The 112754-nt window shown below is 44.4% G+C and carries 122 protein-coding genes, 10 tRNA genes, 3 rRNA genes, 2 pseudogenes and 2 other annotated features (2 of these 139 cut by a window edge); of the genes and pseudogenes, 14 read left to right on the top strand and 123 right to left on the bottom strand.

What is annotated here, in order from left to right; translation table 11 throughout:
- The 5 genes from WCV65_RS01290 to WCV65_RS01270 form a co-directional block, all read right to left on the bottom strand.
- Positions 1-195, bottom strand: the start of a protein-coding gene (locus WCV65_RS01290; RefSeq protein ID WP_338779425.1) for a GvpL/GvpF family gas vesicle protein. 543 nt of this gene lie to the left of the window's left edge; 195 of the gene's 738 nt are visible here — the first part of the coding sequence; the start codon lies at positions 193-195; the stop codon falls past the left edge of the window.
- The gene (gene gvpO, locus WCV65_RS01285; protein WP_338779423.1) at positions 186-443 is read right to left on the bottom strand and encodes a gas vesicle protein GvpO; all 258 of its coding nucleotides are present in this window, start codon (positions 441-443) and stop codon (positions 186-188) included. The genes WCV65_RS01290 and gvpO overlap by 10 nt, the downstream gene beginning before the upstream one ends.
- A 162-nt stretch (positions 444-605) precedes the next feature.
- Positions 606-761, bottom strand: a complete 156-nt coding sequence (locus WCV65_RS01280) for a DUF1540 domain-containing protein (protein WP_338779421.1) — start codon at positions 759-761, stop codon at positions 606-608.
- 115 nt (positions 762-876) lie between these two features.
- Positions 877-1521 (bottom strand): SDR family oxidoreductase, encoded by a 645-nt coding sequence (locus WCV65_RS01275; RefSeq protein ID WP_338779419.1) that lies wholly within the window; start codon positions 1519-1521, stop codon positions 877-879.
- A 180-nt stretch (positions 1522-1701) separates the two neighbouring features.
- Entirely contained in the window at positions 1702-1899 is a 198-nt protein-coding gene (locus WCV65_RS01270; protein ID WP_338779418.1) for a hypothetical protein, read from the bottom strand.
- A 107-nt stretch (positions 1900-2006) separates the two neighbouring features.
- On the opposite strand from WCV65_RS01270, the gene WCV65_RS01265 reads away from it, so the two are divergent.
- Complete coding sequence (locus WCV65_RS01265; RefSeq protein ID WP_338779416.1) at positions 2007-3239, top strand: MFS transporter; 1233 nt, start codon at positions 2007-2009, stop codon at positions 3237-3239.
- Here the strand turns inward: WCV65_RS01265 and WCV65_RS01260 are convergent.
- Both WCV65_RS01260 and WCV65_RS01255 read right to left on the bottom strand, forming a co-directional pair.
- Entirely contained in the window at positions 3208-3930 is a 723-nt protein-coding gene (locus WCV65_RS01260) for an SDR family NAD(P)-dependent oxidoreductase (RefSeq protein ID WP_338779414.1), read from the bottom strand. The genes WCV65_RS01265 and WCV65_RS01260 overlap by 32 nt on opposite strands.
- 98 nt (positions 3931-4028) lie before the next feature.
- The gene (locus WCV65_RS01255) at positions 4029-6095 is read right to left on the bottom strand and encodes a class I SAM-dependent methyltransferase (protein WP_338779413.1); all 2067 of its coding nucleotides are present in this window, start codon (positions 6093-6095) and stop codon (positions 4029-4031) included.
- A 125-nt stretch (positions 6096-6220) separates the two neighbouring features.
- Between WCV65_RS01255 and WCV65_RS01250 the strand changes: the two genes are divergently transcribed.
- Both WCV65_RS01250 and WCV65_RS01245 read left to right on the top strand, forming a co-directional pair.
- The gene (locus tag WCV65_RS01250; protein WP_338779412.1) at positions 6221-6583 is read left to right on the top strand and encodes a DUF948 domain-containing protein; all 363 of its coding nucleotides are present in this window, start codon (positions 6221-6223) and stop codon (positions 6581-6583) included.
- A gap of 192 nt (positions 6584-6775) precedes the next feature.
- The gene (locus tag WCV65_RS01245; protein WP_035410062.1) at positions 6776-8107 is read left to right on the top strand and encodes an FAD-dependent oxidoreductase; all 1332 of its coding nucleotides are present in this window, start codon (positions 6776-6778) and stop codon (positions 8105-8107) included.
- 57 nt (positions 8108-8164) lie between these two features.
- Here the strand turns inward: WCV65_RS01245 and WCV65_RS01240 are convergent, their stop codons facing one another.
- From WCV65_RS01240 to WCV65_RS01230, 3 genes are read right to left on the bottom strand one after another with little or no spacing between them, the layout of a single operon-like run.
- Positions 8165-9355, bottom strand: coding sequence for a methyl-accepting chemotaxis protein (locus WCV65_RS01240; protein ID WP_338779411.1), 1191 nt, complete (start codon positions 9353-9355; stop codon positions 8165-8167).
- The gene (locus WCV65_RS01235; RefSeq protein WP_082883882.1) at positions 9352-9987 is read right to left on the bottom strand and encodes an ECF transporter S component; all 636 of its coding nucleotides are present in this window, start codon (positions 9985-9987) and stop codon (positions 9352-9354) included. Before WCV65_RS01235 ends, WCV65_RS01240 begins: the two co-directional genes overlap by 4 nt.
- Positions 9988-10006: 19 nt before the next feature.
- Complete coding sequence (locus WCV65_RS01230; RefSeq protein ID WP_035410168.1) at positions 10007-10555, bottom strand: DICT sensory domain-containing protein; 549 nt, start codon at positions 10553-10555, stop codon at positions 10007-10009.
- A gap of 244 nt (positions 10556-10799) precedes the next feature.
- On the opposite strand from WCV65_RS01230, the gene WCV65_RS01225 reads away from it, so the two are divergent.
- The gene (locus WCV65_RS01225; protein ID WP_338779409.1) at positions 10800-12035 is read left to right on the top strand and encodes a glycosyl hydrolase family 28-related protein; all 1236 of its coding nucleotides are present in this window, start codon (positions 10800-10802) and stop codon (positions 12033-12035) included.
- A 119-nt stretch (positions 12036-12154) separates the two neighbouring features.
- Here the strand turns inward: WCV65_RS01225 and WCV65_RS01220 are convergent, their stop codons facing one another.
- From WCV65_RS01220 to WCV65_RS01205, 4 genes are all read right to left on the bottom strand, one after another.
- A complete protein-coding gene (locus WCV65_RS01220) occupies positions 12155-13129 on the bottom strand; it encodes an alpha/beta hydrolase (RefSeq protein WP_338779407.1) in 975 nt (324 codons plus the stop codon).
- Positions 13130-13187: 58 nt separating this feature from the next.
- The gene (locus WCV65_RS01215; protein ID WP_338779405.1) at positions 13188-13949 is read right to left on the bottom strand and encodes an ABC transporter ATP-binding protein; all 762 of its coding nucleotides are present in this window, start codon (positions 13947-13949) and stop codon (positions 13188-13190) included.
- A 13-nt stretch (positions 13950-13962) separates the two neighbouring features.
- On the bottom strand, positions 13963-15843 hold the full coding sequence (locus WCV65_RS01210; protein ID WP_338779404.1) for an ABC transporter permease: 1881 nt from the start codon (positions 15841-15843) through the stop codon (positions 13963-13965).
- Between the two features lie 100 nt (positions 15844-15943).
- Complete coding sequence (locus WCV65_RS01205) at positions 15944-16243, bottom strand: hypothetical protein (RefSeq protein WP_338779403.1); 300 nt, start codon at positions 16241-16243, stop codon at positions 15944-15946.
- 130 nt (positions 16244-16373) lie between these two features.
- Between WCV65_RS01205 and hmpA the strand changes: the two genes are divergently transcribed.
- A complete protein-coding gene (gene hmpA / locus WCV65_RS01200) occupies positions 16374-17552 on the top strand; it encodes an NO-inducible flavohemoprotein (RefSeq protein WP_338779402.1) in 1179 nt (392 codons plus the stop codon).
- Between the two features lie 65 nt (positions 17553-17617).
- Here hmpA and WCV65_RS01195 read toward each other — a convergent pair whose 3' ends face one another.
- The 6 genes from WCV65_RS01195 to WCV65_RS01170 all read right to left on the bottom strand — a co-directional run bounded on the left by WCV65_RS01195 (position 17618) and on the right by WCV65_RS01170 (position 21069).
- Positions 17618-18064, bottom strand: a complete 447-nt coding sequence (locus WCV65_RS01195; protein WP_338779401.1) for a DMT family transporter — start codon at positions 18062-18064, stop codon at positions 17618-17620.
- 15 nt (positions 18065-18079) lie between these two features.
- Positions 18080-18778: a Crp/Fnr family transcriptional regulator gene (locus tag WCV65_RS01190; RefSeq protein ID WP_035410088.1), complete on the bottom strand. Its 699-nt coding sequence runs from the start codon at positions 18776-18778 to the stop codon at positions 18080-18082.
- Between the two features lie 15 nt (positions 18779-18793).
- A complete protein-coding gene (locus WCV65_RS01185) occupies positions 18794-19219 on the bottom strand; it encodes a DMT family transporter (RefSeq protein WP_035410091.1) in 426 nt (141 codons plus the stop codon).
- Between the two features lie 132 nt (positions 19220-19351).
- Complete coding sequence (locus tag WCV65_RS01180; protein ID WP_338779400.1) at positions 19352-20017, bottom strand: type 1 glutamine amidotransferase domain-containing protein; 666 nt, start codon at positions 20015-20017, stop codon at positions 19352-19354.
- 147 nt (positions 20018-20164) lie between these two features.
- Positions 20165-20680 carry an ATP-binding protein gene (locus WCV65_RS01175; protein WP_338779399.1) on the bottom strand — a complete coding sequence of 172 codons (516 nt, stop codon included), beginning with the start codon at positions 20678-20680 and terminating at the stop codon, positions 20165-20167.
- Positions 20677-21069 (bottom strand): VOC family protein, encoded by a 393-nt coding sequence (locus tag WCV65_RS01170; protein ID WP_338779398.1) that lies wholly within the window; start codon positions 21067-21069, stop codon positions 20677-20679. The genes WCV65_RS01175 and WCV65_RS01170 overlap by 4 nt, the downstream gene beginning before the upstream one ends.
- Before the next feature lie 341 nt (positions 21070-21410).
- Between WCV65_RS01170 and WCV65_RS01165 the strand changes: the two genes are divergently transcribed.
- Positions 21411-21716, top strand: coding sequence for a transposase (locus tag WCV65_RS01165; RefSeq protein WP_338778704.1), 306 nt, complete (start codon positions 21411-21413; stop codon positions 21714-21716).
- Positions 21689-22585, top strand: a complete 897-nt coding sequence (locus WCV65_RS01160) for an IS3 family transposase (RefSeq protein ID WP_338782110.1) — start codon at positions 21689-21691, stop codon at positions 22583-22585. Before WCV65_RS01165 ends, WCV65_RS01160 begins: the two co-directional genes overlap by 28 nt.
- 182 nt (positions 22586-22767) lie before the next feature.
- On the opposite strand, the gene WCV65_RS01155 is transcribed toward WCV65_RS01160, so the two are convergent.
- The 5 genes from WCV65_RS01155 to WCV65_RS01135 all read right to left on the bottom strand — a co-directional run bounded on the left by WCV65_RS01155 (position 22768) and on the right by WCV65_RS01135 (position 30013).
- Positions 22768-24180 (bottom strand): Na+/H+ antiporter NhaC family protein, encoded by a 1413-nt coding sequence (locus tag WCV65_RS01155; protein WP_338779396.1) that lies wholly within the window; start codon positions 24178-24180, stop codon positions 22768-22770.
- A 114-nt stretch (positions 24181-24294) separates the two neighbouring features.
- Positions 24295-24654: an MmcQ/YjbR family DNA-binding protein gene (locus WCV65_RS01150; RefSeq protein ID WP_338779395.1), complete on the bottom strand. Its 360-nt coding sequence runs from the start codon at positions 24652-24654 to the stop codon at positions 24295-24297.
- Between the two features lie 130 nt (positions 24655-24784).
- On the bottom strand, positions 24785-25927 hold the full coding sequence (locus tag WCV65_RS01145) for a mannitol-1-phosphate 5-dehydrogenase (protein WP_338779394.1): 1143 nt from the start codon (positions 25925-25927) through the stop codon (positions 24785-24787).
- Between the two features lie 5 nt (positions 25928-25932).
- Positions 25933-28023: a BglG family transcription antiterminator gene (locus WCV65_RS01140; RefSeq protein WP_338779393.1), complete on the bottom strand. Its 2091-nt coding sequence runs from the start codon at positions 28021-28023 to the stop codon at positions 25933-25935.
- Positions 28024-28102: 79 nt separating this feature from the next.
- Positions 28103-30013: a PTS mannitol transporter subunit IICBA gene (locus WCV65_RS01135; RefSeq protein WP_338779392.1), complete on the bottom strand. Its 1911-nt coding sequence runs from the start codon at positions 30011-30013 to the stop codon at positions 28103-28105.
- Between the two features lie 179 nt (positions 30014-30192).
- Here WCV65_RS01135 and WCV65_RS01130 point away from each other — a divergent pair, with 179 nt between their 5' ends.
- The 3 genes from WCV65_RS01130 to gvpT all read left to right on the top strand — a co-directional run bounded on the left by WCV65_RS01130 (position 30193) and on the right by gvpT (position 32313).
- The gene (locus tag WCV65_RS01130; protein ID WP_338779389.1) at positions 30193-30774 is read left to right on the top strand and encodes a cupin domain-containing protein; all 582 of its coding nucleotides are present in this window, start codon (positions 30193-30195) and stop codon (positions 30772-30774) included.
- 486 nt (positions 30775-31260) lie between these two features.
- Positions 31261-31602: a general stress protein gene (locus WCV65_RS01125; protein WP_035410116.1), complete on the top strand. Its 342-nt coding sequence runs from the start codon at positions 31261-31263 to the stop codon at positions 31600-31602.
- 69 nt (positions 31603-31671) lie between these two features.
- On the top strand, positions 31672-32313 hold the full coding sequence (gene gvpT, locus WCV65_RS01120) for a GvpT/GvpP family gas vesicle accessory protein (protein ID WP_338779387.1): 642 nt from the start codon (positions 31672-31674) through the stop codon (positions 32311-32313).
- An 82-nt stretch (positions 32314-32395) separates the two neighbouring features.
- On the opposite strand, the pseudogene WCV65_RS01115 reads toward gvpT, so the two are convergent.
- The 15 genes and pseudogenes from WCV65_RS01115 to sigW all read right to left on the bottom strand — a co-directional run.
- A pseudogene (locus WCV65_RS01115) lies at positions 32396-32743 on the bottom strand (GGDEF domain-containing protein); the annotation flags it as partial.
- A gap of 93 nt (positions 32744-32836) precedes the next feature.
- Positions 32837-33637, bottom strand: coding sequence for a class D beta-lactamase (gene blaOXA / locus WCV65_RS01110; protein WP_338779385.1), 801 nt, complete (start codon positions 33635-33637; stop codon positions 32837-32839).
- A gap of 111 nt (positions 33638-33748) precedes the next feature.
- On the bottom strand, positions 33749-34417 hold the full coding sequence (locus WCV65_RS01105; RefSeq protein ID WP_338779383.1) for an FHA domain-containing protein: 669 nt from the start codon (positions 34415-34417) through the stop codon (positions 33749-33751).
- 146 nt (positions 34418-34563) lie between these two features.
- On the bottom strand, positions 34564-34716 hold the full coding sequence (locus WCV65_RS01100) for a YpzG family protein (RefSeq protein ID WP_082883884.1): 153 nt from the start codon (positions 34714-34716) through the stop codon (positions 34564-34566).
- 333 nt (positions 34717-35049) lie between these two features.
- Positions 35050-35469 carry a YbaN family protein gene (locus WCV65_RS01095; RefSeq protein ID WP_338779382.1) on the bottom strand — a complete coding sequence of 140 codons (420 nt, stop codon included), beginning with the start codon at positions 35467-35469 and terminating at the stop codon, positions 35050-35052.
- A gap of 182 nt (positions 35470-35651) precedes the next feature.
- Positions 35652-35816: pseudogene (locus WCV65_RS01090) on the bottom strand (DUF6440 family protein); the annotation flags it as partial.
- Between the two features lie 83 nt (positions 35817-35899).
- Complete coding sequence (locus WCV65_RS01085; protein ID WP_338779381.1) at positions 35900-36646, bottom strand: ABC transporter permease; 747 nt, start codon at positions 36644-36646, stop codon at positions 35900-35902.
- Entirely contained in the window at positions 36643-37497 is an 855-nt protein-coding gene (locus WCV65_RS01080) for an ABC transporter ATP-binding protein (RefSeq protein WP_338779380.1), read from the bottom strand. The genes WCV65_RS01085 and WCV65_RS01080 overlap by 4 nt, the downstream gene beginning before the upstream one ends.
- A gap of 170 nt (positions 37498-37667) precedes the next feature.
- Positions 37668-38669, bottom strand: a complete 1002-nt coding sequence (locus WCV65_RS01075) for a LytTR family transcriptional regulator DNA-binding domain-containing protein (protein WP_338779379.1) — start codon at positions 38667-38669, stop codon at positions 37668-37670.
- 377 nt (positions 38670-39046) lie between these two features.
- On the bottom strand, positions 39047-40849 hold the full coding sequence (glmS, locus tag WCV65_RS01070; protein ID WP_035410135.1) for a glutamine--fructose-6-phosphate transaminase (isomerizing): 1803 nt from the start codon (positions 40847-40849) through the stop codon (positions 39047-39049).
- 637 nt (positions 40850-41486) lie between these two features.
- Positions 41487-42833 (bottom strand): phosphoglucosamine mutase, encoded by a 1347-nt coding sequence (gene glmM / locus WCV65_RS01065; RefSeq protein WP_338779378.1) that lies wholly within the window; start codon positions 42831-42833, stop codon positions 41487-41489.
- Between the two features lie 27 nt (positions 42834-42860).
- A complete protein-coding gene (locus WCV65_RS01060) occupies positions 42861-44159 on the bottom strand; it encodes a CdaR family protein (RefSeq protein WP_338779377.1) in 1299 nt (432 codons plus the stop codon).
- Positions 44152-44979: a diadenylate cyclase CdaA gene (gene cdaA / locus WCV65_RS01055; protein ID WP_035410140.1), complete on the bottom strand. Its 828-nt coding sequence runs from the start codon at positions 44977-44979 to the stop codon at positions 44152-44154. Before cdaA ends, WCV65_RS01060 begins: the two co-directional genes overlap by 8 nt.
- Positions 44980-45233: 254 nt before the next feature.
- Positions 45234-45845: an anti-sigma factor gene (locus WCV65_RS01050; protein ID WP_035410142.1), complete on the bottom strand. Its 612-nt coding sequence runs from the start codon at positions 45843-45845 to the stop codon at positions 45234-45236.
- A gap of 17 nt (positions 45846-45862) precedes the next feature.
- On the bottom strand, positions 45863-46426 hold the full coding sequence (gene sigW, locus WCV65_RS01045; RefSeq protein ID WP_035410144.1) for an RNA polymerase sigma factor SigW: 564 nt from the start codon (positions 46424-46426) through the stop codon (positions 45863-45865).
- 190 nt (positions 46427-46616) lie between these two features.
- Here sigW and WCV65_RS01040 point away from each other — a divergent pair, with 190 nt between their 5' ends.
- Positions 46617-47168, top strand: a complete 552-nt coding sequence (locus WCV65_RS01040; RefSeq protein ID WP_338779376.1) for a histidine phosphatase family protein — start codon at positions 46617-46619, stop codon at positions 47166-47168.
- A gap of 230 nt (positions 47169-47398) precedes the next feature.
- Here WCV65_RS01040 and rocF read toward each other — a convergent pair whose 3' ends face one another.
- The 14 genes from rocF to WCV65_RS00970 all read right to left on the bottom strand — a co-directional run bounded on the left by rocF (position 47399) and on the right by WCV65_RS00970 (position 54717).
- Positions 47399-48304 carry an arginase gene (gene rocF, locus WCV65_RS01035; protein ID WP_035410149.1) on the bottom strand — a complete coding sequence of 302 codons (906 nt, stop codon included), beginning with the start codon at positions 48302-48304 and terminating at the stop codon, positions 47399-47401.
- Between the two features lie 169 nt (positions 48305-48473).
- Positions 48474-48549: transfer RNA gene (locus WCV65_RS01030), tRNA-Ala, on the bottom strand.
- Between the two features lie 27 nt (positions 48550-48576).
- Positions 48577-48658: transfer RNA gene (locus WCV65_RS01025), tRNA-Leu, on the bottom strand.
- A gap of 15 nt (positions 48659-48673) precedes the next feature.
- Positions 48674-48749, bottom strand: a tRNA-Lys gene (locus tag WCV65_RS01020).
- A 3-nt stretch (positions 48750-48752) separates the two neighbouring features.
- Positions 48753-48827: transfer RNA gene (locus WCV65_RS01015), tRNA-Gln, on the bottom strand.
- 68 nt (positions 48828-48895) lie between these two features.
- Positions 48896-48979: transfer RNA gene (locus WCV65_RS01010), tRNA-Tyr, on the bottom strand.
- A 17-nt stretch (positions 48980-48996) separates the two neighbouring features.
- Positions 48997-49069, bottom strand: a tRNA-Thr gene (locus WCV65_RS01005).
- A gap of 213 nt (positions 49070-49282) precedes the next feature.
- A tRNA-Val gene (locus tag WCV65_RS01000) sits at positions 49283-49358 on the bottom strand.
- A 210-nt stretch (positions 49359-49568) separates the two neighbouring features.
- A tRNA-Glu gene (locus WCV65_RS00995) sits at positions 49569-49643 on the bottom strand.
- A 17-nt stretch (positions 49644-49660) separates the two neighbouring features.
- Positions 49661-49733 (bottom strand) — tRNA-Thr (locus WCV65_RS00990).
- Between the two features lies 1 nt (position 49734).
- A tRNA-Asn gene (locus WCV65_RS00985) sits at positions 49735-49809 on the bottom strand.
- 8 nt (positions 49810-49817) lie between these two features.
- Positions 49818-49933: ribosomal RNA gene (rrf, locus tag WCV65_RS00980) — 5S ribosomal RNA — on the bottom strand.
- 73 nt (positions 49934-50006) lie between these two features.
- Positions 50007-52933 (bottom strand): 23S ribosomal RNA (locus tag WCV65_RS00975).
- Between the two features lie 245 nt (positions 52934-53178).
- Positions 53179-54717, bottom strand: a 16S ribosomal RNA gene (locus WCV65_RS00970).
- Together the 16S, 23S and 5S rRNA genes with 10 tRNA genes alongside form the textbook arrangement of a ribosomal RNA operon.
- 348 nt (positions 54718-55065) lie before the next feature.
- On the opposite strand from WCV65_RS00970, the gene pdaB reads away from it, so the two are divergent.
- Both pdaB and WCV65_RS00960 read left to right on the top strand, forming a co-directional pair.
- A complete protein-coding gene (gene pdaB, locus WCV65_RS00965) occupies positions 55066-55830 on the top strand; it encodes a polysaccharide deacetylase family sporulation protein PdaB (protein WP_338779375.1) in 765 nt (254 codons plus the stop codon).
- A gap of 134 nt (positions 55831-55964) precedes the next feature.
- Entirely contained in the window at positions 55965-57167 is a 1203-nt protein-coding gene (locus WCV65_RS00960; protein ID WP_338779373.1) for an FAD-dependent oxidoreductase, read from the top strand.
- Between the two features lie 35 nt (positions 57168-57202).
- Here WCV65_RS00960 and WCV65_RS00955 read toward each other — a convergent pair whose 3' ends face one another.
- Complete coding sequence (locus tag WCV65_RS00955; RefSeq protein ID WP_338779371.1) at positions 57203-57829, bottom strand: KinB-signaling pathway activation protein; 627 nt, start codon at positions 57827-57829, stop codon at positions 57203-57205.
- A gap of 140 nt (positions 57830-57969) precedes the next feature.
- Here WCV65_RS00955 and gerD point away from each other — a divergent pair, with 140 nt between their 5' ends.
- Positions 57970-58608: a spore germination lipoprotein GerD gene (gene gerD / locus WCV65_RS00950; RefSeq protein ID WP_035406921.1), complete on the top strand. Its 639-nt coding sequence runs from the start codon at positions 57970-57972 to the stop codon at positions 58606-58608.
- A 40-nt stretch (positions 58609-58648) separates the two neighbouring features.
- Here gerD and WCV65_RS00945 read toward each other — a convergent pair whose 3' ends face one another.
- From WCV65_RS00945 to clpC, 68 genes are all read right to left on the bottom strand, one after another.
- Positions 58649-59710 carry an Mrp/NBP35 family ATP-binding protein gene (locus tag WCV65_RS00945; RefSeq protein ID WP_338779368.1) on the bottom strand — a complete coding sequence of 354 codons (1062 nt, stop codon included), beginning with the start codon at positions 59708-59710 and terminating at the stop codon, positions 58649-58651.
- A 102-nt stretch (positions 59711-59812) separates the two neighbouring features.
- Complete coding sequence (gene cwlD, locus WCV65_RS00940; RefSeq protein ID WP_051860646.1) at positions 59813-60475, bottom strand: N-acetylmuramoyl-L-alanine amidase CwlD; 663 nt, start codon at positions 60473-60475, stop codon at positions 59813-59815.
- 108 nt (positions 60476-60583) lie between these two features.
- Positions 60584-61027 (bottom strand): DUF2521 family protein, encoded by a 444-nt coding sequence (locus WCV65_RS00935; RefSeq protein ID WP_035406911.1) that lies wholly within the window; start codon positions 61025-61027, stop codon positions 60584-60586.
- 83 nt (positions 61028-61110) lie between these two features.
- On the bottom strand, positions 61111-61887 hold the full coding sequence (locus WCV65_RS00930; RefSeq protein ID WP_338779366.1) for a putative hydro-lyase: 777 nt from the start codon (positions 61885-61887) through the stop codon (positions 61111-61113).
- 199 nt (positions 61888-62086) lie between these two features.
- Positions 62087-62479 carry a 30S ribosomal protein S9 gene (gene rpsI / locus WCV65_RS00925; protein WP_035406879.1) on the bottom strand — a complete coding sequence of 131 codons (393 nt, stop codon included), beginning with the start codon at positions 62477-62479 and terminating at the stop codon, positions 62087-62089.
- 20 nt (positions 62480-62499) lie between these two features.
- The gene (gene rplM / locus WCV65_RS00920) at positions 62500-62937 is read right to left on the bottom strand and encodes a 50S ribosomal protein L13 (protein WP_035406876.1); all 438 of its coding nucleotides are present in this window, start codon (positions 62935-62937) and stop codon (positions 62500-62502) included.
- Positions 62938-63092: 155 nt separating this feature from the next.
- Positions 63093-63833 carry a tRNA pseudouridine(38-40) synthase TruA gene (gene truA / locus WCV65_RS00915; RefSeq protein ID WP_338779364.1) on the bottom strand — a complete coding sequence of 247 codons (741 nt, stop codon included), beginning with the start codon at positions 63831-63833 and terminating at the stop codon, positions 63093-63095.
- Positions 63834-63842: 9 nt separating this feature from the next.
- Positions 63843-64628, bottom strand: coding sequence for an energy-coupling factor transporter transmembrane protein EcfT (locus tag WCV65_RS00910; protein ID WP_035406936.1), 786 nt, complete (start codon positions 64626-64628; stop codon positions 63843-63845).
- A 5-nt stretch (positions 64629-64633) separates the two neighbouring features.
- Positions 64634-65503 (bottom strand): energy-coupling factor ABC transporter ATP-binding protein, encoded by an 870-nt coding sequence (locus WCV65_RS00905; RefSeq protein ID WP_338779362.1) that lies wholly within the window; start codon positions 65501-65503, stop codon positions 64634-64636.
- On the bottom strand, positions 65479-66318 hold the full coding sequence (locus tag WCV65_RS00900) for an energy-coupling factor ABC transporter ATP-binding protein (protein ID WP_035406867.1): 840 nt from the start codon (positions 66316-66318) through the stop codon (positions 65479-65481). Before WCV65_RS00900 ends, WCV65_RS00905 begins: the two co-directional genes overlap by 25 nt.
- A 225-nt stretch (positions 66319-66543) precedes the next feature.
- Complete coding sequence (gene rplQ / locus WCV65_RS00895; RefSeq protein ID WP_035406864.1) at positions 66544-66942, bottom strand: 50S ribosomal protein L17; 399 nt, start codon at positions 66940-66942, stop codon at positions 66544-66546.
- Positions 66943-67005: 63 nt separating this feature from the next.
- Entirely contained in the window at positions 67006-67950 is a 945-nt protein-coding gene (locus tag WCV65_RS00890) for a DNA-directed RNA polymerase subunit alpha (RefSeq protein WP_035406861.1), read from the bottom strand.
- A 183-nt stretch (positions 67951-68133) separates the two neighbouring features.
- Positions 68134-68526, bottom strand: a complete 393-nt coding sequence (rpsK, locus tag WCV65_RS00885; RefSeq protein WP_035406857.1) for a 30S ribosomal protein S11 — start codon at positions 68524-68526, stop codon at positions 68134-68136.
- Positions 68527-68547: 21 nt separating this feature from the next.
- A complete protein-coding gene (rpsM, locus tag WCV65_RS00880) occupies positions 68548-68913 on the bottom strand; it encodes a 30S ribosomal protein S13 (RefSeq protein ID WP_035406854.1) in 366 nt (121 codons plus the stop codon).
- A 23-nt stretch (positions 68914-68936) separates the two neighbouring features.
- Positions 68937-69050: a 50S ribosomal protein L36 gene (gene rpmJ / locus WCV65_RS00875; RefSeq protein ID WP_003156543.1), complete on the bottom strand. Its 114-nt coding sequence runs from the start codon at positions 69048-69050 to the stop codon at positions 68937-68939.
- A 35-nt stretch (positions 69051-69085) separates the two neighbouring features.
- Positions 69086-69304 carry a translation initiation factor IF-1 gene (gene infA, locus WCV65_RS00870; protein ID WP_028390440.1) on the bottom strand — a complete coding sequence of 73 codons (219 nt, stop codon included), beginning with the start codon at positions 69302-69304 and terminating at the stop codon, positions 69086-69088.
- Between the two features lie 249 nt (positions 69305-69553).
- Positions 69554-70300, bottom strand: a complete 747-nt coding sequence (gene map / locus WCV65_RS00865) for a type I methionyl aminopeptidase (RefSeq protein WP_035406851.1) — start codon at positions 70298-70300, stop codon at positions 69554-69556.
- On the bottom strand, positions 70297-70950 hold the full coding sequence (locus tag WCV65_RS00860; RefSeq protein WP_035406848.1) for an adenylate kinase: 654 nt from the start codon (positions 70948-70950) through the stop codon (positions 70297-70299). Before WCV65_RS00860 ends, map begins: the two co-directional genes overlap by 4 nt.
- 57 nt (positions 70951-71007) lie before the next feature.
- Positions 71008-72309, bottom strand: a complete 1302-nt coding sequence (gene secY, locus WCV65_RS00855) for a preprotein translocase subunit SecY (protein ID WP_035406845.1) — start codon at positions 72307-72309, stop codon at positions 71008-71010.
- On the bottom strand, positions 72309-72749 hold the full coding sequence (gene rplO / locus WCV65_RS00850; protein ID WP_035406842.1) for a 50S ribosomal protein L15: 441 nt from the start codon (positions 72747-72749) through the stop codon (positions 72309-72311). Before rplO ends, secY begins: the two co-directional genes overlap by 1 nt.
- 33 nt (positions 72750-72782) lie before the next feature.
- Complete coding sequence (gene rpmD, locus WCV65_RS00845; protein ID WP_035406839.1) at positions 72783-72965, bottom strand: 50S ribosomal protein L30; 183 nt, start codon at positions 72963-72965, stop codon at positions 72783-72785.
- Between the two features lie 13 nt (positions 72966-72978).
- Positions 72979-73479: a 30S ribosomal protein S5 gene (gene rpsE / locus WCV65_RS00840; protein ID WP_035406835.1), complete on the bottom strand. Its 501-nt coding sequence runs from the start codon at positions 73477-73479 to the stop codon at positions 72979-72981.
- Positions 73480-73502: 23 nt separating this feature from the next.
- Positions 73503-73865 carry a 50S ribosomal protein L18 gene (gene rplR / locus WCV65_RS00835; protein WP_035406832.1) on the bottom strand — a complete coding sequence of 121 codons (363 nt, stop codon included), beginning with the start codon at positions 73863-73865 and terminating at the stop codon, positions 73503-73505.
- Between the two features lie 33 nt (positions 73866-73898).
- Positions 73899-74435, bottom strand: a complete 537-nt coding sequence (gene rplF / locus WCV65_RS00830; protein ID WP_035406830.1) for a 50S ribosomal protein L6 — start codon at positions 74433-74435, stop codon at positions 73899-73901.
- A gap of 28 nt (positions 74436-74463) precedes the next feature.
- Positions 74464-74862, bottom strand: a complete 399-nt coding sequence (gene rpsH, locus WCV65_RS00825) for a 30S ribosomal protein S8 (protein WP_035406827.1) — start codon at positions 74860-74862, stop codon at positions 74464-74466.
- Between the two features lie 31 nt (positions 74863-74893).
- Entirely contained in the window at positions 74894-75079 is a 186-nt protein-coding gene (locus WCV65_RS00820; RefSeq protein ID WP_082883739.1) for a type Z 30S ribosomal protein S14, read from the bottom strand.
- A 20-nt stretch (positions 75080-75099) separates the two neighbouring features.
- Positions 75100-75639 (bottom strand): 50S ribosomal protein L5, encoded by a 540-nt coding sequence (gene rplE, locus WCV65_RS00815; RefSeq protein WP_035406824.1) that lies wholly within the window; start codon positions 75637-75639, stop codon positions 75100-75102.
- A gap of 25 nt (positions 75640-75664) precedes the next feature.
- On the bottom strand, positions 75665-75976 hold the full coding sequence (gene rplX, locus WCV65_RS00810) for a 50S ribosomal protein L24 (RefSeq protein ID WP_035406821.1): 312 nt from the start codon (positions 75974-75976) through the stop codon (positions 75665-75667).
- Between the two features lie 37 nt (positions 75977-76013).
- Entirely contained in the window at positions 76014-76382 is a 369-nt protein-coding gene (gene rplN, locus WCV65_RS00805) for a 50S ribosomal protein L14 (protein ID WP_035406818.1), read from the bottom strand.
- Positions 76383-76422: 40 nt separating this feature from the next.
- A complete protein-coding gene (rpsQ, locus tag WCV65_RS00800; protein ID WP_035406815.1) occupies positions 76423-76686 on the bottom strand; it encodes a 30S ribosomal protein S17 in 264 nt (87 codons plus the stop codon).
- Positions 76687-76707: 21 nt separating this feature from the next.
- A complete protein-coding gene (rpmC, locus tag WCV65_RS00795) occupies positions 76708-76911 on the bottom strand; it encodes a 50S ribosomal protein L29 (protein WP_035406812.1) in 204 nt (67 codons plus the stop codon).
- A complete protein-coding gene (gene rplP / locus WCV65_RS00790) occupies positions 76901-77335 on the bottom strand; it encodes a 50S ribosomal protein L16 (RefSeq protein ID WP_035406810.1) in 435 nt (144 codons plus the stop codon). The genes rpmC and rplP overlap by 11 nt, the downstream gene beginning before the upstream one ends.
- A gap of 1 nt (position 77336) precedes the next feature.
- Positions 77337-77993, bottom strand: coding sequence for a 30S ribosomal protein S3 (gene rpsC / locus WCV65_RS00785; protein ID WP_035406807.1), 657 nt, complete (start codon positions 77991-77993; stop codon positions 77337-77339).
- 3 nt (positions 77994-77996) lie between these two features.
- Positions 77997-78338, bottom strand: coding sequence for a 50S ribosomal protein L22 (gene rplV, locus WCV65_RS00780; RefSeq protein WP_035406804.1), 342 nt, complete (start codon positions 78336-78338; stop codon positions 77997-77999).
- A 17-nt stretch (positions 78339-78355) separates the two neighbouring features.
- Complete coding sequence (gene rpsS / locus WCV65_RS00775) at positions 78356-78634, bottom strand: 30S ribosomal protein S19 (RefSeq protein ID WP_035406800.1); 279 nt, start codon at positions 78632-78634, stop codon at positions 78356-78358.
- Between the two features lie 57 nt (positions 78635-78691).
- On the bottom strand, positions 78692-79522 hold the full coding sequence (gene rplB / locus WCV65_RS00770) for a 50S ribosomal protein L2 (protein ID WP_035406798.1): 831 nt from the start codon (positions 79520-79522) through the stop codon (positions 78692-78694).
- 26 nt (positions 79523-79548) lie between these two features.
- Positions 79549-79836 (bottom strand): 50S ribosomal protein L23, encoded by a 288-nt coding sequence (rplW, locus tag WCV65_RS00765; protein ID WP_035406795.1) that lies wholly within the window; start codon positions 79834-79836, stop codon positions 79549-79551.
- Positions 79836-80459, bottom strand: a complete 624-nt coding sequence (rplD, locus tag WCV65_RS00760) for a 50S ribosomal protein L4 (protein WP_035406792.1) — start codon at positions 80457-80459, stop codon at positions 79836-79838. The genes rplW and rplD overlap by 1 nt, the downstream gene beginning before the upstream one ends.
- A 27-nt stretch (positions 80460-80486) precedes the next feature.
- The gene (gene rplC, locus WCV65_RS00755) at positions 80487-81116 is read right to left on the bottom strand and encodes a 50S ribosomal protein L3 (protein WP_035406789.1); all 630 of its coding nucleotides are present in this window, start codon (positions 81114-81116) and stop codon (positions 80487-80489) included.
- 42 nt (positions 81117-81158) lie between these two features.
- Positions 81159-81467, bottom strand: coding sequence for a 30S ribosomal protein S10 (gene rpsJ / locus WCV65_RS00750; RefSeq protein ID WP_029282834.1), 309 nt, complete (start codon positions 81465-81467; stop codon positions 81159-81161).
- A 365-nt stretch (positions 81468-81832) separates the two neighbouring features.
- Positions 81833-83023 (bottom strand): elongation factor Tu, encoded by a 1191-nt coding sequence (tuf, locus tag WCV65_RS00745; protein ID WP_035406786.1) that lies wholly within the window; start codon positions 83021-83023, stop codon positions 81833-81835.
- A gap of 113 nt (positions 83024-83136) precedes the next feature.
- Positions 83137-85215, bottom strand: coding sequence for an elongation factor G (fusA, locus tag WCV65_RS00740; RefSeq protein ID WP_035406783.1), 2079 nt, complete (start codon positions 85213-85215; stop codon positions 83137-83139).
- 53 nt (positions 85216-85268) lie between these two features.
- A complete protein-coding gene (rpsG, locus tag WCV65_RS00735) occupies positions 85269-85739 on the bottom strand; it encodes a 30S ribosomal protein S7 (RefSeq protein ID WP_035406779.1) in 471 nt (156 codons plus the stop codon).
- 41 nt (positions 85740-85780) lie between these two features.
- Complete coding sequence (rpsL, locus tag WCV65_RS00730) at positions 85781-86203, bottom strand: 30S ribosomal protein S12 (protein WP_035406776.1); 423 nt, start codon at positions 86201-86203, stop codon at positions 85781-85783.
- 107 nt (positions 86204-86310) lie between these two features.
- Positions 86311-86556: a 50S ribosomal protein L7ae-like protein gene (locus WCV65_RS00725; protein ID WP_035406773.1), complete on the bottom strand. Its 246-nt coding sequence runs from the start codon at positions 86554-86556 to the stop codon at positions 86311-86313.
- 117 nt (positions 86557-86673) lie between these two features.
- Positions 86674-90273, bottom strand: a complete 3600-nt coding sequence (gene rpoC / locus WCV65_RS00720) for a DNA-directed RNA polymerase subunit beta' (RefSeq protein WP_035406770.1) — start codon at positions 90271-90273, stop codon at positions 86674-86676.
- A gap of 209 nt (positions 90274-90482) precedes the next feature.
- Positions 90483-94064 (bottom strand): DNA-directed RNA polymerase subunit beta, encoded by a 3582-nt coding sequence (gene rpoB / locus WCV65_RS00715; RefSeq protein ID WP_035406767.1) that lies wholly within the window; start codon positions 94062-94064, stop codon positions 90483-90485.
- A gap of 254 nt (positions 94065-94318) precedes the next feature.
- Positions 94319-94921, bottom strand: coding sequence for a class I SAM-dependent methyltransferase (locus WCV65_RS00710; RefSeq protein WP_338779337.1), 603 nt, complete (start codon positions 94919-94921; stop codon positions 94319-94321).
- 152 nt (positions 94922-95073) lie between these two features.
- Entirely contained in the window at positions 95074-95439 is a 366-nt protein-coding gene (gene rplL, locus WCV65_RS00705; protein ID WP_035406761.1) for a 50S ribosomal protein L7/L12, read from the bottom strand.
- A gap of 50 nt (positions 95440-95489) precedes the next feature.
- Positions 95490-95990, bottom strand: a complete 501-nt coding sequence (gene rplJ / locus WCV65_RS00700) for a 50S ribosomal protein L10 (RefSeq protein ID WP_035406758.1) — start codon at positions 95988-95990, stop codon at positions 95490-95492.
- A 40-nt stretch (positions 95991-96030) separates the two neighbouring features.
- Positions 96031-96174 (bottom strand) — a sequence feature (ribosomal protein L10 leader region).
- A 55-nt stretch (positions 96175-96229) separates the two neighbouring features.
- Positions 96230-96928: a 50S ribosomal protein L1 gene (gene rplA / locus WCV65_RS00695; RefSeq protein WP_035406754.1), complete on the bottom strand. Its 699-nt coding sequence runs from the start codon at positions 96926-96928 to the stop codon at positions 96230-96232.
- Between the two features lie 193 nt (positions 96929-97121).
- Positions 97122-97547 (bottom strand): 50S ribosomal protein L11, encoded by a 426-nt coding sequence (gene rplK, locus WCV65_RS00690; RefSeq protein ID WP_035406751.1) that lies wholly within the window; start codon positions 97545-97547, stop codon positions 97122-97124.
- Positions 97548-97724: 177 nt separating this feature from the next.
- Entirely contained in the window at positions 97725-98258 is a 534-nt protein-coding gene (nusG, locus tag WCV65_RS00685; RefSeq protein ID WP_035406748.1) for a transcription termination/antitermination protein NusG, read from the bottom strand.
- Between the two features lie 192 nt (positions 98259-98450).
- Entirely contained in the window at positions 98451-98633 is a 183-nt protein-coding gene (gene secE / locus WCV65_RS00680) for a preprotein translocase subunit SecE (RefSeq protein WP_035406745.1), read from the bottom strand.
- A gap of 151 nt (positions 98634-98784) precedes the next feature.
- The gene (rpmG, locus tag WCV65_RS00675) at positions 98785-98934 is read right to left on the bottom strand and encodes a 50S ribosomal protein L33 (protein ID WP_035406742.1); all 150 of its coding nucleotides are present in this window, start codon (positions 98932-98934) and stop codon (positions 98785-98787) included.
- 82 nt (positions 98935-99016) lie between these two features.
- Complete coding sequence (gene sigH, locus WCV65_RS00670) at positions 99017-99673, bottom strand: RNA polymerase sporulation sigma factor SigH (protein ID WP_035406739.1); 657 nt, start codon at positions 99671-99673, stop codon at positions 99017-99019.
- A 66-nt stretch (positions 99674-99739) separates the two neighbouring features.
- Positions 99740-100249: an NYN domain-containing protein gene (locus WCV65_RS00665; RefSeq protein WP_035406736.1), complete on the bottom strand. Its 510-nt coding sequence runs from the start codon at positions 100247-100249 to the stop codon at positions 99740-99742.
- A gap of 5 nt (positions 100250-100254) precedes the next feature.
- Positions 100255-101001, bottom strand: a complete 747-nt coding sequence (rlmB, locus tag WCV65_RS00660; protein WP_338779328.1) for a 23S rRNA (guanosine(2251)-2'-O)-methyltransferase RlmB — start codon at positions 100999-101001, stop codon at positions 100255-100257.
- Positions 100998-101417, bottom strand: coding sequence for a Mini-ribonuclease 3 (locus WCV65_RS00655; RefSeq protein ID WP_035406730.1), 420 nt, complete (start codon positions 101415-101417; stop codon positions 100998-101000). Before WCV65_RS00655 ends, rlmB begins: the two co-directional genes overlap by 4 nt.
- A 4-nt stretch (positions 101418-101421) precedes the next feature.
- On the bottom strand, positions 101422-102819 hold the full coding sequence (cysS, locus tag WCV65_RS00650) for a cysteine--tRNA ligase (protein WP_338779325.1): 1398 nt from the start codon (positions 102817-102819) through the stop codon (positions 101422-101424).
- Positions 102770-103465: a serine O-acetyltransferase gene (gene cysE / locus WCV65_RS00645; RefSeq protein WP_035406724.1), complete on the bottom strand. Its 696-nt coding sequence runs from the start codon at positions 103463-103465 to the stop codon at positions 102770-102772. The genes cysS and cysE overlap by 50 nt, the downstream gene beginning before the upstream one ends.
- Positions 103466-103573: 108 nt before the next feature.
- Positions 103574-103802, bottom strand: a binding site (T-box leader).
- A gap of 36 nt (positions 103803-103838) precedes the next feature.
- Complete coding sequence (gene gltX / locus WCV65_RS00640; protein ID WP_338779323.1) at positions 103839-105296, bottom strand: glutamate--tRNA ligase; 1458 nt, start codon at positions 105294-105296, stop codon at positions 103839-103841.
- Positions 105297-105399: 103 nt separating this feature from the next.
- On the bottom strand, positions 105400-105876 hold the full coding sequence (gene ispF, locus WCV65_RS00635) for a 2-C-methyl-D-erythritol 2,4-cyclodiphosphate synthase (protein ID WP_035406718.1): 477 nt from the start codon (positions 105874-105876) through the stop codon (positions 105400-105402).
- Positions 105851-106564, bottom strand: a complete 714-nt coding sequence (gene ispD / locus WCV65_RS00630; RefSeq protein ID WP_338779319.1) for a 2-C-methyl-D-erythritol 4-phosphate cytidylyltransferase — start codon at positions 106562-106564, stop codon at positions 105851-105853. The genes ispF and ispD overlap by 26 nt, the downstream gene beginning before the upstream one ends.
- A gap of 15 nt (positions 106565-106579) precedes the next feature.
- Positions 106580-107677, bottom strand: coding sequence for a PIN/TRAM domain-containing protein (locus tag WCV65_RS00625; protein WP_035406715.1), 1098 nt, complete (start codon positions 107675-107677; stop codon positions 106580-106582).
- A 152-nt stretch (positions 107678-107829) separates the two neighbouring features.
- Positions 107830-108897: a DNA integrity scanning diadenylate cyclase DisA gene (gene disA / locus WCV65_RS00620; protein ID WP_035406713.1), complete on the bottom strand. Its 1068-nt coding sequence runs from the start codon at positions 108895-108897 to the stop codon at positions 107830-107832.
- 5 nt (positions 108898-108902) lie between these two features.
- Positions 108903-110285: a DNA repair protein RadA gene (gene radA / locus WCV65_RS00615; RefSeq protein ID WP_035406710.1), complete on the bottom strand. Its 1383-nt coding sequence runs from the start codon at positions 110283-110285 to the stop codon at positions 108903-108905.
- A 69-nt stretch (positions 110286-110354) separates the two neighbouring features.
- A protein-coding gene (clpC, locus tag WCV65_RS00610; RefSeq protein WP_338779315.1) for an ATP-dependent protease ATP-binding subunit ClpC crosses the window boundary here: on the bottom strand, positions 110355-112754 show its 3' portion. The gene runs 39 nt beyond the window's last position; 2400 of the gene's 2439 nt are visible here — the last part of the coding sequence; the start codon falls outside the window, past its right edge; it ends in the stop codon at positions 110355-110357.

The raw sequence follows: 112754 nt of genomic DNA, 5'->3' as shown, positions 1-112754 counted from the left end.
TTGATGCAGAAGCAGATTTTCTTTTGATGGCCTTAACAGCAGCGGCACCTCAGCGGCTGCCAGGAACAGATCCTTATACGGAATAATCAGCAATTCACGGTCCATTCCGTTAAAATAAACGCTCCTCTCCGCTTCACAGCCCGGCCCTGCAGCTATGCAAAAAACGTAAAGTCCTGCATCAGAATTCAATCCCATTGGCCCGTCTCTCCACGGTGCTTTAAATATTTTCGCGAATACGAGATGACCTCGTTTTGACTGTTTAATTTCACATCGTACACGCCCACCATCTCATCCCGTGCATATTTTCTCATATACTCTTTTTCTTCAATAATCTCGACCAATGCGCGGAACCCCTCATCGTCAGGTTCAACAGAAGGAATCTTATGAGGGGACGTAAGGTGTTCACTAAAAAACTGTTCAATGGCGTCAAGCGTGTTTTTCAAGTGGATCCAACCCTTTCATTTCTTCCTGTTTTTGTTAGATTTACCTGAACGCTGATTTTTATGAATTCAGTGAAGACGAAAAAAAAAAAGCTTCCGCTGGACAGGAAACCTTTTACACACAAAAAAACAGCCTTCATCATCAGGCTGTCCCTATACTTGTCGTTATTCTGCAGGCTTAAATGTCTGGCAATCTGTTTCACGACTGGTTTCGGCTTTCGTTCCCTTATGACTGACTACGTAGATTTGTGCCGCGCCGCACTTTCTGCCTTTTTCATTGTAGACACAGTTGCCCACATCACATAACACGTCCTGAGCCACAGTTCACACCTCCCGAGCCATTTTTAAAGAGTCTCATTTGCTTAGTACAACGATACCCGCTTCCGTCGATTGCAAACAAAAAATACCAGGAAGCGGCTGCTCCCTGGCTCTCCTTTTAAATCGAACGAATGGCTTCTTCTATGGGTGTGTCCCCGCTGATCAGATCAAAAGACTTCTTAAACGTGTGATTCTCTGCAAGCGATGCCGCAATCACCTTCGCCACATCCTCTCTCGGAATCGAACCGCGCTCGAGATTTTCTGCTGCTGAAACCTTTCCCGTCCCCGGCTCATTCAGCAATCCGCCCGGACGGACAATTGTATAATCCAAACCGCTCCGTTCAAGCTCCTTATCCGCATAGTGCTTCGCTGCATAATACGGAAGCAGCTGCTCATTCCAATTTTCCCGGTTATGAGCCTGAAGCGCACTCACCATCACAAACCGCTTAACCCCAGTCTGTTTTGCGGCTTCAATCAGCTTTCCTGCACCATCCAAATCAATGAGGAGCGTTTTATCTGAACCCGTACTTCCACCGGAACCGGCGGTGAATACAATCGCATCACTGCCCTTCACCGCATTTTCAAGATCGGAAACCGTTCCCTCCAAATCGGCCAGCACCGTTTCAATCCCCTTCTCAGCAAAAGCATCCGCCTGCTCCTGCTTTCTCACCATTGCAATCGGAGTATGCTCCCCGCTGCTTTGAAGAAGCTCCACCACCTGCTTTCCAATCTGGCCGTTGGCACCTGCTATGATTACTTTCATCTTGCATCTCTCCTTTCAGCTGTTCTTATCTTGTCCATATTGTTTCAAAAACGAGAATCCATTTCAAACATGCTGTTTGGGAGGTGTGTTAATTAAACGTTTGTTTGAGGGGTGGGAGGGGTGGTTTGTCTGACGAACTCACTGCGGCTCCCGTTTGTCTGACGATTTTGTCTGACGAACTCACTCTGCCCCCGTTTGTCTGACGTTTTTGTCTGACAAACTCACTGCTGCTCCCGTTTGTCTGACGATTTTGTCTGACAAACTCACTCTGCCCCCGTTTGTCTGACGTTTTTGTCTGACAAACTCACTGCTTCTCCCGTTTGTCTGACGATTTTGTCTGACGAACTCACTCTTCTCCCGTTTGTCTGACAAACTCACTCTACTCAAATCACCTGACGATTTTTGAGCTCTCCATCCAACGATGGATGACGGAAGGAATGACCTGGGATAAAATAGGATCAGAGAATAGAAAGGAAGTTTTTTACATGGACACATTACGTATGGTTCACCCTATTGCCTGGAATATCATTATCGGAACGTTGTTCAGCCGGATGGCGACTTCGATGAGTATTCCTTTTCTGGCCATATATTTAACTAGTGAAATGGGGGTTTCAGCCTCTGTAACAGGAGCAATTATTGCAGCGAGTTCACTTGTGGGGATTGCCGCGAGCTTTTATGGGGGGTATTTGTCTGACCGGTTCGGACAAAAGCCGGTTCTGCTTATATCCATTTTCGCTTGGAGTCTCGTTTTTATCGGTTTTGCCCAGTCCTCCGCTGTTTGGATGTTTTTTGTGATGAATATGCTGAACGGTCTTTGCCGGGCCGTTTTTGAGCCTACATCCAGAGCGATTCTTTCGGACGTAACGGAGGAGAAAAACCGGCTGGTTCTTTTCAATCTCCGCTATACAGCGATCAATGTCGGTGTCGTGTTTGGGCCGATTATCGGCCTTCAGCTTGGTTCTTCTACCTCCCTTGCTCCGTTCTATTATGCAGCGGGAGCCAGTCTCCTGTATGGATTGTCGCTTGTATACATGCTTTCCGTACATAAAATCGGAACACCTTCCACTACGAAACCTATTGTAACGGTGAGGGAGGCATTCGGCGTGCTGAGGAAGGATACCGTTTTTCTGCTGGGGCTGGTCGGTATTGTATTGTCTGTTGCGGGGTATTCCCAATTTAGTTCGACGCTGCCTCAGTACTTTGCGATGTCTCCGAAAATCGAGAATGGGGCCCAATTTTTCTCCTTGATGCTAACGTTAAACGCAATTGTTGTGATTGTGTTTCAGTATCCGCTCATTCAGTTTGGAAAAAAGTACAGTCCTATTCTTTCGATTTTGGCTGGGAATCTGCTTGTTTCAATCAGCCTGCTGACTTTTAGTCTGACGGACAGTTTATTCGGGATTCTGGGAATCGTGGTCTTGTTCACGGTTGGGGAAGTATTGATGTTCTGCATGACGGATATGTTTGTGGATCAGCTTGCCAAACCGGGATTGAAGGGCTCGTATTTCGGCGCCATGGGCTTCACGGGGATTGGGAGTGTTATTGGACCATTTGCAGGGGGCATTCTGCTTGACTCCTTTGGAACGACAGAGCCCATTTTTCTTTTCGGGTCTCTCGCTCTGATGACAGCGCTTGGCATTCCTTTGCTGATAAAAGTACATATATTGAGCAGACGAAATGAAGCTGTCACTCCAGTCCATGAATCAAAAGGTTTTTAAAAAAAGCCGCCCGGCAATCGCTGAGGCGGCTTCTCTGATTATTCCCCTTCAAAAACAGCCTCAAGTTCCTTTTTTCGGCATGCATCTGAAAGTATCTTTCTGCGATGTTTTTAGAGGAAAAGTTTGTTCCCTCTTGTACAAACCCTTTTATGGTCAGCGTTCCAACATATATTCCTTTTGGTTCCAGTTCCTGGCTCAGGCTATAGGCTAAATTCCGGATACCCGCTTTCCCTATTGCCAGTGAGGAATAATCCGCATATGGATGGAGAGCAAGTCCTCCTCCTGTTAATAGGATCGATCCCCCGCCTGTTTTCTCCATGGCAGGAAGTACAGCTTTTACACTGGTTAATGCACCGCCAACGCTTACGCTGAAGTCGCGCGTCAAATCGTCGGCTGTTAAGCTTGTCGGCTTTCCAGGTGTTCCTGCGGCTGCATTATAGAGGAGCACATGGACGCTGCCAAACATTTCGATAGCAGCGGAAATTGCTTCTGATAAACTGTTCTCATCAGAAGCATCCCCCTGGAACCCTTTTGCTTCTACTCCATCTTCAGCAAGTTCGGATACGTATTGGTCAAGTGCCTCTTTACGCCGGGCAATAAGGGCTACAGAGTATCCCTCTTTTCCAAATTTTTTTGCGGCTGCCATGCTGATTCCTTCACCAGCTCCAACAATGATCATCGTTTTATTCACTGATTCCGCCCTCCTTATTTGTATATACAACCATAACGTTTGTATGTACAAATTAACACGAGGAAAAAAGGATGTCAACTGCCCACCCTTTTCCAGCTTTAGTTTTTTTCAATAACGATAAAGCAAGTGCTGTCCGGAAGCCTGACAGGATTACCTGTTTCATCCGTTAGCTCTATTTTCTTCAGCAAATGCTCTTCATAGCCTTCTTGCAAATAATGTTCGAAAAGCAGAATTTCGGCTTCGCTTCCGAGAGCAGTCTTTATAAACTCTTTAAAAACCGTGGGGGTAAAGTAGCCAAACTGCTCCTGAACTTCATGCGGATAGGCTTCTTCTCCCCATGTATACGTGTAGAGGAATTCCATTGCATCGTTTACATTCAGAAGAACGGCATCCTCTCCCGCTAATGTGCAGTGGATTGCTCTCCCCTCAAAATCCTGTACATACCTTTTGAAAAAAGAAAGGCCCTTTGGATCTTTAAACCGAATGATTCTTTTTTGCTCCGCAGGTTCTGTCATAATGCCGTCCCGAATAATGATTCTCCCTTTTGGACGAAGGGCTTTCAGGGAGCTTTTTAATGCTTGAGCGATGACGAGATGATTAAACTTTTTGCCTTCGTAAGGAATATAGGAAAACATTTCATGAAGGATGGAAGAAAATACAATCGTATCTGCGCTTTCTTTTCCCACATACTGCTCGAGCTGCAAGGCATCCCCTTGCATGACTTCCCATGCGGCCTGCTCTCTTTGCTTTTTCCTTTTCAGCTCTTCTACTACATTTACAGCAATATCAATTCCAATTATTTTAGCCTCTGGATGGTACTGGGTTAACAGATCGAGCATCACCCCGCCTCCCGGACCAATATCAATCATGGTTTCTCCTATTGCGTAATCGGCAATTTTTTTCTTGAAATCCTGGGAGCTGTTCATGTCGCTTAAATACGTTTGTTCATTATTCAGCCGGTCATATCCATCTTTCCTGAAATTGAATAAATCATATAAAAGTACGATTGCCCGGTCATAGAGAGGAGATTTTTCTGCCTCCTGGCAAAACTCAATCAGCTTTTCGGCAGCGGCTGAAAAAGAGAAATAAATGCCTGCCATCTCCTCATGCTCGTTCAAAGCTGCGGAAATTAACTGGACATGTTCATTCTCCGGCTGCTTTCCGTTCAGAAGCTCTTCAATCGAATATTCATCAAGATAGGATTCTATAATTCTTTTTTTGTATACATTAACTGTCTTTTTTCCTTTATAGTCGTAATACAGTTCCTTCATCATCGGTTCAAAGGAAATCTGACTAAGAGCAGAATCCTGCGCCTGTTTCTCTGTAAGCAAGAATATCTTGATAAACTCCTCAAAACTAAAATCATACAGCGCGGCTTCCACATACCACATGTCAATCCTTTGAAAAAAAGCATGAAGCCGGGGTTCACCTAGAGGAATTTCCTTCACAAATTCTTTATAGACGGCTGCAAAGTCCTCTCCGAAAACGGATGCATTGGTTCTAAGCCTTCTCATCCTCTCATAAAGGGTTTGCTCCCTGCTCGTTTCACCCGCGCAGATCCAAGTGATCACTTCTCTCATTTCCTCTTCAACAGATCTCCAGATACCAGGAGACACGCCTTCGATGATGCACTGGTTTAAAGCATACAAAACCGAGAACAAGTCCTCCCTGCTTACATGTGTCAGAGGGATGAGAGAGGCATACCGGACTTCTCCTCTTATGTATTGTCCCGCTAATCCGTGAGTCAGGATGAGAAGGTATATGAACTCTTCCCGTTCGCGATCCCGTTTTGATTCCGGCAGCTTTTCCTTCTCAGAAGCATAAATTTGCGCAGATCCAATATTGTGTATGGCAAGCTGATAGCCCTTTTTCAGCCATTCACGCCTTTGGTGGGGAAGGCCGCATTTGGCTGTTTCACTCCAGATAAGGACTTCTTCCACTGTTTGTTTTTGGTATTCCGGAAGGTGTAACCCATCAAGTGTAATGAGCGTTCTTTCCACATACTCCAGTACAGGGTTTTCTGTCATTTGCTCCAGCGATTCAATTTGCTCAAGATTTACATTTTTCTCTTTCGTCAGGGTTAGGAATTTCAGCCACTTGTGCTCCCGAAGCAGCAGAGTGTTTCCTGATTTAAGCTGGCTGATCGCGTTTAAGGATGAAAGCACGGAATCCGCTCCTCTTTTCTATTTTTTCACCACTCTATCATACTCTATATATTCCAATACCCGGAAAAGGAATGTCCTTACGCCTATGCTCATAGAATGAGAGTATACGAAGGGAGCTGGTCCGGATGCTTGAATGGAGTGCGGCTGTTGCTGCAGTGGCCTTTACGATTCTTGTTGTCTTTTTGATTATGACGCTGCGCAAGGTTATGGTTACTCTCGCTGAGACCAAGAAAACGTTAACGGATGCCAGGAGTGCTGTGAATGGCCTTACGGAGGAAGCGGAGGAACTGATTCACACCGCTAATCAAATTTCAGTTGATGTTAAAGGGAAGGTCAAAGCGGTCGATCCTCTGATTGAGTCGGTGCATGATGTTGGCGAGGTTATTCAGAACGTTACGAGTTCCGTAAAAAGAGCGACCGCTCAAAATGCGAAGCCAAAAACGATTCATATGCAGGAAAGCAAGCCTGTTCAAATTAAATTAAAGTAAGCAAAAGAGGCCGGGATTAGACGGCCTCTTTCTTGTTATCATCCGTTCTCTTTAGAAATATGTCTTTTATGTGAAAATATTCACATAGTGTTGCATTTTCAATCGAACGGAGTATACTGAAGGTAAGATATGTGAAACACTTCACATATACTTGTGAATTACTTCACAAAACATATTAGGAGGTCTTTTCTAATGAAAGTTATTGTTATTGGATGTACACATGCTGGTACTGCAGCCGTTTCAAATATGAAAAAACAATACCCTGAAGCAGAGATTACCGTCTACGAGAAAAATGATAATGTGTCCTTCCTTTCATGCGGAATCGCGCTGTATGTAGGCGGAGTGGTAGAAAAAGCGGAGAGTTTATTCTACTCATCACCAGAACAGCTAGCCGATCAGGGAATTCATATGAAATTAAAACACGAAGTAACCAATATCGATCGTCATGGAAAAGAAATCACAGTAACCGATATGAAAACGGGTGAATCCTTTAAGGATTCCTACGATAAACTTGTTGTCACAACCGGTTCATGGCCGGTCGTTCCTCCGCTGGAAGGCATTCAGCTAAATAACATTCAGCTTTGCAAAAATTACTCCCATGCTAAAACAATCATTGAGAAATCAAGGGATGCCAAGAACATCACCGTTGTCGGTGCAGGCTACATTGGAATCGAGCTTGTGGAGGCATTTGAGCATTATGGAAAAAATGTGACGCTGATTGACGGGGAAGAACGGATTTTAAACAAGTACCTGGATCCCGAATATACGGATCAGATTGAGAGTACGCTTGCTGCGAAAGATATAACTCTTGCCCTTGGACAAACCGTAACGCGGTTCGAAGGTACTGACGGCAGCGTTTCGAAAGTCATTACTTCCAAAGGCGAGTACGAGGCAGATCTTGTCATCCTCTGCATCGGCTTCAAACCAAATACCGGTTTATTAAAAGGCGAAGTTAACATGCTTCCTAACGGGGCGATTATTGTGGATGAGTATATGAGAACGAGTGATGAAAGCATCTTTGCTGCAGGTGACAGCTGTGCCATCCGCTACAACCCGACAAAGCAGCCTGCTTACATTCCGCTTGCGACCAACGCAGTCCGAATGGGCACTCTAGTTGCGAAAAATATTATGAAGCCGACGGTCCGCTATATGGGAACACAAGGTACATCAGGGATTAAAATTTATGACCTGAACATCGCATCCACGGGTGTAACCGAAACAGCGGCCTCTCATTTGAATATGAATGTGAAATCCATCACAATTAAAGAGAATGATAAGCCTGAATTCATGCCTGAGTATGATGAAATTATGCTGAAAGTAGTATATGAGGAAGATACGAACCGCATTGTCGGCGCTCAAGTTATGTCAAAGACCGATGTAACCCAAGCCGTCAACACCCTCTCTGTCTGCATCCAAAATGAGATGACGATTGATGAACTCGGCTTCGTCGACTTCTTCTTTCAGCCTCACTATAACAAGCCCTGGAACTTTTTAAACCAGGCAGGACTTCAAGCGATTGGCTAAGCCAGGGGAATCCCTGGCTTTTTTTATTCCCTGCATAAGCTTACTATGGAGGCATTTTTATTTTGCTTCCTTTAACTCTTCCCTATCTCTTATAACGGCAGGACGGATCCAGGCCACATTTTCATGGACACCGGTTTGATCTTTTAACTTCTGCTGGATTGCCTGTATGTGCTCCTTAATGGTGGAGGCCGTCATCTCGAGTTCCATTAAATGCGATTGCTGCTCCATCGTAATCTCAGCAGATCCCTCAGTCCTCATGCTTAACTTTTCCGTTAGTTCCAGAATCTCATTCATCCGGTCGATTAGAAGCTGATTCTCCGTTTCCACTTCGGCTGAGTCTCTTTTCACTTCGTTTGACTGATCGGCCAAATGATTAACAGCGGTCATGACTTCTTTAAATATCCCATTCATTTCCTGGCCTTTTTGTTTTCCATCCTGAAGAATCTCCTGATTCAAATCAAAGGCCGTCTCCTGTGACAGGATGCTTTTGTGCACATCTTCTACGATCAATTCGATGGCAATCGCACTTTCCTTGACCTGAGCCGAAAGTTTGCGGATTTCATCTGCTACAATCCCGAAACCCGCTCCATGTTTCCCTGCTCTTGCCGCTTCAATCGCTGCATTCAGTGCAAGCAGGTTCGTTTGATTGGCTATATAATCAATTGAACTTAATGCTTTTGTTACTTCTCTCATTTTTACAACAAGCGACTGATTATAGGCTGCGAATTCATCCGAAATTGCCACAATCCTTGAGAAGACCTCGCTGAAATCTGCAGCTTTTTGCATCCCGCTGTTTGATAAAACGGTGACGTCCGCAGCTGTATGGGAGGTTATTTCAATAATGGAATCCAAATTTTGAATCATCCCGTTAATTTTCCCTAAGCGGTCCCCGAATACTTGGATAATCTCCTTCTGAGAATCAATATCCTGCACCATTTCCATAAGCTGTGTACCCACCTGTTCTGAAGACGCACTCACCTGAGCGTTCATCAATTGAAGATGTCCGCCATGAGCTTCCAGGTGCCTTAATTCCTCCAGTGAATCCACAAAAGCAGCTTCCGCCACCGGTTCTTCCGCTTCTTTTGCAGGTTCAGACTTTTTTCTAAAAAGGAAGACCAACAGCAAACTGGTCATGACCGCCGTACCCACCAAGGATGCAGCGAAAGACATCACAAAATAATGATAAAACGTAAGAACTATAGCAAAGAGGGATCCTCCTGCGATCAACGGTATCCTTGATTGAATCATATTGCAACGCTCCTTTTTTGCAGAATCCGAACAAGCTTGAAGGTAAACGGAATGCCAATCAGGTAGACCATTGAGATTTTTATGAGGTTAAAGGGCAGAATGACGAACAGCACCGCCGTCCTCATATCTTTTACCATTGGATTGAACTGGGCAAAAGAAGCTGTATACTCTTCCATACTTAAACCAAGAAGACTCATGATGGACGGCAGAATAAAATAGTAGTTAAGTGCGTACATCGCCGCTAAAAAAATAAGTGTGGAGATGCCATAGCTCGTCCAATCCAGTTTTTTACGGTAGAAATAAAACCATCCGATCAATCCCGCAATTAGAGATCCGGATATGAAATTGGCAAATTGACCCACAGGAAAACCTACATAGCTGCCATGCAGCACATACTCCACAATGTTCTTTACAAACTGAACCAAAATCCCTGCCAATGGCCCCATTGTAATTGCGCCAATCAGCGCCGGAATATCACTCAAGTCGAGAGTAAGAAAGGGCGGGAAAAATGGAAGTGGAATCTTAAAATAATACAATAGCATACTGCATGAAGCCAGAATGGCAATGGAGGTCATTCTTTGTGTTTTGGACATGGATTTATGCTCCTTTAATTTAGGAAAAGACAGCTTCATAAGCTGTCTTCTCTATCATTTATACGGTCGTCGTTTTTTTAACATGAGGTGCAAGGAGACTGACTGCCTGTTTGACAACAGCAGGGCTTGAGCTTTTAATTCCTTTGAATTTTCGGCCCTCCTCTACTTCATGAACCCCGAAGCCTTCCATATCAAATGCTACCATCATCGACTTAAACATCGGTGAATCAATGACAAGGAACCATTCTCTCATTAATTCGCTTTTAGGAGGCAGTGCAATATAATCAATTCCATCTGCCGGGTCCATGTCTGCATCGTTTTCCCCGAATATATGAACCTGAGAAAATTCCGTCATCGCTTGAAAACGATCGAGTACATTTTTTGCACGGGAAAACTTTTGAAAGCCCGCGTATACATTTCCTTTAAGCTTTTTGGTCAAAACCATATTTTCCATCATTAAGCACATGTACTCAAGTTGCGGTACACTCGTTTCGTATTTTAAGGATTGAGCATTGAGCCTTGACAGAGGGGCATTTTCCAGCCGTTCTGTTTCGCCCTCTACCGCTCCGAAACATTCTTGGAAAAGAGACAATTTTTGCAATGCCATCATTATATTCCTCCTCAAATTTACCCTTTTAGGTCTATGTATCTAATTAAATAGTATTATAAACTATAAAAATTATTATATCCACTTCTAACGTTCTGGTCTTTTAGTTCTATTTTTAGCAGCTTGCAAAAAGCATTCAAAACTATTAAGGAAAATAGCCCCCACTTCCTAAGACCAAGTTTGGTTTCGCCTTGCAGGGGAATGAGTTAAAGTGGAAGAGGAAGTATGGTAAGGAGGGCATTGGGTGAAAAAGAAAGCAGGGCTTGTGATTTTAGGCGTTTCCATTCTTTTTTTGCTTATTACGATCATGCAAAAGGATGATGAAAAAAACACGGATTTCATCAATGTAAAAGAGTATGGAGCCGCAGGTGACGGAATCAAGGATGATACAAAAGCCATTCAGAAGGCATTGAAGGCCGGACCTCATAAAAAAGTGTTATTTCCAAAAGGAAAGTATAAGGTGAGCGATGACTTGACCGTAAAAGGATATACAGAGGTTTACGGAGATCACGCTGGAATCTTTGCTGACTCCGGGTTAGCATCCGTTATCCGCATAAAAGGAGATCACGTCCATATTCACGATCTGACAGTGGATGGCAAGGCGAAGGCCCTTAGAGGCATTACTGTTGAGGCAGGTTCTTCTTATGCTCATATTTCGAAAAGCGTACTCCAAAACTTCAACCAGCCGGAGGAACCTAAGAAGCTTTCCCGGCAAACGGTAAGTGCTGTCAGGATTGAGGGCGGGACAAATCATACGACAGTAGATAAAAGCAGGATTTTCAATGTGATGGCCCGCAACCCGATTGAGGGCTGGAATCACCAAGTATCCCGGGGTATTCTGATCAGCCCGTCTTCAAAGGAGCAGACAGCAGCGAAAAATGTGACGATTTCCAACTCCTCATTCTCAAGCATTGGACCAAAGGATGACGGAGATGGCATTGTCGTTCAGGGATTTAAAGAAAAAGTGAACGTGAACATCCTTGCCAACACCTTTACCAATATCCATAAAAGAGCCATTAAAATACAGTCTCCCGGAGCTATCATCAAAAAGAATATCATTTACAACAGCTTCCGGAAAAACAACTATTATACGACCTACTACGATCCGAAAAAATATGATATGTGGGCGGCCATTTCGGTTTACGCCGACCACACCGTAATTCAGCAGAACTCCATCAGCGGTGCCGGTGACTATGGAAGAATCATCGATGTCGCCAATGCAAGCCATGTTAAAATCGACTCAAATTACATTCAAAATGGCAGCAGGGCCAACTACGGCGACTCCTCTGTGGTATCGATTACATCCGAGAAAAAACGGGATGCAGCATACATCACTGTTTCCAATAATACTCTTGCAAATGGACGCTACGGAATCTTTGCCGGCAAAAACATAAAAGGGATTAAGGTCTTAAACAACCGGCCAATCAATGTAGCAGACTATCAGAATAAAGCATTGAAGGAAACATTGAAGGAAAGCTAACAAGACAGCCTGAGGGCTGTCTTGTTTTGTTGCAATTATAACAATTATCAGCTGGTCTACTAAGTCTTACACACTTTAATTTTGAAAAGATCAAGACAGAAGCAGCAACCCAATCCACGTCACAGACTAGAATTAATAAACTCATTTACATATTTGCTCATTTCTCTATACTGAGTCCAATGAAGATAATGATATCCTTGTAATGAAACTACTTTACTTGAAGAACTCTTACTTAATTGAGTTTGATAAAATGCTACCTTAGATTTACCTTCTTCCCTTCTTTTATCTTCTTCCCTGGCAAAAAATAAAACTGGCATCTTCGTTGGGAATTTCAGCTCTTTCGTTTTATTTATGTTACTTCTAATTTCATTTGTTTCATCTACTACATTTCTGTTGTAGCCTTTCCAAGCAAAAATCGCTTTTGTTATTTTTAAATTCTCTTCAGAATATGTACCCTTCTCTGCTAATGGAAGGAAGTCAATCGGAATCACATTTACAGCTAACCTTGCAACTCCCGCTTGAGCAGCATATTTCAAATATTCGGGCATGGCTGGAGCGGATTCGCCAAAATAATCTAAAGCCTTAGGTAACGTAGCATCAATACCAATAACAGCTTTAACTTCAGCTGGATATTTATCAGCATAATACATACTGTAAATTCCGGAGATAGAGTGAGGCATTAATATATAGGGACCTTCTACATTTGCTTTTTTTAGAGCTGTTCTAATTTCTTCCACTATATTTTCCACTGTACGGGCTTTATTTGTAAAATCACTCCATCCATATCCAAATGTTTCTACTACTGCCACCCTGTTATTTTTAGCTAACTCGTTTATTAACGGTTCAAAGTCTAAAGCAGGAGCAGCAGTTCCCAATCCGCTTAGTAAAACGATTGTGTCCCGCCCTGCCCCTTTCGAATAGACGTGCATATTCTCACCATTTACTTTTACTAATTTGCCAGCCTCAGGAAACTTTTTTTGTTCATATAAGTTCATTCCTTGATGGCAAAATACCCAAATAAACATGGCTGCTGTCAAAAACAACAGGGTGTTCCTGAACATAATCCAAAACCTGAATTTTTTTTTAATACTCATTCTTACCTCCCATCCCCATCAATACGAGCAAAGTTTAAGACCACCGTGAAGGGCAGTATTAAAAGCTTACTGCCGGCTCTCTGGCCTCCTCTTCCATCTGAGAAAGAACCTTAATAATCTTCTTATAAAACTGCTCCTTGCTTTCCCCCCTCTTCAATTCGTTATGAAGCTTTCCGTCCTTGATGAAAACGATGCGGTCGCAGTAGCTTGCGGCGGAAGCATCGTGTGTAACCATCATCATGGTAGCTCCTGCTTCTTTATTGATTGATTCCATGATTTCAAGGACATCTCTTGCTGATTTCGAATCCAAATTCCCTGTTGGTTCATCTGCCAAAATCAGTTTTGGCTGATAGATAATCGCCCGTGCCATTGCCGTTCTTTGTGCCTGTCCGCCGGAAATTTCATAAGTTCGTTTATCTAATATAGGAGCAATACCGAGTTTTTCTGCAATCCTCTCAGCTTTTTCATTCATTTCGTTCACTTTCATGCCATCGAGTGTGAGACTCAGGACGATGTTTTCCTTCACAGTGAGAGTTGGCAGCAGATTAAAATGCTGAAAGATAAATCCGAGCTCCCGTCTCCGGAACAGCGCCAGCTCTTTAGACGATAAACGGTTTGGATTCTTCCCATCAATTAAAATCTCGCCGTCTGTCGGGGAATCGATGGTTGATACCATATTCAAAAGCGTTGTTTTCCCGCTTCCTGATGGACCCATCACCCCAACGAACTCTCCCTGCTGAACGGTCAAATCAATTTTGGAAAGCGCCCGGTAGGAAACCTTCCCTTCGTACACCTTTGAAACATTTTTCACTTCAAGCATATTAGCTCCTCCTTTAGATGGCTTGCTTCACTTTATTTACATAACCAATGCGAATGATGAGGAAATAAACGAGCTGGATCAGCATGAAGCTTCCAAGCACCATCGCAATTTCTGTCCAAATTCTTGTGCCAAACATATTGCCAAGCGCAATCAGCGCGATAAATCCGTGTGCAGCTGCTACCCCTACAGGAACAAAAAATAAGAGAGACATTTGAACGGTTACAATTTTCTTCATCTCTTTATCTGTCAAACCGATTTTTGAAATCGCCTGATACTTTTTCACATCCCCTTCGAAATCGGCATAAAGACGGAAATAAAGGAAGCTTCCGGCAGCTGCGAAGAAAACAAATCCGATAAACAGCCCGACGAATAAGAAAATATTAATCGACTGTTTCACTTGATCGATCTTTACCGCTGATGATGTAAAAAGGAAGGCTGGATCCGCTTTCTGACTGGAGGAATATTCAAGCTTTTTCCCTGCAGCAAGTGTAGAAGAGGCGTTTTCTGTCCGATACGCCGTGTAGGATTTCTCCTCTGCTTTGATTGCAGCAAACTGCGGATCCGGCAGGATGACCAAGTCCCCGGTAAACAAACTCATGGAGAAAAGCAGTTTATCCAATACTTTCGGTTTCTTTGTTTTCTCAGGAAGCCCGTTTATATGAATTGGCTCCGGCTCATTCCCTTGTGTTAAACCGCGGGGATATAAAAGGTCCTCCTGCATCATAGCGGCCTCTCCTTTTTTAAGGGCCAGCTTCGGTTCATTCCAGAGTGCAGCCGCACGATTGTAATCTGTCTCGCTCATGAACGTATAAGCCTGGTTCTCATCGTTCAGCTTCTTATAGGAAACACTCAGTTTTTCATAATCCGTCCCACTCAACGCATCCTCAATCTGGCTGATTCGCTCATCTTTTTTCTGATCGTTCGGTGCAGCCTGATACACAAACGTATAAGGCTCCTGCAGTTCCACACTGTTTGTCATCATTGCACGGAAACCAACAAGTGTACCAATCGCGGCAAAGGCAACAGTTGAAACAATCGAGACAATAAAAAACATCCGCGCGTTGTCCTTCATTCGAAAGGAAAGGTCTGAAAAAGTGACGATATTGGTCCGGTTTAAATAGATGCGCTCATTCGTTTTCAGTTTTGAAATGATCCAGACGCTTGCTTGCGTAAAGAGAAAATATGTACCGATGACGACAACGATTGTAACGGGAATCATCGCGGACACAACCATCACTCCCTTCACAGCAATAGCGGCTGCGTATCCCCCAAAAAGCAGAACCGCGGCAAGCACTGTCCGGATCCTGGATGCCTTCGGTTCAGGTCTCGGCTTCTCAGTGCCTGTCAGCAAATCAATCAGCTTATTTCCTTTCAGGACGGCAGCAGTGAATGATGAGATGACAAAAAATAATACCGTAAAGGCCGTAAAGGTCAGAATCATAGCACTTTGAGGGAAATAAAACGGCAGTGCCGGGTTCATTCCGATCACCTTTGATCCAAGAATGAGCAAACCCTGGGACGCTAGCAGCCCGGCTCCTATTCCAAACAAAATGGATAGCAGGCCAATGACCATGTTTTCCAGGAAAACAAGCTTTCTCAGCTGCAGGCTTGTCATCCCATGCAGGATGAACAAACCGAATTCTTTTTTTCTTGTTTTAAGGAACGTGCTCATTGAATAGAGGATAAAAAAGAATGTAAATACATAGATGATGGACTCTGCAAAGTGCATGCCTGTTGAAGCATCCTTCAAAGTACCCGCTGTGAGTGCAGGGTGAAAGGCAAAGACGGCATAAACGAAGAAAACAAAAACAGAAAATGCACTGCTTAAGAAATAGGCTGCATACGTCCTCCAATTCCGAAGAACGTTATTGAGAGCCAGCTTGCGAAAGGTCAAAATGAACACTCCTTTTAATCTTATATGAATTAGGTGTATTACTACAATTAGTACACTTAATACATTATGATATTTTCCTTTTGTTGTCAATATAGAAAATTTAAAACCGGATGATATGGCCCTTCACTTCGATTTGTGAGTTTACCGGTGTCGCTCGCATCGGTTTTCCGGCTGAACTCTCTGCTTTTCCGGCCGTTCCCGCTTGCTTTCCTGCCAAACTTCTTTTTCCAGCCGATTCTTTGCCTTTCCGGCCGCTCGCCACGGTTTTCCAGCCGGACTTCCTGCTTTTCCGGCCGTTCACGATTGCATTCCAGCCAAACTTTTTCAGCCCCCTAAATAGTGCTAAGCCTGTGTCTATTACCGAATATCCATAAATGAGAAAATGACTATCCTCTTCCATATTTCACCTAATTGTCATAGATTTGTGTCTGTTGTTTTAAAGATGTATTTACAATATTGTTTTAATCCGTTTACAAGAGTACTTTTAAGATGTATTAAAAATACTTGTTTATGAAGGAGAGCAGAATCTTATGCTAAGCGAAAAAACCAAGAGTATTGTTCAATCTACCGTACCTGTTTTAATCCAGCATGGAACAGCCATTACATCCTGCTTTTATAAAAACCTGTTCACCGATCATCCTGAGCTTTTAAACTTATTCAATCAATCGAATCAAAAGCAGGGAAGACAGCAGGAAGCACTTGCTCAAGCTGTACTTGCAGCGGCAGCGAACATCGACAATCTTGAGGTGATTTTTCCCATCGTTAAGCAGGTTGGACATAAGCACAGGAGTCTCGGTGTAAAGAAAGAACATTACCCGATTGTAGGAAAATACTTATTAGAAGCAATGAAAGAGGTTTTGGGCAATCAAGCGACAGACGAAGTCATTACTGCATGGGGAGAGGCTTATGGAGTTATTGCTGGGGTTTTCATTGGAGAGGAAAATAAAATGTATCACCAAGCTGAAAATCAATGTGGTGGCTGGAGCGGCTTTAAGAGTTTTAAGCTTGCAGATAAGGTGGTAGAAAGCGACGTTATTACTTCCTTCTACTTAACCCCAGCTGACCACCAATCGCTGCCGGATTTTCTGCCGGGACAGTATATCTCAGTCAGAGTCAAACCGGATGGAGATGCTTTCTGGCATAACCGGCAGTATAGTTTATCCAATGCACCCGGTACCGGAATCTTTAGAATATCAGTTAAAAAAGAACAGCCAGGAACGGTATCCGGCTTCCTCCATAATCAATTGAGCATTGGGGATTTCATTGAGGTCAGTGCACCTGCTGGAGATTTTACCCTCATTGATAACGGTCCGGAGCCCATTACCTTTTTAAGCGGCGGAATAGGAGTGACTCCATTCATCAGCATGCTGAACGATCTTGCAAAGAGAAACCCTGAATGGAATGTGCAGTTTATCCATTCAGCCCAAAACGAGCAGGTTCATGCTTTTAAAAAGGAAGTCAATCACCTCATCCAAAGCATGCCAAATGCGGAAGCTGTTTTTTTCTACGAGAATACGGATGGAAGACTTTCATTTGAAGAGCTCCAGCGAATCCTTCTTACCAAGAAAGGAAATTTCTATGTGTGCGGGCCTGTTCCTTTTTTAAAGGCGATGCTTAAAGCATTATCTCTCCTCGATATTGAAAAGAACCGAATTCATTATGAGTTTTTTGGGCCGGCTGTACATTTGAACGAGCCGCAGACAGTATGAAAATAAAACCGGAGATCCATTTCTCCGGTTCTTCATTATTGTACTGATTGAATTTTTTCCCTGTCTTAGCTGACTCTTCCGCGCACCTGCCACTTATAAACCACAATCCCCGCCATCATGATTAAAATTCCAGCAAGCTTATTCAATGAAAAAGGAATCACTGTTGCTTCAAATAATCCGAATGAGTCAATGATTAGAGCAAGGGTAAGCTGCACAACAATGACAATCGATACGGAAAAAGCAGGTCCAAGCTCCTGAATTCCTTTCATCACACTAAATACAATCCCCACTCCAAAAAGACCGCTTAGCAGATAGAATGGGTTCAAGTCTCCGATATCGAACAGATTCCCTCCATCAATAAGAAAAAATGGAACAAGAGATGAGACGAGCCCCAGTCCGAGAACGCCCATTGTCGTCAGCCATGCTCCGGCTTTGCTGCTCACCCTGGCGTTAAATACGGTTTGCAGGCTGATGAGCAGTCCTGCCATCGCCGCAAGAATCATTCCTATCATATGATCCCTTCCTTTCTATTCATATATATTGCCGCTGGCGAGCTCTCTAAGTTTCGCAGCGTCTTTTATACGTAAGTTTCCGTTTCTTCGCTCAATCATCTCTTCCGCTGCCAGCTTCTGAATGACACGGTTTAAATGGCGGTAGCTCGTGCCAATCAAGTCAGCAATCTCCTGCAGGCTCGAGGTTTTCATCTCCTTGTAAAACATAGAGCCTTCTCCATCAGAAGAAATGGAAAGAAGATAGCTCGCAAGCCGGACTTCCACCGGATACAGCATATTTAAACTGGAGGAATGGGATTCTGTATAGAATTTATGGGTAACTTCCTCCAGCAGGAAACGGAGAAATGCCGGATCGGAATCGGCAAACTCAGAGATCTCCTGAAAACTTACACCTGCCATGATACCTTCCGTCACTGCTTCTACCGTATTAAACACGTCCCTTTTTTTGATGTATTCAATGTCCCCAATCACAGCCATTGGGGTTTTAAAGCGGACAATCAGTGTTTTGCCTTCCGGCGAGATCGTATAAATTTTTACCTTTCCGCTTAACAGGAAGTACATATGCTCAAGCTTATCGCCTTTTGAACAAAGATTTTCACCTTGTTCAAAGCAGTAAAGGCTCATGTTTTCTGCGAGCTTCTCAGGGAAAACACCTTGAAGTCCAGCTTCAGCGAGCATACGTGTAAGCTGTTCCGGATGATCATATTTTTTCAACTTGCCTTCCCCCTTTTACATTTTAAAAATAAAGACTCCAAGGATCATTATCCCGATTCCTATCCAATGCCGCTTCTTGACTCTTTCTTTAACCGCACCAAATAATCCTTTAGAGTCAATGATAAATGCACAAAGCAGCTGGGCAATTAAAAGAACTGAAACGGCAAACGCGACTCCAAGCTCATTGATGGCAGACATTTCCCCAAATACAATCAAGCCTCCGAACAGCCCGCCGATTAAATAAAAAGGAGGGACTTCCTTCAGTCCGCTCACCCGTCCGTCCCGGATGAAACTGTAAACGACGATTGATAACGTAAATCCTATAAGATGAATAAGGGCATTCGTCCGCCACACTCCGAGATCCTCGCTCATCCTTGAGTTAAATACCCCTTGAAGCGTGATGAAGATTCCTCCCATTATTGAAAAAATGATTCCTTTCATACCATTGCCTCCCTGCTCTTTTTTCACTCCTCTTATTAAATGACAGGAAGGAGCGGTTTTAAAAGGACATATGTCCTTCCCTTTTGGAGCATAAAAAAGACCCCTTGCTGTGCAAGAGGTCTTGAATTCTTCTTAGCTCAATTGTTTAATAACTTCTTTTGCCACGCTAATTGTGGACTGCGGATTTTGGCCTGTAATCAGGTTTCCGTCCGCTTGAAGATGATCCGTCCAATTCTCTTTTGTGACAACGTTCGCACCAAGCTCGCGAAGGCGTGTTTCAAGCAGGAACGGCATGTATTGATCAAGCGTTGTTGCTCTTTCTTCTTCATCTGTGAATGCTGTTACCGTTTTGCCGGCTACAAGTGGAGTGCCGTCAGAAAGCTTCACTCCTACAAGACCCGCTGGTCCGTGGCAAACAGCAGCGACAATTTTATCCGCTTCGTACATATCGCGGACGATTTCATGAAGCTTGATGTTATCCGGAAGGTCGAACATGGTGCCATGTCCGCCAGGCATGAAGACTGCATCATAGATGGAAAGATCCTCAATATCTTCAAGCTTTAATGTATTTTCCAGATATTTCGCTGTATCCAGAATTTCCTGCGGAGTTTCTCCGCCTTCCAGACTGCGGTCGTCAACCGGAGCTTTTCCTCCAAGCGGACTTGCTACTGTTACGTCATATCCAAGTTTTTTGAACTCAACGTAAGCCTCTCCGAACTCAGAAAGCCACAATCCTGTTTCGTGACCATTGTTCATTTTATCAGCCGTCGTTACGACCATTAATATATGTTTCGCCATGATTTGGTTCCTCCTCATGTGAATGATTGAATTTTTTTTACAGACCCTATTCTAGTCCCATCTGATCCATAATACAAATTAGAAAATTGCAGAGTATGTATAAGGATATTTATTAATATGTCCATTTAAAAAAGCTCCATTCAGGGCCTACGTTTCAATCACAATTTCCCCTTCATCTGAAGGGACTTCAAAACCATTTAAAAAAGCAGATAAAATCTCTTCCGTAATCGGAAAGGCTGCGTTGGCATCAAAGCGCTTGCTTCGTATCTTCAGCCTCTTTCGCAGTTCTTCCGGGTGCACCTTTAAATAAATGAGCTTCCAATCACCACCTGCTTCTTCAATCAGTTGTTTATACGTACTTCTTCTCGTACGCTGCCAAAAACTGAAGTCTATGACAACGGATTTCCGGTTTCGTATTAGTTCTTCCAATTGTTTCCGAAGCTTTATTTCTGCTTCCTCTTTGAACTTCTCGTACTCTTCTTCACGGTAGTCAATTCCAAACCGACCATGAACGGTCCATATTTCTTCATCTATGGAGAGCCTAGTAAAACCTTCCTTTTCGAGCTGCTGGGCAAAGGTTGTCTTTCCTGAGCCCGCGACCCCGCACATCATAACTGCTAATGGTCCGCTATGCTTTAAGAGGTCTTCTATTACTGTGCTCATTGTTTTTTCTCCAGATTCAGCTGCCATGAGACACCATATTTGTCCTCCACCCAGCCGAACTTTTCGCTCACGGGTGATGAGGCAAGCGGCATCAGCACCTGTCCATGATCGGATAGCCTTTGAAAAATGGTCTCGATTTCCTCATCAGATTCGAAGGCCACAAACAATGACAGAGCCGGGGTAAAGGCATGATGGTCGCCATTCGTGTTGTCGATGCACCTGAACGTTTGACCCTTAAGTGTGAAAATAGCATACATCACTTTGCCATCTTCATGATGAAAAATCTGCTGAATATTCGAATCATCAAAGATGGAGAGGTAGTGGTTCATCGCCTCCTCTGCCTGGCCGGAAAACATGAGGAATGGTGTAATTGGATTGGACATGCACATACACTCCTTTCATGTTTAATCATTTCAAGATTGGCTTCCAAAAGTCCTTTTAAAAAGGTAATTCTCTTCTCCAGCCAATACTAAAGGCCTCGCTCAGCCAGTACATCAGCGAGGCCTCGAGTTTTTAGATATGTGTGCCTGACCCGCAGTCTGCTAATGAACGAAAGCTCCAGCACCGACTCTTGAAGCCATTGGCACACAAGGCTTCCATGACTTAGGCCTCTGTCCCCTTCTGCGGTGAAGGAGTTGGGGACTGGCACCGTGCCTGTGCTATGCTCCCCATATAGTTTACAGGGTCTCCTTAGACATGTTAGTGTCTTCAATCAAAGGAGGAGATCCAGATGAGAAAATACTCAGCGGAATATAAAAAGAAAGTGGTTAAGTTTTATCATGACCATGCAGATATGGGCTATTTAAGTGTGGCTAGGGAGTTTGGCATCCCTTCTGACGAAACGGTGAGACGGTGGATTAAAAAGGATCAGGTAAAAGAGAAGCCAAAACCAGAAAAGCAAGAGGGGCAAACGACGAGAAGATGTCTTCCATCTGGATGGCCTAAACCAAGGACGCTAATGGAAGAGAAAGCTTTTTCAGATGCGGAGAATGCTTACTTAAAAAAGTTATTAGCCTTGAGAAAGGAGGGCAGATAACCAAATCAGAGCGATTTGAAATCATTCATCATTTGGTGGAGAACTATAGTATCTACAAACTTTGTCTCATAGCTGGTGTTTCCCGATATGGCTATTATAAGTGGAAAAAGAGGCTCTCACGGCCTCTAACTAAGGAGGAGAAGAGAAACCAGGAAATGGCCCTTCTTCTCAGGGAGAAGTATTTTGAGGAAAAGGGACGACAAGGATACCGCCAATTGACCACCTATTTGAGGGATCACCATGATCTGTTCGTCAATTACAAACGTGTAAGAAGGTTATTGAATAAGATGGGGCTGCATGCACGTCAGAGACGTAAGAAAATCAGACATTACGATCAAGAAAGCTACTTTGCACCTAACCTTTTAAAACGTAATTTTAAGACCGATTATCCGAATGATAAGTTATGTATTGATATCACTTACGTCTATGCAGGGAGTAAGCGATACTATCTATGTGCCATCATTGATTTATTCAACAAAGAAATCATTGCTTATCATTTGAGTGACAAGAATGATACGGAGCTAGTCTTGGATACGCTCAAAAAAGCAGATAAAAAAAGAGACCTGAAATGTGCCACCCTGCATAGCGACCAGGGACACCAATTCACGTCTCATAAATACAAAAACACACTTATAGGGTATCAAATCGTCCGTAGTATGTCTAGAAGGGGGAACTGTTGGGACAACGCACCGATTGAATCATTCTTCAGTCATTATAAGACAGAAGGTCTTTGGTTAGATCGTCCCCGCACGTTACAACAATTAGTGGAATCGACAGATGAATACATGGAGTTCTATAATCAGCGAAGATACCAAAAGAAATTAGGCTATCAATCACCGAAAGAGTTTTCTAAAAGCGTATCAAATTAAAAGAATCGACCCTGTAAACTTGACAGGGCGCAGTGCACTGACCCGCTGTGTGCTAGCGAACGAACGCTCCGGCACCTGCTCTTCAAACCGTTGGCAGACAAGGCTTCAGTGACCTAGGCCTCTCTCCCCTTCTGCGGTGAAGGAGTTGGAGACTGACCCCAATCCTAATCCCACCCGCTACTTTACAAAAAAAATGAAACCGCTCCGTACAAAACAACCGTTATTCCGGCAGCAATGAGGGCCGGCTTCAGCTTATATCTGGCATACTTCAACACGGATAAGTTAAGAATTCGGGCGATGGTATTGGTATCGTCGCTCAAAGGCGAGGCAAACGCTCCAAACGTTCCGCTCGCAAACACGGTTCCAATGACCAGTGGAAGCGATAGATCGGAGGCAATCGCAATGGAAACGCCGAGCGGCATAAGAATTCCCCACGTTCCCCAGGCGGAGCCAATGAAATAGGAGACCGCTGCTCCAAACATAAAGAGAATCGGAACAAGCAGGGATGGCGGAATCCATTGCGAGTGGCTAGTAACAAAACGGGAAAACCCAAGCTCCTCACTCGCAGACGAAAGTCCCCAAACGAAGGAAAGCAGCACAATTACTGACATTAAATCATTTCCGCCAAGGATAAAGTTATTCAGCAGTTCCCCCGTTTTGATTTTCTGAAATCTGAAAAACAGGAACGTTAAAATCAATGCGACAAGGAGCGCCGTCAGCATAGCAGTCAGGACGTCTGCTTTAATAAAGGCGGTAAAGAACCCCCCTCCTTTTTGGTGTCCATCCCACCATGTGAACAGAAAGGTCAGGCCAATGACGAGGATAAGCGGTACAAATAAATTCCACGGCCGCTCCGGGAGATCCTTTCCTACCGATGGATCACAATTGTGCCAGTCGTCTTCACCGGATTCGTCGCCGATCTCTTTCGGATCGCTCTCCTCTGTCGATTTTGAATGATGGAAAAAACTCAAATAAATTCCGACTAAAATCAGGACATAGGAAAAGAAATTAAATGGGATGCTTTGGAGGAACAATTGATAGGAGTCCTCCTTGATTTTTTCGTTTTCAAGGGCCAAGTCGATGAGTGAGGTCATGTAACCGACAAATGCAGTCGCAATCGGAATGAGGACAATAATCGGGGTAGCCGTCGTTTCAATTACAAACCCCAATTCCTGAGTTGACATCTTCACTTTTTTCAAAAGCGCCCGCATAATCGGAGCAATGGTGACAAACCGGAAGCTCGGTGCCGCGAACGTTCCAATCGTTGATATGTATGTGAGAAAAAGAGCCTGTTTCTTAGTTTGAACCTTTGCAGATGCCGCTTCTACGAATCCGCGAATCCCGCCGGCTATTTTAATCATTCCAATTAAGCCCGTAAAGGCGTACAAAAACATAAAAATTTTGATGTTCCCCGGATCAATGATTCCCTTTACGAGAATTTCAATCATTTTTGTGAGCCCTCCCACTAAAGAAGGCTGCAATAAATAAGACCCTGCGAGCAAGCCGGCAAACAGGCCAGGCAGCACCTGCTTCGTTTTGATGGCAATGGGAATAGCAATTAAAAATGGGATAACCGAAAACCAATCGTTTTGCATGACGTCTCACCCTATCCGTTTTTCATCCATCTTTAGATTGCGGAAGAGCGAGGGGTTTTATCCTGTTTTTGTTTTTGTCAGAGAATCAATAGAACCGATAAGAGAATGTTGCGCTCACTCAGAAACAATTTCTCTTTGGACTTTCTTCGGCAGCTTGTCAAAAACCAATTGATAGGAATGTTCGATTAAGCTTTCAGCAAAATCATTCGGCAAAGAGGCATCAAGGTAGATGGAATTCCAGTGGGTTTTGTTCATGTAATAGCCCGGTATAATGCCCTCATATTCTTCCCTTAATTCCTCAGCCCGAACTGGATCGCACTTTAATGTGATAATCGGCTTTCCCTTTGCATCGCTTCCAAGCATAGCAAACATTTTTCCTCCAACATGATAGCGGTCTGCCTGCCAATCCGGCTGGTAATCATGGAAAGCGCCTTTCTGAGATTTGCACAATGCATCAAGGTGGTCCTTATTCATTGTATTGCCTCCTTTGCTTCTGCTGATTTTTAGGTAACTCTGCTTCTATTATAGAAAAAGGAGAGAACATCGTCTTTATAAAAAAACCGCTTCCCCCGTATACTCCGGTAGAAGCGGCAAAGCCTGCTGTTTATTTTTTCAGCTGTTCGTACTGAGCAGCGATCTCTTTCACTAATGAGCTGTTCGGATCAAGCTTGCTTACCTCAGTCAGAACGTGCTCGACACCATGCTCGCTGATCATCTTCTGCAGTTCAACAGATTCGGAATCATCCTTCACATCAAAAAAAAGAGCCGCAGCAATGGCTTTCGCCAGGTTTTCAGTTGGCAATCCGAGACGGGCAGACTCTCTTGCCGGTTTGACAAGGCGGTCTTCTGATCCAAGCTTGCGGAGCGGGGACCGCCCAACCCTTGATACGCCATCATGAAGGTAGGGATTTTGAAAGCGGCCGATGATTTTTTCGATATACTTGCCGTGCTCGCCCTGGTCCAGTCCGTATGTTTTTACTAAGTATGCACCCGTCTCTTTCAGTGTGTTTTTGACCTGAACGGAAATGGTTTCGTCATTGAGAGCTTCATCAATGGTTTTTTTCCCTGCAAGCCACCCAAAATAGGCGGTAACAGCATGTCCGGTGTTTACAGTGAAGAGCTTTCTTTCGATGAATGGAGCAAGGTCCGGAACGGTAATCATCCCATCTACATTCGGAATTTCCTGATCCGTCTCAACGACCCACTCATAATACGTTTCTACGAGGACATCTAGTGAGCCCTGGTTGTTTTGAATCGGAACAATTCTGTCCACAGCGGAATTGAAGAAAAATACCCGGCCTTCAAGCATTCCCTTCGTCTCTTCATCCAGCTGCTCAAGGATATGTCCTTTTAAAATATCCGTTGCACCAATTTGGTTCTCACAGGCAATGATATAAAAAGGCGCTTCATTTTCTTTTAAGCGCTTCACGATTCCCTTTGCAATCAGCGGGGCGATTCTCGGAAGAATATTCGGGCCGATCGCCGTTGTAACATATTCAGCCTGTCCAATCGCTTCAATTACTTCATCTTCCTGCTTCATATTGTTCAAACCGGAAACATTTGTGATTTCCAGCACTTCCTGTGGATCTGCCGCTGTTTTTACCTTATAGCTATTTTCCTCATTCAGCTTGTTAATGATGTCATCTGCAATATCCACAAATGTTACGTGGTAGCCTGATTGAGAAAATAGGGCCCCGATAAAGCCTCTGCCTATGTTTCCTGCGCCAAAATGAATCGTGTTTTTCATCTTCATCATTCCTTTATCCGTTTATTTTGTACGTAAGCGTAAAACGTTTCTTCTAATTTCCGGCGGATCATCTGTCCATTCGAGGAAGAAAAGATGAGCATATTTTCTTTGCTTTCTACAATGGCGGTACTAATTAAGCTGACAATTTCAAACTGCCTGGGCCGTAAATTCATCGGAGCTATGAGGAGCAGGATGTTTCTCGCCTGCATATCATTCCGGTCCATCCCTTTGATTTGATAAGGCTCATCGAGATGGACAACCCGGAAGATGAGCTCCTTGACCCCATCATGCCTGGCATGAAAAAGCGCCATGTTTGTATCCGGAATCCCAAGACCCGCTTGCCGCTCCCGTGCCAGCAGCTGTTCCGCTACTGCCTTCGCTCCTGTCAGCAGGCCCTCTGCTTCGCATTCGAGTGCCATTTCTTCCAAAAGATGATGATGACTATCGGCCTTTTTCCGGTCAGTAACCGCTAAATTCTTTAAAATCATCCGAATCGAAGTGTGGATATCCTCCATCTCCTGCAAAAGGACCTCAAGGGAAGAAGATGATTCCATCGTTTCCTGAAAAGCCTTCGGCAAATTTTGGTCCGCATAATGCTGCTTGCTTGTGAACGTTTGAATATGTTCCCCTAAGAAGTGCCGAATCGATTCAATATCCTCATCTGTCAGCAATGGGTTGACCAGCACGTAGCTCTGCTGAAAAAACGGCAGCCGGACGGTCGATATGACCAAGTCAAATTTCTGCAAATCGATTTCCTGAATTTCTTTTAGGGAGGCAACCTCAATGGATGAAATCTCTGCCATTTCCTTCTTGATCCGGCTGGCGAGCATCTTGGATGTTCCAATGCCGGTCGGGCATACAACGAGGGCCCGAATGGACAACTCCTCTTTTCTTAGCTCAAGCGCCGATCCAAAGTGCAGAACAATATACGCTATTTCATCGGGTGGAAACTTGATGTCGCCAAATTCTAATTCAAGACTTTTCTCCACTGCCATATAAAGAACCGGATACTTCTTTTTAATATCGTCTGTCAAAGGATTAAAGGATGCCAGTCCCTGCTGAATCCGGAATAGCGACGGTTCCATATGGGCGAATAATCCTTGAAACAAAGAGAAATCCGAGGTTAAATCGATGTTCAATTTTTGAGAAACATGCTGAATGGTTCTCTTAATGGAACGGCCAATCACGACGCTGTCATAGTAAACCTCTTCGGCTTCCTGGACTCGGGATCCTCTCCAGATGACAGATAGAAAATGAATTTCCGGCTCATCCAAAACAATTGAAAAAGCATTCTCTATTCCGCGGCTGACCTCTTTCATCCTCTTATACTCTTCATATTCATGGATGTAAGAGTCTTCTTCTCCCTCAGGCAGCCGGAACCCGCCTTCATGCCTTTGGACCGTGATGCAAATATGGACAATGAGGGCGATATACGCACTATCCGCGAGCTTTAAATAGCCATTGTTCTGAACGCTTAATTGTTCATCTACTGCTCTTAAGTACGCCGCGTTAAAGTAATGAAGCACCTTTTGATCCTTATTTTCCGTCTGACTCAGGCGAAAAACATTTTCAATCAATTCTTCATTAAAATACATAAGGAAAAAGCTGGCCAGCGCTTTTCTTTTGGAATCCTCACGCGCAATAAGCTCCACCCCTACTCCTTTTTTTCTGGATAGCTCGATTCCGAAGCTGCTGAGCCAGCCTGAAAGTTCGTCCATATAGGTGACAAGGGTCGTGACGCTGATTCCAAGATCATTCGCGAGCGGAGCAAGCTTAATGGCCTCTTTCTCTTCCATTAATTCAATCAAAATGAGTAATTTTCTTTCTTCAGCTGTCAGATCGACAAGCTTGATATTCACCATCATCTGAACAAGCTTGAAGATATTCTCATTCTTTCCGGTAATGGAAAGGCCCTTGTCCTGTGACTTCGAAAGGGAAAGATCAAACCGGTTTAGAATCGGTTCAATGTTTTTCAGATCCCGCTGCACGGTTCTGACACTGACATGAAGAAAAGCAGCAATGGAATGAGCGGTATGTTTGCCTGACGTCTTAATAATGAGCTCTATTATTGCTTTTTCCCTGGAGGTAACAAACATAACATCCCTCATTTCAAGCGGACAATTTTTATGTAAAACAGGAATAGAAAGGTGGATTCCACCTTTCTATTCCCTTCTATTATTTATTTAGTCCTCCGATTACATCCATCAATTCTTCCTTCGTGGATGCGGATGCCATTTTTTCAATGTTCTCCATATCCGAGCAGGTTACAGCAATACCTGAGAGAATTTCAAGATGTGTTCCATCTTTTCCGGCAATTCCGAATAGAAGACGTACCTTTTGTCCTCCGAAATCAACGCCATCCGGAATTTGAAGAATGGTCACACCGGATTTGATCACATCTTTCTTGGCGTCCTCTGTACCATGAGGAATCGCCACATCATTCCCCATATAGGTAGATGTCATTTCATCTCTTGCAATCATAGCCTCAATATAGGATTCCTTCACGTAGCCACCATCCACTAAAACACGGCCGGCAAAACGAATCGCTTCGTCCTTGTCCATAAAACGCTGATTTAGGAAGATGTTTTCTTTTAGAAGGACATCTGAATTGGAAGCTGGCTCTTCAACCGGAGCTGAAGCAGGAGCTTCTTCAACCGGAGCCTCTTCATTGGATCCATTTTTCAAACGGTCTACCAATTTATCGTATTCAGGACTCGCAAGGAAGCTGTCGACTGAAATGTGATACGCATTGGGAACCTTATTTTTCGCTCTCGGAGTCAATTCTTCCTGTGTAATCACAATTTCAGCATCACTAGGAAGATTGGAAATCGCCGAGTTTACAGAGGTAATGCTTAATCCCGCTTCTTTAAATTTCTTTCTCAAAATCGATGCACCCATCGCACTTGAGCCCATTCCGGCATCACATGCGAAGATAACTTTGTTTACATTCTGCGGGAATTCGCCGGCTGGAGCAGAAGAAGCAAACGTGCTTGCAACACTGCTTTTCTTGCCTTTCATTTCCTGCATTTTGTTTGCTGCATCTTCAATGCTTGTCTCTTTGTCTTTGCTTGTTTTCAAGACAAGAGCAGAAACGATGAAAGAAACGGCTGCAGCGACGAGGACTCCTAAAATATTAGCAATGTATGTTCCGCCGTCCTTTGGTGTTGCAAGCAAAATCGCGATAATGCTTCCCGGTGATGCTGGAGCAGAAAGACCTCCGCCAAATAGGACAAGGGTGAACACACCACTCATACCGCCAAGAATTGCGGCTACAAAAAGCATTGGTTTCATTAAAATATAAGGGAAATAAATTTCATGTATTCCGCCCAGGAATTGAATGATGGCAGCTCCCGGTGCAGATTGTTTAGCCGAGCCTTTGCCAAAGAACGTATAGGCAAGAAGAATTCCAAGTCCCGGACCAGGATTCGCTTCAAGCAGGAACAGAACGGATTGTCCATGCTGCTTTGCCTGCTCCAATGCAATCGGAGACAATACCCCGTGGTTAATTGCGTTATTTAAGAAAAGAACTTTTGCCGGTTCAATCAGAATGCTGGTCAGAGGAAGAATTCCCAGTCCTACCATCCAGTCTACTCCTGCTACCAGAATTCCTGTGAACGCTGATACCGCAGGTCCTACACCTACTAAAGAGAGCAGTGCTAGAATACCGCCGATAATTCCGACAGAGAAGTTATTCACCAGCATTTCAAAGCCGGCTTTTACCTTTCCTTCAACCCACTGATCAAATTTCTTAATCGCGTAACCGCCAAGAGGTCCCATAATCATGGCACCGAGGAACATCGGAATGCCTGATCCTACAATGACACCCATTGTGGCGATCGCACCGACTACGCCTCCGCGCTGATCATGAATCAGCTTACCTCCGGTGTAACCGATAAGCAATGGAAGCAAATACGTAACCATTGGATCTACAAGCTTGGCGAACCCTTCATTCGGCAGCCAGCCGGTAGGAATAAATAATGCCGTAATCAAACCCCAGGCGATAAATGCACCGATATTCGGCATTACCATTGAGCTTAGGAAGTTGCCGAACTTCTGAACGCCAACTTTTATATTATTTTGAGCCATATGCGCTCTTCCTTTCTATTATATATCTTGATTTAAGTGTACTTTATAAAACGCTTTCATTCAAACGATTAGGAAATATGACTTTGTCGCAGCATAGCGTGTCAAAACTTTTGTTCAGGAACCAATCTGGGCGAATGTACATATTCTGTCTTCAGAGAGGTTTTGTCAGGAGGGGACAAATGATGTACGAGAGCCAGGCTTCAATGCAGTTTGCGTTTGACATGCACAATAGCTTCCTTTTTAAAAAGAACGATGAAAACTACATTACCATTATGGGATCTAAACAGCTGAACACCATTAAGACATCCCTGCTTGATATCTTCTTGAGCAAAGGGAACCTCGTAGAACCGCACTACCACCAAAATGCAGCGGAACTCGTCTACTGCATATCAGGCTCTGCTGACGTTTCCATTTTAAATCCCTTTACAAAGCAGCTCCTTACCTATCGAATCTCCCCTCAGCAAGTCGCTAATGTCCCCCAAGGATGGTGGCACTATGAACAAGCTATAGAGGATCACACACATCTTCTTGCCATCTTTAACGCATCGAACCCCGAAGTGGTCCTCGGCTCCGACATCCTGAAATTCACTCCGGCAAGCATCATGTCACAAACGTATTGTATCAGCGAAAACGAATGGAAGCAGGTAACAGAGCCCGTCAGGCCCAGTACGTATATCGGACCTTATGAAGACTGTACAGGAGAGGAAAGAACCGCTTCGATTGACTATTTTCAGCCGCCTCATTATTGGGGAGCCAGATAGAACTTGTTCAAGAAAAGGGGCTGTCTAATAAGCCCTGCAGAGAGGAAATGATTGAAACTAAAACCCCCTGAACGCTTTTGTGTGAGAATTAATAGGGTTTTGGTTTTTACATATGTACTTTTGAACACTTATTGTTCAGGCTGTGATTGGAGCGGAAGGTGCGCGACTCCGTGCTGAGAGCAGCGGGACAGATGAGACCCCACAGGCGCTTGCGCCGCGGAGGCTCACCGCCCGCCCAAGGATAAGCAAGCATCCTGCAGCGGAAATCCGCCAAAACCAATCCAATTTAAAATGCGATAGACGTTTTGAAAACTTACTTTATGGACGGCCCCTTTTTCTGCTTCCGCTAAATCTTCCTAAATTGACAGGACCTTCCTGCCAAAACAAAGGACTTTTCACTCATATTTTATTAAAGTATTGGGAATACCTCTTTTATTGGTTTATGTTCCTGGCATTGGGGAAACTCTTTTTCAGGAGGCGATATATATGAGTCCGAAATTCAAGTTATTCCATAATGACGAACATTTAAAAGAATCCATTGATAAAATTCGCAAAGACGGGGTGCGCGATGAGGATATTTATATCCTTTCCCATGACAATGACCATGTAAGACGTTCAAGAAAGGAAACAGACGCCAATAAGGTAGGCGTAAAGGTGACCGGTCTAGGAACGGCTACAAAAAATATATTCAGAAGCAAAGACGACAAACTCGTCGTTAAGATGCAAAAAATCGGCTTTGACACAAAAAAAGCCGAGGAACTGGAAGAAGAATTGGATAAAGGAAAAGTACTATTAATCGTAACTAATCAGGATGAAGTTTCGTTCTAAGAGGTCTTGGAAAAAGACCTTCTCTTTTGAATAAATGATATACCTAATAGCTCACGGAGGCGAAAAACAATGAATAAATCAAAACTTGCAAAAGATATGTTCAAAGGCGGTACGGTGAAACGCACAGTGGCCGGGGGAATCTTAGGAGCAACAGTCGGCTATTTTGCCACACCTGAACGCAGCAAAAAACTTCTGTCTCTTATGGGAAATGAAGCTCTTAAAAACGCCGGCATAAACGCAGACATGGAAGATGTGACAAGCAAGCTTGACCGCTTCAAAGGCGTTGGAGAAAAATCCAAAAAGGCCATCGGCAAACTGAATTTCATGAAAAAACGCAAAAAAGAGGACAACGAATTCCCTGAAAATGAAGATGAACAGGAAATGAGCTCTGAGGATGAAGAGTACGACGAAAGTGACTATGAAGAGAACACAAATGATCAGGATGATAACAGCTACGATTCTGATGACGAAAACGAAGATGAGGAAAACGAAGATTACAATTCATTAAAAGAAGAAAAGAAGAGACTGCAGGAGCAAATGAAAGAGCTTGAAGCAAAAATGAGCAAGTACGAAGACGAAGACGAAAATGAAGACAAGGAAGAAGAAGAATACACGGGCCGTGAAAAAAACAGCAGCGCTTCTGATGAGGAAGAAGAAGAAAAAGATACGGTTCTATCGAGTAATGATGATACATCTGCAGTGAAAAATTAAGACACCTGATACGGCCTGATCCATCCTGATCAGGTTTTTTATTTGGATAAACAGGCATGAAGCCATGAGCTCGATTGTCCGCTCAAATCGCCTGCTCGAATATTTTCACGCAATTTCTCCCCTTTCTTTTGGCTGCATACAGAGCGCCATCTGCTTCCCGCACCAGCTTTTTAATGGATTCCCCCGGCATTGCTTGAAGCGAAGAAATCCCGAAGCTAGATGTTACACGAATTTCCTTATCACCAGCCTTTATACCGCACTCCGATACTTTTCCCCGAATGGTATTGGCAAGATGATAGGCATCCTCAAGAGAGGCATCCGGTATACAAATAATAAATTCTTCTCCCCCATAACGGCCCGCTATTTCCTTGTCTCCCAAGATTTCTTTTACCACACCAGCCACACTCGTTAATACATCATCCCCTGCTTCGTGCCCATATGTATGACTCTACATCAAAAAAGGCCCGGAAAACCGGACCCATTTTCAGGATTCCATCAATTACAAATGCTTTTACTAATAGATTTAATTCGTAATCAGCTTATATTTCTGCAAAATGCTTCTCGTTATCTTTTTTGCTTCCGCTGAGGTTCCATCAATATGGGCAGCAAACGTATAGGTACTCTTTCCAGATTCGATGATTCCCACATACCAGCCCTTTCCTGCCCCTTGTCCGGTTTTTGCATAAATCGTGTAATGCTTACCTTCTTCCTGAACCATCATCCGTTTTACTGTATTCATCACGGCAGCATCGAAAGGCAGTTCTTCCTTGTACAGCGATTCCATAAATTCAGTCTGCTCCAGCGGTGATATTTTAAGAGTGCTGTTCAGCCAGAACTGGTCAATTCCACCGCTGATATCCTTATTACCATAAGAGATTTTGTCTACCCACTCTTTCATCCTTTGCTCTCCGATATCCCGGGCCATCGCCTGATAGTACCACACCACCGAATATCTCATTCCTGAACCTAATGTATGATCCTGATTCCATACAGGAATCTCCCGTTCCACTCCATCCCAGTATTTGATGTCGTACTCATCCTCAACGGCTTTCGTTTGAAGGCCAATCAGAGCGTTCGGAACCTTAAAAGTAGATTCTGGAGCCGTTCTTTCCTTTGCACGACTTTCGTTGAAAACAAAGGTCCGGTCTTTTTTTACTTCGTGAAGAACAAATGTCCCCGGATGAGAGGCAAAAAACTCTTCTGCCTCAAGCTTTCTGATCTCCTCCTTAACAGCAAGTGCTTCAGCGTCAGGTTTCACCCATATTGCCAGAATCACTGCTGCTGCCAAAGCAGCAAAAATCATTTGCTTTTTGAACTTTTTCATTCTCCTCTTCCTCCTCTTTTGTTTTTACAGCCTCATTCTATCAGCCGGAAATCTGTAAAAACATAGAAAGAAAATAGAATTCATCTAATAAAATTCTTAATTTTCAGTTAATTATTTTTCAAGCATATACCCTGCTCCTGGTGCCGTAACAATCTTTTTGCCGAATTTGCCGAGCTTTTTACGGAGCCGGTAAACGAGCGCACTCAGCTCTTCCTGCCCAACCTCATGAACCATCCCGCTGTTATCTGAAAATCTTTCAGGCCAAATTCGTTTTTTTATTTCATCATAACTGACCACTTTATCACAATGTTCCTCCAGGAAAAGCAACAGCTCCATATACTTTCCGTTAAGCCGCAACGGTTGCCCCTGGATCAGGACTAAGCGCTTTTCTCTGCAGATCTTAAGCACATGCCGTTCAGGGCAGATCAGGTCCTTTGTTGTTTCAAGCCCGTCTTCACACTGATTAATAAAGGTCAGCTTTACTGCCCCTTTCGCAAGGGAGATAAAGTCCTGATCCCCCAACGGAATCTGCTGAAGCGGCTCTAGGGAAAGACCGTTCACTTCTACACCGTGCTTGCTTTTTAGGTTGGTAATGGTATAGGTTCCATTTTCGCATTGAATGACCGCATGTTTTCTGGATATGTACGGATTGGAGAAATGCACGTCCAGATGATTTCCTTCAGACAACCGTCCAATCAGCATTCTGTTTCGCTTAAACGGGATGAAGGCGCCCTGAGCAAAACCGTGCCCTTCCTCCACTCTAAGACATGCATGAAGCAAAAAAACAACCTCCCCACTTTGCTTTTGTTCTTTTCATTATAACAGCAGTTATAAAAAGAAGGGCGAACAAAAAGAAGACCTGGATTGAACTCCAGGCCTTCCTCTGTCTTGCCGATTTCCAATCCTTCTATCATAACGCTATTTCCTTACCAGCGATGGGCTTTGGCATTGCTTCGCAAAATGATGTTGGTCTGCGACATCTCGGTATGACCGCACACCTGCGATTTCGAACGCTTTGGCCTTGTCCAATTATGATGAAACTGGGCTGAATGCTGGTCTAACTGGTCTCGGTAACTCATTCGCTAATCACCTCGTAGTTAGGATCTAGTGCCTTGATATTCGGAGGAATATCTTGTATAGGTTATGTCTTTTGCGGAAAATTATTAGCGGCGGAAATATTTTAGCCTGAATTACTTTAAAGCGTAGGCAGCAAAACGAATTTAAACAAACGCTTGTTTAAAAAAACAGGACTGAGGAAAAGTTTATGATAAAGTTTTGTACATCATGCTGATAAATAATTATGATCTGCATAAGAAAGTATTTCCTCATCATGGGTAAACAAAAAAAAGAGAGCTCTGACCGCTCCCCCTTCGCTTTGTATTCAACTTTATTACTCCGCCGCCACCGCTGCTTCACATGGATTCAGACTTCTTTGAAGCCTCGCGATCCCCCGGGTGGAGCGTCTTAATTTTATAAATAAAATAATAATGTTTATATAAAGCAAGAACAATCAGCAAAATTCTCACTAAAAGAATGTCCACATATAACACAGAAACCAATATAAAAAAATCCGCTATCACATTGATCCTGATTTTCTCCGCCAGGCTCATCCCTTTTTTCTGCAGGAATGCCAGAACGTATTTTTTATAAACCCAGGTATCCTTAAACCAGCGGTCAATTCTCTTTGAACTTTTCGCAAAGCAAAAGGCAGCGATTAAGTAAAAAGGACCTCCTGGCAGAACAGGAAGGAACGTTCCTGCAGTCCCAATCACCAAGGCTATTGATCCAATTGAAACCAACAGGATCATTTTAATCATTTTAATCGTGTTCATGGAATCTCCCCTGCAGCTTGATCGTAATCTTTCTCTTCACTTTATCAAAGAAATACGAAACCTCCAAAGCTTATACCTGATTAAAAATATGGAAATTCAATTTTGTATATGTTTATGCCAGTCCTTTTATTTCAGGAACTAAAAAAGAACGAATCATAAAGACCCGTTCCATTGATCTGGGATTACTTATCAGCATCCTCTATCATTTCCACTATTGGTTCACCTTTCTCATCAAGCAGGGGGGTGAGTCCGCTGCCCTGTGGGTTCCATGTATGCAAATAGTTTACTCCTGTTTGACGGTCAACGAGAATATAAATCAGGCCGTGCTGATAATTTTGGACCATCTTTTCATCGAAACGCTTTTCCGTTTTTTACCAAACATGAATAATCACCTCCTTTAATGATCATTTCCGCAAGAACAACCAGTACCTTAACGATCCAACCCGTTTTTCTTATAGGCGTAAACAAAAATCCCTAATGCAGCAGCCAGCCAGCCGATGAGGACACTAATGTCGGTGGCATTCCATATATAGCCGCTCTCAGAAACGATACCGTTCACATAGTTTGTCAGCACCCCTGTGTAGGTATAGTCCAATATGGCGGACAAATCCTCCTGGAAAAGCTTCACTGCAGGTACGGAAGTCAAAAGCAAGGTGATCGGCATGCTCAATAAGGAAGCCTGCGCCTGGTTTTTTGAGAAAATTCCAATAATATACCCTATGATCAGGCTGATCAGGCTCGCTGCAGTTGTCATGATGAAGAAGGTTCCAAATGGGATGTTCCCAAATGAAGACCCGCTCACAGGAATCATCAGCAGATTGACCAGGATTAACAGCAGAAAAGGAGGCAACAGTGTCCCTATCAAGTACTCCAGGCCATTTACAGAGGACGTCATGAGTACTCTCAATGTGTTCTTTTCCTTTTCTTCTGCTAATGGAGCACTGCTCATAGAGATTCCAGCTATGGCGATGTTGAAAATAATCCCGAAGCTCAGGGCGAATGCATTCGTTGAAAAGGATACTCCTTCATTGTTTACATCTACATCCGGCATAATATTTTTAATGACAAATACAAATCCCAAAGCGAGAATCGGCCCTAACATGACTCCCGTATTATTCAGCAGCGTCTGAAATTTCATAGCCGTGATGGCTCTGACTTTTTTTACTGAAATCCTCAAAGCAATTCCCTCCCCGTCAGTTCCAGGAACACTTTTTCTAATGTCGGTTCATTGGAATGAATCGTAACAAGCTCGCCAGCGGCTATCCACTGCTGGATCTTTTCCCCTGTTTCCTCAGAGTGAGGCAGCATAAATTCCCGCTCGTCCTCTAATCGAATCTGATACTGTTTATTCCGATTGTACTTGAGGCACAGCGCTTTAGGGGCTCCATGCTCTACTATTACCCCATTATGAAGAAGAGCAATTTGATCACATAGTTTAGCCGCCTCGTCCATGTTGTGGGTCGTAAGAAAAATGGCCGTCCCCGATTCTTTCAGCTCCAGCAGCAATTCGTGTACAGATGTAGCTGTACTCGGGTCTAAACCGCTCGTCGGTTCATCCAAGAAGAGCACCTTTGGCTCATGCAAGATGGCTCTGGCCAGAACCAGCCGCTGAGTCATTCCCTTCGAAAGCTTACCGGCAATTTTATTTTTATGCCCGAACAGCCCCACTCTTTTCAGAAGAACATCAATCCGTTCCATCTCTACTCCTAAAATCCTGGCGAACAGCTTCAAGTTGCTGTAAACGGTCATTCTTTCATATAATCCACTGTTATCTGTAACAATGCCGACTTGTTCGTAAATGCTTTCGTTTATTTGTTCGATGGGTTTTCCTAATACCGTTGCTTTTCCTGAAGTTTGCGCCAATTGTCCGGTTAGTATTTTAATCGTGGTTGTTTTCCCTGATCCAGAGGGGCCCAGAAATCCAAATATTTCACCAGATTGGACTGAGAAACTAAGTTTTTTTAATGCCGGTTCGTTTTTGAACTGCTTGGATAACTGTTCAGCATCAATCACTGTATGTCTTTCCATTTACTCCACTCCCTTAAAAAAAAGTTGGGCGTTTGATGAAGCTTCCCATCTGTTTTACAGTTTAGTACTGATCAAGGGGAAAGTCGTAAAAGTCCGCTGAACAGTACTGTAAGAAGCTCAAATGCAGCAAAAAAAGGCTGAAATGTACTCATTTCTGCCTCACCTGTACGCTAAAAATCAAGTAATTGCTTCATTTCTTCTAAACGGGTTCTGGAAAGAGGAACCTTTACATTTGGATGACCTTTTAAAATCAGCGTGTAGCTGTTCTTTGAATAGCTAATCAATTCTGAAACCCGCTGCAGGTTCACTAAATATGACCGGTGGCATCTGAAAAAGCCGAATGTATGTAGTTTCTCTTCGAGGTCATTCATAGTCAAGTCTGTAGGGAAGTATTCCTCATTAATGCGCAAATGGCTGACACTGTTGACGCTTTCAATATAATCGATCTCATCCGGACTGAAAAAAATGGTCTTATCCGCTAATTTACATGTTACTTTGAAAACACGGTTCGGCTTAAATGCTTCACTCTCTTTCTTTTGCATGAGTATGTCATCCGTCTCTTCGGCGAAAAGATCGGTTTTTTCCAGACCCGCTGCTTGATTATAGCGGTAGATCTCGCTGGTTAACAGCAATAAATCTTCGATTGAATTAGAGGTGATGACCGTTGCCGTGATACCGGAGCGGACATGTTCAACCGCTTTTAAATAAAGCTCAATTCCTTCACCCGATAAGTTATCTAACGGATTTTCAATTAGCAGCACATCAGGAGAAAACAAAGACATTCGAAATAAGCTGACCCTTCTTTTCTGGTCATCTGTCAATTTTTTGATTTTCGTACCCCACACATCCAGCAGAGAAAAGGCAGCAATGGATTCCTCCAAAGGGTCCGGATAATCTGCAAGCTCCTTAAAAAATTTCAGGTAGCTTTGAACGGTTAGCGAATCATATAAGCCCTCATCTTTCATTTGCGAAAAAATCGATTCTGTCTCTCTATAGATATGGCCGCTGGAAGGAGGAATTCTCCCTGTTATCAAATCAAACAGCATGACACTTTCTTCATTGGACATCTTTATCCCGATATGCGAGGACTCACCAATAACTAAATCTACATTCTTTAAGATAATCCGGTGAGCTTCTTCTTTCATTACTTGATCTAAAGAAACAAAAGTCATGGTATACTCACTTTCTTTGTTTATTTATGTACTGGTTATCCTATCAGCTCTGCGATGACTGGCGATCACTCACTCTTTTCATCCATATTCCCGTTTTTGCACTCGTTTTAAGCGTGGCCATAAAAAAGTATTTACTGTTTAGTGCCGGCCAAATATCTCATTTCCTGGCTCTTCGTATTGTCCATACATCTGACTCTTTTAAGGGACGCAGATAAAAACACCCCTTTAGATAACTATAATCTAAAAGGGTGAGCCTTTGCTTTGATTCTGATCATTTAAAATAAAGTTTGATTATAAATAGAAAACCCCCATACATTTTGATAAGAACTAATCAAAATGTATGGGGGTTGTTTTTCATGGATTATCTTTGCCAGCTATTATTCAACCGTCACACTCTTCGCCAAATTACGCGGCTTATCCACGTCACAGCCTCTATGCAGAGCAGCATAGTAAGCGATCAGCTGAAGAGGAATAACGGAAGCAAGCGGTGAAAGGGCTTCATGTACTTCTGGAAGGACGAAACGGTCGTCTTCCTGCTCAAGTCCTTTTCCGGAAATGATGCAAGGGTTTGCTCCACGGGCAGCAACTTCCTTCACGTTTCCGCGAATGCTCAAGTTCACGTGTTCTTGTGTAGCTAGAGCGATAACCGGTGTGCCTTGTTCGATCAATGCGATTGTTCCGTGTTTAAGCTCTCCTCCGGCAAAACCTTCTGCCTGGATGTAGGAGATTTCTTTCAGTTTCAATGCGCCTTCAAGACCTACATAATAGTCAACTGCACGGCCGATGAAGAAGGCGTTGCGTGTTGTAGACAGGTACTCGCGTGCGATGTACTCCATCTCTTCTTTTTGGTCGCAAAGGGCTTCCATTGCGTTAGCAGCGATACCAAGCTCTTTCACAAGATCCAGCTCAAGTTCGTGGCCTTTCATTTCTGCTGTAACAGCAGCTGTAATGGCTAGAACCGCCAGCTGGGCTGTGTATGCTTTTGTAGAAGCTACTGCAATTTCAGGGCCTGCATGAAGAAGAAGGGTGAAATCAGCTTCACGGGAAAGCGTAGAGCCTTGTACGTTTGTCAGCGTCAATGCTTTGTAGCCAAGTTCTTTAATTTGCACAAGAACGGCACGGCTGTCCGCTGTTTCTCCGCTTTGGGAGATGAAAAGGAATAGCGGCTTTTCGGAAAGCAAAGGCATGTTGTAAGAGAATTCGCTTGCCACATGCACTTCTACTGGTGTTTTTGCCCATCTTTCAATGAACTGTTTTCCAACAAGACCTGCATGGTAGCTTGTTCCGCATGCCACAATATAAATACGGTCAGCTTCGTCGATTGCATCAACGATGTTTTGATCAATTGTCAGCTTGCCGTCTTCATTTTGATATTTTTGAACGATTTTCCGCAATACAAGCGGCTGCTCGTCGGTTTCTTTCAACATGTAGTGAGGGTATGTTCCTTTTTCTATATCGCTTGCGTCGATTTCTGCTGTGTAAGGAGCACGTTCAACGACTTCGCCAGTTAGCGTTTTAATGACTGCCTGCTCACGAGTCACGATAACCATTTCTTTATCCATAAGCTCAACATACTGGTTTGTCACTTGAAGCATCGCCATTGCATCAGAAGCAATAACATTGAAGTCTTCTCCAAGTCCAACTAGAAGCGGGCTTTTGTTTTTTGCTACATAAATTGTATTTGGATCTTGGTTATCAAGCAATCCGATAGCGTAAGATCCTTTTAGAACGGAAAGAGTCTGGCGGAAAGCTTCTTCCACGCTTGCGCCTTTTTCCATCATTTTTTCGATCACCTGTACGACTACCTCAGTGTCTGTTTCACTTTGAAGCTCCACATCCTGAAGGTAATCTTTTTTAAGCTGAACGTAGTTTTCAATTACTCCGTTATGAACCAAAGTCAGACGTGAAGATGCACTTTGGTGCGGATGCGCGTTTACACGGCTCGGTTCACCATGTGTAGCCCAGCGTGTGTGACCGATTCCAACCGGTGCAATCACACTTGAATCCACGATGGAACGAAGATCTGCGATACGTCCTTTTTCCTTAAATACCGTTACGCCTTCTTCGTTGGAAAGAGCGATTCCTGCAGAATCGTATCCGCGGTACTCAAGCTTTTCCAAACCTTTAAGCAAAATTTCTTTCGAGTCATTCAGTCCAATGTAACCTACAATACCACACATAATCGTTTTCCTCCCGCTTCTGCGAAGGGGACAGGAACGCCGCAACTTTGGGGACCTTCACTGTCCCCTCACACATGTTAGATGTTTTATTCTATAGGATTCGATTAGTGTCCCTCTCTTTGTCCAACGGGTTGCCCCGCTGTTTTAAAGAAAGACTTGCGGCTGCTATCGTACAGCCGGGAGGTATCCGCCGATTCATCGATAAACCTCCTCCTCGTCAACTAAGCGATGGGTCGTCCGTGCTTAGTTCAGGCGCTTTGTGCTGCTCCGTATTTCACTTTACTCATTGCCCGGGTTCATAAAGCGAAACACAAGGTTTATATTACAATACATCGGAGAAAACCGTCAATCCTAATATTTCCCCACGGCTTGCTCTTTACCCTCCGACCCCTTTAGTATATGTTGCTAAAGGATGTCTTGTTAAGGATAGATGCAAGATGACATTTACCCTGTTTGAAAGATTTTCTAACCAATATCTCTAAAAAAGATGGATTTCACATACTTCTTTTTTCCTTTTCAAGGGAAAATCATCACAGCCGGAAGAAAAAATTAAATGCTCAAATCATCACATAAAGGTCATTATAAATATAAAAAAAAGAGGCCCCTAAGGCCCCGTTTTCCTCGAATTCTATGTAAGTTATTCGATACCCATTTCATCTTTAACAACGGCTACGATGCGTTCTACGTATTGACGGCAAAGCTCTTCAGTCGGTGCTTCTGCCATTACGCGGACAAGAGGCTCTGTTCCGGAAGGACGAACAAGTATTCTTCCGTTTCCATCCATTTCCTTCTCTACCTCTTCAATAACAGCTTTCACTTTTGCATTATCTGTTACGTGATGCTTATCTGATACTCTGACATTGATCAGAAGCTGAGGGAATTTCGTCATTTCATCAGCAAGCTCAGAAAGGGTTTTGCCGGTTGATTTCAAAATATTCACTAGCTGAATAGCTGTGAGAAGACCATCACCTGTTGTGTTGTAGTCAAGGAAGATAATATGGCCTGATTGCTCTCCGCCCAAATTAAACTGATTCTTCTTCATTTCTTCTACTACATAACGATCGCCAACAGCCGTTTGGATACTTTGAATTCCTGCTGCTTCCAGGCCTTTATAGAAACCAAGGTTACTCATAACGGTCGATACAACGGTATCCTGATTCAGCTGACCTTGATCTTTCAAGTATTTGGCACAGATAAACATGATCTGATCGCCATCCACGATATTTCCTTTTTCATCTACTGCAATTAAACGGTCTCCGTCTCCATCGAATGCAAGTCCGATATCAGCACCTTTTTCCAGAACAAAAGCAGCCATGGCTTCAGGGTGTGTAGAGCCTACACCATCGTTTATGTTCAATCCATTTGGAGAAGTTCCCATCGTTGAAACATCCGCTTCAAGATCAGCAAACAAATGAGTTGCAAGGGATGAGGTTGCACCATGTGCGCAATCCAGAGCTACATGGATGCCGGCAAATTCTTCATCAACCGTCTGTTTAAGGAATTGAAGGTACTTCTGACCGCCTTCGAAATAGTCGTTAACCTGTCCAAGTTCCGCTCCCACAGGTCTTGGAAGGTGATCCTCCGCCTGATCCATGAGCCCTTCAATTTCAAGCTCCTGTTCATCCACAAGCTTAAAGCCGTCTGGTCCAAAAAACTTGATTCCGTTATCCTGAACCGGATTGTGAGAGGCAGAAATCATAACACCCGCCTGAGCTCCTAAAGCTTTGGTTAAATAAGAAACACCTGGAGTAGAAATAACGCCCAAACGCATAACCTCTGCTCCAATGGAAAGAAGTCCGGCAACAAGTGCTCCTTCCAGCATATGTCCGGATACACGTGTATCACGGCCAATTAATACCTTTGGACGATCTTTATCCTTAGTAAGGACATATCCGCCAAAACGGCCGATTTTAAAAGCCAGTTCCGGCGTCAGCTCGCTGTTCGCTACTCCTCTTACTCCATCTGTTCCAAAATACTTACCCATGTTAGAATCGCTCCTTTTTTCTGTTCCTCAAGATTGAGTTCCCGAAATTCGAATTGTTGCTTCCTCTTGGGGTAATGACCATTTCACATCATTCGGTCCCTTTACCTCAACCTTAATTGTTTGCTCCCCATCCTCCAGGCCGGATGCATTGACCACCAGCTGAAAATCCTTGGAGGATACCTTTTTCAGCTGTTCTTCCAGTCCTGTTACCGTAATATCAAATGCTTGTGCCGATGGGTCAAGGTATTCAATTGACTTTCCTTCATCCAGTCCCGCTGTTTCAATAGGGATGCCTTTCAGCACTTTCTCCCCTTCTTTATCTACATCTATTTTTACTTGTACCTTCTGCTGTGAAAGTTCTTTTACTCCTTCGGGCAGCGGAAGACCCAATTCAACCACACTGTCTTCTTTGATCTTGGTTAAATCTAAATCAGGACCCTTAATTTCCTTTAAACCCTCTAAAATATTTTCAGGTCCGTATGCCGTTACCTCACTGGGAGAAATGCTGATCGAGCGAATGGTCACGCCCTCCGGCGGTTCCCCAGTCTGATTCAGCTCCACGGGCAGTGTTTTGCTTGGGCTCTGAATTGGAACGGAAACTTCGATGGTCCTTGGCAGAGCTTCAACCGGCAGAATATTGCCTGCCTTGTCATACACGATGACTTGGGCCTGCTGCTTTAGATCCTGATCTGCATCCTGCAGGTTCACCCTGGCTCGTACATACGAAATTTGCTTGATAACAGCTTTTGAGGCTGTTACTTTAACCGTTTTCGGATTTAAAACAGGCTCACCCGGCTTATAGCCTTCTGCGATCTGTTCCTCATTTATAAAAGAAGCTTCTACTGGAAACTCTTTTGTTGTTTTTTCATCAATCTTTACTTTCACAGATCCTGGATTAATTCCAACTTTTAACGAACTGTCCAGGTTTCTGTATTTTAAATCCACTTCATGCTCCCCTGGTTCAAAGCCGCTTAAATCTGCATAAACCTCAACATTTCTGCGCTGTTTCGCAATTGTGACCTGGCTCGTTGGACCTGTAATGTCAACGGAAACAGTATCAGGTAGACCGGACACTACATAATTGTCATTGCCTGTTTCTGCTTTCAGCTCAACATTCTCAAGGGTAGCGGAAGATTCATTAGGCGCTGGCTGATTATTATTACTCGTACCAGGCGGCTTCGGGAAAATTTGACTGCTTTGCGGTTCATCATTGCTGACCCGATTCGTGTTTCTCGAAGTATCCGGATTAACAGAAAGATAAATCATCAGTGCAATTAATAGAGCGATGATTCTCATAAACCATGTGTTATTCATCAGTTTATCCATTCTTCTTCCCCCTCCATTGCCAGCGGCTTGAGGAAGCAGACCGGGTCCGCGCTTGCTTGTTTGAGTTAGAAGATAAAATGTTTTTCAGCGCATCCTCATCCAGGTTCCGATGAAGCTCGCCATTTCGTGCTGCCGAAATACTGCCGGTTTCTTCAGAAACAATGATCGTGATACTGTCTGTAACCTCACTGATGCCAACAGCTGCCCGGTGCCTTGTTCCAAGTTCCTTTGAAATGAGCGGGCTTTCTGATAGCGGAAGATAGCAGGCAGCTGCTGCTATCTGGCTGCCTCTAATAATCACGGCACCATCATGAAGCGGGGTATTCGGAATAAACACGTTGATTAGCAGTTCAGATGAAACATTGGCATTCATAGGAATTCCCGTTTCAATATAATCACCCATTCCTGTTTCCCGTTCGATGGTCATGAGTGCTCCAATACGGCGCTTCGCCATATAAGAAGTAGCCTTGGTTATGTCGTCTGTAAGTTTAACTCCTTCATCCTCTTCAGGAAAAGCACTCTTTGAGAACAGCCTTCCTCGTCCGAGCTGTTCCAGCGCTCTCCTAAGCTCAGGCTGAAAAATGACAATGATCGCGATAAATCCCCATGATATAGCTTGATCCATTAACCAGAAGATTGTATTGAGTCCCAAAAATCCGCTTATTGTTTTAACTAGCAGAATCACAATAATCCCTTTAAGAAGCTGGACGGCTTTTGTTCCTCTAATTACCATAATCAGTTTATATATGACGAACCAAACCAGGAGAATATCAATGGCAGTGCCTAAGTACCTAAGTACAGATATGTCTTCAAATGCCATACTCGTTTCCTCCATCAAGTTCAATTAAATTGTAATATCCTAAAGACTAGGACAGATTGTATTTATGTATGCCCAAAGCCTCTGTCAGCAGCTATAGGAGGACATATGGTGCTGTCACCAACTACCCCATTATAGCACAAAATTTTTTCAGTAAATAAAGAAACCAAAAGGCCACCCTAAAAGATGACCTTTGCCTTATTATATCTGATTTTATCCGCTTCTATTGGAGGATTTGAAAAAAACCTGACGGCTCCCTATTGGAATACATCGACCACTTCGCTGCCGAAGGATTTCATTTTATACCAGAGCCAGCCAAAGAGTTCGTTGACTTCACTAATATCCCCTGTCACTTCACCGGCCGCCGCGGTATATTCTTCACCGTTAATAACCGTTACATTCCCTTTTACCTTCCCGTCTACTTGAAGAGTTCCGTTTCGGACGGTTATATCGCCTTCTACTACTTCTCCCTCAGGTACAGTGACCGTGTTATTCTGTACAATAAGCTTAGGATTTTTCGTTACACTGAATTGATGGTCGCTCGACCAAGCTGATACAAGACTTCCGCTCATCAAGACTACAAATAAAGAGGCTGCGATTAGCAGCGGATGTGCCTTAAACCATCTGCCGGCGCCGATTCTTCTTTTTTCCTTCGGCAGATTGGCCATTACCCGTGATGTAAAATCATCGGGAACAGCGACATGGGAAGTGCTTTGTACGAGCGCAATCGTTTTTTTGAGCTCCTGAAAGTGTGTATGACACACTTTACATGCCTTTAAATGTTCTCTTAATTCCGCTTCTTCCTGTTGATTCGTCTCGTGATCGAGATATTTATGCATCAATGACACCGTTTGTTCAGTACATGCCATTATTATTACACCTCACTTTATAAATGCCTCAGCTGTTTTCTGAGTGCTTCCCTTCCCCTGTGTATCCTTGTTTTAACCGTGCCGGCCGGGATCTCCAATATTTCACTGATTTCGATAATGGATAGCTCGTCTATATATTTCAGCACGATCACACTACGATACTTATCCGGAAGCTTTAAAATTTCCTTTTGAATCGTTTCCTGCAGCTCAAGGGTCTCCACTTCCTCTTCAGGAAGGGCAATGTCTGCAGCAACCTGAGAATACATTGTAAGGCCCTCTGTTCCTGCTATTTCTGCATCTAAATAATAATCAGGCTTCTTCTTGCGTATTCGGTCTATGGAAAGATTCGTAGCAATTCGGTAAAGCCATGTGGAAAACTTTTTGTCCAAGTCGTATCTGTGAATGTTTACATATGCCCTTATAAACGCTTCCTGAGCGATATCTTCGGCTTCATGAGCATTTCCAAGCATTCTGTAACACAATTGATAGATCTTATCTTTATAGAGATCAACAATTTCCGCAAAAGCATTTTGATCTCCCTTAATAACCTCTTTTATCCTCTTCTTTATGATAGTCTCCATCTATATTACCCTCTTCTCTTTCACGGGTCTGTAGGAATACGTTCTAAAAACCAAAAGGTTTCATTTTTTCACATAAAAACAGTTTAACAAATTATTGCCAATATGTAGATGGTAAGTTACACAACTTTCGCGAAAAGGAATTGAAAAATAAGGAAGTTCTCGATAATAATTATATATAGGGGGGAATAGAGTGAAGAAAATAATATATTTGATCCGCCATTGTAAAGCAATTGGACAAGAAGCAGAAGCTCATTTAACACATGAGGGAAAAGCACAGGCAGCTTCCATAGCATCTTTTTTAGCGAGTAAAAGCATTGATGTTCTCTACTCAAGTCCGTTTAAGAGGGCTATTGATTCTGTCCTCCCGTTTTCACAGGAAAGCGATTTGGAGATTATACTGGACCAAAGACTTGCTGAGAGAATTCTCTCCAAACATAACATTCAAGATTGGATGGACAAACTGTCTCAGACATTCCAGGACAAAACGCTCGTCTTTGAAGGCGGTGAATCAAGTATGGCTGCATCTTCAAGAGGATTAGAGGCAATTTGGGTTTTTCTGGATGGCCCTTTTCACACAGCTGCCATGGTTTCTCATGGAAATATGATTTCATTGATCCTGAATCACTTTGATGATGCATTTGGCTATGAACAGTGGAAAACCCTTTCTAACCCTGATGTATATTTATTAGAATTTGAAGGCTCCGTTCCTAAAGTAAGAAGAGTATGGGGGTCTCCGGTTTAAAGTCTTATTCACTTAAAAACAGGGAGACGCATTCTAAAGCGTTTCCCCGTTTTAGTATAAAGTTTGAGTTATGCTGATTGAAGCGGAAGGATGATACACCACAGCGGGACAGATGACGCGGCACCCTTTAAAAACAGAGTAAGCCTCATCTCCCGCACCGCTGCGGAGATAAATCTAAGTAAATTAGCAAGTGGGCTATCTTAGAATAGACTCTGGACAGCCCGTAACCGTTATAAAAGTTTTTCTCCAAAAAGTGAGCCCATTAAGGCTACGGCAACCGATGCGGTCTTGTTTCTCTCATCCAAAATCGGGTTAACTTCTACAAATTCAGCCGACGTTATCATTTCAGATTCAGCCAGCATCTCCATAGCTAAATGACTTTCACGATAGCTGATCCCGCCAATAACGGGTGTTCCTACACCCGGTGCGTCATGCGGATCCAATCCGTCAAGGTCAAGCGACAAATGAACACCGTCCGTACGATCTTTCAAGTATTCAATTGTTTCTTCCATAATACGGGCCATTCCAAGACGGTCAACCTCATGCATGGTGTAAACGCGGATTCCCTTTTCTTTAATCAGTTCCCTTTCACCCTCATCAAGGGAACGGGCACCGATGATGACAACATGCTCAGGCTTAATTTTTGGAGAGAACCCTGCAATCCCAGTTAAGGATTCATCGCCTATTCCTAAACTTGCCGCGAGCGGCATGCCGTGAATGTTCCCTGACGGGGAAGTATCAGCTGTGTTTAAGTCGCCGTGAGCGTCATACCAAATAACCCCAAGATTTTTATAGTTTTTCGCCAGTCCAGCAAGAGTCCCAATCGCGATACTGTGGTCTCCGCCAAGCACTAAAGGAAAAGCACCTGTTTTAATCACTTCATCAACCTTTGAAGCCAGCAGTTCGCTCGCTTCTGATACCGCTTTCAAATTTTTTAAATTATATAAAGGTTCTTCCAGCTCTTTTTCCCGTTTGCCTATTTTTATGTCTCCGCTATCTTCAATAGTAAAATGGAGATTTTCCAGCCGTTCTACAACGCCTGCGTATCGGATGGCACTAGGCCCCATATCGACACCCCGTCTGGTTTGTCCTAAATCCATCGGTACACCAATGATATTAATTTTTTCAGCAGCCATCTGTCTTCCTCCTCTATTCTCTATCCTCTTATTTTACATAGAAAAAGACCTATGACTCAACTCGACATAAATATGTATAAAAATACAGAAGATTCACACAGAATAAAGAAAATGAACGCACAAAAAAAGCCTTACACTTTGTGAAAGACAACAGTAGCTGATATGAAATTGGTGGAGCCTAGCGGGATCGAACCGCTGACCTCCTGCGTGCAAGGCAGGCGCTCTCCCAGCTGAGCTAAGGCCCCTGAATCTGGATTTAAAAGTAATGAAGATGCGGGTGAAGGGAGTCGAACCCCCACGCCATAAGGCGCTAGATCCTAAGTCTAGTGCGTCTGCCAATTCCGCCACACCCGCATATAAAAATGTAAATGGTGAGCCATGAAGGACTCGAACCTTCGACCCTCTGATTAAAAGTCAGATGCTCTACCGACTGAGCTAATGGCTCGGATGGCTGGGCTAGCTGGATTCGAACCAACGCATGACGGAGTCAAAGTCCGTTGCCTTACCGCTTGGCTATAGCCCAATAATGTAAATTCGTACTATATTAACATGTCCAAACCATTCGGTTTTAAACATTATAATTAAGATAAATGGTGGAGGGGGGCAGATTCGAACTGCCGAACCCTAAGGAGCGGATTTACAGTCCGCCGCGTTTAGCCACTTCGCTACCCCTCCACAAAAAGAAAAGACAGTGCCGGCAAGAGGACTTGAACCCCCAACCTACTGATTACAAGTCAGTTGCTCTACCAATTGAGCTACACCGGCATATAATATTTGTGGTATAAAGCCGTTCCTGCTTGATAAGGTCGCCCAGATCTCAGAATGTTTAGTCAAGAAGCTGCTCGATCTGTGCGCTGAAGTAATTCCAGGAAGCAATTTCGATCGTGCTCTACCAATTGAGCTACACCGGCATATATGTTTGTAGTCTTTTTCATACATCTATATGATTCGGTTTCCCTAATCTTTTAAGATATGTAATGGTGGAGGATGACGGGATCGAACCGCCGACCCTCTGCTTGTAAGGCAGATGCTCTCCCAGCTGAGCTAATCCTCCATATAGTTTCGGCTTGTGATGAGCGGCGCATTGCGTTGTCACCCTTCAGTCGTTCACATCCTCATGCACTCATGTGCGCTCCGGTGTTCTCTCCTTCGGTTCCTAGCACTGCTTGCTCTTCCCAACCCTTTACATTGGACGGTAATGATTGCTGCTTTGGCTTCCGGTGAGCTTCGCTCTTTTAAGCCTAGTAGCTTGTCCTTGTGTAAATGGTGACCCGTACGGGATTCGAACCCGTGTTACCGCCGTGAAAGGGCGGTGTCTTAACCGCTTGACCAACGGGCCATATAATACTTTTTGTAAGCTTCCAACCGGGCTCGAACCGGTGACCTCTTCCTTACCATGGAAGCACTCTACCTACTGAGCTATGGAAGCATGGCTCCGCAGGCAGGACTCGAACCTGCGACCGATCGGTTAACAGCCGATAGCTCTACCACTGAGCTACTGCGGAACAATATAACCTGGCAACGTCCTACTCTCACAGGGGGAAACCCCCAACTACCATCGGCGCTAAAGAGCTTAACTTCCGTGTTCGGTATGGGAACGGGTGTGACCTCTCTGCCATAATTACCAGATATGTGGTTGAAAGATTGCTCTTTCAAAACTAGATAACGATTGCTGCACGAGTAAAGCAGCCTTACTTGAATAAAGGTTAAGTCCTCGACCGATTAGTATTCGTCAGCTGCACGTGTCACCACGCTTCCACCTCGAACCTATCAACCTGATCATCTTTCAGGGGTCTTACTCTTGCGATGGGAAATCTCATCTTGAGGGGGGCTTCATGCTTAGATGCTTTCAGCACTTATCCCGTCCGCACATAGCTACCCAGCGATGCCTTTGGCAAGACAACTGGTACACCAGCGGTGCGTCCATCCCGGTCCTCTCGTACTAAGGACAGCTCCTCTCAAATTTCCTGCGCCCGCGACGGATAGGGACCGAACTGTCTCACGACGTTCTGAACCCAGCTCGCGTACCGCTTTAATGGGCGAACAGCCCAACCCTTGGGACCGACTACAGCCCCAGGATGCGATGAGCCGACATCGAGGTGCCAAACCTCCCCGTCGATGTGGACTCTTGGGGGAGATAAGCCTGTTATCCCCGGGGTAGCTTTTATCCGTTGAGCGATGGCCCTTCCATGCGGAACCACCGGATCACTAAGCCCGACTTTCGTCCCTGCTCGACTTGTAGGTCTCGCAGTCAAGCTCCCTTGTGCCTTTACACTCTGCGAATGATTTCCAACCATTCTGAGGGAACCTTTGGGCGCCTCCGTTACATTTTAGGAGGCGACCGCCCCAGTCAAACTGCCCGCCTGACACTGTCTCCCGGCCCGATCAGGGCCGCGGGTTAGAAGTTCAACACAGCCAGGGTAGTATCCCACCAATGCCTCCACCGAAGCTGGCGCTCCGGTTTCCAAGGCTCCTACCTATCCTGTACAAGCTGTGCCAAAATTCAATATCAGGCTGCAGTAAAGCTCCACGGGGTCTTTCCGTCCTGTCGCGGGTAACCTGCATCTTCACAGGTACTATAATTTCACCGAGTCTCTCGTTGAGACAGTGCCCAGATCGTTACGCCTTTCGTGCGGGTCGGAACTTACCCGACAAGGAATTTCGCTACCTTAGGACCGTTATAGTTACGGCCGCCGTTTACTGGGGCTTCAATTCAAAGCTTCGCTTGCGCTAACCTCTCCTCTTAACCTTCCAGCACCGGGCAGGCGTCAGCCCCTATACTTCGCCTTGCGGCTTCGCAGAGACCTGTGTTTTTGCTAAACAGTCGCCTGGGCCTATTCACTGCGGCTCTTCAAGGCTATTCACCCTAAAGAGCACCCCTTCTCCCGAAGTTACGGGGTCATTTTGCCGAGTTCCTTAACGAGAGTTCTCTCGATCACCTTAGGATTCTCTCCTCGCCTACCTGTGTCGGTTTGCGGTACGGGCACCATTTTCCTCGCTAGAAGCTTTTCTAGGCAGTGTGGAATCAGGAACTTCGGTACTTCATTTCCCTCGCCATCACAGCTCAGCCTTAACCAAGGGACGGATTTGCCTATCCCTTGAGCCTACCTGCTTGGACGCGCATATCCAACAGCGCGCTTACCCTATCCTCCTGCGTCCCTCCATTGCTCAAACGGAAAAGAGGTGGTACAGGAATCTCAACCTGTTGTCCATCGCCTACGCCTTTCGGCCTCGGCTTAGGTCCCGACTAACCCTGAGCGGACGAGCCTTCCTCAGGAAACCTTAGGCATTCGGTGGAGGGGATTCTCACCCCTCTTTCGCTACTCATACCGGCATTCTCACTTCTAAGCGCTCCACCAGTCCTTCCGGTCTGGCTTCTCAGCCCTTAGAACGCTCTCCTACCACTGTTCGTAAGAACAGTCCACAGCTTCGGTGATCCGTTTAGCCCCGGTACATTTTCGGCGCAGGGTCACTCGACCAGTGAGCTATTACGCACTCTTTAAATGGTGGCTGCTTCTAAGCCAACATCCTGGTTGTCTAAGCAACCCCACATCCTTTTCCACTTAACGGATACTTGGGGACCTTAGCTGGTGGTCTGGGCTGTTTCCCTTTCGACTACGGATCTTATCACTCGCAGTCTGACTCCCATAGATAAGTCTTTGGCATTCGGAGTTTGACTGAATTCGGTAACCCGATGAGGGCCCCTAGTCCAATCAGTGCTCTACCTCCAAGACTCTCACTATGAGGCTAGCCCTAAAGCTATTTCGGAGAGAACCAGCTATCTCCAGGTTCGATTGGAATTTCTCCGCTACCCACACCTCATCCCCGCACTTTTCAACGTGCGTGGGTTCGGGCCTCCATTCAGTGTTACCTGAACTTCACCCTGGACATGGGTAGATCACCTGGTTTCGGGTCTACGACCACGTACTCAATCGCCCTATTCAGACTCGCTTTCGCTGCGGCTCCGTCTTTTCAACTTAACCTTGCACGTAATCGTAACTCGCCGGTTCATTCTACAAAAGGCACGCCATCACCCGTTAACGGGCTCTGACTACTTGTAGGCACACGGTTTCAGGATCTGTTTCACTCCCCTTCCGGGGTGCTTTTCACCTTTCCCTCACGGTACTGGTTCACTATCGGTCACTAGGGAGTATTTAGCCTTGGGAGATGGTCCTCCCTGCTTCCGACGGGATTTCTCGTGTCCCGCCGTACTCAGGATCCACTCAGGAGGGAACGAAGTTTCGACTACAGGGCTGTTACCTTCTTTGGCGGGCCTTTCCAGACCGCTTCTTCTACCCCGTTCCTTTGTAACTCCGTGTTGAGTGTCCTACAACCCCAGAAGGCAAGCCTTCTGGTTTGGGCTAATCCCGTTTCGCTCGCCGCTACTCAGGGAATCGCTATTGCTTTCTCTTCCTCCGGGTACTTAGATGTTTCAGTTCCCCGGGTCTGCCTTCCAGATCCTATGTATTCAGATCAGGATGCTGCTCCATTACGAGCAGCGGGTTTCCCCATTCGGAAATCTCCGGATCAACGCTTACTTACAGCTCCCCGAAGCATATCGGTGTTCGTACCGTCCTTCATCGGCTCCTAGTGCCAAGGCATCCACCGTGCGCCCTTTCTAACTTAACCTGATAACAGACGTTATCTTCGTTAGAGCTGAAAACAGATGTTTTCAGACTTGATGTTCTCTATCTACGCAAGCGCAGAAGAAAATCGTAAGGTTATTTGCTTACTCGTGTGAATGTTTGACATTCATATCGTTATCTAGTTTTCAAAGAACAAGTGTATAGAGAGAATGATCTCTCAAAACTAAACAAAGTCGAAGTGCGTCCGTTAATTGCTGCACCGCATGGGTGCTGATAATTCTTCCTTAGAAAGGAGGTGATCCAGCCGCACCTTCCGATACGGCTACCTTGTTACGACTTCACCCCAATCATCTGCCCCACCTTAGGCGGCTGGCTCCCTTACGGGTTACCCCACCGACTTCGGGTGTTGCAAACTCTCGTGGTGTGACGGGCGGTGTGTACAAGGCCCGGGAACGTATTCACCGCGGCATGCTGATCCGCGATTACTAGCGATTCCGGCTTCATGCAGGCGAGTTGCAGCCTGCAATCCGAACTGAGAATGGTTTTATGGGATTCGCTTAACCTCGCGGTTTTGCAGCCCTTTGTACCATCCATTGTAGCACGTGTGTAGCCCAGGTCATAAGGGGCATGATGATTTGACGTCATCCCCACCTTCCTCCGGTTTGTCACCGGCAGTCACCTTAGAGTGCCCAACTGAATGCTGGCAACTAAGATCAAGGGTTGCGCTCGTTGCGGGACTTAACCCAACATCTCACGACACGAGCTGACGACAACCATGCACCACCTGTCACTCTGTCCCCCGAAGGGGAACCTTCTATCTCTAGAAGTGGCAGAGGATGTCAAGACCTGGTAAGGTTCTTCGCGTTGCTTCGAATTAAACCACATGCTCCACCGCTTGTGCGGGCCCCCGTCAATTCCTTTGAGTTTCAGTCTTGCGACCGTACTCCCCAGGCGGAGTGCTTAATGCGTTAGCTGCAGCACTAAAGGGCGGAAACCCTCTAACACTTAGCACTCATCGTTTACGGCGTGGACTACCAGGGTATCTAATCCTGTTCGCTCCCCACGCTTTCGCGCCTCAGCGTCAGTTACAGACCAGAGAGTCGCCTTCGCCACTGGTGTTCCTCCACATCTCTACGCATTTCACCGCTACACGTGGAATTCCACTCTCCTCTTCTGTACTCAAGTCCTCCAGTTTCCAATGACCCTCCCCGGTTGAGCCGGGGGCTTTCACATCAGACTTAAAAGACCGCCTGCGCGCGCTTTACGCCCAATAATTCCGGACAACGCTTGCCACCTACGTATTACCGCGGCTGCTGGCACGTAGTTAGCCGTGGCTTTCTGGTTAGGTACCGTCAAGGTGCGGGCAGTGACTCCCGCACTTGTTCTTCCCTAACAACAGAGCTTTACGATCCGAAAACCTTCATCACTCACGCGGCGTTGCTCCGTCAGACTTTCGTCCATTGCGGAAGATTCCCTACTGCTGCCTCCCGTAGGAGTCTGGGCCGTGTCTCAGTCCCAGTGTGGCCGATCACCCTCTCAGGTCGGCTACGCATCGTCGCCTTGGTGAGCCATTACCTCACCAACTAGCTAATGCGCCGCGGGCCCATCTGTAAGTGACAGCATAACCGTCTTTTATCTCCGAACCATGCGGTTCGAAAAGTTATCCGGTATTAGCTCCGGTTTCCCGGAGTTATCCCAGTCTTACAGGCAGGTTGCCCACGTGTTACTCACCCGTCCGCCGCTGACCTCCGAAGAGGTCCGCTCGACTTGCATGTATTAGGCACGCCGCCAGCGTTCGTCCTGAGCCAGGATCAAACTCTCCAAAAAGTAGTTTGACTAGCTCTTGTTTGTTGCTCTAGAATTAACGTTGGCACTTCGATTTGTTTAGTTTTCAAAGATCATTTTGTTGCCCGCTTCGTTTAGCGGCTTTAATAATATAACATGATGTTCCATCTCAGTCAACAACTTCTTTAAATGTTTTTTAAAAACATATTTAGTCGTTGTTAACAGCGACGCAGATAAATATACCACGTATGCAGAAACCCGGTCAATACTCTTTTTAATTTTTATTGCAATTGAATGATCTTTCCCTAAATATCTGTTTCAATTCATGGATGTCCTCTCCTATGCATACCTATAAGACAAGAACCATCCAGGACAAGGAGGCTTCCATATATGAATCGAATCTATGTCATACAGGGCAAGAAAATAAAGCAAACATTTATCGTAGCAATAGCTGCCCTATTTACGGCGGGTATTTTGTATGTAGAGAATGTTGTTCAATACCCCGTATTTTCAGCTATATCCGGTCCAAAGGCGATTTACAAAGGAGAATCCAAAGGGAACAAAGTAGCTCTTACGTTTGACGTCAGCTGGGGAGACGAAAAGGCTTTGCCAATTCTCGATTCATTAAAAAAGAATCGGGTATCAAACGCCACTTTCTTTGTATCTGCGTCCTGGGCTGAACGGCATCCGGCCATCGTTAAAAGAATGGTCAAAGACGGACACCAGATCGGAAGCATGGGATATGCTTATAAAAATTACACTTCCTTAAAACCGGAAGAAATTAAAAGAGACCTGATGCTCGCTCAAAAAACATTCGACCAGCTCAATATCAAAAAGATCCAGTACTTGCGGCCTCCAACAGGCAATTTCAACAAGCAAGTAATCGATATTGCAGATAGGTACGGACTTTCTGTTGTACATTACAGTGTCGATACGAACGACTGGACGAACCCGGGCGTTCAGAAAATTGCCCGGAATGCTACATCTCAAACCGGCGGAGGAGACATCATTCTGCTGCATGCTTCAGACTCAGCGAAACAAACGAAGGACGCAATTCCAATGATCATCAGAGACTTAAAAAGCAAAGGACTGGAAAATGTGACTGTAAATGAACTGGTCAGCAATACGGAATCTAAATCAAAAGAAGTAAAATAATCCCCACAACCCGCAGAGGGACTCTCCCGCTGCGGGTTTTTATTTTTATCCTGCAGGATACTTCTTGTTTAATATTCTCAATACACAGGGTAAAACTAGTACAAACGTAATAAGATTACAGGAGGATAACGTTTATGGACTTGCATAATGGAAATCTTTTTTGGCCGACAACATTAAATCCCGACAAAAGCATAAAAGGAAAAACTGATTTTGATCAGCATTATGATGTTGTAATTGTGGGAGGAGGAATGTCCGGTGCATTAGCGGCCTATACCCTGGTGCAGGAAGGACTGCATGTTGCCATATTGGATAAGAGAGAGATGGCTGCAGGGAGCTCTTCGGCCAACACCGGCCTGCTTCAATTTTCAAACGATATTATGCTTCATGAATTAATTGATCAAATCGGAGAGCAAAAAGCCGTTCATTTTTATAAACTTTGCCAAAATGCGGTGGAGCAGCTGGATAAAGTCTCTAAAACCCTTCCAAGGGATCCAGATTTGATTCGCCGGAAAAGCATTTGCTATGCAAGCTCCAAAGAGGATGTACCGAAACTTCGCAAAGAGTATGAAGCATTAGCAAAGCACGGATTTCCGGTTGAATATTGGTCGGAGGAGGAAGTGGCAGAACATATGCCTTTCAAAAAACACGCCGCTCTTATTACATATGGAGATGCTGAAGTGAATCCGTATCGTTTCATCCACGGAATATTAGAGTACGTGCAGCAAAAAAATGTTCATTTGTTTGAACATACCGAATCAATTGAGATTGAAGAACATGAGGATCACGTAACCCTTCATACCTCTAAAGGAAATTTTTCCGCTTCCCATGTTATTTTTGCAACGGGATATGACTCCCCTCCTATCGATGAAAAAATAGGAGCGGATATTAATCGTTCCTATGCCATTGCAACCGAGCCGATTGAAGATTTATCTTTCTGGGAGGATAAAGCGATGATTTGGGAGACGAAACGCCCTTACCTTTATCTTCGCACAACCGCTGATAACCGAATTATTGCAGGAGGCTTAGATGAGGACAAACCGGAAGCCCCTCAAAGCGAGGAATGGATTGCCAACCGCGCAAACCGCCTTCTGCATGAATTAAGAAAGCTCTTTCCTGGTATCACTCTGAACATTGCCTATGCTTGGGGAGCAAGCTTTGGGGAATCGCTTGATAACCTTCCTTTCATAGGAAGACATCCCCATCAAAGCCGTCAGTATTACTTGCTTGGATATGGTGGAAACGGAACGGTTTACAGTATGCTCGGTTCCCATATTTTAAAGGATTTAATTCTGAACAAGCCTAATGAAGATGCAGAGATTGTGAAATTAGACCGATAAAAAAAGGTTTGACCCTATTGGGGTCAGACCTTTTTTTATCCTTCAACTGCTTTGCGCTGCCCCATTTTTTTCTCAGCGGATCCACTGAACCGCGGAAGCATCATAAGCTGATAGGCATTGCAGCATAATAAAGATATGAGCATGAAATACAGCCAGTTTTGATCATTCTCTCTTAAGGCTGGAAACCACTCGACCGCGGTTCCTACAAACATAAAGAACAAAGCTGGAACAAAAGCGCCTTTATTTGTATCCTTTTGCTTAAAGTAAGCAATAACCAGGCATACAGCGAAAAAACCGGCAGCCGGCCATATATAGGGAAGGAGAGAACCTGAGTCTCCGAAGAATTGATACCGGAAATAAACCAAATCAAATAGGACAAATGCAATTAATACGAGCTGAACCGCATTCCATACGGAACCGAAAATCCCCATGCCAAACCGGTGCAGCGTCAAGTATGCAAAGAATCCCATTTGACTGATAATGCTGAACAACAGTCCTACCCCTATGAACCATATAAACGACGCGAGAATTTCATCGATCTGGAATTTCTGAAACGATCCTGCCTGCTGATCCCAGTTCAATATAAAGCCTGAAGCAGTCGCTGCAATCGCACCGACGAGCAAGCTGGAAAAGAAAAACCTAACCCAATCCCTGCTTTTCATCTATCTTCCCCCATCCCCTTATCTGCTTTGATTTTACCAAGCCTCCTTAAAAATTGCTATACAGGGAATATTTTTCAGTTATAAAAACCGCCGCTTATTTCATATTAAGAATAGGAACTTGTGAAAGGAGCCCTTAGACCATGAAACAACTTATATTGCTCCTCATGATTAGTGCGCTTGCTATTGGAATGAATGGCTGTGCTCCTAAAGCGGAGGGCGCAAGTGAAATGGATTACGAAAAAACGAAAAAAATGGTTGTCGATATACTGAAAACGGACGAAGGGAAAACCGCTTTGCAGGAAGTATTAAAGGACGATCAGATGAAGCAGAACCTGGTAATGGATCAAAAGATGGTTTCTGAAACCATCACAAAAACCCTTACCTCTAAACAAGGGATGGAATTCTGGACTAAAATTTTTGAGGATCCTAAATTCTCCGAGGCATTTGCCCAAAGTCTTCAAAAGGAGCACGAAAAAGTCATTAAACAATTAATGACAGACCCGGACTATCAAAAAATGATGATTGAGATTCTGCAGAATCCAGAGATGGAAAAACAGATCGGTACCGTCATTAAAAGCCAGGAGTCCCGAAAATATATCCAGGAAGTCATTACCGAAACGTTAACCAGTCCATTATATAAATCCAAAATGCAGGAGGCTTTATTAAAAGCCGCACAGCAAATGGGGCAGCAGTCAGGCGGTTCCGGCGGACAGGAACAGGGCGGTGCTTCCGGGGGAAGTTCCGGTGAAAGCGGCGGCGGTTCAGGTGGACAGCAGTAATATGAAAAGCGCCCGGGTTCATAAACCCGGGCGCTTTTCATCAGTTAACGCCTGAAGGGACAAGGCTTGAAACTTTTTCAGCCATCTCCCTGTATATTTTACCTGTCGGATGGTCCTCTCCATAAACAGAAGGTGCAAAATCATTTTCATTCCAGTCAGGCTGGCGAAGCGGTATACGGCCAAGGATCGGAACGTTTAATTCCTCTGCAAGCTTATCTCCGCCGCCTTTACCAAATACATATTCTTTTTCACCCGTAGCCTTGCTTTCAAAGTAAGCCATATTCTCCACTACCCCGATTACTTCATGATCGGTTCTGAGTGCCATTGCTCCCGCTCTCGCAGCAACGAAGGCAGCTGTTGGATGCGGAGTGGAAACGATGATTTCCTTGCAGGAAGGAAGCATGGAATGAACGTCCAGCGCAACATCTCCGGTACCCGGCGGCAAGTCAAGCAGCAAGTAATCCAAATCGCCCCACTCTACTTCCTGGAAGAAGTTGTTCAGCATCTTGCCAAGCATCGGCCCCCTCCAGATAACCGGCGCATTGTCCTCCACAAAAAAGCCCATGGATATCACCTTAACTCCGAACCGCTCAACCGGAATGATGGAATCGCCCCGAAGCACGGGGCGGGTTGTGATCCCCATCATGTCCGGTACGCTGAATCCATATATATCAGCATCAATCAGTCCTACTTTTTTACCCAGACGCGCGAGTGCAACGGCCAAGTTGACGGAAACGGTTGATTTCCCAACGCCGCCTTTCCCGCTCGCGATTGCAATAAACGTCGGCTCTGCGCTTCCGGATAATAAACCTGGTGCAGATTCCTGCTTCGGCTGCAGGGAAGCAACCACTTCAGCCGGCAGCTCTTCAAACCTCAGACCTACCGTTTCTGCACCGGCTGCCTTTAATTTAGCTACCAGCTCCTGCTGCAGCTTCATCTGCTCAGGCGTGTTGATCTTGGCTATAGCAACTTTTAAACTGACATGATTTTTTTCAGGCTTCATTTTCAGTTCCTTAATTCCATCTACATCTTTCAGCGGTATATGTAAAAAAGGTTCTTCAATTTCTTCAGCGGCTTTTCTTATTTTATCTTCCTGCAGCATTCTCTTCACCCTTTTGAATTCGTTTACATTAGTATAACATATCCAATTAGATTGATCTGATTAAATGCCTGAGAAAAACATGTCCGAAGCAGAAGAGCCCCCTTATTCAGGAGGCTCATTCTTGTCGGTATAATATCGTAAAATTCCTTTATAGACAGAACCGGCTACTTTATCTAAGTATTTCGGATCGGAGAAAAGCTTTTCTTCCTCCCCGTTTGATAAAAATCCAATTTCGACAAGCGCTCCTGGCTTATTTGTATATTTGACCAGATAAACCCCTTGAATCGGTTTTGCTTTCCGATTGGTATTTTCGAGATTTTTCCTCAGTTCATCCTGAATGAACTTGGCCATTTTTCCATTCTCATCGAACTTCCCATCATAGAAAGTCTGCGCACCCCTCCATTGACGGTCAGGCAGCGCGTTCAGGTGCAAACTCAAATACATGTCTGCCGAGGAGGAGTTGATCATCTCCACCCTGTTGCGCAGATCCTCCGCTTTCTTGCGGCTGTATCCCTTTGTGCCCATCGATGATAAATCTATATCGGTTTCTCTCGTTAAGAGAACAAGCGCGCCCTGCTCCTGCAAGTAATCCCTTACTCTTTTAGCCATTTCAAGGGTAACATCTTTTTCAAGCATACTCGTTCCGACTGCTCCCCCATCCGGGCCCCCGTGACCAGGGTCCAAATAAATGACCTTCCCTGCCAAAGGCAAATTCCATGATTCCCACGAATCATCATTCGTAAATTGAAATTGAAACAGCAGCATTAAAAGTATAAAACCCGCTGCAAAGGCCGCCCATTTAAGCTTTTTCACACCTGTTCCCCCCTGCCGCCATATCTAGTTCAATATATGGGACAGGTTGAGGGATTATGATTAATTGAGACGCAATTTATATCGCTTCTGCCCTCTAATAAAGCCTTCCTTCCACCAGTGCTGCATAAAACACTCAGAAGCCAAATACAGAGACTCGTGGCACACCATGCTTTCGTTTGGACATCCCCAGCTGATCAGATAATCATAAAAATCGGCAGTCAGCCGCTTGTCCTCTTTTCCAGAGCGCCCTTGCACATGGGTCATCGATTCTCCCCTATATCCAAACCTGCTGTATTTTGCACCCTGCAGAAACGCCTCAATGGCAAAATCCGCACAGCCTTCTTCAATACTCCACTTTGATAAAAGTCCGTAATGAAAGAACGTTGCAAAATGAATATGAATCCCTTTTTTAATCTCTTTAATCGACACTTCCCTTAGCATGCTTCGCTCGTATTTCATCTGTTTCTCTCGCCGTTTATCTTTAAGAAAAACCATTGTGCCCATATCACGGACCCCCCTTTGCAGATAGTATCTGCAATCCACAGAGGAAAAAATCAAAAAAAGAGGCTTCCTTGAGCCCCCTTTCCTTAAATCGTAACATCCGTATCTTTAAGATTTGTAATAAACATATGACCCGGTGCATGAGTTATCATCAGATCAGGCTTTGAGGCAATCGCCGCTGCCTGAGGTGTCACTCCGCATGCCCAGAAAACAGGAATCTCTCCTTCTCTCACCGTCACAGCATCTCCAAAGTCCGGTGCAGAAATATCCGAAATACCGATTTCCTCCGGATTCCCTATGTGAACAGGGGCACCGTGGGACTTCGGCGATCTCGCTGTAATTTGCACTGCTTTTGCAATATCCTTCGCAGGAATCGGGCGCATGCTGACCACCATCGACCCTTTGAAAATCCCGCTCTCATGCAGAGGGAGATTTGTGTTGTACATCGGTACATTCACATTCTCCTCAATATGCCTGACCGGAACCCCATAATCAAGGAGTGCTTTTTCAAACGTGAAGCTGCAGCCGAGAAGGAAAGCAACAAAGTCATCCTCCCAAAAATCTGTTATATGATCACGTTCTGACACAAGCTCCCCATTCCGGTAAACTCTATATTTCGGCAGATCAGTCCGAAGATCCGCATCCGGCGCACTCTTGGCCGGGACATAGGAACCTGCGTCCGTGACGTCCAGTACAGGACAGGCCTTCTCGTTTCTCTGACAAAATAAAAGGAAATCGTAAGCTAGATCCTTTTTTAAAATGACCAAGTTGGTTTGAACGTATCCATCTGCATGCCCTGCAGTTGGGCCTGTCCATTTATTCTCCCTTATTGACTTGCGGATCGCTTCCAGCGTTTCTCCCATATTCCCTCACCTCATTTTACACTGTAACGAAACCTGCGGGCTTCCTCAATCATCCGATAGAAGCAAATTATGTACCGGGACTCAGGGTTAAACGCAAGCACCTTTATTGGACTAGGATTACTCCTAACAGATTATTTCCGTTTTCTCCAATAAAAAAGACCCCCAGCCAAATGGCATAGGAGTCTTTGAAAACGCAAAATTAACGTTTTGAGAACTGAGGTGCACGGCGTGCGCCTTTAAGTCCGTATTTTTTACGCTCTTTCATACGAGCGTCACGAGTCAATAGACCAGCGCGTTTTAGAGTTGTACGGAACTCAGGGTCTGCTTGAAGCAAAGCACGAGAGATACCGTGGCGGATTGCGCCAGCTTGGCCAGCAAATCCTCCGCCGTTAACGCTAACTAGTACGTCGTAAGAAGAACCAGTTTCAGTTAAGTTAAGCGGCTGTTTTACGTCCTCGATTAGAGCTGCGAATGGGATGTAGTCTTTAATGTCGCGTTTATTAACAACGATCTTGCCTTCGCCTGGAATTAGGCGTACACGAGCAACGGAGCTCTTGCGGCGGCCAGTACCGTAATATTGAACCTGTGCCAAATTGATAACCTCCTTATTAATTAACCGCGAAGTTCGTAAACTTCAGGCTGTTGTGCTTGGTGTGGATGCTCAGCACCCGTGTAAACGTGCAATTTCTTGAAGATTTGACGGCCAAGAGAATTCTTTGGAAGCATTCCTTTGATCGCTAGCTCAAGCATTTTTTCAGCGTAGTTTGTACGCATTTCAAGAGCTGTTCTAGATTTAAGTCCGCCAGGGAATTGGCTGTGACGGTAGTAAATTTTATCAGTCAATTTCTTACCTGTCAGTTCAATTTTCTCAGCGTTGATGATGATCACGTGATCTCCAGTGTCTACATGTGGTGTAAAAGTCGGCTTGTGTTTGCCGCGAAGAATAGATGCTACTTCAGTAGAAAGACGACCTAGTGTCTTGCCAGCTGCATCTACAACGTACCACTTACGGTCAACTTCGCTAGCTTTCGCCATATACGTTGTACGCATTAAATTTCCCTCCTAATATCTTTCCATAAACGTTAGTTCCATTTTTATTTCAAAACACGATGAGCTTTCCGGGGCTTTATCGTGGGGATGAAATACATACCATGTGATAGTTTATCTCAGTAATGGCGCAATGTCAAGACAATGTTACACCTGGTTTAGTTGTCATAGAAAACTTTATATAAATATAAACCATGGCCCGGCGCTGTTTTTCCAGTTTTCGTACGGTCTCTGGAAAATATCATGTCAGAAATCTCTCCCGGCTGAGTCATTCCGGTGCCCGCGTTCAGAAGCGTTCCCATAATAATACGGACCATGTTGTACAAAAAGCCGCTGCCCCTGATCGACATCGTCAGTTTATCGCCTTCTTCAGTGAACTCGATTGATTCAATGGTCCGTACACGGTCCTCAACCTCCGTTTTCGTTGAACAAAAGGCAGTAAAATCATGTGTCCCTAATAAATGCCGGGAAGCCATTTTCATCGCCTCCATGTTTAATGGGTACGGATAATGATATGCATAGTTTCTCAGAAATACATCCTGAACACGAGAGCGGTCAATTACATACCTGTATTCTTTTCCGCATGCATCAAAGCGTGCATGGAAGCTCTCGGGTGCCTCAGAAGCTTCAAGCACCCTTACATCCTTCGCAAGCACTGCATTAAGAGCTTTAGGCCACTTTGCCATCGGAATGCTGAGAGGCGTATCAAAATGGATGACCTGCCCCTTTGCATGGACCCGGGCATCGGTTCTGCCGGAAGCGGATACTTTTATATTCGCTCCTTTATGGAGCTTCGATAAAGCCACCTCAAGCTCCTGCTGAACGGTTCTTGCATCAGGCTGAATCTGATAGCCGTTAAAATCGGTTCCATCATATGCAATGATCATTTTAATTCTCATCCTGGACACCTACGAACGGAACAGCAGAAGAAGAACGGACAAAATCAGAAGCAGAACCATGATCATCGAGTCCTGAGTGTCCCATTTCAGCTGCCTGTATTTCGTTCTTCCTTCCCCGCCCTGATAGCCTCTCGCTTCCATCGCCGTAGCAAGCTCCTCAGCTCTTTTAAAGGCGCTGATAAACAATGGAACCAGTAAAGGGACTATGGACTGGATGCGCTTTGTCAGCGGTCCTGAGGAAAAGTCCACCCCTCTTGCCATTTGCGCCTTCATAATTTTGTCGGTTTCATCTGTCAGCGTTGGAATAAACCGGAGAGCGATTGACATCATTAATGCAAGCTCATGGATAGGAAGCCCAAGCTTTTTGAATGGATGGAGAAGATTCTCCATCCCATCTGTTACTTCAATCGGAGTAGTCGTAAGTGTGAGCAGCGTCGTAATTAAAATCAAGTAAAGAAAACGAAGCGAGATGAAAATCCCCTGCCGCAGTCCTTCCTCATGAATCGAAACAAATGAAAATTGGAAAAGGACAGGACCCTGTTTTGTAACCAAAATATGCAGAATAAAGGTGAACAGGATAATCCATAAAATCGGCTTCAAGCCTGCAGCAAGAAATCTTGGCGGCAGCTTGGTAAGGGAAACAACCAGGATCGTAAACAAACCTAAAATAGCATACGTAACGGCATTGTTTGCAAGAAACACAATAAAGACGAATAAAAAGACAAGCAGGAGCTTGGATCTGGGATCGAGCTTGTGCACAAAGGAATGACCAGGCACATATTTTCCTATAATCATGCTGTTCAATTGTCTCCCTCCTTTACGTAGAGAGACCGGAGAGCCTGAACTGTCTCCTGAATCGTAAGCGGTGTTTCTTCGATTCGGATTCCGAGCTTAGATTCCAGTGCGTATTTAAACTGCACGGTTTCAGGCAGCCTGAGTCCTGCTTCCGTTATTTTAACGGATGACGAAAATACCTCTTGAGGTGTCCCTTTCAGCTGAATCGTCCCTTGATGAAGTACGATGAGCTCCTCTGCATATCTGGCGGCATCCTCCATGCTGTGAGTCACCAAGATCGTTGTCAGTCCCTTTTCACGATGAAGCTGATAGAAAAGCTCCATAATATCATGTCGGCCCTTAGGGTCAAGACCTGCTGTAGGCTCGTCCAGGACAATGACTTCGGGATCCATTGCAAGTACACCTGCAATCGCCACTCTTCTCATTTGTCCTCCGCTTAAATCGAAAGGAGACCGGTCAAGTACCTCGGAAGGCAAACCAACCATTCTGATCACCTCTCTGGCTCTCTCTCTTGCAGCCTCTTCCGAAACGCCGAAATTCATTGGTCCGAACATAATGTCTTTTTCGACCGTTTCTTCAAAGAGCTGATGCTCAGGAAACTGAAACACAATGCCAACCTTTTTCCGGACCGATTTTAAATGCTTCGCTTTCTCTTTTGCCTTTATCATTCGATCCCCGATTGAAATAGAGCCGGCTGTTGGCTTCAGCAATCCATTTAAATGCTGAAGGAGTGTTGACTTGCCTGATCCGGTGTGACCTATAATTGCCGTGTAGGACCCAGATTTTATATGAAGATCCATGTTATAAATCGCACGTTTTTCAAAAGGGGTCCTCGGATTGTACGTATGCTCTAGGCCTTTTGCTGTAATGTCCATAGCTCATCCACCAATCCTTGTTCAGTTAAGTGATTATGCTGAAGCGGAATGCCTGCTTTGCGCATTTCCATACTCAGCTTGTAAGGGAACGGAAGATCGAGACCGATTCTCGAGAGCTCTTCCCCCATTGAAAAAATAATCTCCGGTTTCCCCTCTTTAAGCTTCTTCCCCTTATTCATAACGATGATCCGGTCAGCCTTTGAAGCCTCTTCAAGATCGTGCGTAATGGAGATGACTGTAACAGCCCCTTGATCATTTAAGAGGCGTACGGTGTCCATCACATCTTGACGCCCTGCCGGATCGAGCATGGATGTAGCTTCATCCAATATCATAATTTGAGGCTTAACGGCCAGCACACCAGCGATGGCAACACGCTGTTTCTGACCGCCTGACAGATGGTGCGGCTCTTGATCGAGAAAAGCATCCATCTTAACTTGCTTTGTCGCCCAATCCACCCGTTCTATCATTTCTCCACGGGGGATTCCGTTGTTTTCCAGACCAAAAGCCACATCATCCTTAACGGTGGTTCCAACAAATTGATTATCGGGGTTTTGAAACACCATCCCGACCTTCTTGCGTACATCCCAGATAGTCTCCTCTGAAAGTTCAGTACCTGCAATCTTCACTTTCCCTTTGGACGGCAGCAAAAGTCCATTCAATATCCGGGCAAGAGTCGATTTTCCAGATCCATTATGACCGACAATTGCCAGCCATTCACCTTCATAGATGTTTAAGGACACCTCATCTAAAGCAGGTTTTTCGCGATCAGGATAGGAAAAGGTTACATTCTCTACTCTAGCAATTTCCTTGCGCATAGCCTGGTCTTCTCCTCTCACAATCAAAACTTCTCTGAAAATAAAAAAAAAAAAACACTACTAACTGGGATAGGCGGACAGAATCTGCCCGCCATGTTCTCAGTCGTATTCGGCTCCTTACAACGTTTCCATTGTCTATCCGCCTATGAAAACCAAATGGTGCCGGTCTTCATCGTAAAAAAGGGCAAATCAGCTATTAAAGCTGTCCCGCCCTCTTTACATTACTTACACAAGCTCAATGATAACCATTGGAGCTCCGTCTCCGCGACGAGGTCCAAGTTTCATGATACGAGTGTATCCGCCTTGGCGCTCTCCATAACGGCCTGCGATATCAGTGAAAAGTTTTTCCAAAGCGTATTTCGCTTTTTCTTTGTCTTTTCCGTTTTTATCTTGACCTACTACTACCATTTCAGCAACTTCATTACGAACGAATGCAGCAGCTTGACGGCGAGCATGAAGATCTCCGCGTTTTCCTAGAGTAATCATTTTATCAACAACGGAACGCAGCTCTTTCGCACGAGCTTCAGTCGTTTCGATGCGCTCGTTGATAATTAGATCAGTAGCCAAGTCACGAAGCATAGCTTTACGTTGTGAGCTAGTACGGCCCAATTTTCTGTATGGCATGTGATGTCCCCTCCTTTGAATAGGCTTTGTGTGCGTTTTACACACAAATGACTAGTGAATTGGTCAGTCGTCCTTGCGTAGACCTAATCCAAGTTCATCTAGTTTCGCTTTAACTTCTTCAAGAGATTTTCGTCCAAGATTGCGAACTTTCATCATATCTTCCTCTGTTTTGTTCGCAAGTTCTTGTACTGTATTGATTCCAGCACGTTTCAGACAGTTGTAAGAACGCACGGAGAGATCCAACTCTTCAATTGTCATCTCTAATACTTTCTCTTTTTGATCTTCTTCTTTTTCAACCATAATCTCAGCATTTTGGGCTTCATCAGTTAAGCCAACAAAAATATTAAGATGCTCAGTCAAAATTTTGGCACCTAAGGCAACTGCCTCTTTGGGACCATTGCTTCCATCAGTCCAGACGTCAAGTGTTAGCTTATCAAAGTTAGCCACTTGTCCTACACGAGTATTTTCAACTTGATAGGATACGCGGGCAACTGGTGTATAGATAGAATCGATCGGGATAACGCCAATCGGCTGATCTTCACGTTTGTTAGCTACAGCAGGATTGTATCCGCGTCCTCTTCTTGCAGTCAATCTCATTCGAAGCGTGGCATCTTTCGCCAAAGTTGCGATATGAAGATCAGGGTTTAGGATTTCAATATCGCTGTCATGAGTGATATCGGCTGCCGTAACAGCACCTTCTCCTTGAATATCAATCTCAAGTGTTTTTTCTTCTTCTGAATAGATTTTAAGAGCAAGCTTCTTAACGTTTAAAATAATGGATGTAACATCTTCTACGACGCCTTCAATCGTCGAAAATTCATGCAGTACACCGTCAATTTGGATCGATGTTACAGCAGCACCAGGGAGTGAGGATAATAGAATACGACGTAAGGAGTTACCCAAAGTAGTACCATACCCGCGCTCGAGTGGTTCGACGACGAATTTACCGTATTTGGCATCTTCGCTGATTTCAACCGTTTCGATTTTTGGTTTTTCAATCTCAATCATTCAATAAAACCCTCCTTCAAAACGTCGAAACCCCGGTTAAAGATCTAGCAGGCTAAACCTAACCGAAATTCCCCATTGTAATGTCCCGATTGTGCACAACAGCAGAATTGGGAAATTCTGCTTTTAATTATATACTGTATCATAACCCATTATAGACAGGGAAACGAAATCTATACAGAAAATTTACACACGACGACGTTTTGGCGGGCGGCAGCCATTATGAGGAACTGGAGTAACATCTCTGATAGCAGTTACTTCTAGACCAGCAGCTTGAAGAGCACGAATTGCAGCTTCACGGCCGGCACCAGGACCTTTAACAGTTACTTCCAAAGTTTTCAAACCATGTTCGATGGAAGTTTTTGCTGCAGTTTCAGCAGCCATTTGCGCAGCAAAAGGAGTAGATTTACGTGAACCTCTGAATCCTAAAGCACCTGCGCTGGACCAAGATACTGCGTTTCCGTGAGTATCAGTGATCGTAACGATTGTATTGTTAAAAGTTGAGCGGATATGCGCGATACCAGCTTCAATATTCTTTTTCACACGGCGTTTACGAGTGTTTGTTTTACGTTGAGCCATAGAGCTTTAACCTCCTTTACCTTATTTCTTTTTGTTCGCAACAGTACGGCGTGGGCCTTTACGTGTACGAGCATTGTTTTTAGTGTTTTGTCCGCGAACAGGTAAACCGCGACGGTGGCGAAGACCACGGAAGCTTCCGATTTCGATAAGACGTTTAATGTTTAGGGAAATTTCACGGCGAAGGTCCCCTTCAACTTTTAGCTTATCAATTACATCACGGATTTTTCCAAGTTCGTCTTCAGTAAGATCACGTACACGTGTGTCCTCAGAAACTCCTGCTTCAGCAAGAACTTTTTGAGCTGTAGTACGGCCAATTCCGAAAATGTATGTTAATGAAATTACAACGCGTTTTTCGCGTGGAATATCTACACCAGCAATACGAGCCATTTGTCAGTGCACCTCCTTATGTTTTATCCTTGTTTTTGTTTATGCTTTGGATTCTCACAAATAACCATGACTTTTCCTTTTCTGCGAATAACTTTACATTTTTCGCAAATCGGTTTCACGGACGGTCTAACCTTCATGTGTTTTCCAACCTCCTTGATAGTTCGGAGTGCTTTTATTTGAAACGGTACGTTATTCTTCCGCGTGTCAAATCATACGGGGACAATTCTACCGTAACTTTGTCTCCAGGTAAAATACGGATGAAGTGCATGCGGATCTTGCCTGAGACATGTGCCAAGACTGTATGACCGTTCTCAAGTTCAACTTTAAACATTGCATTAGGCAGCGTCTCTTGAACGGTACCTTCAACTTCAATTACATCATCTTTAGCCATTAAGTTGTTCTCCCTTCATCAAATCAGCAATTTGCCAAGCTGGCAAATTCCATATAGCTGATCGCTATATCATTTTATACACTGCTCTGAACTTCCGGAGATACGCAATTAAAGAACTTAAAGTGGTGGATGTGTTCTGGGGAGAATGAAACGTCCGTTTGTCTCCATCTGCCACTATAACGAGACTCAAACTTCCGGAGTTCTGCTTCCGTCTGCAGTCTGTTAAAGCGTCATCGCCTTCATTTGCTTTTAAGCTTTTGTAAGGATCTCAAAGCCGGTTTCCGTGATAGCAATTGTATGTTCGAAATGAGCACACATCTTACCATCTACTGTTACAACAGTCCAGTTATCCTGCAAGGTTCTAACATATCGTGTTCCTGCATTGACCATAGGTTCAATTGCCAGAACCATGCCAGGTTTCAGCCTAGGGCCTTTGCCCGGCGGTCCAAAGTGAGGAATTTGAGGATCTTCGTGAAGTTCCTGTCCTACACCGTGCCCAACATATTCTCTGACGATTGAAAACCCTTCGCTCTCAGCATAGAGCTGGATAGCATGGGAGATGTTCGAAAGACGATCTCCTGGCTTGGCTTCATTCAGCCCTCTATATAAAGACTCTTCTGTAACGTCCAGCAGCTTTTGCGTTTCTTCGGAAATGGCGCCTACCGGATATGTCCAGGCTGAGTCACCGTGATAGCCATTATACTTTGCACCGATATCGATGCTGATAATGTCTCCTTCATTTAATACCCGGTCACCCGGGATGCCATGAACGAGCTCTTCGTTGACAGAAGCACAAATGCTTCCGCGGAATCCATTATACCCCTTGAAGGAAGGAATTGCATCATGCATGCGTATAAACTTTTCGGCAATACTATCCAATTCTTTGGTAGTAATACCGGGCTGTACATGTTTCTTTAATTCCTGATGGGTCAGTGCAACGATCCGGCCAGCTTCCTTCATGATTTCAATCTCACGCGGAGTCTTGCAGATGATCATTCAGCTGAGCCCCCAAGCAAGGCTTTGATATCAGCAAAAACTTTGGTGATATCCTGCTGTCCGTTAATCTCTCTCACATAGCCTTTTTCACTATAGAAATCAAGAAGCGGCTTGCTTTGTTTGACGTTAACTTCCAAGCGGTTTGAAACCGTTTCTTCGTTATCGTCTGCCCGCTGGTACAGCTCTCCGCCACATTTGTCACAAACGCCTTCTTTAGCAGGAGGGTTAAAGACAAGGTGGTAAGTAGCTCCGCAATTTTTGCAAATGCGGCGGCCAGTCAAGCGTTCCATAAGAATGCTCTTATCCACATCAATGTTGATAACGTGGTCGAGCTTTTTACCAAGATCAGAGAGAATCGTTTCCAGCGCCTCTGCCTGTGCTACAGTACGAGGAAAACCATCAAGCAAGAAACCTTTTTCACAATCATCTTTGCCCAATCTTTCTCTGACAATACCGATCGTCACTTCATCAGGTACAAGCTCGCCTTTATCAATAAAAGATTTAGCCTGCAGTCCTAATTCAGTTTCTTCCTTCATTGCCGCTCGAAACATATCTCCAGTCGAGATATGAGGGATATGATATTCCTCTGTGATTTGTTCTGCCTGAGTTCCTTTACCGGCACCGGGCAGACCCATTAATACTAGATTCATCCGATTTCCCCCTCAGTCTCTATATAAAGGGAATGGGCGCAGCTGCGTCCCATTACCTTACTGTTTAATAAAGCCTTTGTAATTTCGTTTTACAAGCTGGCTTTCCAGCCCTTTCATTGTTTCAAGCGCAACTCCGATCACGATCAGCAAGCTGGTTCCGCCAATCTGTGCGGATTGAGGAAGACCTGCAAATGCGATGAATAGAGTAGGAAGAACAGCAATGATTGATAGGAAAATTGCTCCAACAAACGTTAAACGATACAAAACTTTTGTTAAATATTCCTGTGTGCTTTTTCCTGGACGAATCCCTGGAACATAACCGCCTTGTTTCTTTAAGTTATCAGCCATTTGCTCAGGATTAACCTGAACGAACGCATAGAAATACGTAAAGGCAATAATTAAAGCAACATAGATGGAAGCTCCAATCGGATGAGTCGTTGTGAGATTGGTGGTAATCCAATTGGTCACATCGTTTTTACCGAAGAAATTAGCAATCGTCGGCGGTGTAATCAAGAATGAAACCGCGAAGATTACAGGAATTACACCAGCCGGGTTCACTTTCAGCGGCAAGTGAGTGGATTGACCGCCCGCCTGCGGACCTGAACCTGATACCCTTTTAGCGTATTGAATCGGAATTTTGCGAAGTGCCTGCTGCACATATATTGTTCCTACAATAATAGCAAGAACAGCAATAGCGAGCAGAATAACAATCACAATCCGCAAGAACAGCTGATCTCCCGCATCAGTAAACAACTGAGCATAAATTTGGTTAAGAGTAGTAGGGATCGCCGCAACGATACCGGCAAAGATAATGATGGAAATACCATTCCCAACACCTTTAGCCGTAATCTGCTCTCCTAACCACATTAAGAAAGCAGTTCCTGCTGTAAGGACTACTGCAATCAGAAGATAGGTAGTAACACTAGGGTTTTGAATCAATTGACCGCCGCTCAGGTTGTTAAACCCGATGGACATCCCAATTGCTTGAATAAACCCAAGAACAATCGTGAAATATCTCGTAAATTGAGCCAATTTACGTCTGCCAACCTCACCCTGCTTAGACCATTCCGTAAACTTCGGTACAACGTCCATTTGAAGCAGCTGAACAATAATGGAGGCGGTGATGTACGGCATAATACCCATTGCAAGAATGGAGTAGTTAAACAGTGCTCCCCCGCCAAAAGTGTTCATTACTCCGAAAACGCTCATTTGCTGATCCATTGCAGCCAGGCCTTTAGTATCTACGCCAGGCACAGGAATGAATGTTCCGATACGAAATACAATAAGCATTAAAAGAGTGAAAATAATTTTATTTCTTATGTCACCCACGCGCATGAAATTGGAGATTGTTTTGAACATTAGATCACCTCAGCTGTACCGCCGGCAGCTTCGATTGCTTCTTTAGCGGAAGACGAGAATTTGTTCGCTTTAACAGTGAGTTTCTTCTCGATTTTTCCTTCGCCAAGAATCTTAACGCCAGCTTTTGTGCTGCTAAGCACGCCAGTTTCAAGAAGAAGTTCAGGAGTTACTTCTGTACCTTCTTCGAAACGGTTCAGCCTTTCAAGGTTAACAACTGCGTATTCTTTACGGTTGATGTTTGTGAATCCGCGTTTAGGCAAACGTCTGAATAATGGAGTTTGACCACCCTCGAATCCAGGACGAACACCTCCGCCAGAACGAGCATTTTGACCTTTATGACCTTTACCAGCCGTTTTACCGTTACCAGAACCGATACCACGGCCCAAACGGTTACGTTCGCGACGGGATCCTTCTGCTGGTTTTAATTCATGAAGTTTCATCAGGACACCTCCTTATTTATAGAACAAAAATAATTATTGTTCTTCTACTTTAACCAAGTGAGATACTTTATTAATCATACCGCGAATAGCAGCGTTGTCTTCGTGTACCACAGTTTGGTGCATTTTGCGCAAACCAAGTGTTTTAACTGTTACACGCTGAGTTTCCGGACGGCCGATTACACTGCGAGTAAGGGTGATCGCTAATTTGTTTGCCATTATCTTTCCCCCCTTATCCTAACAGTTCTTCTACGGATTTTCCACGAAGCTTAGCAACTTGTTCTGCTTTCTTAAGCTGCTTTAAGCCTTCAAGTGTTGCACGAACCATGTTGATTGGTGTGTTTGAACCAAGGGATTTAGATAGGATGTCACCTACACCTGCAAGTTCAAGCACCGCACGTACTGGTCCGCCGGCGATTACTCCGGTACCTTCTGAAGCTGGCTTCAGAAGAATGTTTCCAGCACCGAATCGTCCGATCACTTCGTGTGGAATTGTTGTACCAACCATAGGTACTGTTACAAGATTCTTTTTCGCATCTTCGATTGCTTTACGGATTGCTTCTGGCACCTCTTGCGCTTTACCTGTACCGAATCCAACTCGGCCATTCTTGTCGCCTACAACAACAAGTGCAGCAAAACGGAAGCGACGACCACCTTTAACAACCTTAGCAACGCGGTTAACGGTAACTACACGTTCTTCAAACTCTGATTTAACTGAGTCATTACGACGCATACTGTGTTTCCCTCCTTTTCCTATTAAAATTCAAGTCCAGCTTCGCGGGCAGCGTCAGCAAGAGCTTTGATACGACCATGGTATAGGTATCCTCCACGATCAAATACGATTGATTTATGACCTTTATCAACAGCACGTTTTGCAACAAGCTCTCCAACTTTTTGAGCTGCTTCAAGGTTTGCAGTAGAATCAAGATTTAAATCTTTCTCCATGGAAGAAGCACTAACGATTGTTACACCGTTTGTATCGTCGATCAGTTGAGCATAAATGTGTTTATTAGAACGGAACACGTTTAGACGAGGTCTTTCAGCAGTTCCGAAAAGTTTCGCACGTACACGAGCATGTCTTCTTTTACGCACAGAATTTTTGCTAGCTTTTGTGATCATCAGGGTCACTCCTTTCTTAGCCATTAAGCGGCATTACTTCGCAGTTTTACCTTCTTTACGGCGTACAAATTCACCTTCATAGCGAACTCCTTTACCTTTATAAGGCTCAGGCGGGCGAGTCGCACGGATGTTGGAAGCAATTGCTCCAACGCGCTCTTTGTCAGTACCTTTAACGATAATTTTCGTTTGAGAAGGTACTTCAATTTCGATTCCTTGCTCTGGTGTGATCTCAACAGGGTGAGAGTAACCAACGTTTAGAATCAGTTTGTTTCCGGATTTAGAAGCACGGTAACCTACACCAACTAGTTCTAATCCTTTTTCGAAGCCTTTAGAAACACCTTCAACCATGTTTCCAATAATGCTGCGAGTTGTACCGTGAAGTGCACGGTGGTCTTTATGATCGGAAGGACGTGATACAGTTAGAATGTTTTCCTCAATGGAAATCGTAATGTCCGGGTGAAAAGTACGAGTCAATTCACCTTTAGGACCTTTAACCGTAACCGTGTTCTCGTTCATTTTGATTGTAACATCAGATGGAATCTCAAGCAGTTTTTTACCGACACGAGACATAATTTACACCTCCATTCTTTTTAACTTTTTACCAAACGTATGCTAATACTTCTCCGCCGGCTTGTTTAGCGCGAGCTTCTTTGTCAGTGATGACACCTTGAGAAGTTGAGATGATAGCGATTCCCAGGCCATTAAGTACACGAGGTACTTCAGTAGCTTTCGCATAAACACGAAGACCAGGTTTACTGATGCGTTTAAGACCAGTAATAACACGCTCGTTGTTTGTACCGTATTTAAGGAAGATGCGGATAACACCTTGTTTGTTGTCTTCAACGTATTCAACGTCACGGACAAAACCTTCACGTTTCAAGATTTCAGCAATCTCTTTTTTGATTTTAGAAGCAGGAACTTCCAGCTTCTCATGACGTACCATATTCGCATTACGGATGCGAGTAAGCAAATCTGCAATCGGATCTGTCATAACCATTGTTAAATAACCTCCTTCCCGTTATGGGGTATTACCAGCTAGCTTTCTTAACGCCAGGAATTTGACCTTTATAAGCAAGTTCACGGAAACAAATACGGCAAAGTTTAAATTTGCGAATCACAGAATGTGGACGTCCGCAGCGTTCGCATCGAGTATATGCTTGAACATTAAACTTTGGAGAGCGTTTTTGTTTCGCGATCATAGATTTTTTTGCCACGATTTCGCCTCCCTTTACGATTATTTTTGGAATGGCATTCCAAACTGAGTAAGTAGTTCACGAGCTTCTTCGTCTGTTTTAGCAGTTGTAACAATAACGATATCCATACCGCGAACCTTAGTAACTTGATCATAATCAATCTCAGGGAAGATCAATTGTTCTTTAACACCTAGAGTGTAGTTACCGCGTCCGTCGAATGCTTTTTTTGAAATTCCACGGAAGTCACGTACACGTGGTAAAGAAACAGATACCAATTTGTCTAGGAATTCGTACATGCGCTCGCCGCGAAGAGTTACTTTCGCACCGATCGGCATACCTTCACGTAGACGGAAACCGGCGATTGATTTCTTTGCGCGAGTGATAACTGGCTTTTGACCAGCGATCGCAGTTAGCTCTTCAACAGCGTTGTCAAGAGACTTTGAGTTAGCTACTGCATCACCCACACCCATATTGATGACGATTTTTTCAAGTTTAGGTACTTCCATTACGGATTTATAATTAAACTTGCTCATTAGAGCTGGAGTTGTTTCTTTTACAAATTTTTCTTTAAGGCGGTTCATATGATAGACCTCCCTTCCTTAGTTACTATTTATCTAGAGATTCACCAGATTTTTTTGCAACACGTACTTTCTTGCCGTCAACCAATTTATAACCGATACGAGTTGGCTCGCCGCTTTTAGGGTCGATCAGCATTACGTTGGATACATGGATTGGCGCCTCTTGGCTCACGATTCCGCCTTGAGTGTTTGTTTGTGTTGGTTTAGAGTGTTTTTTTACAACATTCACACCTTCAACTAGCACACGGTCTTTCTTAGGGTAAGCTTCAAGCACTTTACCTTGCTTGCCTTTATCCTTACCAGAGATAACCATTACATTATCACCTTTTTTTACATGCATCTTGTCCGCACCTCCTTATTAAGGCAATCAAATTTAATTAAAGAACTTCTGGAGCTAGAGAAACAATCTTCATGAAGTTGTTTTCGCGAAGCTCACGAGCAACAGGTCCGAAAATACGCGTACCGCGCGGGCTTTTGTCATCACGGATGATTACACAAGCATTTTCGTCGAAACGAATGTAAGAACCGTCAGTACGGCGTGCACCGCTCTTAGTACGAACGATAACAGCCTTAACTACGTCTCCTTTTTTAACAACGCCTCCTGGTGTTGCTTGTTTAACCGTACACACGATTACATCACCAATGTTAGCTGTCTTACGTCCGGATCCGCCAAGGACTTTAATTGTCAGTACTTCACGAGCACCAGAGTTGTCAGCAACTTTTAAGCGAGATTCTTGTTGAATCATTCACGTTACCTCCCTTCGGAATTAACTATCCGAACATTTATTAGATAATAACAGCTTCTTCAACGATTTCTACAAGACGGAAACGTTTTGTCGCAGATTGCGGACGAGTTTCCATGATTCTTACGATATCGCCAATTTTAGCTTGGTTTTCTTCGTCATGCGCTTTGAACTTCTTAGAGTACTTTACGCGTTTGCCGTATAGAGAATGAGTTTTGTAAGTCTCAACCAGTACAGTGATTGTTTTATCCATTTTGTCGGACACAACACGGCCAGTGTAAACCTTACGTTGATTGCGTTCACTCATTTTGCAAACCTCCTCTCGGGTTTATCGATTATTAGCAGCGATCTCTCTTTGACGAATTACAGTCTTCATACGAGCGATGGCTTTACGTACTTCACGGATGCGAGCAGTGTTTTCAAGCTGGCCAGTAGCAAGCTGGAAACGAAGGTTGAAAAGCTCTTCTTTAAGTGATTTTACTTTTTGTTCGATTTCGGCAGTGGTTAAATCACGGATTTCATTAGCTTTCATTTGATTCACCACCAATTTCCTCGCGCTTAACGAATTTCGTTTTAATTGGCAGTTTGTGAGACGCAAGACGTAATGCTTCGCGAGCAACTTCTTCAGAAACACCCGCAATCTCAAACAAAACTTTACCAGGTTTAACTACAGCTACCCATCCTTCAGGAGCACCTTTACCGGAACCCATGCGGACTTCTAGTGGCTTAGCAGTATAAGGTTTGGAAGGGAAAATTTTAATCCATACTTTACCGCCACGTTTCATGTAACGAGTCATCGCAATACGAGCTGCCTCGATTTGACGGTTAGTGATCCAAGAAGCTTCCAAAGCTTGAATACCGTATTCACCAAAGTGTACTTCCGCACCGCCTTTTGCACGTCCGCGCATTTTTCCGCGATGCTCTCTGCGATACTTAACACGTTTAGGCAATAACATATTATTTTCCTCCTTCCTCGGATTTCTTCTTAACAGGAAGAACTTCTCCACGATAGATCCATACTTTGACACCTAGTTTACCGTAAGTAGTGTCTGCTTCTGCTGTACCGTAATCGATGTCAGCGCGAAGTGTGTGAAGTGGAACAGTTCCTTCACTGTAATGTTCTGAACGAGCGATATCAGCTCCGCCAAGACGTCCGGAAACCATTGTTTTAATTCCTTTTGCACCAGCGCGCATTGAACGTTGCAATGCTTGCTTTTGAGCACGACGGAAAGAAATACGGTTTTCTAGCTGGCGAGCGATGTTGTCAGCTACTAATTTAGCATCAAGATCAGCTCTTTTGATTTCAAGAATGTTGATGTGCACGCGTTTACCAGTAAGTGAGTTAAGAGCTTTACGAAGCGCTTCAACTTCAGTACCACCTTTACCGATAACCATTCCTGGCTTAGCAGTGTGGACTGTAACGTTAATGCGGTTAGCAGCACGCTCGATTTCCACTTTGGAAACAGATGCATCATTTAGGCGTTTGTTGATATATTCACGAACTTTGATATCTTCGTGTAAAAGATCAGCGTAGTCTTTGCCAGCGTACCATTTTGATTCCCAATCACGAATCACACCGATACGAAGACCGACTGGATTTACCTTTTGACCCACAGCTTATCCCTCCTTCTTTTCTGATACGATAATAGTGATATGACTAGTACGTTTGTTAATTGCGCTCGCACGTCCCATTGCACGTGGGCGGAATCTTTTAAGTGTTGGACCTTCGTCAACGAATGCCTCGGAAATTACAAGGCTGTTAATGTCCATTTCGTAGTTGTGCTCAGCGTTAGCAACTGCAGAGTTTAGTACTTTTTCAATAATTGGAGAAGCTGCCTTCGGTGTGAGACGAAGGATTGCAACTGCTTCACCGATTTGCTTTCCTCGAATTAAGTCCATTACCAAACGTGCTTTACGAGGAGCAATACGAACTGTTCTAGCGACAGCTTTAGCTTGCATTTAAATGCCTCCTCTCATTAGCGTCTTGTTTTTTTGTCATCGTTACCGTGGCCTTTATAAGTACGAGAAGGTGCAAATTCACCTAACTTGTGGCCAACCATATCTTCCGTTACATAAACAGGAACGTGTTTGCGTCCATCATATACAGCGATCGTGTGACCGATGAATTGAGGGAAAATTGTAGAACGGCGAGACCAAGTTTTAATAACTTGTTTCTTTTCAGTTTCATTCAATTTTTCCACTTTAACCATCAAGTGATCATCCACGAAAGGTCCTTTTTTCAAGCTGCGACCCATGCGAGTACCTCCCTTCGTGATTGCGCTACGGTTCGGATGAACCGTAGTTCAGTCACGTTATTTTTTACGACGACGTACGATAAATTTATCGGATTTATTCGTTTTCTTACGTGTTTTAGCACCAAGAGTCGGTTTACCCCATGGAGACATAGGTGATTTACGACCGATAGGTGAACGACCTTCACCACCACCGTGCGGGTGATCGTTAGGGTTCATTACAGATCCACGAACAGTTGGGCGTTTGCCTAACCAGCGGGAACGTCCAGCTTTACCAATGTTGATAAGTTCGTGCTGCTCGTTACCAACTTGACCGATTGTAGCGCGGCAAGTAGCAAGAATCATGCGAACCTCTCCGGAATTCAAACGAACAAGTACGTATTTGCCTTCTTTACCAAGGACTTGTGCAGATGTTCCTGCAGAACGTACAAGCTGTCCGCCTTTACCAGGTTTAAGCTCAATGTTGTGTACTACTGTACCAACTGGAATGTTTTGAAGTGGAAGGGCATTACCCACTTTAATGTCAGCTTCAGCTCCTGACATAATTTCCAAATCAACTTTAAGGTTTTTAGGAGCAAGAATGTATCTCTTTTCTCCATCAGCGTAATGAATTAACGCAATGTTTGCAGAGCGGTTTGGATCGTACTCGATTGTAGCAACGCGTCCTGGTATACCATCTTTGTCGCGTTTAAAATCGATAATACGATACTGGCGCTTATGGCCTCCGCCTTGATGACGAACCGTGATTTTACCTTGGTTGTTACGTCCAGCTTTTTTGCTCAACGGAGCAAGCAAGGATTTCTCCGGCTTATCAGTAGTGATTTCTGCAAAATCAGATACTGTCATACCACGACGACCGTTGGAGGTCGGTTTGTATTTTTTAATCGCCATCTCAATTTCCCTCCTTCACTTATATATTAAACTTCAAAAAGTTCGATTTCTTTAGAGTCAGCAGTCAATGTAATGATTGCTTTTCTTCTGCGATTTGTAAGTCCGCTGTAACGGCCAACACGTCTGAATTTACCTTTGTAATTCATAACATTGACTTTCGCTACTTTCACACCGAAAATTGCTTCTACAGCATCTTTAACTTCCGTTTTGTTAGCTCTTACGTCTACTTCAAACGTATATTTTCTGTCAGCCATAATGTCAGTAGAATTTTCAGTGATCACGGGGCGCTTAATAATATCACGAGGATCTTTCATTATGCAAGCACCTCCTCTACTTTTTGCACCGCAGCTTTCGTCATAATTAGCTTTTCATGGTTCAGTACGTCAAGAACGTTGATACCGTCAGCTGCAACAACAGTGATGCCCTGGATGTTACGTGCAGAAAGTGAAACTTTCTCGTTAACATCAGCAGTAACGATCAATGCTTTTTTCTCAACTGAAATAGCTTTTAGGATAGAAGCCATTTCCTTTGTTTTTACAGCATCCAGTGTCAGATCCTCAAGAACAACAATTTTGCTGTCTTGTACTTTAGATGATAAAGCAGATTTGATAGCCAGACGGCGTACTTTTTTAGGTAGTTTGTAAGCATAAGAACGAGGTGTCGGTCCGAAAACTACTCCTCCTCCGCGCCATTGCGGTGAACGGATAGATCCTTGACGAGCACGTCCAGTTCCTTTTTGGCGCCAAGGTTTGCGTCCTCCGCCACGAACTTCAGAACGATTCTTTACTTTAGCATTTCCTTGTCTTAAGGAAGCTCTTTGCATGATAACCGCTTCGAAAAGAACAGCTTGGTTTGGCTCGATACCGAAGATAGAATCGTTCAGTTCGATTTCACCAGCGTTAGCTCCGCTTTGGTTTAACATAGTAACTTTTGGCATAATCCATTTCCTCCTTTCTCGGAAAAGTTATTTGGATTTTACTGCAGATTTTACAGTAACTAGAGATTTTCTTGGACCAGGTACGTTACCTTTGATCAAAAGAAGGTTGCGTTCTGCATCAACTTTAACGATCTCAAGGTTTTGTACTGTTACGCGCTCTCCACCCATACGTCCAGGCAGAAGTTTGTTCTTGAATACGCGGTTTGGAGCAACAGGACCCATTGAACCTGGGCGGCGATGGTAGCGTGAACCGTGGGACATTGGTCCGCGGGATTGTCCGTGGCGTTTAATAGAACCTTGGAATCCTTTACCTTTTGAAGTTCCTGTTACATCTACTGTATCTCCAGCGGAGAATACTTCTACTTTGACTTCCTGACCAACTTCGTAGTCTGCTGCGCTTACTCCACGAAATTCCTTAATGAAGCGCTTAGGCGCAGTGTTTGCTTTTGCAACGTGACCTTTTAGCGGTTTGTTAGCAAGTTTTTCACGTTTGTCATCAAAACCAACCTGAACTGCTTCGTAACCGTCGATTTCAGCCGTTTTCACTTGAAGAACTACGTTTGGAGCAGCTTCTACAACTGTAACTGGGATAAGATCGCCGTTTTCAGCAAATACTTGCGTCATACCGATTTTTCTACCTAAGATTCCTTTGGTCATTCGTCACACCTCCTGTTTTTTTCTACTATATAATATTGAACATTAAAGTTTGATTTCGATATCGACACCGGATGGTAAATCCAAACGCATTAACGCATCAACAGTTTGTGGTGTTGGGTTAATGATGTCGATTAGACGTTTGTGTGTACGCATCTCGAATTGCTCACGAGAGTCTTTGTACTTATGCACCGCACGAAGAATTGTGTAGATTGACTTTTCAGTCGGAAGCGGGATCGGACCAGATACGTTAGCACCTGAACGTTTCGCTGTTTCTACGATTTTCTCGGCAGATTGATCAAGAATTCTGTGATCATAAGCTTTCAAACGAATACGAATTTTTTGTTTTGCCATTATTTTCCCTCCTTTTCGCCTACTTAATATAGACAGTTCTCAGTGAGAATTTCCCTCACACACTCGCCATGGCAAAGCGGCCGGGTGTGTCAGCAACCTCTCACATCATCGCAGTCAAAGACCAACATTCACTATTATATAAAAAATGAGCGTCAGTTGCAAGAAGAAATTTAAATTTCTTTGTCTTTTACGCACCTCAGATATTATACCTTTTTCTAGGCAAAAAATCAAGTGCGTCTAGTTTTTGATCCAGCTTCACTTTTTCTTTCTTCAGGAATTAAGCCGCACGCTGTTGCTGCTTCCAATATAATTTAACAACATAAAAAAAGAACGAGCGATTTCTCGCTCGTTCTTTTAAACACTGATTACTCAGTGATTGTAGCAACTACTCCAGCACCTACAGTACGTCCACCCTCACGGATAGAGAACTTAGTACCTTCTTCGATTGCGATTGGAGAGATTAGTTCAACAGTCATTTCGATGTTGTCTCCAGGCATAACCATTTCTACACCTTCAGGAAGGTTGCAGATACCAGTTACATCAGTTGTACGGAAGTAGAACTGAGGACGGTAGTTAGTGAAGAATGGAGTGTGACGTCCACCCTCTTCTTTAGATAGAACATAAACTTCTGCTTTGAAGTTAGTGTGTGGAGTGATTGTTCCTGGCTTAGCAAGAACTTGTCCACGTTGGATATCTTCACGAGCTACTCCACGAAGAAGTGCGCCGATGTTGTCTCCAGCTTCAGCATAGTCAAGAAGTTTACGGAACATTTCAACACCTGTAACAGTTGTTGATTTTGGCTCTTCAGCAAGACCGATGATTTCGATAACGTCACCGACTTTAACTTGTCCACGCTCAACACGTCCAGTTGCAACAGTTCCACGGCCAGTGATAGAGAATACATCCTCAACAGGCATCATGAATGGTTTTTCGATATCACGCTCTGGAGTTGGGATGTACTCGTCAACTGCGTTCATTAGTTCAACGATTTTCTCTTCCCACTCAGCTTCTCCTTCAAGAGCTTTAAGAGCAGAACCTTTGATTACTGGAATGTCGTCGCCAGGGAAATCGTACTCAGAAAGAAGGTCACGAACTTCCATTTCAACTAGTTCAAGCAATTCTTCGTCATCAACCATATCACATTTGTTCATGAATACAACTAGGTAAGGAACACCTACTTGACGAGAAAGAAGGATGTGCTCACGAGTTTGTGGCATTGGGCCGTCAGCAGCAGATACTACTAGGATTCCGCCGTCCATTTGTGCCGCACCAGTGATCATGTTTTTAACATAGTCAGCATGTCCTGGGCAGTCAACGTGTGCATAGTGACGAGTTTCAGTTTCGTACTCAACGTGTGCAGTTGAGATAGTGATTCCGCGCTCGCGCTCTTCTGGAGCAGCATCGATCATATCATAAGCCATCGCTGCACCTTTACCACTGCGCTTAGCAAGTACAGTTGTGATTGCAGCTGTTAGAGTTGTTTTACCATGGTCAACGTGTCCAATTGTACCGATATTGGCATGTGTTTTGGAACGGTCGAATTTTTCTTTACCCATTCGAAATGCCTCCCTTAGATAATAGAGTTAGTTATTTTAATTCAGAAAGCAGGATTATACCCGCCTTCTGAGGATACATAAGTAGTTATACTTCAATAAAGGTGTAAAATCAATTACTCGCCTTTATTTTTTTTGATGATTTCTTCAGAAATCGATTTAGGAACTTCTTCGTAGTGATCGAAGTGCATGGAGAATACTCCGCGTCCTTGTGTGTTTGAACGCAACGCAGTTGCATAACCAAACATTTCGGAAAGTGGAACCATTGCACGAACAACTTGAGCGTTACCGCGTGCATCCATACCTTCAACGCGTCCACGGCGAGAAGTAATATCACCCATGATATCTCCCATGTACTCATCCGGGATTACAACTTCAACCTTCATAACAGGCTCAAGGATAACCGGGTTACATTTGGATACTGCGTTTTTAAGAGCTAGTGAAGCCGCTACTTTAAACGCCATCTCACTGGAGTCAACATCATGGTAAGATCCATCAACAAGTGCTGCTTTAACGTCGATTAGCTGATATCCTGCAAGGACACCGTTTTTCATTGAATCCTCTAGACCTGCTTGAACAGCTGGTACGTATTCACGAGGAACAACTCCACCGACGATCTTGTTTTGGAATTCGAAGCCTTTTCCTTCTTCGTTTGGTTCGAATTCGATCCAAACGTGTCCGAATTGTCCGCGTCCACCAGATTGGCGGGCAAACTTACCTTCGACTTTAGCTGAACCGCGGAAAGTCTCACGGTATGCAACTTGCGGAGCACCAACATTAGCTTCTACTTTGAATTCGCGACGCATACGGTCAACGATGATATCAAGGTGAAGCTCACCCATACCAGAGATGATGGTTTGTCCAGTCTCAGGATCAGTATGAGCACGGAATGTTGGATCCTCTTCAGATAGCTTTGTCAAAGCTGTAGACATTTTGTCTTGGTCAGCTTTAGATTTCGGCTCAACTGATAGAGAGATAACCGGCTCTGGGAATTCCATGGATTCCAAGATTACAAGGCTCTTTTCATCACATAGAGTATCACCAGTTGTAGTATCTTTCAATCCTACAGCTGCTGCGATATCCCCAGAGTATACAGTGGAGATTTCTTCACGAGAGTTAGCATGCATTTGCAGGATACGTCCTACACGCTCACGCTTGCCTTTCGTGGAGTTTTGTACGTAAGAACCAGAGTTAAGTACTCCAGAGTACACACGGAAGAAAGTAAGCTTTCCTACGTATGGATCTGTCATTACTTTGAACGCTAGAGCAGAGAACGGCTCATCGTCACTGGATTTACGGATTACTTCCTCTTCAGAATCAGGAAGAATTCCTTTGATAGACGGTACGTCAGTTGGCGCAGGAAGGTAATCAAGTACAGCATCCAGCATCAATTGAACACCTTTGTTTTTGAAAGCAGATCCGCAAATTACTGGATAGAATTCAACGTCGCAAGTACCTTTACGGATTGCAGCTTTGATTTCATCAACCGTCAGCTCTTCACCGTCAAGATATTTCATCATCAATTCTTCATCAAGTTCTGCTACTGCTTCAATTAGCTTGTTGCGCCATTCTTCAGCAAGTTCTTGATAGTCTTCTGGAATTTCTTTCGCATCGGTACGAGTTCCCAAGTCATCTTCGTAGAAGTATGCAACGTTTTCTACTAGATCGATAATTCCTTCGAAGTTATCTTCAGCACCGATAGGAAGCTGAATCGGATGAGCATTCGCTTGAAGGCGGTCATGCATCGTTTTTACGGAATAAAGGAAATCCGCACCGATTTTATCCATTTTGTTTACGAACACTACACGAGGTACGCCGTAAGTAGTAGCTTGGCGCCAAACTGTTTCAGTTTGAGGCTCAACTCCGGATTGTGCATCAAGAACAGCTACGGCACCATCAAGTACACGCAGGGAACGTTCAACTTCAACAGTGAAGTCTACGTGTCCCGGTGTATCGATGATGTTAACGCGGTAACCTTTCCATGATGCAGTTGTAGCTGCAGATGTAATCGTGATTCCGCGTTCTTGCTCCTGTTCCATCCAGTCCATTTGTGAAGCTCCTTCATGAGTTTCACCAATTTTGTGGATACGTCCAGTGTAGAACAAGATCCGTTCTGTAGTCGTCGTTTTACCAGCGTCGATGTGAGCCATGATCCCGATATTACGAGTGTTTTCTAAGGAGAACTCTCTTGCCATCTTAGTAACTTCTCCTTCCTATAAAGAGGATTAGTGGGTTTTTTATTTCGATCTTACCAGCGGTAGTGAGCGAATGCTTTGTTCGCTTCTGCCATTTTGTGCGTATCTTCGCGTTTCTTAACAGCAGCACCAGTATTGTTGGCTGCGTCAAGAATCTCGTTAGCTAAACGCTCTTCCATGGTTTTTTCTCCACGAAGACGAGCGTAGTTTACTAACCAGCGAAGTCCAAGAGTAGAACGGCGGTCAGGACGCACCTCTACTGGTACTTGGTAGTTTGCTCCACCTACACGGCGGGCTTTAACTTCTAGAACTGGCATGATGTTTTTAAGTGCTTGTTCGAACACTTCCATTGGCTCTTTACCGCTGCGCTCCCTGATTGTATCAAGTGCAGAATAAAGAATGGTTTGTGCTTTTCCTCTTTTACCATCAACCATAATGCGGTTTACCAAACGAGTAACAAGTTTGGAATTGTAAAGCGGATCTGGCAATACGTCTCTTTTTGTAACAGGACCTTTACGAGGCATGTTTTTTTCCTCCTTTCACGAAGTGATTCTATTTGTTTAAATTATTTTTTTGGAGCTTTAGGACGTTTAGTTCCGTATTTGGAACGACCTTGCATACGGCCATCAACACCGGCAGTGTCAAGCGCACCGCGAACGATGTGGTAACGTACTCCCGGTAAATCTTTTACACGTCCGCCGCGGATAAGAACAACACTATGCTCTTGAAGGTTATGTCCGATACCAGGAATGTAAGCTGTAACCTCGATTTGGTTAGTCAAGCGTACACGGGCATATTTACGAAGCGCGGAGTTCGGCTTCTTCGGAGTCATTGTACCAACACGTGTGCATACACCGCGTTTTTGAGGTGAAGATACGTTAGTGTGCTCTTTTTTGAAACTGTTGTAACCTTTGTTCAATGCAGGAGACTTAGATTTTTCAATCTTGCTTACGCGTCCCTTGCGGATCAATTGATTAATAGTAGGCATGTTTTTTCCTCCCTTCTCAAATTCTAAACCCACACATCCAGGTGGTTCATATTTGGGCAAAAACAAAGTCTTTACTTGATTACTCAGGTAAAAACGTGTTTGCTTTATTAGGTAATGGCTACAGCTGCGGCGCCAACTTCAATTCCGCAAGCTTTTCCAAGCTTTTTCATGGAGTCTACTTTTATTACAGGAACGTTCTTATCCGCGGCCATCTGAGCAACGGCAGATGTAATTCGTGGATCGGCGTCCTCCGCAATGAGAAGCTCTTTGACGGAACCTTGCTGAAGTGCCTTCAGCGTTTGCTTTGTACCAACAATAATGTTTACTGCCTGTGATACTTTTTCATAAGACATTGAAGTATATCCTCCAAAGCAACAGGTAGAATCGAGCACCTTGAATATCTTAACATTGGAAGAGATGGATGTCAACAGAGTTTCCGAAGAAAGCTCTGAAGGCATCCATCTCTCATATTAATCTACGGTAACCGTGTCTTGGCTCGATTGAACTTGTGAGATTGGCTGTACTTTACGGTAGCGGTTCATACCTGTACCGGCAGGAACCAATTTACCGATGATTACATTCTCTTTTAGTCCGAGAAGCTCGTCACGTTTTCCTTTAATCGCAGCATCTGTCAGGACACGTGTTGTTTCCTGGAAGGATGCTGCAGACAAGAAGGAGTCCGTTTCAAGAGATGCTTTCGTGATACCCAGAAGGACTGGACGGCCTGTAGCAGGTCGTTTGCCCCCAATAAGAACTTTTTTATTGGCGTCTGTGAACTGATGAATGTCAAGAAGAGTTCCAGGCAATACATCTGTATCTCCAGCGTCAATAACTCTGATTTTGCGAAGCATTTGACGAACCATAACCTCTACGTGTTTATCGCCAATTTCTACCCCTTGCATACGGTATACTTTTTGAACTTCACGAAGGAGGTATTCCTGCACAGCTTGAGTATCTTTTACTTTCAGAAGTTCTTTCGGATCGATTGAACCTTCAGTAAGCTCTTGGCCGCGTTTAACAGTATCGCCTTCTGCTACTTTCAGACGTGCATTGTAAGGAGCTGTATATGTGCGTGATTCCACATCACCCTGCACAACCAGTTCCTGCTGTTTTTCACGGATTTCATTTACTTGGGTTACAACACCGTCAATTTCTGAAATCGTAGCCTGACCTTTAGGGTTACGAGCTTCAAATAGCTCCTGGATACGAGGCAAACCTTGAGTGATGTCATCCCCTGCAACACCGCCTGTATGGAACGTACGCATTGTAAGCTGTGTTCCCGGCTCCCCGATGGATTGAGCGGCAATAATACCTACTGCTTCTCCAACTTCTACATCTGAACCGGTAGCCAGGTTACGGCCGTAGCATCGTTTACACACACCGTGACGGGTATTACATGTAAATGCAGAACGGATCAAGACTTGTTCAATTCCTGACTCAACAATTTGAAGAGCAAGATCTTCTGTGATCAGTTCATTTTCCTCAACAAGAACAGCTCCTGTTTCAGGGTGGTGAATGTTTTTGCGAGCATAACGTCCAATTAGACGCTCCTCAAGTTTTTCAATTACCTCTGTACCTTCTTTGATGGCTTCTGCAAGAAGTCCCCGGTCCGTTCCACAGTCGTCATCACGAATGATAACATCCTGAGCAACGTCAACTAGACGGCGAGTCAGGTAACCTGAATCGGCAGTCTTAAGGGCTGTATCGGCAAGACCTTTACGGGCACCATGGGTAGAGATAAAGTATTCCAATACCGTTAAACCTTCACGGAAACTGGACTTGATCGGAAGTTCGATGATTCGTCCAGCCGGGTTGGCCATCAGACCGCGCATTCCGGCTAGCTGCGTAAAGTTAGACGCGTTACCACGGGCTCCAGAGTCACTCATCATGAAGATCGGGTTGCGAATATCCAGAGTTTTCATCAGTTTTCCTTGAATCGTATCTTTCGCAGCACTCCAGATAGAGATGACACGCTCATAGCGCTCTTCTTCTGTAATCAGACCGCGGCGGAACTGTTTAAGAACGTTATCTACCTTCGCTTGCGCTTCGGTTAGAATCTCTTCTTTTTCACGCAATACAACGATGTCTGCTACACCAACTGTAATACCGGCTTTTGTAGAGTATCTGAATCCCAAATCTTTCAGACGGTCAAGCATTTTTGACGTTTCTGTGATTTGGAACTTTTTAAAGATTTCAGCGATAATGCTTCCAAGGATTCCTTTTTTGAATGGAGGAATCAATTCCTGCTTCGCAATGTGTTCCTTCACGTCCACATTCGGATCGACGAAGTATTTCTCAGGCGTCTTTTCTTCAATGTTGCCTTTTGTCGGTTCATTCATATAAGGGAATGAATCTGGAAGGATTTCATTGAATACAAGCTTTCCTACCGTAGTAACAAGAAGCTGTTTTTTCTGCGCGTCTGTGAAAGTTTGATTATCTAAAGATGAAGCTGCTACAGCAACACGGGTATGAAGATGTACATATCCGTTTTGATAAGCAATAAGGGCTTCGTTTGTATCTTTGAAAATCATTCCTTCACCGACAGCATCAGGACGCTCCATTGTCAGGTAGTAGTTACCGAGAACCATATCCTGAGATGGTGTTACTACCGGTTTTCCATCCTTAGGGTTCAGGATGTTCTGTGCTGCAAGCATAAGGATACGCGCCTCTGCCTGTGCTTCAGCGGATAGAGGTACGTGAACAGCCATTTGGTCTCCGTCAAAGTCCGCGTTGTATGCCGTACATACTAGAGGATGCAGGCGGATTGCGCGTCCTTCTACAAGAGTCGGTTCAAATGCCTGGATACCAAGTCTGTGAAGTGTAGGTGCACGGTTCAGCAGAACTGGATGCTCCCTGATTACGGATTCAAGAACGTCCCAAACTTCAGGCTGAACGCGTTCGATTTTGCGTTTCGCACTCTTAATGTTATGGGCAAGGCCTTTTTCCACGAGCTCTTTCATTACAAATGGCTTGAATAGCTCAAGAGCCATTTCTTTAGGCAGTCCGCACTGATACATTTTCAGGTTCGGTCCAACTACGATTACGGAACGGCCTGAATAGTCAACACGTTTACCAAGCAAGTTTTGGCGGAAACGTCCTTGCTTCCCTTTAAGCATATGAGAAAGGGATTTTAATGGACGGTTACCAGGACCGGTAACCGGACGGCCTCTGCGTCCGTTGTCGATTAATGCATCCACTGCTTCTTGAAGCATACGCTTTTCATTTTGAACGATAATGCTTGGAGCTCCAAGATCGAGCAAACGCTTCAAACGGTTATTACGGTTAATTACACGGCGATAAAGATCATTTAGATCGGATGTTGCAAAACGTCCTCCGTCCAGCTGTACCATCGGACGAAGCTCAGGAGGAATGACAGGAAGAACATCAAGGATCATCCACGAAGGATTGTTTCCAGATCCGCGGAATGCTTCAAGCACTTCAAGACGCTTGATAGCACGAGTACGGCGCTGTCCTTGCGCTGTTTTCAAATCCTCTTTCAGCTGTTCTACATCTTTATCCGGATCGATGTCCATAAGAAGCTTTTTAATAGCTTCTGCACCCATTCCGGCATGGAATGTACTGCCGTATTTATCACGGTATGCACGATATTCTTTCTCGGAAAGAAGCTGTTTCTTCTCAAGAGGAGTATCTCCTGTGTCTGTTACAACATAGGAAGCAAAATAGATGACTTCTTCAAGAGCACGCGGGGACATGTCTAGCACAAGACCCATACGGCTCGGGATTCCTTTGAAATACCAAATGTGGGATACAGGAGCTGCCAGCTCAATGTGTCCCATGCGCTCACGGCGGACTTTCGCACGTGTTACTTCAACTCCGCATCGATCGCAGACTACACCTTTGTAACGGACACGTTTGTATTTTCCACAATGGCATTCCCAGTCCTTTTGAGGTCCGAAAATACGTTCACAGAACAAACCGTCTTTCTCAGGCTTAAGCGTACGGTAGTTGATTGTTTCTGGCTTTTTAACTTCACCGAATGACCAGGAACGGATCTTATCGGGTGATGCAAGTCCGATGTTCATGTACTCAAAATTATTAACATCCAGCAAGGGGCCTACCTCCCTTTTCATCTTCAGGTTATACCCTTATATCCTGAAGAGTGACTATTCTTTCGTTGCTTACAGTACGGCAATCAGGGCCAATAATAAAGGCTTTAGCATCCGCCTCAGGGTGAGACCGGACGCTAAAGCCCGGTTTTTCACCCTAAGGCTGCAGGCTGTATAGCGCGCCTGCTGCTTTGCAGCCATTTCCAATCCATCTATTCTTTCGTAACAGCGTCCTTCTCTTTTTCAGTAGTGACAGCTGCTTCTTCTTCCATTTCGTCTCCTAAAGACAAGCTATCGGAGTTTTGAGGATCTTCGTCGTCCTCGGTATCTCTCATTTCGATTTCTTTTTCATCGCCTGAGAGAATCTTAACGTCCATACCTAAGCTTTGAAGCTCCTTGATCAATACTTTGAAGGATTCAGGAACGCCAGGCTCTGGAACGTTTTCGCCTTTTACGATGGCTTCATATGTTTTCACACGTCCTACGACGTCATCCGACTTAACTGTAAGGATTTCCTGAAGTGTATAGGCAGCTCCATAAGCTTCAAGCGCCCAAACCTCCATCTCTCCAAAACGCTGTCCGCCGAATTGAGCTTTACCTCCAAGAGGCTGCTGTGTAACAAGTGAGTAAGGTCCGGTAGAACGGGCATGGAGTTTGTCATCAACCATGTGGGCCAGTTTGATCATGTACATGATTCCAACGGATACACGGTTATCAAACGGTTCGCCTGAACGTCCATCATAAAGGACTGTTTTAGCGTCTCTTGCCATTCCTGCTTCTTCAAGCGTAGACCAAACATCTTCCTCACGAGCACCATCAAATACCGGTGATGCAACATGAATGCCAAGGTAGCGTGCAGCCATTCCCAAGTGAAGCTCGAGCACTTGCCCGATGTTCATACGGGATGGTACACCAAGCGGGTTAAGCATGATATCTACCGGTGTGCCGTCTGGAAGATAAGGCATATCTTCTTCCGGAAGGATGCGGGAGATAACCCCTTTGTTACCATGTCGTCCGGCCATTTTATCTCCTTCAGAAATTTTACGCTTCTGAACGATATAAGCGCGTACGAGCTGGTTAACACCCGGCGGCAATTCGTCTCCGTCTTCACGGTTGAAGACTTTAACATCAAGGATAATTCCGCCACCGCCATGCGGTACTCTTAGGGATGTATCACGAACCTCGCGTGCTTTCTCGCCAAAGATTGCGTGAAGAAGTCTTTCTTCAGCTGTCAGCTCCGTTACACCCTTAGGTGTTACTTTACCAACAAGCAAGTCGCCGTCTTTTACTTCTGCACCGACACGGATGATTCCGCGTTCGTCAAGGTTGCGGAGTGCATCTTCCCCAACGTTTGGAATATCTCTTGTGATTTCTTCAGGTCCAAGCTTTGTATCACGTGCTTCGGACTCGTATTCTTCAATATGAATCGAAGTGTAAACATCGTCTTTTACAAGACGCTCACTCATGATGATGGCATCCTCATAGTTGTAGCCATCCCATGTCATGAACGCAACCATAACGTTGCGGCCAAGAGCCAGTTCGCCTTTTTCCATAGATGGTCCGTCAGCAAGAATTTCGCCTTTTACCACTTCATCGCCTTCACTTACGATCGGACGCTGATTGTAGCATGTTCCCTGATTGGAACGGATAAATTTCAGCATGCTGTATTTATCAAGGTTGCCCTTTACCTTTTTGCCATCTACTTCTTCATAGCGGCGAACATAAACGTTTTTCGCTTCTACTTTTTCAACGATACCAGGATGCTTACAGATTACAGCAGCACCCGAGTCTTTACCTGAAACGTACTCCATTCCTGTTCCGACAATCGGAGCTTCCGGCTGCATCAAAGGCACAGCCTGACGCTGCATGTTCGCTCCCATTAGGGCACGGTTGGAGTCATCGTTTTCAAGGAAAGGAATACATGCTGTCGCAGCGGAAACGACCTGTTTAGGAGATACGTCCATGTAATCCACGCGATCGCGGGCTACAACCGTATTCTCACCGCGGAAACGGGCTACGATTCCGTCATCAAGGAACGTACCGTCGTTATCCAAACGGGCATTTGCCTGTGCTACAACATAGTTATCTTCTTCATCTGCAGTCAGATAATCGATGCGCGCAGTTACTTTTCCTGTATCAGGATCAACACGGCGGTATGGTGTTTCAATGAATCCGAAACGGTTTACCTTCGCGTAACTGGACAAGGAGTTGATCAAACCGATGTTTGGTCCCTCAGGCGTCTCAATCGGACACATACGGCCGTAGTGGGAGTAGTGAACGTCACGGACTTCAAAGCCTGCACGCTCACGAGTCAACCCACCGGGTCCAAGTGCAGAAAGACGGCGCTTATGGGTAAGCTCAGCAAGCGGATTCGTCTGGTCCATGAACTGAGAAAGCTGAGAGCTTCCGAAGAACTCTTTAATGCTCGCAATAACAGGACGAATGTTAATAAGCTGCTGAGGAGTGATTGTATTTGTATCCTGAATGGACATACGCTCACGAACGACACGCTCCATACGGGAAAGACCGATACGGAATTGGTTTTGAAGCAATTCGCCAACTGAACGCAGACGGCGGTTACCAAGGTGATCGATATCATCTGTGTCGCCTACTCCGTGAAGAAGGTTAAAGAAATAGCTGATTGAAGATAAAATATCAGCAGCCGTAATGTTCTTAACTGCTTCTTCTACGTAAGCATTTCCGATCACATTGATGACTTGTTCGCCTTCCGGATCGTTCGGAGAGTAGATTTTAATAGATTGAAGAGTTGTTTCTTCCGTTACAACTCCGCCTGAAGGGTTCACTGTTTTGAAGCCTACACCGCTCTCAAGGTTTGGAATAATGCGGTCAAGAGTTCTGCGGTCAATAACCGCGCCCTTTTCAGCAATGATTTCCCCTGTTTCAGGATCTGCCAGTGATTCAGCAAGACGCTGATTGAAAAGACGGTTTTTTATATGAAGCTTTTTGTTAATTTTATAGCGTCCAACACTAGCAAGATCATAGCGCTTCGGATCAAAGAAGCGTGACTCAAGCAGGCTTTTTGCGTTATCAACAGTAGGAGGCTCTCCCGGACGAAGGCGTTCGTAGATTTCAAGAAGCGCTTTTTCCGTAGTCTCCGTGTTATCTTTTTCAAGAGTGTTGCGCAAATACTCGTTTTCACCAAACAAATCGGTGATTTCTTGATCAGAGCCAAACCCTAGGGCACGCAAAAGAACCGTAACTGGCAGTTTCCGAGTACGATCTATCCGTACATATGCGACATCTTTAGCATCGGTTTCGTACTCCAGCCAAGCACCACGGTTTGGAATGACTGTTGCTGTAAAGCCTCTTTTACCATTCTTGTCGACTTTACCGCTGAAATATACACTTGGCGAACGCACTAGCTGAGATACGATAACACGCTCAGCTCCATTGATTACGAACGTTCCAGTTTCCGTCATCAAAGGGAAATCCCCCATGAAAACGTCCTGGTCCTTTACTTCGCCTGTTTCTTTGTTGATCAAACGGACTTTCACGCGCAGCGGAGCAGAATAGGTTACATCGCGTTCCTTAGACTCCTCCACGGAGTACTTTGGCTCACCAAGGCTGTAATCAATAAACTCTAGCGAGAGGTTGCCAGTGAAATCCTCAATTGGAGAGATATCATAAAACATCTCTCTGAGACCCTCATCAAGAAACCACTGATAAGAAGCGGTTTGAATCTCAATGAGATTCGGCAATTCTAATACTTCGCTAATGCGTGCATAACTTCTGCGTTGGCGGTGCCGTCCATACTGAACTAGTTGACCTGTCAACTGATTCACCCCTCAGTTCATGCATATTGGATCTGTAAAAAGCATCAAACTAGTTATCCTAGCAACTTATGCTTTTACAAGTAAATAACAAAACAAAAAAGGGTTTCTGTTAAGAAAACCACACTTTTTTTGAACGAACAGATTCTATAAGTTTTCCCACATATGCTAAATTTATACATTCGTTATGTATTTTAGACATTTGCAGAAATTTAAACATTGGCATTTTATAATATTAACATGCCAAAAAATACGAGTCAATCTTTTTTAGCCCTTATAATATAGTAGCCTTTTTTCTTCTGCACGACGTCTACTTCATCAAAATGCTCTTCCATTTTTGCAGCTGCAGATGGAGCTCCCTGTTTTTTCTGAATCACAACCCAGAGTTCTCCGCCGGCGCGAAGATATTCATAGCTTTTTTCAAGAATTTCATGAACCACACTCTTCCCGGCTCTGATAGGCGGGTTTGTCAGGATCGCTGCATATTCTTTTCCTTTTACATGCTCGAACAAGTTGCTTTGAAAAATTTCGGCATTTGAAATTTGATTTAGTTCCGCATTTTCTTTTGCAAGTTCAACGGCTCTGGAATTAATATCAGCCATGTCTACATCACGGCTTGGCCATTTTTTCGCAAGCGCGAGGCCTATCGGGCCATAGCCGCAGCCCATATCCAGAATCTTTCCGTCTGCTTCCGGCATTTCAAAAGCCTCGATCAGCACTTTTGATCCGAAATCAACTTCATTTTTTGAAAATACACCTGAATCACTTCGAAAGGTAAAGGAATGGCCAGCCAGATCATAGGTCCAGCTTTTCTTATTGCTTTGAACAGTAGGATTCTCAGAGTAGTAATGATCACTCATCATGTTACCTCCTTTTAGGAGCTGGGAGTTTATTCTATCATTTAGGGGAAGCTGCTTGCCATATATTAGCCCGCGCTCTAATAAGGATGTTGCCTTCTTAGGAAGAAAAAAGCCCGCTATTAGCAGCGGGCTTTATCTTATATAGAAAGGAATTACTTAATTTCTACGCCAGCGCCAACTTCTTCAAGTTTAGCTTTAAGCTCTTCAGCTTCTTCTTTAGCAATGCCTTCTTTAACTGGTTTCGGTGCGTTGTCAACCATTTCTTTCGCTTCTTTAAGTCCAAGACCTGTGATTTCACGAACCACTTTGATAACTTTGATTTTTGAAGCTCCAGCAGATGCAAGAATAAGATCGAATTCAGTTTGCTCAGCAGCAGCTTCGCCAGCTCCAGCTCCACCCATCATAGCAACAGGAGCAGCAGCAGTAACACCAAATTCTTCTTCGATAGCTTTAACAAGATCGTTTAGTTCTAGAACTGTCATGCTTTTGACAGCTTCAATGATTTGTTCTTTAGACATTATATTTTCCTCCTTATTTTTCAATCAGTTTTTTTTATAGTAATACGGGCTTAAGCGCCTTGTTCTTCTTTTTGCTCAGCAACTGCTTTGCTGACAAGAGCCAGGTTGCGGATTGGAGCTTGAAGAACGCTAAGCAACATAGAAAGCAAGCCTTCGCGTGAAGGAAGTTCAGCAAGAGCTTTAATTTCCTCAGCAGATACAACGTTACCTTCAACAACACCAGCTTTGATTTCCAAAGCTTCGTTCTTTTTCGCGAAGTCGTTCAAGACTTTTGCAGGAGCTACTACGTCTTCTGTGCTGAATGCGATCGCATTCGGTCCAGTTAGAGCGTCGTTAAGTTCCGTAAGCTCAGCTTGTTCAACCGCACGGCGAGTCATCGTGTTTTTGTAAACTTTGAATTCTACGCCAGCTTCACGAAGAGTTTTACGAAGTTCAGTCACTTGACCTACTGTCAGTCCGCGGTAGTCAACTACGATAGTAGATTTGCTGTCGCGGAATTTAGTTGTGATTTCATCAACGATTTGTTTCTTTGTTTCGATAATGCTGCTCATTGTTACACCTCCTGTAGAATGATTGACATTATACCGTTTGTGTTCGCATGAAAAAGCCTCCATGCTAGACATGGAGGCGCCGTTTATACATGAACAATGCTGATCTGTACAATATGGTCACACCTCGGCAGGGAATTAAGCCATTAGCGGCACCTGCTGTCTGCGGTATAATTCTCTTATTGAGTTGTCGTTTTAATAACAAAGTGAATTATATACGAACTTCCATAAGAAGTCAATAATTATTTTACAGAGAAGCTAGCAGAATCAACTTTGACTCCAGGGCCCATAGTGGACGTTACTGCAACACTCTTCATGTAAGTGCCTTTTGCAGCCGCTGGTTTTGCTTTAAGCAATGTGTCAAAGATTGTTTTGAAGTTTTCAACAAGCTTGTTGTCTTCGAATGAAACTTTACCGATAGGTACGTGGATGATACCGGCTTTATCAACACGGTATTCAACTTTACCAGCTTTGATTTCATTAACAGCTCTTTCAACTTCAAAAGTTACAGTTCCAGTTTTCGGGTTCGGCATTAGGCCTTTTGGTCCCAATACGCGTCCAAGCTTACCAACTTCACCCATCATGTCAGGAGTAGCAACGATTACATCAAACTCAAACCAGCCTTGCTGAATTTTCGTGATGAATTCGGAATCTCCAACATAATCTGCTCCTGCAGCTTCTGCTTCTTTCGCTTTTTCGCCTTTAGCGAAAACCAAAACTTTTTGAGTTTTACCAGTTCCGTTTGGAAGCACAACTGCTCCGCGGATTTGCTGGTCATTTTTACGAGGGTCTACTCCAAGACGGAAAGCAACCTCTACTGTTGCGTCAAACTTTGCAGTGTTTGTTTTCTTAGCCAGTTCAACAGCCTCTGTAACAGGGTAAGCTTTAGAACGGTCTACAAGCTTTGCAGCTTCTACATATTTCTTGCCTTTTTTAGCCATTTTAAATGTCCTCCTTATGTGGTTTTAGCGGAAATAACCTCCCACAGGTAAAAGCGCAGCTGTCCAGGAAACCCGGCCAGTGCGTTCGGATGGGGCAAAAACAATGCCTGATCCATCCAGGTCACAAATCTGTAAACGAGAATAAAGGCTGCGAACTTGTTAATCCAAACCCGCAACCCTTAAGCATCATCAATTAGTCTTCGATCACAATTCCCATGCTGCGCGCAGTACCTTCAACCATCAACATAGCCGCTTCAACGCTTGCTGCGTTTAAGTCAGGCATTTTTGTTTCAGCGATTTCACGTACTTTGTCACGCTTAACAGTAGCCACTTTATTACGGTTTGGTTCACCAGAACCAGACTCAATTCCAGCTGCTTTCTTAAGCAATACAGCAGCAGGCGGAGTTTTTGTAATAAATGTGAAGGAACGATCTTCAAAAACAGTGATTTCAACTGGGATAATCAACCCAGCTTGTTCAGCTGTGCGTGCGTTAAATTCCTTACAGAATCCCATGATATTCACACCAGCTTGACCCAATGCGGGACCTACTGGAGGAGCCGGATTCGCTTTGCCGGCAGGGATTTGCAATTTAACCATTTTAATTACTTTTTTAGCCACGAGACACACCTCCTTAAGTCCGTGATGTGGTAATAGGGCCTTGCCCTCCCACTCATAACCTCATTCTTTATGTGAATGATTAGGAATAAAATCAAGTTATCTGTCCCACTTTGAGTGAGACACACTGACTTATGAAATATTATCACTTTTCCCAATCTATTTCAAGTTATTTTCTGATTATAATTTATCCACTTGAGAGAATTCAAGTTCAACAGGTGTTTCACGGCCGAACATGTTCACTAGAACTTTAACTTTTTGCTTGTCATGATCGATGTCTTCAATAACACCGGTAAAGTTTGCAAATGGCCCCTCAATTACTTTAACCGTTTCTTTCAGCTCAAAGTCGATTTCAACACGGCGCTCATCCATACCCATGCGCTTAAGAATCACTTCTACTTCTTCAGGAAGAAGTGCCGTCGGCTTAGAACCGGAACCGGCAGAGCCAACGAATCCTGTTACACCCGGTGTATTCCGTACAACATACCATGAATCGTCTGTCATAACGATTTCAACCAATACATAGCCAGGAAACACCTTTTTCTTTACAACTTTCTTTTTACCATTCTTAATATCTGTTTCTTCCTCTTCAGGAACTACGACTCTGAAAATCTTGTCTTGCATTGCCATTGATTCAACACGCTTTTCAAGATTCGCTTTTACTTTATTCTCGTATCCGGAATACGTGTGAACAACATACCAATTTTTCTCCATACAGTCAGGACCTTTGTCCTTCCCTCCCCGCATTAATCAGTTTTATATAATGAATCTGCTGCGCTTGTCCCGTATGTAAGCAGGCAGCGCAACTTTTTTGCAAATTAAAAAACCCGCTGAACGGGTCTTTTTTCGAACAAAGCTGTGGATTATCATTTATTATAACACGGAAAATCCAGTTTTATTCAACAATCAGCCAACAATTAATCGAACTAGCTCAGAAATGCCCAAGTCAACGACTGCGAAAAACACAGCTGCGAAGACAACGGTTGCGATAACAACGATCGTATATCTAGTAAGCTCTTTGCCTTTTGGCCAGCTTACTTTTTTCATTTCACGACCGACATCCCCGAAGAAATTAGTAATACGTCCCATTTCGTTACCTCCAAAAATAAAGAAAATGCTCAAATGGCCTTTCCGGCTTTCTTTCTAATTTGAAAGAGGATGGCAGGCTCCGGTCGGACCTTCGATTGTAACTTCGCCTATCAGCGCTGGAAAATAAAAACTGGCAAGAGTGATATAAGTCCTATTTCGTTTCGCGGTGGTTTGTATGCGCATTGCACGTACCGCAGAATTTCTTCATTTCCAAGCGCTCTGTTGTGTTAGAAGTGCTTTTCATCGTTGTATAGTTGCGGCTGCCGCATTCTGTACAGCCTAAAACTACTTTTTTTCGCATGCTGAACACCTTCCGCCATGTTTCATATTCCTACAAAATGTATCATAGCGTGGTTTTTCCTGTCAATAAAGGATCGAATTTGTCACATGCTCAGTTCGCGCAGCTCTAAATATCTTTCAAGCTTTCTTTTCACCCGCTGAAGGGCATTGTCAATTGACTTAACGTGGCGGTTCAGTTCTTCAGAAATCTCCTGATAGGACCTTCCGTCCAGATAAAGGGACAGCACTTTTCTTTCAAGATCACTCAATAGCTCAGCCATCTTTACTTCAATATCGTCAAACTCTTCCTGATTGATAAACAGCTCTTCAGGATCCATAATTTTGGCTCCGGATATGACATCCATCAATGTCCGGTCCGATTCGTCATCATAAATAGGCTTGTCCAGAGAAACATAGGAGTTAAGCGGAATGTGTTTTTGGCGGGTTGCTGTTTTGATAGCGGTAATGATTTGGCGGGTTATGCATAGTTCTGCAAAAGCTTTGAATGAGGTAAGCTTGTCCTCCTTAAAGTCCCGAATCGCTTTATAAAGCCCAATCATGCCTTCTTGAACGATATCTTCCCTGTCAGCTCCGATAAGAAAGTAAGATCTTGCTTTGGCCCTGACAAAATTTCGGTACTTTGTAATCAAATAATCCAGTGCATCACTATCTCCATTATGAACTAACTCTACAATCTGCTCATCGTCCAGAAACTGAAATTCTTCCTTGCTGAGATACCCCTTGCTGATTTGTGTATTCAAGCCGATCCCCCCGACCGCACATAGATAGCCATATTATACAGCACAAAATTTGGAATCGCAATATGATTACAGGTCTCCGCGACGCCATTTCTCAAAGGTTTTTATGACATCTTCCGACAAAGAAATCTTCGATGGAGGCCGTTCATTTTCCATACGCTTCACTTTTTTCTTGATGCTTTTTTCAATCGCTTCCATTTCATTCAGCAGCTCTCTTGCCGATTTGCGCAATGCCCCCTGTCCAAAAATGGCCCATTGTTCCGTATAGTCCGAAGTGGCTACATGAATCTGTGTCCGGATATCATTCAATTCAGAAGCAAGCTTTTCAATTCGTTCATCCGCTGTTTCATTTTCTTTCGTAAAAATCACTTCTACCCGATAATTTCTGTGTTTCTTTTCAATTCCTTTAACAAGGTGTGCATCAAAGACGATGATGACCCTGTATTTGGTGAAAGCTTGGTATTCCGCCATTTTTTGAATGAGAAGATCTCTGGCCTGTGCAAAATAGTCTTTTTTCAGGACTCTCAGCTCAGGCCAGGCACCGATGATGTTGTATCCATCCACGAGCAGAATGTTCATTTCCGTTAGCTCCCAAGCGGATGACGCTTCCTGAATACCTCATACATCAGCAGGCTTGCTGCGACAGAAGCATTTAGAGAAGTAACATGCCCGGCCATAGGAAGGTTAACCAGAAAATCACACTTTTCCTTCACAAGGCGGCTCACTCCTTTTCCTTCACTGCCAATGACAAGTCCGATGGGCATGGTCCCGTCCAATGTCCGGTAATCATCTGAACCTTTCGCATCCGTTCCGGCAATCCAGACTCCTTTTTCTTTTAATTCTTCGATGGCGCGGGCAAGATTCGTTACTCTTGCAACAGGCACATATTCAATGGCTCCAGTTGAAGCCTTTGCTACCGTTGCAGTCAGGCCGACCGCCCTCCGTTTCGGAATGATGATGCCGTGAGCGCCAACTGCATCTGCCGTTCTCATGATCGATCCAAGGTTATGAGGATCCTCAAGCTCGTCCAGGATCAGAACAAATGGAGCCTCTCCCTTTTCTTCAGCTGCTTTGAGCATATCATCTATGTCAGCATACTCATAGGCCGCAACCTGCGCGACAAATCCCTGGTGGTTCCCTTCTACCATTTGATCAAGCTTTCTTTTAGGCACAGTTTGGATGATAATGCCTCTTTCTTTCGCAATACCTGTAATTTGGAGGGCTGATCCTTTAACAGAATTCTCCGCCATCCACAATTTGTTGATTTCTCTCTCGGATCTCAGTGCTTCAAGCACTGGATTCCGGCCGATAATGTAATCTTCATGATTCATCCGTTGTGCCTCCTTTCTTCCAGTAACTTTATCGCTTCTTCAGCAATTTCATGGAGCCTGTCCTCTTTTTTCTCTAAAAACAGGAATCCGATCAGTGCCTCAAAGGAGGTACTGTATTTATACGTGATCATATCTGTATTTTTTGGAACAGTGCCCGATTTTGCGTTCCTTCCCCTCCGGAGGACTTCAAGCTCCTCCTCTGAAAAAAAGGCTGCTTCACTCAAAATTTTCAGCGCCTCTGCCTGCGCTTTTGCTGATACAAAAGCCTTTGCATAGCGGTGCAAATCGTTCGGCCGTCCCAATCCTTTTGCAAGAAGGTGATGCCGTATGTATACTTCATACACGGCATCTCCCATATAAGCAAGGGCAAGGCTGTTCAGCTGCCTCGCGTTTTTTATCTTTTCTAGCTCAAGCATACAGTTATCCTCTTTTCCATCTGGTTCCTTGCGCTGTATCTTCTAAAATGATGTTCATTTCTTTTAGCTGATCGCGGATCTGATCGGATAAAGCAAAATCACGGTCTGCACGGGCCTGGATCCGCTTTTGAATCAGCGCATCAATCTCTTCGTCAAGCAATCCCTGTTCACCAAATGAAATCCCGATGACTTCAGCTAATGCATTGAATTCCATAAGCAGGGCATCAATGACTTCCTCGGCTGTATTCGTTTCCTTCAAGTAATAGTTTGACAGCTTCGCTAAATCGAATAGAACAGAGATTCCATTCGCTGTGTTGAAGTCATCGTCCATCTCCTTGATAAAGGTTTCGCGCAGGTCCTTTATTTTAAGGAGCCATTCACTATTATCCCCGGTAAGGTTTGCACTGCTTTCTCTGCGGTGCTTCAAATTGGTGTATGACGTTTTCAGGCGATCAAACGCATTTTTCGTATTCTCAAGCAATTCTGCCGAGTAGTTAATTGGATGACGGTAGTGTACGGAAAGAATGAAGAACCTCAGCAGCTGCGGATCGTATTCTTTAATGATGTCGTGCACCAGAACAAAGTTTCCGAGAGATTTCGACATTTTTTCATTATCAATGTTGATATATCCATTATGAAGCCAGTATTTGGCGAAAGGTTTTCCGGTGAAAGCTTCGGATTGGGCGATTTCATTTTCATGATGCGGGAAGGTAAGGTCCTGACCTCCTGCATGAATATCGATGCTGTCACCCAAATATTTGCGTGCCATCGCCGAGCACTCAATATGCCAGCCTGGACGGCCTTTCCCCCACGGACTATCCCAAGAAATTTCACCTTCTTTAGCCGCTTTCCACAGGACGAAATCAAGAGCATCCTGTTTTTTCTCGCCAACCTCAATCCTAGCTCCGGAACGAAGTTCGTCAATCGACTGATGAGAAAGCTTACCATACCCTTCAAAAGCACGGGTCTTGTAATAAACGTCGCCTCCGGACTCGTAGGCGAACCCCTTTTCAATCAGTGCTTCTACAAACTCAATGATGATGTCCATGTTTTCGGTAACACGCGGATGTACGTCCGCATGACTGCAGCCGAGGGCAGTTACATCTTCAAAATAGGCATCGATAAAGCGATCTGCAATCGTTGGGACATCCTCGCCAAGTTCATTCGCTGCTTTAATCAGTTTATCGTCTACATCTGTGAAATTTGAAACAAATTGGACGTCGTAGCCGCGGAACTCCAGGTATTTTCGAACCGTGTCATATACGATAGCCGGACGGGCGTTCCCTATATGAATGTAGTTGTATACAGTCGGACCGCACACATACATTTTTACCTTGCCTTCCTCAAGCGGTTTAAAATCTTCCTTTTTGCGAGTCAGCGTGTTGTAAAGCCTGATGCCCATTTTCGTTCTTCCCTTCTTTTACTATTTCAAGTTCAGCTTTTAATTTTAGTATTTCAGCTTCTAATGTTCTAAATTTATCAGATACGGGATCCGGCAGATCCGTATGATTTAAATCCCGTTTTATTTTTTTGCCGTTGCGGATCACGACGCGTCCCGGTATTCCGACGACCGTAGAGTGATCAGGCACATCCTGAAGGACGACAGATCCCGCTCCGATTTTGGAATTCTCCCCTATTGTAATCGAACCGAGAACTTTTGCTCCTGTTGCAATCAGCGCATTATCCATAATTGTCGGGTGGCGCTTCCCTTTTTCTTTCCCTGTTCCGCCCAAGGTTACCCCTTGAAAGACCGTGACATTGTCGCCGATTTCACACGTTTCTCCAATCACGACCCCCATGCCGTGATCAATGAAAAAACGCCGCCCGATTTTAGCTCCGGGATGAATCTCAATTCCGGTGAAGAAACGGCTGATCTGTGAAATAGCCCTTGCCGCAAAATACAGCTTCCGCTTATAAAACGCATGGGCAAGCCGATGCGCCCATACGGCGTGTAATCCTGAGTATGTCAGAAGGACTTCCAGATAGCTTCGTGCGGCCGGATCCTGGTCAAAAACAACGTCTACATCTTCCTTCAGCAGCTTAAACAATGTCTCCCCTCCTGTTTTCCTCTTTTCTTATAAGCATCTTGAAGCAATGGTGTACGGTGGCGCTAGAACCGGTCATTTTCGGCATAAAAAAAGACGCCTCTGTATACGGACAGAGACGCCTTTATGCGCGGTTCCACTCTGTTTAGGGCGATTTCTTTAGACCAGCCCTCAACTTTAGGCTCCTTAACGCGGAGCGAACGCTTTTGCTTACTGAAACGGTTCGGCAAAAGACTCAGGAGGTGCAATTCAAGAACAGCTTCACTTCAACCTCTCTCAGCCATGGAGGTTTTCTCTGGAAAGGAAATCCGTTCTCTACTATCCTCTTCAACGTTTTAAAATATTATCTATACTATATTATATTTTATTCAAAATGTTAACGCATTAAACTTGCAAGACGGGATAAAACTTTTTCCTTACCGATTAATTCAATCGATTGAGGAAGCTCAGGACCGTGAGTTTGACCAGTAACCGCAACACGGATTGGCATAAAGAGCTTTTTCCCTTTATGGCCTGTTGCTTTTTGAACAGCTTTAATGGACGCCTTAATTTCATCCGCGGTGAAGGAATCAAGCTTTTCAAGCTCTTCTTTGAAGGCGGCCATAACTTCCGGCACCTGTTCTTCATCAAGTACGCTTCTAGCTTCACGGTTGTATTCAAGCTCGTCCTTAAAGAATAGATCGGAAAGCTCAACAATTTCAGCTCCGAAGCTCATTTGCTCCTGGTAAAGGGCAATCAGCTTTTTCGCCCAGTCCAGTTCTTCAGCAGAAGGATTCCCGCTCACTTTTCCTGCTTTTACAAGGTGGGGAAGTGCAAGCTCTGTTATCGTTTCAAGATCGAGCTGCTTCATGTATTGATTGTTCATCCACGTCAGCTTTTGAGTGTCAAATACAGCCGGTGAAACAGAAAGACGGTTTGGATCAAAGATTTCAGTGAATTGTTCGCGGGAGAAGATCTCCTCTTCCCCTACCGGAGACCAGCCAAGCATAGCAATAAAGTTGAAAAGCGCTTCCGGCAAATATCCAAGATCCTTGTATTGCTCAATAAACTGGATAATGGATTCATCCCGCTTGCTCAGTTTTTTGCGGCTTTCATTTACAATTAGCGTCATATGGCCGAACACAGGCACATCCCAGCCCAGCGCATCGTAAATCATGATTTGTTTAGGTGTATTGGAAATGTGATCATCTCCGCGCAGGATGTGGGTAATTTCCATCAGGTGATCATCAGCCGCAACTGCGAAGTTGTAGGTAGGGGTTCCGTCCTTTTTCACGATAACAAAATCGCCGATTCCATCGGATTCAAAGGAAACCTCTTCCTTAACGATATCGTTGAACTTAATGATCTGTCCTTTTGGAACCCGGAAACGGATGCTAGGCTTACGTCCCTCGGACTCAAGCTTCGCACGATCTTCATCTGTCAGGTTTGCGCATTTTCCAGAGTAACGGGGCATTTCTCCGCGTGCTGTCTGCTCTTCACGCTCCTGCTCAAGCTCTTCCTCTGTACAATAGCATTTGTATGCGAGATTCTTTTCAAGAAGCTCTTCGTAATACTTCTTGTAGATCTCAGTTCGTTCAGACTGGCGGTATGGGCCGTACTCCCCGCCTACATCGACGCTTTCATCCCAATCCATGCCGAGCCATTTCAGATGCTTCAGCTGGCTTTCCTCGCCGCCTTCAATGTTTCTTTTTTTATCTGTATCTTCAATACGGATAATGAATTTTCCATTTTGGCTTCTTGCAAAAAGATAATTGAATAAAGCCGTTCTTGCATTACCGATATGTAAATGTCCGGTCGGACTTGGTGCATAGCGCACGCGGATTTCACTTGTCATTCTTATTTACCTCCACAGATCCCTTATTGTGTTTCACAATAATGTCTAAAATCGCAATGAATACCCTTATCTTATCATTATTTGGAATGCCGCACAAAGCGGATTATTCCTTGATAAGCAGGACGGCAGCCTGTGCCGCAATTCCTTCCTGGCGTCCGGTGAATCCGAGTTTTTCTGTAGTTGTTGCCTTCACATTCACTTGGGAAGGGTCTGCTTCCAGAAGAAAAGCAATTCTTTCCCTCATCTGGGCGATGTATGGAGCCATTTTTGGTTTTTGAGCGATGATCGTGCAGTCCGCATTTCCGAGTTTATAGCCTTTCTCTTTTACAAGATTCCATACATGCTGAAGCAGCTTCGCCGAGTCCGCATCTTTAAATTCAGGATCTGTATCCGGAAAATGTCTGCCGATATCGCCTTCGCCAATTGCGCCGAGGACAGCATCCGCAACTGTGTGAAGCAGAACATCTGCATCAGAATGTCCAAGCAGTCCTTTTTCATAGGGAATTTCGATTCCTCCGATAATTAATGGCCGGCCCTCTGTAAGCTGGTGAACGTCAAATCCCTGTCCGATTCGTATCATGATTTATTTCCCCTTTTCTTTGTTTAAGGATCGCCTCTGCAATAAGCAGATCTTCCGGTGTAGTCAGTTTCAGGTTTGCATAGGACCCTGTTATAACATGTACTTTCTGCTGCAGTCTTTCGATTAGACTGGCATCATCTGTTCCTTGATAATGATGCAGTTCGGCATCTTTATGGGCATGAAGGATTTCAGAAAGACGAAAAGCCTGTGGGGTTTGCACCGCCCACAAGCTTGATCGTTCAACTGTTTCCAGCACTTCTCCCTTTTCCACCCGCTTAATCGTATCTTTAACAGGTACGGCAAGTGTCGCCGCACCCTCCCGCTCAGCTGCTGCTGCAAGTTCCTGCAGGACCGGATACTCGATGAAGGGTCTGGCGCCGTCATGAATGAAAACAATCGGTTCCGATGCATGCTTTAGCCCATTGTATACACTCTCTTGACGCTCGGCACCGCCGCCTGCCATCTTTTTAATTTTGGAAAAGGAATAGCGCTCAATCATGTCCATGAATTCGTCCCGCTCTGCCTCGTTGATCACGAGGATGATTCCCGTACAGGAAGGGTCTGCTTCAAAAACGGTTAGTGTATGCGCAATGACCGGCTTGCCTTCAAGCTCGATAAATTGCTTATTCTTTCCCGCATTCATTCGCTTGCCTTGTCCCGCAGCCGGGATAACGACTTCATAGTTCATTTCGTTTCTCCTTACTTAAAGCGCTTTTTCAAGAAGCTTTGGTTTAGCAAAAATCATTCGTCCCGCAGAAGTCTGCAATACAGACGTTACGAGCACATCGATGTGCTTGCCGATGTAATTGCGGCCGTCTTCTACGACAATCATTGTTCCATCATCCAAATAAGCTACACCCTGGTTGTGTTCTTTCCCGTCTTTAATGACCTGCACCTTCATCTCTTCACCCGGAAGAACAACCGGCTTCACAGCATTAGCCAGATCATTAATGTTAAATACAGCTACATTTTGAAGCTCACAGACTTTATTCAAGTTAAAATCATTGGTTACGACAACACCGGAAGTCAGCTTAGCCAATTTTACAAGCTTGCTGTCCACTTCCTGAATCTCTTCAAAATCGCCTTCGTAAATCTCAACTTTGATAGCCAATTCTTTTTGAATGCGGTTTAAAATATCAAGACCCCTGCGGCCTCTGTTTCTTTTCAGCACATCGGATGAATCAGCAATATGCTGAAGCTCTCCCAGAACAAACTGCGGGATGACAATGGTGCCTTCAAGGAAACCAGTCTGGCAGATATCTGCAATCCTGCCATCAATAATAACGCTTGTATCGAGGATTTTCAGCTTCTTATCCTCATACTCTGTTTCATCTTCATTCGTACCCTTTTTCTTATTAATGCGTCCTGGCAATGAGAATAGGCCAATCAGTTCATCCTTCTTCTTAAATCCTACCTGAAATCCGAGGTAGCCCAACAGCAGGGTAAGAAAAACAGGAATGATCGTGCTGAACAGATACGGAATATCTTTAAACGGAATAACATTAACAAGAAGAAAAGCAATTATGAGTCCAAAAACCAATCCGAGACTTCCGAAAAGTACATCTGTTACCGGAGCTTTTACAAGGGACTCTTCCCACTTCTTAATCCAATTAACAGCGTAATCCACAAGCCAGAAAGTTGCCAGAAAGAAAATGACGGCTCCTAAAATCGCTAGTGTATACGGTGTATTTAAAAAAGGTATGTCCTGTAGATTCATAAGTTTTAGCAATGCGGGCATAAAAAAGATTCCCAATACTCCTCCTGTAATCAGAAAGAAGATTTGAACGATTCGCTGTAACATACCTTCACCTCCTTTTAACCATTATAAACAGAATACAAGAATTAAAACGTTCAGCCGTCATATTTTCAAAATTTGTAATAAGAATGAAAATAGACTGACATTTCATTTGGTTAAACAAAATAGTTATACCCTTTTTTAAGCCATTAGAAACCTCATCGGTCAATCAAAGACTGCTGCTGCATCCTTTTCAGGCCTTCTTTTATTTTTCTCGCTCTTATTTCACCTATGCCCTCCACCTCATCCAACTGTTCTACGGATGCGTGAAAGATAAGTTTCAGATTGAGAAATTTTGTCACAAGATTGTCAATAATGGATGGCGGCAGCCGCTGAATCTTGCTGAGAATCCGATAGCCTCTCGGCAAAATCTGCTCCTCCGTGTTCGTATAGTGAGGATGGCCAAGCAGCTTGAAAAGCACAGAGTCTTCCAGTAAATCAAAATTCGCCAGTTCCTGAAGCTGTTTAAGAACGGAGCGGGGATCCTGAAGACGGTTCAAGCTGTAGTCCTTAATAAGCAGCATCGTTTCGCCCTCAATATCCGTAACAAGCTCACTCATCTGAAGGCGGATCAGACGGCCCTCTGTCCCAAGCTCATTCACATACGTAATAATTTCGTTTTTGATCCGCAGCACCATCTCAATCCGGTGGAGAACATGCAGCACTTCTCCATAGGTCACAAGCTCTTCAAACTCCAGTGCATTCAGGCTTGCAATCGATTGATCGAAAACCGTTTTATATTTCTCAAGAGTTTGGATTGCCTGATTGGCTTTCACTAAAATGACTCCTATGTCCCGAAGAGAGTATTTATGCTCCCCATGATAAAGGGTGATGACATTTCTGCGCTGGGATATCGCAATTACCAGACAGCCAGACTGCTTAGCTACCCGTTCTGCCGTCCTGTGCCTCATGCCAGTCTCAGATGATGGAATCGACGAATCAGGGACGAGCTGTGCATTGGCAAAAAGAATCTTTTGTCCTGAGTCACTTAAGATGATAGAGCCGTCCATTTTCGCGAGCTCGTACAAATGAGCAGGAGAAAATGGAGAATGAATATAAAAACCGCCATCCACAAGATCCTTTACTTTTTCATTGTATCCCAGCACAATCAATCCGCCGGTTTTGGCTCTGAGCACATTCTCAATTCCCTCGCGGATTGGTGTTCCCGGAGCTATGAATCTCAAAATATCTTTTAAATATCTGGCAGATTTCTGCTTATCCAACATGCTGATCATCCCCCCAGTGAATGCTGCAAGGCTTCCGCTACGCTTTTAACTCCAATAATTTTAATGCCAGGCGGCGGCGTCCAGCCTCCAATATTGGCTTCCGGCAGAATCACCCGTTTAAAGCCAAGCTTTGCTGCCTCCTGAACTCTTTGTTCAATTCTCGAGACTCTTCTCACCTCACCGGTCAAACCGACTTCGCCGATAATGATATCCATCGGATTGGTCGGCACATCACGGAAGCTCGAAGCAATGCTTACTGAAACAGCAAGATCGATAGCCGGTTCATCCAGCTTAACTCCGCCCGCTACTTTTAAATAGGCATCCTGGTTTTGAAGAAGCAGACCCACTCGCTTTTCAAGAACCGCCATCAAAAGAGGCACCCGGTTATGATCAATGCCCGTTGCCATTCTTCTCGGATTTCCAAAACTTGTGGGAGAGATTAATGCTTGTATTTCGACGAGGACAGGCCTCGTTCCTTCCATCGATGCAACAACTGTTGAACCGGCAGCCCCTTTTGACCTTTCCTCAAGGAATATTTCCGATGGATTCAGCACTTCAGCTAGACCCGCTTCCTTCATTTCAAAAATTCCCATCTCATTTGTGGACCCGAAACGATTTTTTACGGCACGGAGAATCCGGTATGTATGATGGCGTTCGCCTTCAAAATACAGAACCGCATCCACCATATGCTCAAGCAGACGCGGACCCGCTATGGAGCCTTCCTTTGTAACGTGGCCTACAATAAAAATCGCAATTCCCTTCGTCTTTGCAATTCTCATTAATTCTGCGGTACATTCCCTTACCTGTGAAACACTTCCGGGTGCAGAGGTGATCTCACTCTGATACACAGTTTGGATGGAATCAATCACGACAAAAGCCGGCTCGGATTCATCAATGGCTTTCGTGATAAATTCCATGTCAGTTTCAGCCAAAACGAGAAGCTCATCTGATGAAACATCAAGACGGTCAGCCCGAAGCTTTGTCTGTTTAACCGATTCCTCTCCTGATATATAAAGCACACGGTTACCCAAATCAGCAAGCTGCGAGGATACTTGCAGCAGCAAAGTGGATTTCCCTATACCGGGATCTCCCCCAATCAAAACAAGAGAACCCTTTACAATTCCGTTGCCCAGGACCCGGTTTAATTCCTTCATTTTTGTCATAATGCGCGGTTCTGATGATGTTTCGATTTTTGTTATGGGAGAAGCCTTTTGAGCGGTCTGAGCGGAATGCTGAAAGGCGGTTCTTCTGGAGCCTGTTCCCGTACCTGTTTTAAACGTTTCTTCGTTCATCGTATTCCATGCGCCGCATCCGGGACATTTCCCCATCCATTTCGCAGACTCATAGCCGCATGACTGGCACATAAATTTCGTTTTCGTTTTTGCCATAGTCCAACCTCTCTTTTTATAAAGAAAGCGAGGCATACGGAATAAAATGTATGCCTCTGCTTCAACATGCTATTGATTTAATTTTTCTGCCTGTTTTACCACAAAATCATTGCCTTCTACGTCCAGCGTAATGCTTTGGCCCTTATCAATATTGCCTTTGAGCAATTCTTCAGATAGACGGTCCTCTACATGCTTCTGAATCGCTCTGCGAAGAGGTCTCGCCCCATACTCAAGGTCTACGCCTTCCTCTGTGATTTTCTCAATGGCAGCGTCTGTAAGCGACAGGGACAGATCCTGTTCAGCTAGACGTTTTGTAAGCTGACTGGACATAAGCGTAACGATTTCTTTTAAGTGTTTTTTCTCCAGGGAGTGGAACACGATAATCTCGTCAATCCGGTTAATGAATTCAGGACGGAACGCTTTTTTCAGCTCGCCCATAACTTTACCCTTCATGTCTTTGTAGTTCTGATTTTCATCCTGAACGTTGAAGCCGACATATTTATTGCGTTTCAGTTCGCTTGCTCCTACGTTGGATGTCATGATCAGAATAGTATTTCTGAAATCGACCGTTCTTCCTTTTGAATCCGTCAAGCGGCCGTCCTCAAGAACTTGAAGCAGGATGTTAAAGACGTCCGGATGGGCCTTTTCAATCTCATCCAGAAGGACAACGGAATAAGGCTTGCGACGAACCTTCTCTGTCAGCTGGCCGCCTTCTTCATACCCTACATATCCAGGAGGAGAACCTACCAGACGGGAGGTTGAATGCTTCTCCATGTATTCCGACATATCAATGCGGATCATGGCATCCTCGTCGCCAAAAATAGATTCTGCAAGAGCACGTGCAAGCTCTGTTTTACCTACACCTGTTGGTCCAAGGAAAACGAATGATCCAATTGGACGCTTAGGATCCTTCAAGCCGGCTCTCGCCCTGCGGACAGCCTTGGCTACTGCCACTACAGCTTCATCCTGGCCGATTACACGGGAGTGCAGAAGCTGTTCCATGTTCAGAAGCTTATCTGTTTCAGTCTGGGCAAGGCGTGATACAGGAACTCCTGTCCAGTTGGATACGACCATTGCAATATCCTCAACCGTGACTTCTGAATTTTCCTGGCCTTGCTTTTCTTTCCACGTTTTCTTCGTTTCATCCAGCTGTTCACGAAGTCTTTGCTCTGTATCCCTTAAAGAAGCTGCCTTTTCGAATTCCTGGCTCTGTACGGCTGCATCCTTTTCTTTTCTTACTTCCTCAAGCTTCATCTCTAATTCTTTCAAATTAGGAGGTGTAGTGAAGGAACGCAGTCTCACTTTAGAACCCGCTTCATCGATTAAATCGATTGCTTTATCCGGCAGGAAGCGGTCCGAGATATAACGGTCCGAAAGCTTAACGGCCGCATCAATCGCTTCATCTGTGATGGAAACACGGTGATGCGCTTCATAGCGGTCGCGAAGGCCGCTCAGGATTTGAATGCTTTCCGCTACAGTCGGTTCGTCAACTGTAATAGGCTGAAAGCGTCTCTCAAGTGCTGCATCTTTTTCTATATATTTACGGTATTCATCAAGAGTCGTAGCACCGATGCACTGAAGCTCTCCGCGTGCAAGGGACGGCTTTAGAATATTGGATGCATCAATCGCCCCCTCTGCTCCGCCTGCACCAATCAGTGTATGAAGCTCATCAATGAAAAGAATGATATTGCCTGCCTGACGGATCTCATCCATCACTTTTTTCAGGCGGTCTTCAAACTCCCCGCGGTATTTCGTTCCGGCAACAACCGTACCCATATCAAGTGTCATGACCCGCTTATCGCGAAGAATTTCCGGCACTTCATTTTGAACGATTTGCTGGGCAAGACCTTCAGCAATTGCGGTTTTACCTACACCCGGTTCTCCGATAAGGACAGGGTTGTTCTTCGTTCTGCGGCTTAGCACCTCAATAACACGCTGAATTTCCTTCCCGCGTCCGATAACCGGATCTAAGCTTCCTTCACGTGCAATCACCGTTAAATCGCGTGCCAGACTGTCTAAAGTCGGTGTATTGGCATTCGCCATTCCCCCGCCCTGATGGCCGGAAGAAGATTCATTGCTTCCGAGCAGCTGAAGAACCTGCTGCCTTGCTTTGTTTAAACTTACACCCAGATTATTAAGTACTCGAGCTGCTACTCCTTCACCTTCGCGGATTAGCCCAAGAAGGATGTGCTCTGTTCCTACATAGGAATGGCCAAGCTTGCGCGCTTCATCCATTGAAAGCTCAATAACCTTTTTAGCACGCGGAGTGTAATGGATCGTCTGTGAAATATCCTGGCCTCTGCCAATCAGACTTTCCACTTCTTTTTGAATTTTCTCTGAACCCAATCCAAGAGCATTCAAAGCTTTTGCAGCAATTCCTTCTCCTTCGCGTACAAGACCAAGAAGGATATGTTCTGTTCCAATATTGTTATGTCCCAGTCTAACGGCTTCTTCTTGAGCCAGTGCCAG

This window comes from Metabacillus sp. FJAT-52054, from assembly GCF_037201815.1.
Lineage (GTDB): Bacteria > Bacillota > Bacilli > Bacillales > Bacillaceae > Metabacillus_B > Metabacillus_B sediminis.
The sequence above is the reverse complement of the archived record's forward strand: the minus strand, read 5'-3'. Positions and strand labels throughout refer to the sequence as shown.

What these genes read in the sequence shown, in the direction of transcription:
- WCV65_RS01275 (WP_338779419.1), bottom strand. Translation starts at nt 1,521, where the DNA reads ATGAAAGTAATCATAGCAGGTGCCAACGGCCAGATTGGAAAGCAGGTG.
- WCV65_RS01265 (WP_338779416.1), top strand. Translation starts at nt 2,007, where the DNA reads ATGGACACATTACGTATGGTTCACCCTATTGCCTGGAATATCATTATC.
- WCV65_RS01250 (WP_338779412.1), top strand. Translation starts at nt 6,221, where the DNA reads ATGCTTGAATGGAGTGCGGCTGTTGCTGCAGTGGCCTTTACGATTCTT.
- WCV65_RS01245 (WP_035410062.1), top strand. Translation starts at nt 6,776, where the DNA reads ATGAAAGTTATTGTTATTGGATGTACACATGCTGGTACTGCAGCCGTT.
- WCV65_RS01240 (WP_338779411.1), bottom strand. Translation starts at nt 9,355, where the DNA reads ATGATTCAATCAAGGATACCGTTGATCGCAGGAGGATCCCTCTTTGCT.
- WCV65_RS01235 (WP_082883882.1), bottom strand. Translation starts at nt 9,987, where the DNA reads ATGAAGCTGTCTTTTCCTAAATTAAAGGAGCATAAATCCATGTCCAAA.
- WCV65_RS01230 (WP_035410168.1), bottom strand. Translation starts at nt 10,555, where the DNA reads ATGGCATTGCAAAAATTGTCTCTTTTCCAAGAATGTTTCGGAGCGGTA.
- WCV65_RS01220 (WP_338779407.1), bottom strand. Translation starts at nt 13,129, where the DNA reads ATGAGTATTAAAAAAAAATTCAGGTTTTGGATTATGTTCAGGAACACC.
- WCV65_RS01215 (WP_338779405.1), bottom strand. Translation starts at nt 13,949, where the DNA reads ATGCTTGAAGTGAAAAATGTTTCAAAGGTGTACGAAGGGAAGGTTTCC.
- WCV65_RS01205 (WP_338779403.1), bottom strand. Translation starts at nt 16,243, where the DNA reads ATGGAAGAGGATAGTCATTTTCTCATTTATGGATATTCGGTAATAGAC.
- hmpA (WP_338779402.1), top strand. Translation starts at nt 16,374, where the DNA reads ATGCTAAGCGAAAAAACCAAGAGTATTGTTCAATCTACCGTACCTGTT.
- WCV65_RS01195 (WP_338779401.1), bottom strand. Translation starts at nt 18,064, where the DNA reads ATGATAGGAATGATTCTTGCGGCGATGGCAGGACTGCTCATCAGCCTG.
- WCV65_RS01185 (WP_035410091.1), bottom strand. Translation starts at nt 19,219, where the DNA reads ATGAAAGGAATCATTTTTTCAATAATGGGAGGAATCTTCATCACGCTT.
- WCV65_RS01180 (WP_338779400.1), bottom strand. Translation starts at nt 20,017, where the DNA reads ATGGCGAAACATATATTAATGGTCGTAACGACGGCTGATAAAATGAAC.
- WCV65_RS01175 (WP_338779399.1), bottom strand. Translation starts at nt 20,680, where the DNA reads ATGAGCACAGTAATAGAAGACCTCTTAAAGCATAGCGGACCATTAGCA.
- WCV65_RS01170 (WP_338779398.1), bottom strand. Translation starts at nt 21,069, where the DNA reads ATGTGCATGTCCAATCCAATTACACCATTCCTCATGTTTTCCGGCCAG.
- WCV65_RS01165 (WP_338778704.1), top strand. Translation starts at nt 21,411, where the DNA reads ATGAGAAAATACTCAGCGGAATATAAAAAGAAAGTGGTTAAGTTTTAT.
- WCV65_RS01155 (WP_338779396.1), bottom strand. Translation starts at nt 24,180, where the DNA reads ATGCAAAACGATTGGTTTTCGGTTATCCCATTTTTAATTGCTATTCCC.
- WCV65_RS01150 (WP_338779395.1), bottom strand. Translation starts at nt 24,654, where the DNA reads ATGAATAAGGACCACCTTGATGCATTGTGCAAATCTCAGAAAGGCGCT.
- WCV65_RS01145 (WP_338779394.1), bottom strand. Translation starts at nt 25,927, where the DNA reads ATGAAAAACACGATTCATTTTGGCGCAGGAAACATAGGCAGAGGCTTT.
- WCV65_RS01140 (WP_338779393.1), bottom strand. Translation starts at nt 28,023, where the DNA reads ATGTTTGTTACCTCCAGGGAAAAAGCAATAATAGAGCTCATTATTAAG.
- WCV65_RS01135 (WP_338779392.1), bottom strand. Translation starts at nt 30,013, where the DNA reads ATGGCTCAAAATAATATAAAAGTTGGCGTTCAGAAGTTCGGCAACTTC.
- WCV65_RS01130 (WP_338779389.1), top strand. Translation starts at nt 30,193, where the DNA reads ATGATGTACGAGAGCCAGGCTTCAATGCAGTTTGCGTTTGACATGCAC.
- WCV65_RS01125 (WP_035410116.1), top strand. Translation starts at nt 31,261, where the DNA reads ATGAGTCCGAAATTCAAGTTATTCCATAATGACGAACATTTAAAAGAA.
- gvpT (WP_338779387.1), top strand. Translation starts at nt 31,672, where the DNA reads ATGAATAAATCAAAACTTGCAAAAGATATGTTCAAAGGCGGTACGGTG.
- blaOXA (WP_338779385.1), bottom strand. Translation starts at nt 33,637, where the DNA reads ATGAAAAAGTTCAAAAAGCAAATGATTTTTGCTGCTTTGGCAGCAGCA.
- WCV65_RS01100 (WP_082883884.1), bottom strand. Translation starts at nt 34,716, where the DNA reads ATGAGTTACCGAGACCAGTTAGACCAGCATTCAGCCCAGTTTCATCAT.
- WCV65_RS01095 (WP_338779382.1), bottom strand. Translation starts at nt 35,469, where the DNA reads ATGAACACGATTAAAATGATTAAAATGATCCTGTTGGTTTCAATTGGA.
- WCV65_RS01080 (WP_338779380.1), bottom strand. Translation starts at nt 37,497, where the DNA reads ATGGAAAGACATACAGTGATTGATGCTGAACAGTTATCCAAGCAGTTC.
- WCV65_RS01075 (WP_338779379.1), bottom strand. Translation starts at nt 38,669, where the DNA reads ATGACTTTTGTTTCTTTAGATCAAGTAATGAAAGAAGAAGCTCACCGG.
- glmS (WP_035410135.1), bottom strand. Translation starts at nt 40,849, where the DNA reads ATGTGTGGTATTGTAGGTTACATTGGACTGAATGACTCGAAAGAAATT.
- glmM (WP_338779378.1), bottom strand. Translation starts at nt 42,833, where the DNA reads ATGGGTAAGTATTTTGGAACAGATGGAGTAAGAGGAGTAGCGAACAGC.
- WCV65_RS01060 (WP_338779377.1), bottom strand. Translation starts at nt 44,159, where the DNA reads ATGGATAAACTGATGAATAACACATGGTTTATGAGAATCATCGCTCTA.
- cdaA (WP_035410140.1), bottom strand. Translation starts at nt 44,979, where the DNA reads ATGGCATTTGAAGACATATCTGTACTTAGGTACTTAGGCACTGCCATT.
- WCV65_RS01050 (WP_035410142.1), bottom strand. Translation starts at nt 45,845, where the DNA reads ATGGCATGTACTGAACAAACGGTGTCATTGATGCATAAATATCTCGAT.
- sigW (WP_035410144.1), bottom strand. Translation starts at nt 46,426, where the DNA reads ATGGAGACTATCATAAAGAAGAGGATAAAAGAGGTTATTAAGGGAGAT.
- rocF (WP_035410149.1), bottom strand. Translation starts at nt 48,304, where the DNA reads ATGGCTGCTGAAAAAATTAATATCATTGGTGTACCGATGGATTTAGGA.
- pdaB (WP_338779375.1), top strand. Translation starts at nt 55,066, where the DNA reads ATGAATCGAATCTATGTCATACAGGGCAAGAAAATAAAGCAAACATTT.
- WCV65_RS00960 (WP_338779373.1), top strand. Translation starts at nt 55,965, where the DNA reads ATGGACTTGCATAATGGAAATCTTTTTTGGCCGACAACATTAAATCCC.
- WCV65_RS00955 (WP_338779371.1), bottom strand. Translation starts at nt 57,829, where the DNA reads ATGAAAAGCAGGGATTGGGTTAGGTTTTTCTTTTCCAGCTTGCTCGTC.
- gerD (WP_035406921.1), top strand. Translation starts at nt 57,970, where the DNA reads ATGAAACAACTTATATTGCTCCTCATGATTAGTGCGCTTGCTATTGGA.
- WCV65_RS00945 (WP_338779368.1), bottom strand. Translation starts at nt 59,710, where the DNA reads ATGCTGCAGGAAGATAAAATAAGAAAAGCCGCTGAAGAAATTGAAGAA.
- cwlD (WP_051860646.1), bottom strand. Translation starts at nt 60,475, where the DNA reads ATGCTGCTGTTTCAATTTCAATTTACGAATGATGATTCGTGGGAATCA.
- WCV65_RS00935 (WP_035406911.1), bottom strand. Translation starts at nt 61,027, where the DNA reads ATGGGCACAATGGTTTTTCTTAAAGATAAACGGCGAGAGAAACAGATG.
- WCV65_RS00930 (WP_338779366.1), bottom strand. Translation starts at nt 61,887, where the DNA reads ATGGGAGAAACGCTGGAAGCGATCCGCAAGTCAATAAGGGAGAATAAA.
- rplM (WP_035406876.1), bottom strand. Translation starts at nt 62,937, where the DNA reads ATGCGTACAACGTATATGGCGAAAGCTAGCGAAGTTGACCGTAAGTGG.
- truA (WP_338779364.1), bottom strand. Translation starts at nt 63,833, where the DNA reads ATGAGAATTAAAATGATCATTGCATATGATGGAACCGATTTTAACGGC.
- WCV65_RS00910 (WP_035406936.1), bottom strand. Translation starts at nt 64,628, where the DNA reads ATGATTATAGGAAAATATGTGCCTGGTCATTCCTTTGTGCACAAGCTC.
- WCV65_RS00905 (WP_338779362.1), bottom strand. Translation starts at nt 65,503, where the DNA reads ATGGACATTACAGCAAAAGGCCTAGAGCATACGTACAATCCGAGGACC.
- WCV65_RS00900 (WP_035406867.1), bottom strand. Translation starts at nt 66,318, where the DNA reads ATGCGCAAGGAAATTGCTAGAGTAGAGAATGTAACCTTTTCCTATCCT.
- rplQ (WP_035406864.1), bottom strand. Translation starts at nt 66,942, where the DNA reads ATGCCATACAGAAAATTGGGCCGTACTAGCTCACAACGTAAAGCTATG.
- WCV65_RS00890 (WP_035406861.1), bottom strand. Translation starts at nt 67,950, where the DNA reads ATGATTGAGATTGAAAAACCAAAAATCGAAACGGTTGAAATCAGCGAA.
- rpsK (WP_035406857.1), bottom strand. Translation starts at nt 68,526, where the DNA reads ATGGCTCAACGTAAAACAAACACTCGTAAACGCCGTGTGAAAAAGAAT.
- rpsM (WP_035406854.1), bottom strand. Translation starts at nt 68,913, where the DNA reads ATGGCTCGTATTGCTGGTGTAGATATTCCACGCGAAAAACGCGTTGTA.
- rpmJ (WP_003156543.1), bottom strand. Translation starts at nt 69,050, where the DNA reads ATGAAGGTTAGACCGTCCGTGAAACCGATTTGCGAAAAATGTAAAGTT.
- infA (WP_028390440.1), bottom strand. Translation starts at nt 69,304, where the DNA reads ATGGCTAAAGATGATGTAATTGAAGTTGAAGGTACCGTTCAAGAGACG.
- map (WP_035406851.1), bottom strand. Translation starts at nt 70,300, where the DNA reads ATGATCATCTGCAAGACTCCGCGTGAGATTGAAATCATGAAGGAAGCT.
- WCV65_RS00860 (WP_035406848.1), bottom strand. Translation starts at nt 70,950, where the DNA reads ATGAATCTAGTATTAATGGGTCTGCCCGGTGCCGGTAAAGGAACTCAG.
- secY (WP_035406845.1), bottom strand. Translation starts at nt 72,309, where the DNA reads ATGTTCAAAACAATCTCCAATTTCATGCGCGTGGGTGACATAAGAAAT.
- rplO (WP_035406842.1), bottom strand. Translation starts at nt 72,749, where the DNA reads ATGAAACTTCATGAATTAAAACCAGCAGAAGGATCCCGTCGCGAACGT.
- rpmD (WP_035406839.1), bottom strand. Translation starts at nt 72,965, where the DNA reads ATGGCAAACAAATTAGCGATCACCCTTACTCGCAGTGTAATCGGCCGT.
- rpsE (WP_035406835.1), bottom strand. Translation starts at nt 73,479, where the DNA reads ATGCGTCGTAATGACTCAGTTAAATCAGAGTTTGAAGAACGTGTAGTT.
- rplR (WP_035406832.1), bottom strand. Translation starts at nt 73,865, where the DNA reads ATGATCACAAAAGCTAGCAAAAATTCTGTGCGTAAAAGAAGACATGCT.
- rplF (WP_035406830.1), bottom strand. Translation starts at nt 74,435, where the DNA reads ATGTCTCGTGTCGGTAAAAAACTGCTTGAGATTCCATCTGATGTTACA.
- rpsH (WP_035406827.1), bottom strand. Translation starts at nt 74,862, where the DNA reads ATGGTTATGACAGATCCGATTGCAGATTTGCTTACTCGCATCCGTAAT.
- rplE (WP_035406824.1), bottom strand. Translation starts at nt 75,639, where the DNA reads ATGAACCGCCTTAAAGAAAAATTTGTAAAAGAAACAACTCCAGCTCTA.
- rplX (WP_035406821.1), bottom strand. Translation starts at nt 75,976, where the DNA reads ATGCATGTAAAAAAAGGTGATAATGTAATGGTTATCTCTGGTAAGGAT.
- rplN (WP_035406818.1), bottom strand. Translation starts at nt 76,382, where the DNA reads ATGATTCAACAAGAATCTCGCTTAAAAGTTGCTGACAACTCTGGTGCT.
- rpsQ (WP_035406815.1), bottom strand. Translation starts at nt 76,686, where the DNA reads ATGAGTGAACGCAATCAACGTAAGGTTTACACTGGCCGTGTTGTGTCC.
- rpmC (WP_035406812.1), bottom strand. Translation starts at nt 76,911, where the DNA reads ATGAAAGCTAATGAAATCCGTGATTTAACCACTGCCGAAATCGAACAA.
- rplP (WP_035406810.1), bottom strand. Translation starts at nt 77,335, where the DNA reads ATGTTATTGCCTAAACGTGTTAAGTATCGCAGAGAGCATCGCGGAAAA.
- rplV (WP_035406804.1), bottom strand. Translation starts at nt 78,338, where the DNA reads ATGCAAGCTAAAGCTGTCGCTAGAACAGTTCGTATTGCTCCTCGTAAA.
- rpsS (WP_035406800.1), bottom strand. Translation starts at nt 78,634, where the DNA reads ATGGGTCGCAGCTTGAAAAAAGGACCTTTCGTGGATGATCACTTGATG.
- rplB (WP_035406798.1), bottom strand. Translation starts at nt 79,522, where the DNA reads ATGGCGATTAAAAAATACAAACCGACCTCCAACGGTCGTCGTGGTATG.
- rplW (WP_035406795.1), bottom strand. Translation starts at nt 79,836, where the DNA reads ATGAAAGATCCTCGTGATATTATTAAGCGCCCCGTGATCACTGAAAAT.
- rplD (WP_035406792.1), bottom strand. Translation starts at nt 80,459, where the DNA reads ATGCCAAAAGTTACTATGTTAAACCAAAGCGGAGCTAACGCTGGTGAA.
- rplC (WP_035406789.1), bottom strand. Translation starts at nt 81,116, where the DNA reads ATGACCAAAGGAATCTTAGGTAGAAAAATCGGTATGACGCAAGTATTT.
- rpsJ (WP_029282834.1), bottom strand. Translation starts at nt 81,467, where the DNA reads ATGGCAAAACAAAAAATTCGTATTCGTTTGAAAGCTTATGATCACAGA.
- tuf (WP_035406786.1), bottom strand. Translation starts at nt 83,023, where the DNA reads ATGGGTAAAGAAAAATTCGACCGTTCCAAAACACATGCCAATATCGGT.
- fusA (WP_035406783.1), bottom strand. Translation starts at nt 85,215, where the DNA reads ATGGCAAGAGAGTTCTCCTTAGAAAACACTCGTAATATCGGGATCATG.
- rpsG (WP_035406779.1), bottom strand. Translation starts at nt 85,739, where the DNA reads ATGCCTCGTAAAGGTCCTGTTACAAAAAGAGACGTATTGCCAGATCCG.
- rpsL (WP_035406776.1), bottom strand. Translation starts at nt 86,203, where the DNA reads ATGCCTACTATTAATCAATTGATCCGCAAGGGACGCGTAAGCAAGATT.
- WCV65_RS00725 (WP_035406773.1), bottom strand. Translation starts at nt 86,556, where the DNA reads ATGTCTTATGAAAAAGTATCACAGGCAGTAAACATTATTGTTGGTACA.
- WCV65_RS00710 (WP_338779337.1), bottom strand. Translation starts at nt 94,921, where the DNA reads ATGAGTGATCATTACTACTCTGAGAATCCTACTGTTCAAAGCAATAAG.
- rplL (WP_035406761.1), bottom strand. Translation starts at nt 95,439, where the DNA reads ATGTCTAAAGAACAAATCATTGAAGCTGTCAAAAGCATGACAGTTCTA.
- rplJ (WP_035406758.1), bottom strand. Translation starts at nt 95,990, where the DNA reads ATGAGCAGCATTATCGAAACAAAGAAACAAATCGTTGATGAAATCACA.
- rplA (WP_035406754.1), bottom strand. Translation starts at nt 96,928, where the DNA reads ATGGCTAAAAAAGGCAAGAAATATGTAGAAGCTGCAAAGCTTGTAGAC.
- nusG (WP_035406748.1), bottom strand. Translation starts at nt 98,258, where the DNA reads ATGGAGAAAAATTGGTATGTTGTTCACACGTATTCCGGATACGAGAAT.
- secE (WP_035406745.1), bottom strand. Translation starts at nt 98,633, where the DNA reads ATGGGACGTATTACTAATTTCTTCGGGGATGTCGGTCGTGAAATGAAA.
- rpmG (WP_035406742.1), bottom strand. Translation starts at nt 98,934, where the DNA reads ATGCGAAAAAAAGTAGTTTTAGGCTGTACAGAATGCGGCAGCCGCAAC.
- WCV65_RS00665 (WP_035406736.1), bottom strand. Translation starts at nt 100,249, where the DNA reads ATGAACATTCTGCTCGTGGATGGATACAACATCATCGGTGCCTGGCCT.
- rlmB (WP_338779328.1), bottom strand. Translation starts at nt 101,001, where the DNA reads ATGAATCATGAAGATTACATTATCGGCCGGAATCCAGTGCTTGAAGCA.
- WCV65_RS00655 (WP_035406730.1), bottom strand. Translation starts at nt 101,417, where the DNA reads ATGCTTGAGCTAGAAAAGATAAAAAACGCGAGGCAGCTGAACAGCCTT.
- cysS (WP_338779325.1), bottom strand. Translation starts at nt 102,819, where the DNA reads ATGGGCATCAGGCTTTACAACACGCTGACTCGCAAAAAGGAAGATTTT.
- gltX (WP_338779323.1), bottom strand. Translation starts at nt 105,296, where the DNA reads ATGACAAGTGAAATCCGCGTGCGCTATGCACCAAGTCCGACCGGACAT.
- ispF (WP_035406718.1), bottom strand. Translation starts at nt 105,876, where the DNA reads ATGATACGAATCGGACAGGGATTTGACGTTCACCAGCTTACAGAGGGC.
- ispD (WP_338779319.1), bottom strand. Translation starts at nt 106,564, where the DNA reads ATGAACTATGAAGTCGTTATCCCGGCTGCGGGACAAGGCAAGCGAATG.
- WCV65_RS00625 (WP_035406715.1), bottom strand. Translation starts at nt 107,677, where the DNA reads ATGTTACAGCGAATCGTTCAAATCTTCTTTCTGATTACAGGAGGAGTA.
- disA (WP_035406713.1), bottom strand. Translation starts at nt 108,897, where the DNA reads ATGTTGGATAAGCAGAAATCTGCCAGATATTTAAAAGATATTTTGAGA.
- radA (WP_035406710.1), bottom strand. Translation starts at nt 110,285, where the DNA reads ATGGCAAAAACGAAAACGAAATTTATGTGCCAGTCATGCGGCTATGAG.